This is a genomic window from Sphingomonas taxi (assembly GCF_000764535.1).
GTDB classification, from domain to species: Bacteria; Pseudomonadota; Alphaproteobacteria; order Sphingomonadales; family Sphingomonadaceae; genus Sphingomonas; species Sphingomonas taxi.
On record NZ_CP009571.1, the window covers coordinates 2,874,832 to 2,987,532 of the forward strand.

The 112,701-nt window shown below is 68.7% G+C and carries 109 protein-coding genes and 2 tRNA genes (2 of these 111 cut by a window edge); 57 read left to right on the top strand and 54 right to left on the bottom strand.

Annotation, left to right across the window (positions count from 1 at the left end):
• Positions 1–2,747: the 3' portion of a TonB-dependent receptor gene (locus MC45_RS13045; RefSeq protein ID WP_038663906.1), read on the top strand. It extends 43 nt beyond the left edge of the window; 2,747 of the gene's 2,790 nt are visible here — the last part of the coding sequence; its start codon lies off the left edge, out of view; the stop codon is at positions 2,745–2,747.
• Positions 2,748–2,865: 118 nt separating this feature from the next.
• Here MC45_RS13045 and MC45_RS13050 read toward each other — a convergent pair whose 3' ends face one another.
• Positions 2,866–4,281, bottom strand: a complete 1,416-nt coding sequence (locus tag MC45_RS13050) for a family 43 glycosylhydrolase (protein WP_038663909.1) — start codon at positions 4,279–4,281, stop codon at positions 2,866–2,868.
• Positions 4,282–4,481: 200 nt separating this feature from the next.
• Here MC45_RS13050 and MC45_RS13055 point away from each other — a divergent pair, with 200 nt between their 5' ends.
• The 5 genes from MC45_RS13055 to MC45_RS13075 all read left to right on the top strand — a co-directional run bounded on the left by MC45_RS13055 (position 4,482) and on the right by MC45_RS13075 (position 12,276).
• Positions 4,482–5,027, top strand: a complete 546-nt coding sequence (locus MC45_RS13055) for a hypothetical protein (RefSeq protein ID WP_156143839.1) — start codon at positions 4,482–4,484, stop codon at positions 5,025–5,027.
• 5 nt (positions 5,028–5,032) lie between these two features.
• Entirely contained in the window at positions 5,033–5,767 is a 735-nt protein-coding gene (locus MC45_RS13060) for a DUF6445 family protein (protein WP_052075670.1), read from the top strand.
• A complete protein-coding gene (locus tag MC45_RS13065; protein ID WP_038667390.1) occupies positions 5,764–7,275 on the top strand; it encodes a tryptophan halogenase family protein in 1,512 nt (503 codons plus the stop codon). Before MC45_RS13060 ends, MC45_RS13065 begins: the two co-directional genes overlap by 4 nt.
• 114 nt (positions 7,276–7,389) lie before the next feature.
• Complete coding sequence (locus tag MC45_RS13070) at positions 7,390–9,750, top strand: glycoside hydrolase family 31 protein (RefSeq protein WP_052075672.1); 2,361 nt, start codon at positions 7,390–7,392, stop codon at positions 9,748–9,750.
• A 219-nt stretch (positions 9,751–9,969) separates the two neighbouring features.
• Positions 9,970–12,276, top strand: a complete 2,307-nt coding sequence (locus MC45_RS13075) for a TonB-dependent receptor (RefSeq protein ID WP_169742567.1) — start codon at positions 9,970–9,972, stop codon at positions 12,274–12,276.
• A gap of 18 nt (positions 12,277–12,294) precedes the next feature.
• Here the strand turns inward: MC45_RS13075 and MC45_RS13080 are convergent, their stop codons facing one another.
• Complete coding sequence (locus MC45_RS13080) at positions 12,295–12,732, bottom strand: winged helix-turn-helix transcriptional regulator (protein WP_038663915.1); 438 nt, start codon at positions 12,730–12,732, stop codon at positions 12,295–12,297.
• A gap of 71 nt (positions 12,733–12,803) precedes the next feature.
• Between MC45_RS13080 and MC45_RS13085 the strand changes: the two genes are divergently transcribed.
• Positions 12,804–13,610, top strand: coding sequence for an SDR family NAD(P)-dependent oxidoreductase (locus MC45_RS13085; RefSeq protein ID WP_038663918.1), 807 nt, complete (start codon positions 12,804–12,806; stop codon positions 13,608–13,610).
• Positions 13,611–13,668: 58 nt separating this feature from the next.
• On the opposite strand, the gene typA is transcribed toward MC45_RS13085, so the two are convergent.
• Positions 13,669–15,513 carry a translational GTPase TypA gene (typA, locus tag MC45_RS13090; protein ID WP_038663919.1) on the bottom strand — a complete coding sequence of 615 codons (1,845 nt, stop codon included), beginning with the start codon at positions 15,511–15,513 and terminating at the stop codon, positions 13,669–13,671.
• 196 nt (positions 15,514–15,709) lie between these two features.
• Here typA and MC45_RS13095 point away from each other — a divergent pair, with 196 nt between their 5' ends.
• Positions 15,710–16,918 carry a toxic anion resistance protein gene (locus tag MC45_RS13095; RefSeq protein WP_038663921.1) on the top strand — a complete coding sequence of 403 codons (1,209 nt, stop codon included), beginning with the start codon at positions 15,710–15,712 and terminating at the stop codon, positions 16,916–16,918.
• A gap of 4 nt (positions 16,919–16,922) precedes the next feature.
• Entirely contained in the window at positions 16,923–17,651 is a 729-nt protein-coding gene (locus MC45_RS13100; RefSeq protein ID WP_038663924.1) for a hypothetical protein, read from the top strand.
• Here MC45_RS13100 and MC45_RS13105 read toward each other — a convergent pair.
• The 8 genes from MC45_RS13105 to MC45_RS18960 form a co-directional block, all read right to left on the bottom strand.
• Positions 17,652–17,727: transfer RNA gene (locus tag MC45_RS13105), tRNA-Val, on the bottom strand. It lies immediately after the preceding gene.
• A gap of 55 nt (positions 17,728–17,782) precedes the next feature.
• On the bottom strand, positions 17,783–18,721 hold the full coding sequence (locus MC45_RS13110) for a MarR family winged helix-turn-helix transcriptional regulator (RefSeq protein WP_245640724.1): 939 nt from the start codon (positions 18,719–18,721) through the stop codon (positions 17,783–17,785).
• 193 nt (positions 18,722–18,914) lie between these two features.
• Positions 18,915–20,423, bottom strand: a complete 1,509-nt coding sequence (locus tag MC45_RS13115) for an NAD(P)(+) transhydrogenase (Re/Si-specific) subunit beta (protein ID WP_038663930.1) — start codon at positions 20,421–20,423, stop codon at positions 18,915–18,917.
• 45 nt (positions 20,424–20,468) lie between these two features.
• A complete protein-coding gene (locus MC45_RS13120; RefSeq protein WP_038667399.1) occupies positions 20,469–20,768 on the bottom strand; it encodes an NAD(P) transhydrogenase subunit alpha part 2 in 300 nt (99 codons plus the stop codon).
• A gap of 12 nt (positions 20,769–20,780) precedes the next feature.
• Entirely contained in the window at positions 20,781–20,996 is a 216-nt protein-coding gene (locus tag MC45_RS13125; protein WP_038663933.1) for a type II toxin-antitoxin system HicB family antitoxin, read from the bottom strand.
• Positions 20,993–21,238, bottom strand: a complete 246-nt coding sequence (locus MC45_RS13130; protein ID WP_245640725.1) for a type II toxin-antitoxin system HicA family toxin — start codon at positions 21,236–21,238, stop codon at positions 20,993–20,995. The genes MC45_RS13125 and MC45_RS13130 overlap by 4 nt, the downstream gene beginning before the upstream one ends.
• A 2-nt stretch (positions 21,239–21,240) precedes the next feature.
• Positions 21,241–22,362 (bottom strand): NAD(P) transhydrogenase subunit alpha, encoded by a 1,122-nt coding sequence (locus tag MC45_RS13135; RefSeq protein ID WP_038663935.1) that lies wholly within the window; start codon positions 22,360–22,362, stop codon positions 21,241–21,243.
• 11 nt (positions 22,363–22,373) lie between these two features.
• Complete coding sequence (locus MC45_RS18960) at positions 22,374–22,496, bottom strand: aa3-type cytochrome c oxidase subunit IV (protein WP_038663938.1); 123 nt, start codon at positions 22,494–22,496, stop codon at positions 22,374–22,376.
• A gap of 155 nt (positions 22,497–22,651) precedes the next feature.
• On the opposite strand from MC45_RS18960, the gene MC45_RS13145 reads away from it, so the two are divergent.
• Together MC45_RS13145 and MC45_RS13150 are read left to right on the top strand one after the other, a co-directional pair.
• The gene (locus MC45_RS13145; protein WP_038663941.1) at positions 22,652–24,070 is read left to right on the top strand and encodes a sigma-54-dependent transcriptional regulator; all 1,419 of its coding nucleotides are present in this window, start codon (positions 22,652–22,654) and stop codon (positions 24,068–24,070) included.
• Between the two features lie 36 nt (positions 24,071–24,106).
• On the top strand, positions 24,107–24,847 hold the full coding sequence (locus MC45_RS13150; protein WP_038663944.1) for an SDR family NAD(P)-dependent oxidoreductase: 741 nt from the start codon (positions 24,107–24,109) through the stop codon (positions 24,845–24,847).
• Here the strand turns inward: MC45_RS13150 and MC45_RS13155 are convergent, their stop codons facing one another.
• From MC45_RS13155 to glmM, 7 genes are all read right to left on the bottom strand, one after another.
• Positions 24,848–25,732, bottom strand: a complete 885-nt coding sequence (locus tag MC45_RS13155) for a bestrophin family protein (RefSeq protein WP_038663948.1) — start codon at positions 25,730–25,732, stop codon at positions 24,848–24,850.
• A gap of 71 nt (positions 25,733–25,803) precedes the next feature.
• Positions 25,804–26,859 (bottom strand): dihydropteroate synthase, encoded by a 1,056-nt coding sequence (gene folP, locus MC45_RS13160; RefSeq protein WP_038663950.1) that lies wholly within the window; start codon positions 26,857–26,859, stop codon positions 25,804–25,806.
• A gap of 299 nt (positions 26,860–27,158) precedes the next feature.
• On the bottom strand, positions 27,159–28,310 hold the full coding sequence (locus MC45_RS13165; RefSeq protein ID WP_038663953.1) for a site-specific DNA-methyltransferase: 1,152 nt from the start codon (positions 28,308–28,310) through the stop codon (positions 27,159–27,161).
• A 175-nt stretch (positions 28,311–28,485) separates the two neighbouring features.
• Entirely contained in the window at positions 28,486–29,172 is a 687-nt protein-coding gene (locus MC45_RS13170) for a ribonuclease HII (protein ID WP_052075673.1), read from the bottom strand.
• Positions 29,173–29,973: a bifunctional hydroxymethylpyrimidine kinase/phosphomethylpyrimidine kinase gene (gene thiD / locus MC45_RS13175; RefSeq protein ID WP_052075674.1), complete on the bottom strand. Its 801-nt coding sequence runs from the start codon at positions 29,971–29,973 to the stop codon at positions 29,173–29,175. It abuts the gene before it with no gap.
• A gap of 390 nt (positions 29,974–30,363) precedes the next feature.
• Positions 30,364–30,588: a DUF1272 domain-containing protein gene (locus tag MC45_RS13180; RefSeq protein WP_038663959.1), complete on the bottom strand. Its 225-nt coding sequence runs from the start codon at positions 30,586–30,588 to the stop codon at positions 30,364–30,366.
• Positions 30,588–31,940: a phosphoglucosamine mutase gene (glmM, locus tag MC45_RS13185; RefSeq protein WP_038663962.1), complete on the bottom strand. Its 1,353-nt coding sequence runs from the start codon at positions 31,938–31,940 to the stop codon at positions 30,588–30,590. The genes MC45_RS13180 and glmM overlap by 1 nt, the downstream gene beginning before the upstream one ends.
• Positions 31,941–31,999: 59 nt before the next feature.
• Here glmM and MC45_RS13190 point away from each other — a divergent pair, with 59 nt between their 5' ends.
• Positions 32,000–33,220: a dicarboxylate/amino acid:cation symporter gene (locus MC45_RS13190; protein WP_038663964.1), complete on the top strand. Its 1,221-nt coding sequence runs from the start codon at positions 32,000–32,002 to the stop codon at positions 33,218–33,220.
• 127 nt (positions 33,221–33,347) lie between these two features.
• Here the strand turns inward: MC45_RS13190 and MC45_RS13195 are convergent, their stop codons facing one another.
• Positions 33,348–34,940: a peptide MFS transporter gene (locus MC45_RS13195; RefSeq protein ID WP_038663967.1), complete on the bottom strand. Its 1,593-nt coding sequence runs from the start codon at positions 34,938–34,940 to the stop codon at positions 33,348–33,350.
• 117 nt (positions 34,941–35,057) lie between these two features.
• Between MC45_RS13195 and MC45_RS13200 the strand changes: the two genes are divergently transcribed.
• Positions 35,058–35,636: a nitroreductase family protein gene (locus MC45_RS13200; protein ID WP_038663971.1), complete on the top strand. Its 579-nt coding sequence runs from the start codon at positions 35,058–35,060 to the stop codon at positions 35,634–35,636.
• A gap of 50 nt (positions 35,637–35,686) precedes the next feature.
• Positions 35,687–36,043, top strand: a complete 357-nt coding sequence (locus MC45_RS13205; protein ID WP_038663973.1) for a GntR family transcriptional regulator — start codon at positions 35,687–35,689, stop codon at positions 36,041–36,043.
• Positions 36,044–36,172: 129 nt separating this feature from the next.
• Here the strand turns inward: MC45_RS13205 and MC45_RS13210 are convergent, their stop codons facing one another.
• Positions 36,173–36,991, bottom strand: a complete 819-nt coding sequence (locus MC45_RS13210; protein ID WP_038663976.1) for an arylamine N-acetyltransferase family protein — start codon at positions 36,989–36,991, stop codon at positions 36,173–36,175.
• Positions 36,992–37,155: 164 nt separating this feature from the next.
• On the bottom strand, positions 37,156–38,874 hold the full coding sequence (locus tag MC45_RS13215; RefSeq protein WP_038663978.1) for an acyl-CoA dehydrogenase family protein: 1,719 nt from the start codon (positions 38,872–38,874) through the stop codon (positions 37,156–37,158).
• 36 nt (positions 38,875–38,910) lie between these two features.
• Here MC45_RS13215 and MC45_RS13220 point away from each other — a divergent pair, with 36 nt between their 5' ends.
• Positions 38,911–39,834 (top strand): L-threonylcarbamoyladenylate synthase, encoded by a 924-nt coding sequence (locus MC45_RS13220; protein ID WP_245640726.1) that lies wholly within the window; start codon positions 38,911–38,913, stop codon positions 39,832–39,834.
• A 137-nt stretch (positions 39,835–39,971) separates the two neighbouring features.
• On the opposite strand, the gene MC45_RS13225 is transcribed toward MC45_RS13220, so the two are convergent.
• Complete coding sequence (locus MC45_RS13225) at positions 39,972–40,997, bottom strand: flagellin N-terminal helical domain-containing protein (protein WP_038663983.1); 1,026 nt, start codon at positions 40,995–40,997, stop codon at positions 39,972–39,974.
• A gap of 270 nt (positions 40,998–41,267) precedes the next feature.
• Here MC45_RS13225 and MC45_RS13230 point away from each other — a divergent pair, with 270 nt between their 5' ends.
• The 18 genes from MC45_RS13230 to fliS all read left to right on the top strand — a co-directional run bounded on the left by MC45_RS13230 (position 41,268) and on the right by fliS (position 58,078).
• Entirely contained in the window at positions 41,268–42,596 is a 1,329-nt protein-coding gene (locus MC45_RS13230) for a sigma-54 interaction domain-containing protein (protein WP_038663986.1), read from the top strand.
• Positions 42,593–42,952, top strand: a complete 360-nt coding sequence (fliE, locus tag MC45_RS13235) for a flagellar hook-basal body complex protein FliE (RefSeq protein ID WP_038663991.1) — start codon at positions 42,593–42,595, stop codon at positions 42,950–42,952. The genes MC45_RS13230 and fliE overlap by 4 nt, the downstream gene beginning before the upstream one ends.
• A gap of 3 nt (positions 42,953–42,955) precedes the next feature.
• The gene (fliF, locus tag MC45_RS13240; protein WP_038663994.1) at positions 42,956–44,638 is read left to right on the top strand and encodes a flagellar basal-body MS-ring/collar protein FliF; all 1,683 of its coding nucleotides are present in this window, start codon (positions 42,956–42,958) and stop codon (positions 44,636–44,638) included.
• Positions 44,635–45,657, top strand: a complete 1,023-nt coding sequence (fliG, locus tag MC45_RS13245) for a flagellar motor switch protein FliG (protein ID WP_038663999.1) — start codon at positions 44,635–44,637, stop codon at positions 45,655–45,657. Before fliF ends, fliG begins: the two co-directional genes overlap by 4 nt.
• Positions 45,650–46,411, top strand: coding sequence for a FliH/SctL family protein (locus tag MC45_RS13250; protein WP_038664002.1), 762 nt, complete (start codon positions 45,650–45,652; stop codon positions 46,409–46,411). The genes fliG and MC45_RS13250 overlap by 8 nt, the downstream gene beginning before the upstream one ends.
• Entirely contained in the window at positions 46,405–47,733 is a 1,329-nt protein-coding gene (locus MC45_RS13255) for a FliI/YscN family ATPase (protein ID WP_038664005.1), read from the top strand. The genes MC45_RS13250 and MC45_RS13255 overlap by 7 nt, the downstream gene beginning before the upstream one ends.
• Positions 47,726–48,157 carry a hypothetical protein gene (locus MC45_RS13260; RefSeq protein ID WP_038664008.1) on the top strand — a complete coding sequence of 144 codons (432 nt, stop codon included), beginning with the start codon at positions 47,726–47,728 and terminating at the stop codon, positions 48,155–48,157. Before MC45_RS13255 ends, MC45_RS13260 begins: the two co-directional genes overlap by 8 nt.
• Before the next feature lie 35 nt (positions 48,158–48,192).
• A complete protein-coding gene (locus tag MC45_RS13265) occupies positions 48,193–50,748 on the top strand; it encodes a flagellar hook-length control protein FliK (protein WP_038664011.1) in 2,556 nt (851 codons plus the stop codon).
• 20 nt (positions 50,749–50,768) lie between these two features.
• Positions 50,769–51,386: a flagellar basal body-associated FliL family protein gene (locus MC45_RS13270; protein WP_038664014.1), complete on the top strand. Its 618-nt coding sequence runs from the start codon at positions 50,769–50,771 to the stop codon at positions 51,384–51,386.
• A 4-nt stretch (positions 51,387–51,390) separates the two neighbouring features.
• Positions 51,391–52,329: a flagellar motor switch protein FliM gene (locus tag MC45_RS13275; RefSeq protein ID WP_038664017.1), complete on the top strand. Its 939-nt coding sequence runs from the start codon at positions 51,391–51,393 to the stop codon at positions 52,327–52,329.
• Complete coding sequence (gene fliN / locus MC45_RS13280) at positions 52,326–52,628, top strand: flagellar motor switch protein FliN (RefSeq protein WP_038664020.1); 303 nt, start codon at positions 52,326–52,328, stop codon at positions 52,626–52,628. Before MC45_RS13275 ends, fliN begins: the two co-directional genes overlap by 4 nt.
• Before the next feature lie 10 nt (positions 52,629–52,638).
• Positions 52,639–52,893, top strand: a complete 255-nt coding sequence (locus tag MC45_RS13285) for a flagellar biosynthetic protein FliO (protein WP_038664023.1) — start codon at positions 52,639–52,641, stop codon at positions 52,891–52,893.
• On the top strand, positions 52,890–53,774 hold the full coding sequence (gene fliP / locus MC45_RS13290) for a flagellar type III secretion system pore protein FliP (RefSeq protein ID WP_038664026.1): 885 nt from the start codon (positions 52,890–52,892) through the stop codon (positions 53,772–53,774). The genes MC45_RS13285 and fliP overlap by 4 nt, the downstream gene beginning before the upstream one ends.
• Before the next feature lie 156 nt (positions 53,775–53,930).
• A complete protein-coding gene (gene fliQ / locus MC45_RS13295; protein WP_038664029.1) occupies positions 53,931–54,200 on the top strand; it encodes a flagellar biosynthesis protein FliQ in 270 nt (89 codons plus the stop codon).
• A 4-nt stretch (positions 54,201–54,204) separates the two neighbouring features.
• The gene (gene fliR, locus MC45_RS13300) at positions 54,205–54,975 is read left to right on the top strand and encodes a flagellar biosynthetic protein FliR (protein ID WP_038664032.1); all 771 of its coding nucleotides are present in this window, start codon (positions 54,205–54,207) and stop codon (positions 54,973–54,975) included.
• Entirely contained in the window at positions 54,975–56,114 is a 1,140-nt protein-coding gene (flhB, locus tag MC45_RS13305) for a flagellar type III secretion system protein FlhB (RefSeq protein WP_038664035.1), read from the top strand. Before fliR ends, flhB begins: the two co-directional genes overlap by 1 nt.
• 51 nt (positions 56,115–56,165) lie before the next feature.
• A complete protein-coding gene (gene fliD, locus MC45_RS13310) occupies positions 56,166–57,680 on the top strand; it encodes a flagellar filament capping protein FliD (protein WP_038664038.1) in 1,515 nt (504 codons plus the stop codon).
• Positions 57,680–58,078 (top strand): flagellar export chaperone FliS, encoded by a 399-nt coding sequence (fliS, locus tag MC45_RS13315; RefSeq protein ID WP_038664041.1) that lies wholly within the window; start codon positions 57,680–57,682, stop codon positions 58,076–58,078. The genes fliD and fliS overlap by 1 nt, the downstream gene beginning before the upstream one ends.
• Before the next feature lie 107 nt (positions 58,079–58,185).
• On the opposite strand, the gene MC45_RS13320 is transcribed toward fliS, so the two are convergent.
• The 5 genes from MC45_RS13320 to argH are packed head-to-tail and all read right to left on the bottom strand — an operon-like array spanning position 58,186 to position 62,782.
• Positions 58,186–59,139, bottom strand: a complete 954-nt coding sequence (locus tag MC45_RS13320; protein WP_038664044.1) for a zinc transporter ZntB — start codon at positions 59,137–59,139, stop codon at positions 58,186–58,188.
• Positions 59,136–59,897 carry a precorrin-2 dehydrogenase/sirohydrochlorin ferrochelatase family protein gene (locus MC45_RS13325; RefSeq protein ID WP_038667407.1) on the bottom strand — a complete coding sequence of 254 codons (762 nt, stop codon included), beginning with the start codon at positions 59,895–59,897 and terminating at the stop codon, positions 59,136–59,138. The genes MC45_RS13320 and MC45_RS13325 overlap by 4 nt, the downstream gene beginning before the upstream one ends.
• Positions 59,894–61,171, bottom strand: a complete 1,278-nt coding sequence (lysA, locus tag MC45_RS13330) for a diaminopimelate decarboxylase (RefSeq protein ID WP_038664047.1) — start codon at positions 61,169–61,171, stop codon at positions 59,894–59,896. The genes MC45_RS13325 and lysA overlap by 4 nt, the downstream gene beginning before the upstream one ends.
• A 10-nt stretch (positions 61,172–61,181) precedes the next feature.
• Positions 61,182–61,418, bottom strand: a complete 237-nt coding sequence (locus MC45_RS13335; RefSeq protein WP_038664050.1) for a flagellar basal body L-ring protein FlgH — start codon at positions 61,416–61,418, stop codon at positions 61,182–61,184.
• Positions 61,415–62,782, bottom strand: coding sequence for an argininosuccinate lyase (gene argH, locus MC45_RS13340; RefSeq protein ID WP_081974555.1), 1,368 nt, complete (start codon positions 62,780–62,782; stop codon positions 61,415–61,417). Before argH ends, MC45_RS13335 begins: the two co-directional genes overlap by 4 nt.
• 127 nt (positions 62,783–62,909) lie before the next feature.
• On the opposite strand from argH, the gene MC45_RS13345 reads away from it, so the two are divergent.
• Positions 62,910–63,392 carry a TlpA family protein disulfide reductase gene (locus MC45_RS13345; RefSeq protein WP_342666984.1) on the top strand — a complete coding sequence of 161 codons (483 nt, stop codon included), beginning with the start codon at positions 62,910–62,912 and terminating at the stop codon, positions 63,390–63,392.
• A gap of 114 nt (positions 63,393–63,506) precedes the next feature.
• Here MC45_RS13345 and MC45_RS13350 read toward each other — a convergent pair whose 3' ends face one another.
• The 3 genes from MC45_RS13350 to MC45_RS13360 all read right to left on the bottom strand — a co-directional run bounded on the left by MC45_RS13350 (position 63,507) and on the right by MC45_RS13360 (position 65,005).
• On the bottom strand, positions 63,507–64,064 hold the full coding sequence (locus MC45_RS13350; protein ID WP_038667414.1) for an isochorismatase family protein: 558 nt from the start codon (positions 64,062–64,064) through the stop codon (positions 63,507–63,509).
• Between the two features lie 7 nt (positions 64,065–64,071).
• On the bottom strand, positions 64,072–64,881 hold the full coding sequence (locus tag MC45_RS13355; RefSeq protein WP_245640727.1) for a DUF429 domain-containing protein: 810 nt from the start codon (positions 64,879–64,881) through the stop codon (positions 64,072–64,074).
• 50 nt (positions 64,882–64,931) lie between these two features.
• Positions 64,932–65,005: transfer RNA gene (locus MC45_RS13360), tRNA-Gln, on the bottom strand.
• Positions 65,006–65,179: 174 nt separating this feature from the next.
• On the opposite strand from MC45_RS13360, the gene MC45_RS13365 reads away from it, so the two are divergent.
• Both MC45_RS13365 and MC45_RS13370 read left to right on the top strand, forming a co-directional pair.
• A complete protein-coding gene (locus MC45_RS13365; RefSeq protein ID WP_038664057.1) occupies positions 65,180–66,202 on the top strand; it encodes a Ppx/GppA phosphatase family protein in 1,023 nt (340 codons plus the stop codon).
• Between the two features lie 13 nt (positions 66,203–66,215).
• Positions 66,216–66,887 carry an RlmE family RNA methyltransferase gene (locus MC45_RS13370; protein WP_038664060.1) on the top strand — a complete coding sequence of 224 codons (672 nt, stop codon included), beginning with the start codon at positions 66,216–66,218 and terminating at the stop codon, positions 66,885–66,887.
• Positions 66,888–67,207: 320 nt separating this feature from the next.
• Here the strand turns inward: MC45_RS13370 and rpoZ are convergent, their stop codons facing one another.
• Positions 67,208–67,552 carry a DNA-directed RNA polymerase subunit omega gene (gene rpoZ, locus MC45_RS13375; RefSeq protein WP_038664062.1) on the bottom strand — a complete coding sequence of 115 codons (345 nt, stop codon included), beginning with the start codon at positions 67,550–67,552 and terminating at the stop codon, positions 67,208–67,210.
• Between the two features lie 121 nt (positions 67,553–67,673).
• Here rpoZ and MC45_RS13380 point away from each other — a divergent pair, with 121 nt between their 5' ends.
• Positions 67,674–68,843, top strand: coding sequence for a phospholipase D-like domain-containing protein (locus MC45_RS13380; protein ID WP_038664065.1), 1,170 nt, complete (start codon positions 67,674–67,676; stop codon positions 68,841–68,843).
• 20 nt (positions 68,844–68,863) lie between these two features.
• On the opposite strand, the gene MC45_RS13385 is transcribed toward MC45_RS13380, so the two are convergent.
• Together MC45_RS13385 and MC45_RS13390 are read right to left on the bottom strand one after the other, a co-directional pair.
• Positions 68,864–69,349: a MarR family winged helix-turn-helix transcriptional regulator gene (locus MC45_RS13385; RefSeq protein ID WP_038664068.1), complete on the bottom strand. Its 486-nt coding sequence runs from the start codon at positions 69,347–69,349 to the stop codon at positions 68,864–68,866.
• A gap of 89 nt (positions 69,350–69,438) precedes the next feature.
• Positions 69,439–70,050 (bottom strand): class I SAM-dependent methyltransferase, encoded by a 612-nt coding sequence (locus MC45_RS13390; RefSeq protein ID WP_038664070.1) that lies wholly within the window; start codon positions 70,048–70,050, stop codon positions 69,439–69,441.
• Positions 70,051–70,231: 181 nt separating this feature from the next.
• Here MC45_RS13390 and MC45_RS13395 point away from each other — a divergent pair, with 181 nt between their 5' ends.
• Together MC45_RS13395 and MC45_RS13400 are read left to right on the top strand one after the other, a co-directional pair.
• A complete protein-coding gene (locus MC45_RS13395; protein WP_038664072.1) occupies positions 70,232–70,555 on the top strand; it encodes an antibiotic biosynthesis monooxygenase family protein in 324 nt (107 codons plus the stop codon).
• 64 nt (positions 70,556–70,619) lie between these two features.
• Positions 70,620–71,858, top strand: coding sequence for an MFS transporter (locus tag MC45_RS13400; protein ID WP_156143919.1), 1,239 nt, complete (start codon positions 70,620–70,622; stop codon positions 71,856–71,858).
• Positions 71,859–71,957: 99 nt separating this feature from the next.
• Here the strand turns inward: MC45_RS13400 and MC45_RS13405 are convergent, their stop codons facing one another.
• Entirely contained in the window at positions 71,958–74,249 is a 2,292-nt protein-coding gene (locus MC45_RS13405; protein ID WP_038664079.1) for a CDC48 family AAA ATPase, read from the bottom strand.
• Between the two features lie 255 nt (positions 74,250–74,504).
• Between MC45_RS13405 and MC45_RS13410 the strand changes: the two genes are divergently transcribed.
• Positions 74,505–75,392, top strand: coding sequence for a LysR substrate-binding domain-containing protein (locus MC45_RS13410; protein WP_038664080.1), 888 nt, complete (start codon positions 74,505–74,507; stop codon positions 75,390–75,392).
• Positions 75,393–75,510: 118 nt separating this feature from the next.
• On the opposite strand, the gene MC45_RS13415 is transcribed toward MC45_RS13410, so the two are convergent.
• Positions 75,511–75,966, bottom strand: coding sequence for a peptidylprolyl isomerase (locus tag MC45_RS13415; protein WP_038664083.1), 456 nt, complete (start codon positions 75,964–75,966; stop codon positions 75,511–75,513).
• A gap of 124 nt (positions 75,967–76,090) precedes the next feature.
• Between MC45_RS13415 and mgtE the strand changes: the two genes are divergently transcribed.
• A complete protein-coding gene (gene mgtE / locus MC45_RS13420) occupies positions 76,091–77,494 on the top strand; it encodes a magnesium transporter (RefSeq protein ID WP_038664086.1) in 1,404 nt (467 codons plus the stop codon).
• A gap of 16 nt (positions 77,495–77,510) precedes the next feature.
• Positions 77,511–77,912, top strand: a complete 402-nt coding sequence (locus MC45_RS13425; protein WP_038664089.1) for a DUF1489 family protein — start codon at positions 77,511–77,513, stop codon at positions 77,910–77,912.
• A gap of 30 nt (positions 77,913–77,942) precedes the next feature.
• Here the strand turns inward: MC45_RS13425 and MC45_RS13430 are convergent, their stop codons facing one another.
• The 6 genes from MC45_RS13430 to MC45_RS13455 form a co-directional block, all read right to left on the bottom strand.
• Positions 77,943–78,638: a GIN domain-containing protein gene (locus MC45_RS13430; RefSeq protein ID WP_038667420.1), complete on the bottom strand. Its 696-nt coding sequence runs from the start codon at positions 78,636–78,638 to the stop codon at positions 77,943–77,945.
• A gap of 56 nt (positions 78,639–78,694) precedes the next feature.
• Complete coding sequence (locus MC45_RS13435) at positions 78,695–79,414, bottom strand: head GIN domain-containing protein (protein ID WP_038664092.1); 720 nt, start codon at positions 79,412–79,414, stop codon at positions 78,695–78,697.
• 385 nt (positions 79,415–79,799) lie between these two features.
• The gene (locus tag MC45_RS13440) at positions 79,800–80,333 is read right to left on the bottom strand and encodes a CarD family transcriptional regulator (RefSeq protein ID WP_038664094.1); all 534 of its coding nucleotides are present in this window, start codon (positions 80,331–80,333) and stop codon (positions 79,800–79,802) included.
• A gap of 216 nt (positions 80,334–80,549) precedes the next feature.
• Complete coding sequence (gene fdxA / locus MC45_RS13445; RefSeq protein ID WP_038664097.1) at positions 80,550–80,891, bottom strand: ferredoxin FdxA; 342 nt, start codon at positions 80,889–80,891, stop codon at positions 80,550–80,552.
• A gap of 96 nt (positions 80,892–80,987) precedes the next feature.
• Positions 80,988–81,278 carry an RNA-binding S4 domain-containing protein gene (locus MC45_RS13450; RefSeq protein ID WP_038664100.1) on the bottom strand — a complete coding sequence of 97 codons (291 nt, stop codon included), beginning with the start codon at positions 81,276–81,278 and terminating at the stop codon, positions 80,988–80,990.
• Positions 81,271–83,751 (bottom strand): helicase-related protein, encoded by a 2,481-nt coding sequence (locus MC45_RS13455; RefSeq protein ID WP_038664103.1) that lies wholly within the window; start codon positions 83,749–83,751, stop codon positions 81,271–81,273. Before MC45_RS13455 ends, MC45_RS13450 begins: the two co-directional genes overlap by 8 nt.
• A 204-nt stretch (positions 83,752–83,955) precedes the next feature.
• Between MC45_RS13455 and MC45_RS13460 the strand changes: the two genes are divergently transcribed.
• Positions 83,956–85,422, top strand: coding sequence for a M23 family metallopeptidase (locus tag MC45_RS13460; protein WP_038664105.1), 1,467 nt, complete (start codon positions 83,956–83,958; stop codon positions 85,420–85,422).
• Between the two features lie 30 nt (positions 85,423–85,452).
• On the opposite strand, the gene MC45_RS13465 is transcribed toward MC45_RS13460, so the two are convergent.
• The 6 genes from MC45_RS13465 to MC45_RS13490 form a co-directional block, all read right to left on the bottom strand.
• Positions 85,453–87,135 (bottom strand): ATP-binding protein, encoded by a 1,683-nt coding sequence (locus tag MC45_RS13465; protein ID WP_038664108.1) that lies wholly within the window; start codon positions 87,133–87,135, stop codon positions 85,453–85,455.
• Positions 87,136–87,203: 68 nt separating this feature from the next.
• Positions 87,204–87,974, bottom strand: a complete 771-nt coding sequence (locus MC45_RS13470) for a TIGR02186 family protein (protein ID WP_179944540.1) — start codon at positions 87,972–87,974, stop codon at positions 87,204–87,206.
• Complete coding sequence (locus tag MC45_RS13475) at positions 87,971–88,885, bottom strand: sulfite exporter TauE/SafE family protein (RefSeq protein ID WP_038664111.1); 915 nt, start codon at positions 88,883–88,885, stop codon at positions 87,971–87,973. The genes MC45_RS13470 and MC45_RS13475 overlap by 4 nt, the downstream gene beginning before the upstream one ends.
• A gap of 40 nt (positions 88,886–88,925) precedes the next feature.
• Complete coding sequence (locus MC45_RS13480; RefSeq protein ID WP_052075676.1) at positions 88,926–89,666, bottom strand: hypothetical protein; 741 nt, start codon at positions 89,664–89,666, stop codon at positions 88,926–88,928.
• 314 nt (positions 89,667–89,980) lie between these two features.
• Positions 89,981–91,342 (bottom strand): glycosyl transferase family protein, encoded by a 1,362-nt coding sequence (locus tag MC45_RS13485; RefSeq protein ID WP_038667425.1) that lies wholly within the window; start codon positions 91,340–91,342, stop codon positions 89,981–89,983.
• Positions 91,343–91,726: 384 nt separating this feature from the next.
• Positions 91,727–92,221 (bottom strand): outer membrane protein assembly factor BamE, encoded by a 495-nt coding sequence (locus tag MC45_RS13490; protein WP_038667428.1) that lies wholly within the window; start codon positions 92,219–92,221, stop codon positions 91,727–91,729.
• Positions 92,222–92,344: 123 nt separating this feature from the next.
• Here MC45_RS13490 and MC45_RS13495 point away from each other — a divergent pair, with 123 nt between their 5' ends.
• Complete coding sequence (locus MC45_RS13495) at positions 92,345–92,851, top strand: ubiquinol-cytochrome C chaperone family protein (protein WP_245640728.1); 507 nt, start codon at positions 92,345–92,347, stop codon at positions 92,849–92,851.
• On the top strand, positions 92,848–93,366 hold the full coding sequence (locus MC45_RS13500) for a YceD family protein (protein ID WP_038664118.1): 519 nt from the start codon (positions 92,848–92,850) through the stop codon (positions 93,364–93,366). The genes MC45_RS13495 and MC45_RS13500 overlap by 4 nt, the downstream gene beginning before the upstream one ends.
• Positions 93,367–93,439: 73 nt before the next feature.
• Here the strand turns inward: MC45_RS13500 and MC45_RS13505 are convergent, their stop codons facing one another.
• The 3 genes from MC45_RS13505 to MC45_RS13515 all read right to left on the bottom strand — a co-directional run bounded on the left by MC45_RS13505 (position 93,440) and on the right by MC45_RS13515 (position 98,176).
• Positions 93,440–94,510, bottom strand: coding sequence for an AI-2E family transporter (locus MC45_RS13505; RefSeq protein ID WP_038664121.1), 1,071 nt, complete (start codon positions 94,508–94,510; stop codon positions 93,440–93,442).
• Positions 94,511–94,910: 400 nt separating this feature from the next.
• Complete coding sequence (locus tag MC45_RS13510; RefSeq protein WP_038664123.1) at positions 94,911–95,450, bottom strand: SixA phosphatase family protein; 540 nt, start codon at positions 95,448–95,450, stop codon at positions 94,911–94,913.
• A complete protein-coding gene (locus tag MC45_RS13515) occupies positions 95,447–98,176 on the bottom strand; it encodes an ATP-dependent DNA helicase (protein ID WP_179944541.1) in 2,730 nt (909 codons plus the stop codon). Before MC45_RS13515 ends, MC45_RS13510 begins: the two co-directional genes overlap by 4 nt.
• A 96-nt stretch (positions 98,177–98,272) precedes the next feature.
• Between MC45_RS13515 and MC45_RS13520 the strand changes: the two genes are divergently transcribed.
• The 7 genes from MC45_RS13520 (at position 98,273) to MC45_RS13550 (ending at position 104,908) form a co-directional block, all read left to right on the top strand.
• The gene (locus tag MC45_RS13520; protein WP_038664126.1) at positions 98,273–98,581 is read left to right on the top strand and encodes a hypothetical protein; all 309 of its coding nucleotides are present in this window, start codon (positions 98,273–98,275) and stop codon (positions 98,579–98,581) included.
• Positions 98,582–98,638: 57 nt separating this feature from the next.
• Positions 98,639–100,219: a lysine--tRNA ligase gene (locus tag MC45_RS13525; protein ID WP_038664129.1), complete on the top strand. Its 1,581-nt coding sequence runs from the start codon at positions 98,639–98,641 to the stop codon at positions 100,217–100,219.
• 150 nt (positions 100,220–100,369) lie between these two features.
• Positions 100,370–101,578, top strand: coding sequence for an MFS transporter (locus tag MC45_RS13530; protein WP_038664132.1), 1,209 nt, complete (start codon positions 100,370–100,372; stop codon positions 101,576–101,578).
• The gene (locus MC45_RS13535) at positions 101,565–102,794 is read left to right on the top strand and encodes an MFS transporter (protein ID WP_038664135.1); all 1,230 of its coding nucleotides are present in this window, start codon (positions 101,565–101,567) and stop codon (positions 102,792–102,794) included. The genes MC45_RS13530 and MC45_RS13535 overlap by 14 nt, the downstream gene beginning before the upstream one ends.
• 133 nt (positions 102,795–102,927) lie before the next feature.
• Positions 102,928–103,896 (top strand): serine O-acetyltransferase EpsC, encoded by a 969-nt coding sequence (gene epsC / locus MC45_RS13540; protein ID WP_038664139.1) that lies wholly within the window; start codon positions 102,928–102,930, stop codon positions 103,894–103,896.
• Positions 103,896–104,675, top strand: coding sequence for a gamma-glutamyl-gamma-aminobutyrate hydrolase family protein (locus MC45_RS13545; protein ID WP_179944542.1), 780 nt, complete (start codon positions 103,896–103,898; stop codon positions 104,673–104,675). Before epsC ends, MC45_RS13545 begins: the two co-directional genes overlap by 1 nt.
• Positions 104,672–104,908, top strand: coding sequence for a hypothetical protein (locus tag MC45_RS13550; RefSeq protein WP_038664143.1), 237 nt, complete (start codon positions 104,672–104,674; stop codon positions 104,906–104,908). The genes MC45_RS13545 and MC45_RS13550 overlap by 4 nt, the downstream gene beginning before the upstream one ends.
• A 157-nt stretch (positions 104,909–105,065) precedes the next feature.
• Here MC45_RS13550 and MC45_RS13555 read toward each other — a convergent pair whose 3' ends face one another.
• The 3 genes from MC45_RS13555 to sucC form a co-directional block, all read right to left on the bottom strand.
• Positions 105,066–105,995 carry an electron transfer flavoprotein subunit alpha/FixB family protein gene (locus MC45_RS13555; protein WP_038664146.1) on the bottom strand — a complete coding sequence of 310 codons (930 nt, stop codon included), beginning with the start codon at positions 105,993–105,995 and terminating at the stop codon, positions 105,066–105,068.
• Entirely contained in the window at positions 105,992–106,738 is a 747-nt protein-coding gene (locus MC45_RS13560) for an electron transfer flavoprotein subunit beta/FixA family protein (RefSeq protein ID WP_038664148.1), read from the bottom strand. The genes MC45_RS13555 and MC45_RS13560 overlap by 4 nt, the downstream gene beginning before the upstream one ends.
• A gap of 212 nt (positions 106,739–106,950) precedes the next feature.
• Entirely contained in the window at positions 106,951–108,150 is a 1,200-nt protein-coding gene (sucC, locus tag MC45_RS13565) for an ADP-forming succinate--CoA ligase subunit beta (protein ID WP_038664151.1), read from the bottom strand.
• Between the two features lie 131 nt (positions 108,151–108,281).
• Between sucC and MC45_RS13570 the strand changes: the two genes are divergently transcribed.
• Both MC45_RS13570 and MC45_RS13575 read left to right on the top strand, forming a co-directional pair.
• On the top strand, positions 108,282–108,800 hold the full coding sequence (locus MC45_RS13570; RefSeq protein ID WP_038664154.1) for a sterol desaturase family protein: 519 nt from the start codon (positions 108,282–108,284) through the stop codon (positions 108,798–108,800).
• A 24-nt stretch (positions 108,801–108,824) separates the two neighbouring features.
• Positions 108,825–109,160 carry a PilZ domain-containing protein gene (locus MC45_RS13575; protein ID WP_038664156.1) on the top strand — a complete coding sequence of 112 codons (336 nt, stop codon included), beginning with the start codon at positions 108,825–108,827 and terminating at the stop codon, positions 109,158–109,160.
• Positions 109,161–109,231: 71 nt separating this feature from the next.
• Here MC45_RS13575 and MC45_RS13580 read toward each other — a convergent pair whose 3' ends face one another.
• Complete coding sequence (locus MC45_RS13580) at positions 109,232–110,167, bottom strand: ribose-phosphate pyrophosphokinase (protein ID WP_038664159.1); 936 nt, start codon at positions 110,165–110,167, stop codon at positions 109,232–109,234.
• 117 nt (positions 110,168–110,284) lie between these two features.
• On the opposite strand from MC45_RS13580, the gene gltX reads away from it, so the two are divergent.
• From gltX to MC45_RS13595, 3 genes are all read left to right on the top strand, one after another.
• Positions 110,285–111,613 carry a glutamate--tRNA ligase gene (gene gltX, locus MC45_RS13585; RefSeq protein ID WP_038664162.1) on the top strand — a complete coding sequence of 443 codons (1,329 nt, stop codon included), beginning with the start codon at positions 110,285–110,287 and terminating at the stop codon, positions 111,611–111,613.
• Between the two features lie 141 nt (positions 111,614–111,754).
• A complete protein-coding gene (locus MC45_RS13590; RefSeq protein WP_038664166.1) occupies positions 111,755–112,429 on the top strand; it encodes an energy transducer TonB in 675 nt (224 codons plus the stop codon).
• 75 nt (positions 112,430–112,504) lie between these two features.
• On the top strand, positions 112,505–112,701 hold the 5' portion of the coding sequence (locus MC45_RS13595) for a hypothetical protein (RefSeq protein ID WP_038664169.1). 151 nt of this gene lie beyond the right edge of the window; the window shows 197 of its 348 coding nt (coding positions 1–197); the start codon lies at positions 112,505–112,507; its stop codon lies beyond the right edge, outside the window.

Here is a 112,701-nt window from a genome sequence, read left to right on the forward strand (position 1 = left end):
TCGCACTGGCCGGCGCGGCGCATGCACAGACGACGATACCAGCCGCACAAGCAACCGGCACCGTGTCGCAGACCAGCGATCAGGCGGCGAGCGATCCGACGAACGATCAGGACATCATCGTCACCGGCGTTCGCGCCAGCCTGCGGTCGGCGCAGGCGATCAAGCGCAATTCCGATCAGATCGTCGATTCGATCAGCGCGCAGGACATCGGCAAGCTGCCCGACGTGAACACGACCGAGGCGCTGCAGCGCGTCACAGGCGTGCAGATCCAGCGCCGCTACGGCGAAGGCGCGACCGACTTCGATCACCGTACCTCGCCCGCGATCACCGTGCGCGGCCTCACCCAGGTGCAGAACTTCCTCGACGGCCGTGCGGTCTATTCGGCCTCCGGCGGCCGTGCCTTCGACCTCGAAGCCATTCCGCCGGAACTGCTGTCGGGCGTCGACGTCTACAAGAACGCACCCGCCAACATCATCGAAGGCGGCGTCGGCGGCGCGGTCAATCTGCGCACCCGCCGGCCGTTCGATTCGGACAAGCAGGTCGTCAGCCTGACCGCGCGCGGCAATTACTACGACCGTGTCGACAAGCCGGGATATTCGGTGTCGGGCCTGTACAGCAACCGCTTCGACACCGGCATCGGCGAGATCGGCTTCCTGGTGAATGCGGTCTATTCGAAGAGTCAATATCGGCAGGACGGCATCCTCGCCAACCAGCAACAGCCGATCCCGGCGGGTTCGGTCACGGGCGCGCCGGCCAATGCCAAGGCGCCGCTCGGCTTCCAGGTGTATGACGATCTCGGCGACCGTCGCCGGCTCGGCATCGCGAGCGCCCTCCAGTGGCAGGCGACCGACAATCTGCTGCTCACCGGCCAGTATCAATATACCAAATATTGGTTCAACCGCCGCGGCGCCTATTATTATTCGGTCAACGGCGGGACGCAGTCGCGGCCGCTGCCCAGCGCCACCTTCACCTTCAACGACGAGGGCTATGCCACGTCGGGCGCGTTGCAGAACCAATTGTTCGAGACCGGCCGCTTCGACCAGGAATTGTGGAGCCAGAGCCAGAACTTCACGCTGGGCGCCGACTGGAGCCCGACCGACCGCGCGAAGATCCACTTCGACGCGCAATATCTCAAGAGCTATTACAACGCCGATCGCAACGGCAACGTCCTGTCGCTGTTCACCGCTGCGGGGCAGACCGAGGCGAACGCGCCCAATCAGGAGATCGTCGATTTCGATCTGCGCGGCAGCCGGCCACGCTGGGACGTGCGCAACAAGGCGCTGCTGACCGATCCAAGCAAATATGCGACGACGTTCATCGCCGATTCGCTCCAGCGCAACGACGCCGATCAGCTCGCTTTGTCCTACGATTTGGAATATGATCTCGAGGGCGGCTTCCTGAAGAAGCTGCGCGGCGGCGCCCGCTATTCGGACAATTCGATCGATCTGCGCGGCACCTGGAACGGCGTCTGCCTGTATCAGACCGGCCCCGACGGCAGCTGCTCGGCACCGGCGGGAACGCCGTTCATCCCGCTCACCCAGAATCCGCAGCTGGCGATGCCCGGCCCCTCGAAGAACTTCTTCGACGGCAACAGCGTCACCGGCGGCCTGCTGTACCCCGCCTTCCCGCAGGCCAATGGCGTGTGGGCGCAGACGAAGGCGCTCTATGCGATCTTCGGCGCGAAGACGAAGGACGCGTTCACGCCCGGCGATCTCAATTCGCAGAACGAGAAGACCTACACCGCCTGGGGCATCGCCGATTACGCCTTCGAAGCTGGCGGCGTCCGCTTCGATGGCGGCGCCGGCGTCCGGCTGGTGAAGACCAAGGTCGTCTCGTCGGGTACGCTCTTCAACTCGGACGGCACGATTTCGCCGCTCTCGATCGACAAGAGCTACACCCGGGCGCTGCCGAGCTTCAACGTGCGGGCACGGTTCACCGACGAGATCCAGATGCGCTTCGCCTATTCGAAGGGTCTCGCGCGGCCGAATTTCGACCAATTGTCGACCAACCTGACGCTCAACAACCCCAATCAGGTGAGCCCGATCACCGGTCGACCGAGCGCCAATTCGGGCAACCCGCGGCTCAACCCGATCGAGTCGGACAATTACGATCTGACCGCGGAATGGTATTTCGCCCCGACCGGGTCGCTGACCGCGGGCCTGTTCTACAAGAAGGTCGACGGCTTCCTCGCCAGCGGCGTCGTCGTCCAGAACTTCCAGGGTCGCGCCTATGACGTGAATACCGTGCTCAATTCCGGCAATGGCACGGTGAAGGGCGCCGAGATCGGCTATCAGCAGTTCTTCGACTTCCTGCCCGGCCTGCTCAGCGGGTTCGGTATCCAGGCCAATTACACCTATGTCGATTCGAACGTCAGCAATCCGTTCGCGACGGCGGGATCGAACATCCCGACGCAGGTGCCGCTGGAGAAGCTGTCGAAGCACAATTACAATCTGATCGGCCTGTACGAAAAGGGACCGTTGACCGCCCGCCTCGCCTACAATTGGCGGTCGAGCTACCTCGATCAAACGACCGGCGCGGGCGCCAACGGCATTCCGCAATATGCCAAGCCCTATGCGTCGCTGGATGCGTCGATCAGCGTCAACGTCACCGATCATGTCGCGGTGTCGGCGGATGCGGTGAACCTCACCAACCGGATGAACGTCACCTACATCGGCACCGCCGCGCAGCCGCTGCAATATCAGCTCAACGACCGCCGCTTCGGCCTGTCGCTGCGCGCCACCTACTAAACGGCTTCCCCACTGCCGGCGCGGTCTTCGGATCGCGCCGGCTTTTTTGTGCCTGGGGCACAGGCACAAAAAACCGGCCGCGGCCGGGGGGGCCGCGGCCGGTCCGCTCGCCTGTCGTTTAGTTGATCATCGTCCAGCGCTGGTTGCCGCCGCCGTTGCACGGCCAGACGATCAGCTTGGTGCCCGTGTCGGTCGAGGCTTCGTTGACGTCGAGGCAGGAGCCCGAGGCGCGGTTGACGATCGTCGTGCCGTTATACGTCCATTGCGACTTGTCGCCGATCGAGCAGGAGGTCTGCACCACCGCGCCGCCGCTGCCGTTGTCGTCCGCCTGGGCGAGGCACAGCCCGCTGCGCTGCACGACATATTGCGTGTAATTGCCGATCGGACGGCGCTCGACCAGTTCGTTGCTGGTGTTGGTGCAGGTCCATTGGATCGCCGTGCCGTTATAGTAAGGCGAATCGTTGCTGATGTTGGCGCACTGGCCGCTGTGCGCGACCTGCATCTTGACCAATTGCGTGTTGGGCGAGCCGAGCGCGATCGTGCCCGCCGCCGCATCGATCGTGATCTGCGACGCGGTGCCGGTGAAATCGAGCGAGGTGTTCGTCGGGAAGGTCAGCGGCAGCCACACATAGGTCGAATCGTTGACGATCTGGCCGATCGCCGGCCCCCAGCGATCACCCATATAAAGATAGGACGTGCCGCTCGATCCCTGCACCGGCAGGATATAGGTCGATTGCGAATTGTAGGTGGTGTCGTGACCGAAATAGGTCGGCCCGGTCCACGGCCCGGCGAGACTGGTCGCGGTGAAATAGGCGGCGCGATTGGGGTTCCAGCCGGTGGCGCCCGAGGTGATCAGGAAGTAGACGCCGTTGCGCTTTACCAGCGCCGGGGCCTCGCGGTGATAGCCCTTGATCACGGTGAGCAGCGAATCGACCTTGGTATAGTCCGCGCTCAATTTGTAGACGTTGAGGTCGTAGTTCACGTTCGACGACGAGATCAGATAACCGGTGCCGTCGCTGTCCTGATACACCGTCATGTCGCGTGAATCATAATCGAGTGGCCGGAAGCTGCCGAGATAGGTGTAATTGCCGTCGACCGTGTCCGACGTCGCCACCGCGACGCGCGCCTCGCCATAGTCCTTGCCATTCTCCCAATGCGCCCACAGCACGTATTTGCGGGTCGCGGCATTGTAGAGGATCTTGGGCCGTTCGATGTTGGCGCCGTTCAGCTCGCTCGCCGACGAGGATTTCAGCACGTCGTTGCGGAATTCCCAGGTCTTGAGATCGGTCGACCGGTACATCGACACCGCACGGAAGGAATAATCCGGGTTCCGGTTCTCGCCGAGGAAATAATAATAGCTGCCGACCTTGATGACGCCGCCGCCGTGCGCGTCGATCTGCCCGCCCGTCGTGGTGACGAACTGCGAGCCGTTGTTGACGGTCTGCGCGCTCGCCCAGGCGATGCCGGGCAGCGCCAGCGCCACCATCGCGGCGCCCAGCGCCAAAGTTTTCCTGAACATCATTCCTCTCCTCATCAGCCGATCTCCGTCGGCAATTATGTATGACATATGGATGTCATGTTGAGAATAGACAGAGGCGCTAACGCTAGCGCTACCATCGCATTTCCGTGGGTTTCGCCAGCTTTACAGCGCCGGACCTTCCTTTATCATGTCGGACAACAGGCAGGACGATCATGCCTGGGGAGAGGATTATGCAGAGGAAAGGCTGGGCCGCCGTGTCCACCGCCGCAACGCTGGCGCTCGCCGGCGGCTATGCCGTGCATCACCGGCCCCGTCCGCCCGCATCGCCCCCCGCGGCGGTCGCGGTGGTCAGCGCGCCTGTCACCGTCGTCCACCCCACTGCCACGCCGAGCGCCCCGCCCGCGCCGGTGCGGGAGCGGCCCGAGCGCAAGCTGGTCGAGACGCTCGCCACACACGATCGTCGCGGCGGCGACGTGCGGATGATGGCGGCGGTCATGACGACGCAGCCGCCGCCCCCGGCCGCCGCCGCGCCGGTGGAGGCGGCGATGACCGCCGCAGTCGCGCGCCTCCCGGTCTTCGCCGCCGCCGCGCCCGTCCACGTCAGTTGCGTGCGGACCGCCTGCGAGGTTGCGGGGCCGCTGCCGGCGGGGCAGACGGAGGCGACGATGGTGACCGCCTTTCGCGACAAGCAGTTCGAGCATGATCTGCTCGCCCGCGGCTATACGCCGGGGCCGGTGCTCGTCGCCGATGCCGGCGACGGCAGCCGCGGTTTCGTCTTCTATATCAACAACGAGTTCTGACACCGATGCCGACCGCCGCGCCGCATGCCGCCGCCACGCCCTGGTTCGCCGCTCCCGGCGCGATCGAGATCCTGCGCGTCGGCGAGGAGCGGGAGCCGGTCGTGGTGATCGACGGCGCCAGCGGCGACCCGGCGGCGCTGGTCGAGATCGCCGCGCGCGCGCGGTTCACCGACGCGGCGCGCGCAGGCAGCGGCTATCCCGGGCTGCTCGGTCCGGCGCCGGTCGGCTATCTCGATGCGATGGTGCGTTTCGTACTGCCGCTGATCGCCGCGCATTTCGGCACCGGCCCGGTCGTGCCGGCACGCGCCCGCGGCAATTTCTCGCTGGTCACCACGCCGGCGGATGCGCTGAGCCCCGACCAGCGCGTCCCGCACGTCGACACCGCCGACCGGCTGCAATTCGCGACCGTGCATTTCCTGTCGCCGGACAATGCCGACGGCACCGGCTTCTTCCGCCATCGCGCCACCGGGTTCGAGACGATCGATGCCGAACGCCTGCCGGCCTATCATGCTGCGCTCGACCGCGAACGCGCCGATCCACCGCCGCCCGGCTATCGGATCGAGTCCGACGCGCGCTTCGAGCGGATCGGTGCGGTCGCTGCACGCTGCGACCGGCTCGTGCTCTATCGCGCGGCACTGCTCCATTCGGGGCTGATCGCGCACCTGCCGGACGCCGCCGCCGACCCGCGACGCGGACGGCTGACCGGCAATCTGTTCCTCCAATGCCGGGCGAGCGCATGAGCGGGCAAGACGGCGCGATCCGCCGCATCGCGATCATCGGCGGCGGCACCGCGGGCTGGATGGCGGCGGCGGCGCTCGCGCGCGTGCTCGGGCCGCACGGTCCGGCGATCACGCTCGTGGAGTCGGAGGAGATCGGCACCGTCGGTGTCGGCGAGGCGACGATCCCGCCGATCCAGGCGTTCAACGCCTTGCTCGGCATCGACGAGGACGATTTCGTCCGTGCGACCGGCGGCACGTTCAAGCTTGGCATCGAATTCGTCGACTGGCGCGCGCTCGGCCAGCGCTATTTCCATCCGTTCGGCGTCTACGGCATCGATCTCGGCGCGGTGCCGTTCGAGGCGCTGTGGCGACGGCTGCACGCCGAGGGCGCGGCGGGTCCGTTGTCCGATTATTCGATCTGTGCGGCCGCCGCAGCCACGGGCAAATTCATGCGGCCGCAGCCCGGCAACACGCCATTGGCGCATATCGGCTATGCCTTCCACTTCGATGCCGCGCTATATGCCCGCTTCCTGCGTGGTCGCGCCGAGGCCGCCGGCGTCGTCCGTCGCGAGGGGCGCGTCGTCGACGTCGTGCTGCGCGGTGCAGACGGCTTCATCGAGGCGGTGACGCTCGCCGACGGCGGACGGGTCGAGGCGGACCTGTTCGTCGACTGTTCGGGATTCCGGTCGCTGCTGCTCGGCGACACGCTCGGTGCGGGGTTCGAGGATTGGTCGGCGTGGCTCCCCAACGATCGCGCGGTCGCGGTGCCGAGCGCGGTCACCAGGCCGCCACCGCCCTATACCCGCGCCACCGCCCGCACCGCCGGCTGGCAATGGCGCATCCCGCTGCAGCATCGCGTCGGCAACGGCTATGTCTTCGCCGCCGACCATATCTCGGAAGACGAGGCGACCGCGACCCTGCTCGCCAATCTCGAAGGCGAGGCGCTGGCCGAGCCGCGCACGTTGCGCTTCCGCGCGGGGCGGCGATCGGCGCTCTGGGTGCGCAATTGCGTCGCGCTCGGCCTGTCCGGCGGCTTTCTCGAGCCGCTGGAATCGACCAGCATCCACCTGATCCAGTCGGGCATCGCGCGCCTGCTCGAGATGCTGCCGACGCGCGCGTTCGAGCCTGCCGACATCCGCCGCTACAACCGGCTGATGGCGACCGAGTTCGACAGCATCCGCGACTTCGTCATCCTCCATTTCCACGCCACCGGCCGCCGCGACACCGCTTATTGGCGACGGCTCGCCGAGATGCCGATCCCGGACACGCTGGCGGAGCGGATCGCCATCTATCGCCGCACCGGCCGCGTGTTCCGCGAGACCGACGAATTGTTCACCAAGACGAGCTGGCTGGCGGTGATGGACGGCCAGGGGCTGACCGCATCGGGGTACGATCCGCTCGGCGCCGCCTTGCCGCTCGCCGATGCGCGTGCGGCGCTCGACCGGATCGGCAAGGTCACCGCCGCCGCCGCCGCCCATATGCCGCCGCATCAGGATTTCATTGCGCGGCACTGTCGCGCGCCGCGCTAGTCGCATAGCGCGACGAAGGTCGCGCTAGCCACGGTTGCCGCTTGCACGGGTGAACGATCCCCTCATAAGTAAAAGATGCAACGGGCAAGTGATTGGTCCGGGGGGAGAGATTCGATGACTCAGCCGACGCGCGCCATCCGCAAGCCAAGCCTTCTGCGCCATCTGCTGGCCGCGGGGACGGCGATCGCATCGCTCGCCGCGCTGCCTGCCGCGGCCGATCCGCTGGCGATCGTCGACCGCAACGGCGGCATCGTCTCGATCGAACCCTATGCTTCCAACATCGTCCGGGTGACGATCGCGCTCGACAAGGCGCTCGCCGTCGCCCCGCCGGGCGAAGGCCCCAACGCCAAGCCCGATGCCGCCGGCTGGAGCCACCGCAGCGATGCGAGCGGCGACGTCTTCGCCTCGCCGGCGCTGACCCTGACCGTCGCCGCGCAGCCCTGGCCCAAGGCGCCGACGCAGATGCAACGCTATTTCGCGCCGTCGCTGCCGCCGGTGGCGATCTCGGTGCGCGGTGCCGACGGCCGCACCCTGCTCGACATGACCGGCTGGGAAATGGCGCCGCACACCGTCAACGACGAGAAGACCTTCCGCGTCGGCGCCAGCTTCGCAGTGCAGCCGGGCGAACATTATTACGGCCTCGGCCAGAATCAGGAGGGCGTGCTCGACCTCAAGGGCCGCACGATCGACTGCCGCCACAATTACGATGCGCCCGCCGGCGAGAGCGTCTGCGTGCCGTTCATGGTCACCAACAAGGGCTACGGAATCGTCTGGGACAATGCCTCGGCGACGACGGTCTCGCCCGGCCTGCACAACGCCACTCACTGGCAGTCGAACGTCGGCGAGCGCGTGTCCTTCTTCGTCATCACCGGCGACACCACCGACCAGCTTTACGCCGGCTATGCGAAACTGACCGGCGCCACCCCGCTGCCGCCCAAGGCGGCGTTCGGCCTGATCCAGTCCAAGGCGCGCTACGAGACGCAGAAGGAATTGCTCGACGTCGCGCAGGGCTATCGCCAGCGCAATCTGCCGCTCGACGTGATGGTGCTCGACTGGTTCTATTGGTCGCGGATGGGCCAGCTCGACATCGACCGGACCTTCTTCCCCGATCCAAAGGGGATGAACGATACGCTCCACAATTTGGGGATGCATTCGATCATCAGCGTCTGGCCGCGCTTCGAGCGGGAGTCGCGCTATTACGATTTCCTCGGCGCCAAGGGCTGGCTGCTCCACGACAAGGACGGCAGCGTCGTCGACGGCCTGCCGATCCGCGCCGACCGCGCCGGCGCGTTGCTCGATTCGACTAATCCCGACGCGCGGCAATGGTTCTGGACCAAGATCCGCGACAATATCGCCAGCCAGGGCTTCGACTGGTTCTGGCTCGACGAGACCGAGCCCGATCTCGTCCCGGACGGCCACCAATTCTCGATCGGCTCGGGCGACCGCTACCACAATCTCTATCCGCTGGTGCACACCAGCAGCGTCGCGGAAGGCTCGGCGAAGGACCGGCCAGACATGCGCAACCTGATCCTGTCGCGCGCCGCCTATCTCGGTACGCAGCGCAACGGCGCCCTCTTCTGGTCGTCGGACGTGCAATCGACCTGGGAAGCGCTGCGCCGGCAGGTGCCCGCCGGGCTCGGCTTCACCGCCACCGGCATGGCCTATTGGAGCAGCGACACCGGCGGCTGGCAGAACCCCGCCGGCCCCAAGGCCGAGCACGCGCCTTTGCTCGACCCCGCCGGCGCGGCCGCGATGCCGCCGAGCTATGCCGATTACCCCGAGCTGTTCACGCGCTGGTTCGCCTATAACAGCTTCACGCCGACGCTGCGCATCCACGGCCAGCGTGCCGGCACCGCGCTATGGGAGTATGGCACCGCCGCCGAGCCGGTGCTCGCCGGCTTCCTGCGGCTGCGCTATGCTCTGATCCCCTATCTCTACGCACTGGGGCATCAGACCGCGCAGACTGGGGCGCCGTTCATGCGCGCGCTGTTCATGGACTTCCCCAACGATCCCGCGGTGGCGACGATCGGCGACCAATATATGTTCGGCCCGGCCTTCCTCGTCGCGCCGGTCACCGATCAGGGCGTGACCAGCCGCAAGGTCTATCTGCCCGCCGGCGCCGACTGGTACGATTACTGGACCGAGCGGCGCTATACCGGCGGCCAGACGATCGACGCGGCGGCACCGATCGACAAGATCCCGCTGTTCGTCCGTGCCGGATCGATCGTGCCGATGGGGGTGCAGGTGCGGAGCACCGCGACCGCGCAGCCGCTGGAGAGCATCTGCGTCTATCCCGGCCGCGACGCGAGCTTCACGCTCTACGACGACGACGGCGTCACCAACGCCAATCGCAAGACCGGCGGCCGGACGGCGACGCTGCGCTGGAGCCAGGCGACGGGCAAGCTCGCCGCGTCAGGCCGCCTGCCCACCGGGCAGGACGCCGCTGGGCTGGTCCGCGTCGTGCAGGGCAAATAAGCCGCCACACCTTCTCCGTCGAAAACGGGGAAGGTGTGTCTTTTCAGACACATAATTTCACGAAGCCGACACAATCGCCGACTAGCGCGAGGGTCCGCCGGGGGGCGGTCGCCATCATCGCCGGCAGGTCGCGCCAAGGGAATATCCTGGCGTCCCGCCCGGCGGCGGCTCCCCGTAACCATCAGGGGGACCTTCGTGACCACGCGTTTGCTCAAGACCATGTTGCTGCTCGGTGCCGCCGGCTTCGCCGCGCCCGCGCTCGCCCAGACCGCGACGCCGGCGACCGACGCCGCCGCGACCGATACGACCGCGACGCAGGACGCCAGCGGCGATCTCGGCGACATCGTCGTCACCGCCGAGCGCCGTTCGGAAAACCTGCAGCGCGTGCCGCTGTCGGTCGCCGTCGTCGGCGGCAGCGACCTGCGCACCTTCCAGGCGGGCGGCGAGGACATCCTGTCGCTCTCCGGCCGTGTCCCCGGCCTGTATATCGAGACGACGACGGGGCGCATCTTCCCGCGCTTCTACATCCGCGGCCTCGGCAACATCGATTTCTATCTCGGCGCCAGCCAGCCGGTGTCGATCATCCAGGACGACGTCGTCCTCGAACATGTCGTGCTGAAGTCGAACCCGGTCTACGACGTCAACCAGGTCGAGGTGCTGCGCGGGCCGCAGGGTTCGCTGTTCGGCCGCAATACCACCGCCGGCATCATCAAGTTCGACACGATCCGCCCCAGCCAGACCTGGCAGGGCCGCATGTCGGCGTCGGCGGGCAGCCTCGGCACCTTCACCTATGACGCCGGCGTCGGCGGCCCGATCGTCCAGGACAAGGTCGCGGTGCGCCTGTCGGGCCTGATCCAGCATCGCAACGATTGGGTCGACAATCGCTTCGCCGGGGTCAGCGCCGACGGCACGCGCACCCCGCAGAAGGATGCGATGGGCGGTTTCGACGAGCGCGACGTGCGCCTGCAGGTGCTGCTCACCCCGACCGAGGCGTTCTCGGTCAACGTCTCGGGCCACGCCCGCGGCTATCACGGCACCTCGACGATCTTCCACCGGGCCGCGCTCAAGAAGGGCTCGAACTCGGTCTCGGCCGAGCCGCGGAGCAGCATCGCGCTCGACGAGGGCGACAACAACCCGCAGGATTACGACACCTACGGCGGCTCGGTGAACGCGGCCTATGACTTCGGCCCGGTCACGCTGACCTCGATCAGCGCCTATGAAACCACCTCGGGCTACAGCCGCGGCGATACCGACGGCGGCGCGGCGGCGAACTTCCCGGTCAACGGCGTGGCGAACGGCTTCGGCCAGAGCCAGGGCAATATCCGCGCGCTCGGCCAATATACGCAGGAGGTCCGCCTCGCCTCGCAATCCGACCAGCGTTTCACCTGGCAGGTCGGCGGCTTCTACTTCCGCCAGAACGACACGACCGAATTCTACCAGCGCAGCTTTTTCCTGAACACCGCGGCCCGCAACCCGAACAACTGGGTGCGCCTGCGCGACATCAACACTAGCTGGGCGGCGTTCGGCCAGGCGAGCTTCAAGGTGACGCCCGACTTCACGATCACCGCCGGCGGCCGCTATACCGAGGACGTCAAGCGCACGACGCTGGTCAAGCCGGTGCTGAACGTGACCGGCACCGCCAGCCTGTTCCCGGCGACCGCCCCCACCGCGGTTCGCCTCGAGGGCAAGGAGCCGAGCTGGGACGTTTCGGCATTGTACCAGCTCGATCCCCGCAACAGCGTCTATGCCCGCGTCGCGCGCGGCTTCCGCGGCCCGACGATCCAGGGGCGTTCGGCGGTGTTCAACTCGCCTTTCTCGACCGCGAACAGCGAGACGATCACCTCCTATGAAATCGGGTCGAAGGGCGTCTTCCTCGACGGCCGGCTGCGCATCAACTCGTCGCTGTTCACCTATACGGTCAACGACATCCAGCTGAACGGCAATGACGTCAACGGCAACGGCGTGCTCTTCAACGCCGACAAGGCGCGTGCCTATGGCGTCGAGATCGACACGCAGTTCCGCCCGGTGCCGAACCTCACCTTCACGCTCGGCGCGAGCGCGCTGGCGTCGAAGATCCGCGACAAGCGCGTCTATGCGCAGGTCTGCATCCTCAACGGCGTGGTGGTCTGCACCGTACAGGATCCGACGATCCGCGTGGGCAGCAACGTCTTCGCGCAAATCGACGGCAACCCGCTGCCCAACGCGCCGCGCTGGAACCTCGACGCCACCGCGCGGTACGACCTGCCGCTCGCCAATGACGGCAAGCTGTTCATCGCGACCGACTGGAACATCCAGGGCTACACCAATTTCGTGCTCTACAAGACGCGCGAATTCTACGCGACGGGCAATTTCGAAGGCGGCCTGAAGATCGGCTACACCACGCCGGACGACAATTACGAAATCGCCGCCTTCGCCCGCAACATCACCAACGAGAAGAACCTGAAGGGCGTCATCGAAAACTACATGGCCGCGGTGTTCAACGAACCGCGGATCATCGGCGTCTCGGTCAGCGGCAAGTTCCGCTGAGCCGATAGCGGCGGCGTCTCACGGCGCCGCCGCCGTTACCGTCAGGTCCATCTCCGCAAGCGGCGTGCCGGTGACCGCGTCGATCACCACCGGCTCGACGACATGGCCGTCCGCCGCGACCAGCCGCACGATCGTCTCATCGCCGAAATGCCGCGCCCCCCACGCACCCAGCGCATGGAGCACCGGCAGATAGTCCCGCCCCATCGCGGTCAGCACATAGTCGTGGCGCGGCGGCCGCTCCGAATAGCGCCGCCGTTCCAGCAGCCCATCCTCGACCAGCGCGACCAGCCGCCGCGTGAGGATGTTGGGCGCGATCCCCAGCCCCTTCTGCAACGCGTCGAAGCGATGCACGCCGCGCGCCACGTCGCGCAACACCAGCATGCTCCAGCCATCACCGACGCGGGCGATACCGCGGCCGAGCGGGCAGTCGCTTTTGGATAATCCTTCACAGTCCATTGCAATAAGATAGTGACTCTCTATCTTTTCGCAAGTCACCCGGCGTGGATGCGGGGTGAGGGAGATGCGCGATGACCGATACCCCCCTGCCCACTGCCCTGATCACCGGCGCCTCGGCCGGCATCGGCGCCACCTATGCCGACCGGCTGGCCCGCCGTGGCCACGACCTGATCCTCGTCGCGCGCGACGAAGCCCGGCTGACCGCACTCGCGGATCGCCTTCACGCCGAAACCGGCCGCAGCGTCACGGTGCTGCGTGCCGATCTCACGAACGAGGCGGATGTCGCCCGTGTCGAGGCGCGGCTGGCGGAGGACGCGCGCATCGGCCTGTTCGTCAACAATGCGGGGATGAGCCTGACCGGCAATCTGCTCACCGCCGAACCGGAGGCGATCACGCGGCTGATCGCGCTGAACGTCACCGCCCCGACCCGGCTCGCCGCTGCGGCGGGCCGTGCCTTCGCGGCGCGCGGCGGCGGCGCGATCGTCAACGTCTCGTCGGTGCTGTCGCAGGTCGTCGAGACGTTCGACGGCGCCTATAACGGCACCAAGGCGCATCTGCTCACCGTCAGCCGCTGGCTCAACCGCCAGCTCGGCGATCGCGGCGTCTACGTGCAGGCGGTGCTGCCCGCCGCGACGCGCACCGAGATCTGGGAACGCTCGGGGATCGACATCGACAGTTTCCCGGCGGAGATCGTCATGGAGGTCGGCGACCTCGTCGACGCCGCGCTGGTCGGCTTCGACGCGCGCGAAGAAGTGACGATCCCGCCGCTCGCCGACGAGGGGCTGTGGATCGCCGCCGATCAGGCGCGCGCGGCGATGGTGCCGGTGCTCGGCGGCAACCGCCCCGCCGCCCGCTATCGCGTCTCGGTAGACACCTGACGCAAAAGGGGCGCCCGATCGCTCGGACGCCCCCTTTTACGTTCCGATAGCCGCCGGCTTACGCCGCCTGCTTCGACCGGCTCGCGCGCTTGCGCTCGTTCGGATCGAGGTAGCGCTTGCGCAGACGGATCGTCTTCGGCGTCACCTCGACCATCTCGTCGTCGTCGATATAGGCGATCGCCTGCTCCAGCGTCATCTTCTTCGGCGGGGTGAGGCGGATCGCATCGTCCTTGCCGCCGCTCGCGCGGAAGTTGGTCAGCTGCTTCGCCTTCATCGGATTGACCTCGAGGTCGTCCGTCTTGGCGTTCTCGCCGATGATCATGCCTTCATACAGCGCTTCGCCGTGGCCGACGAACAGCACGCCGCGGTCCTCGAGCGGGCCGAGCGCATAGCCCTGCGCCTCGCCGGCACCGTTGGAGATCAGCACGCCGTTCTTGCGGCCTTCGATCGTGCCCTTGTGCGGGCCGTACTTCTCGAACAGCCGGTTCATGATGCCGGTGCCGCGGGTGTCCGACAGGAACTCGCCGTGATAGCCGATCATGCCGCGCGACGGCGCCGAGAAGGTGATGCGCGTCTTGCCGCCGGTCGACGGACGCATGTCGGTCAGTTCGGCCTTCCGCAGGTTCATCTTCTCGACGACGGTGCCCGAATGTTCCTCGTCGACGTCGATGATGACGGTTTCATACGGCTCGGTCTTCTTGCCGTTCTCGTCCTCGCCGAACAGCACGCGCGGACGGCTGATACCCAGTTCGAAGCCCTCGCGGCGCATCGTCTCGATCAGCACGCCGAGCTGAAGCTCGCCGCGGCCGGCGACTTCGAAGCTGTCGCGGTCGGCGGCTTCGGTCACCTTCACGGCGACGTTCGATTCGGCTTCGCGGAACAGACGATCGCGGATCATGCGGCTGGTCACCTTGGTGCCCTCGCGGCCCGCCATCGGCGAATCATTCACCGCGAAGCGCATCGACAGCGTCGGCGGATCGATCGGCTGCGCGTGCAGCGGCTCGGTGACGGTGATGTCGGCGATCGTGTTGGCGACGGTCGCCACGGTCAGGCCGGCGAGGCTGATGATGTCGCCCGCCTTGGCTTCGTCGACCGGCACGCGGTCGAGGCCGCGGAACGACATGATCTTCGACGCACGGCCGGTCTCGACGATCTTGCCGTCGTTATCGAGCGCGTGGATCGCCTGGTTGGTGCGCACCGTACCCGAATTGACGCGGCCGGTAAGGATGCGGCCGAGGAAATTGTCGCGGTCGAGCAAAGTGACGAGGAAGGTGAACGGCACGTCCTCCACTTCCACCTTCGGCGCGGGCACGTGATTGACGATCGTCTCGAACATCGGGATCAGCGTGCCTTCGCGCGCGTCCATGTCGGTCGAGGCATAGCCGTTGCGGCCCGAGGCGTAGAGCACCGGGAAGTCGAGCTGCTCGTCATTGGCGTCGAGCGACACAAACAGGTCGAACACTTCGTCGAGCACTTCCTGGATGCGCGCGTCGGGACGATCGACCTTGTTGACGACGACGATCGGCTTGAGGCCGAGCGCCAGCGCCTTGCCGGTGACGAACTTCGTCTGCGGCATCGCGCCTTCCGACGAATCGACCAGCAGGACGACGCCGTCGACCATGCTGAGAATCCGCTCCACCTCGCCGCCGAAATCGGCGTGGCCGGGCGTGTCGACGATGTTGATGCGGATGCTCTCGCCGCCGCCCGGAGGCGCCCAGTCGACCGAGGTCGGCTTGGCGAGAATCGTGATCCCGCGCTCCTTTTCGAGGTCGTTCGAATCCATGGCGCGCTCTTCGACGCGCTGGTTGTCGCGGAAGGTGCCGGACTGGCGGAAGAGCTGATCGACCAGCGTCGTCTTGCCGTGATCGACGTGCGCGATGATCGCCACGTTGCGGAGGCTCATGGGAATTCCTGAATAGATGGAGCTTGGAGTGCGCGCCCCATAGCCGAAATGTTGCGCCGCGGGAAGGGGAGCCGTTTCCCCGCGCCGCGCGGAGCCGGCATTGAAGACGACGCGTTCGCGTATTACAGCGCCAACACACTTGCCGTCGCGCCCGAACGCGACCATTTTGCGGGCAACGGCTTGGGAGACGAATGGAATGGCGACGAATCTGGACACGCCCGAACGCGATCTGGTGCTGACCCCGCCCGAGCCGGTGCCGACCGTCAGCGCCGAGCGTGCCGCCGGGCTGGTGCCGATCGACGACGCCAAGAAGACGCAGCTCGACGCGCGCGTCGACGCCTTCGTCGCCGATCTGGTCGCCGAGGACGTCAACAGTCCCGAATTCGGCAAACGCGTCGACGCGATCACCGCGATGGGCGCCAAGGAAATCCGCGAGGCCGCGGGCCAGTCGAACCGCTTCCTCGACCGGCCGATCCGCGCGATGGACAAGGACACCGGCGTCGGCGCCGATCTCTCGCAACTGCGCCGGGTGATCGAGGACCTCGATCCGGGTCGCAAGGGCGCGCTGTCCGGCCCCAAGAAGATCTTCGGCATCATCCCCTTCGGGTCGAAGATGCGCGACTATTTCGACAGCTACCAGTCGTCGCAGACGCATATCAGCTCGATCCTCAAGAACCTCGCCGCGGGCAAGGACGAGCTGCTGATGGACAATGCCGCGATCGATACCGAGCGCGCCAATCTGTGGAGCGCAATGGGGCGGCTCGAACAGATGATCCACCTCAGCAAGGCGATGGACGCGAAGCTCGAAGACAAGGCCAACGAGCTCGACCACACCGATCCCGCCAAGGCCAAGGCGATCCGCGAGACCGCGCTCTTCTACACCCGCCAGCGCACGCAGGACCTGCTCACCCAGATGGCGGTGACGGTGCAGGGCTATCTCGCGCTCGATCTGGTCAAGAAGAACAACGTCGAGCTGGTGAAAGGCGTCGACCGCGCCTCGACCACCACCGTCTCGGCGCTGCGCACGGCGGTCACCGTGGCGCAGGCGCTGACCAACCAGAAACTGGTGCTCGAATCGATCACCCAGCTCAACACGACGACCGCCAACATCATCGATTCGACCGGCAAATTGCTGCGCTCGAACACCGCGGCGATCCACGAACAGGCCGCCGCCTCGACGATCCCGCTGGAGACGCTGCAGCGCGCCTTCCAGAACATCTACGACACGATGGACGCGATCGATTCGTTCAAACTGAAGGCGCTCGATTCGATGAAGACCACCGTCACCGCGCTGGGCAGCGAGGTGGAGAAGTCGAAGGGCTATATCGCCCGCGCCGAGGGCGCCAACCAGGCCGCGCTCAAGGGACCGGGCGCGAGCGATTCCTACCGTCTCGAATCGGTGTGATCGAATGACCGAGGTCGACCAGCAGATCGAACGCGCCCGCGCCGCGATGGCACGGATCAGCGAGGATTATCGCGGACAGGCGGGCGCGACCTATCGCGCGCACGGCAAGCGGCTCAAGCGCAAGGCGACCAGCGTCGGCACGCGGCTGGCGATCATCTGCGCGGTCGATGCGCTGATCCTCCTTGCCGCCGGGGTCGCCGGCATGTTCATCCCGTTGGGCATCTTCGGCTTTCTGGCGGTCATGCTGCTGATGGCGGCGGTGACGATCGGCATCGCGCTCGCCCCGATCGCCCGCGCACCAAGCGAGAAGGTGCTGCGCGAGGTCGACATCAAGGCGCTTCCCGCCAAGACCGAACGCTGGCTCGAAGCGCAGCGCCCCGCCCTGCCGGCGCCGGCGCGCGGCCTGATCGACCAGATCGGCGTGCGGCTCGAGACGCTGTCGCCGCAGCTCGGCCGGCTCGATGGCCGCGAGGAGGAAGCCTATGAGGTTCGCCGCCTGATCGGCGAGCAGCTACCCGCCTTCGTCAACGATTATGCCCGCGTCCCCGAACCGCTGCGCCGGGTCGAGCGTAACGGCCGCACGCCCGATGCCGAGCTGGTCGCGGGGCTACGGCTGATCGAACAGGAGATCGCCGACATGACCGCGCGGCTGGCGCAGTCGGACCTCGACAGCCTGTCGACACGCGGGCGCTTCCTGGAGATCAAATATCGCGACGAGGCCGGCGACCGGTGATGGTGGGCGATGACGGGCTCGAACCGCCGACATTCTCGGTGTAAACGAGACGCTCTACCAACTGAGCTAATCGCCCCATCACGGGTTCGCCTGCCCTGCCAAAGCGCGCGGCGATCCGCAAGGGGGTGCAGTCACCCCGCCGCCTCGATCTTGCGCAGCGCGATCATATAGGCCTGCATCGCCTCGCTGGCCCGTGGCGACAGCGTCATGAAGGCGCGGCGGCGATCGGCGGGATCGGGGTGGCGGATGAACAGCTCCATCTCGGTCATCTTGGCGATCCAGCGCAGTGCGGTCGTCGGCGCGACGCCGGCGGCGATGCACAGGCTCGACACGCTGACCTGCACGCCCTCCAGCTCGGCGGCGAACAGGTCGAGCAGCATGTCCCAGGCCGGGTCCTCGAACAGCGCCTCGCCGCCGAACTGGCCGAAGAACTTGCTGCGCAACTGCCGGCGATGGATGACGCGGCGCACGTCCTGCGGCCGCACGGCGTGGCCGATCGCCGGCTCGCCGTCGAAGCGCGTGCGGCGGTCGCCGAGTTCGGACGCGCCCGTCACCGGCTGATTGTGCACGAAGTCGGCGGCGAAGCGCGAGATACGCGCCATGCCGTCGGTCAGCCGCCGCAACCGCTCCTCGTCGCTCTCGCGGCCGGGGTGGAGGAACGGCTCGCGGTCGCTGCGCACCGTATCGGACAGCCCCTCCTGCAGCGTCGGCGGCATCCGCCGGCACGCCTCGGCCAGCGCCACGACACGCTGCGCCGGACTGGGGTCGCAGAGCAATTCGATGCGCTCGCCGAGCAGATGCCGCGCGACGAGATCGATCTGCGCCGTGGCGAGCGCGAGCACCGCCCGCCCCTCCTCCGCGGCGAGATGATCGGCGAGGAGCGGGAGGACCGCATCGAGCGTCGCCGCCGCCACGTCGCGTGCCTCGACCGCGAAGACCGGCCGGCCGCCGAGCCGCGGCAGCAGCCCCGCGACCTCCGCCCAGCCGATGCGCTGGAGCAGGCGTGCGCCGACGGCGTCGATCGCGGCATGGAATGGCGCGGCCGCGGTGGCATCGGCGATCAGCAGCATGGGGTGGCCGCGATCGCCATAAGGACGCGCCGGGCGTCTCTCCGTTTTGGCGTCAGCCAGCGTTGTGATCCCCATAGACGCAGAATAAGCGGCACCGCGAACGGTTCGCCCGCATTCATCTCCGTTCCGGCATCATCACTGCTGCGGTAAGCATGTTTAGAAGGTTATCACCTCCGAATCGGATGCACCATGATCAGTCGAGCGATTTGACGATCTCTTCGACCATTTTCTTCGCATCGGCGAGGAGCATCATTGTATTGTCCATGTAAAACACATCGTTATCGACACCGGCATAGCCGACGCCACCCATCGACCGCTTGATGAACAGCACCGTCTTCGCCTTCTCGACGTCGAGGACCGGCATGCCGTAGATCGGCGAGCTCTTGTCGGTCTTGGCAGCGGGATTGGTGACGTCGTTGGCGCCGATGACGAAGGCGACGTCGGTCTGCGAAAACTCGGAATTGATGTCTTCGAGCTCGAAGACCTCGTCGTACGGCACGTTGGCTTCGGCGAGCAACACGTTCATATGGCCCGGCATTCTGCCGGCGACGGGATGGATGGCATATTTGACGCGGACACCGTGCGCCTTCAACTTGTCGGCCATTTCGCGCAGCGCATGCTGTGCCTGCGCCACCGCCATGCCATAACCGGGAATGATGATGACCTGTTCGGCCTGGCTCATCAGGAAGGCCGCGTCCTCGGCGCTGCCGCGCTTCCACGGCCGATCGACCTTGGCACCGTCGCCGCCACCGCCACTCTCCGCGCCGAAGCCGCCGGCGATGACCGAGACGAAGCTGCGGTTCATCGCCCGGCACATGATGTAGCTGAGGATCGCGCCCGACGAGCCGACCAGCGCGCCGGTGATGATCATCGCGCTGTTGTGGAGCGTGAAGCCCATCGCCGCCGCCGCCCAGCCCGAGTAGCTGTTGAGCATCGACACGACCACAGGCATATCGGCGCCGCCGATCGGAATGATCAGCAGGAAGCCGATCGCGAAGCTGAGGATCGTGATCGTCCAGAAGATCCAGCGGCTCTGGTCCTGGGTGAAGGCGACGATCAGCAGCAGGATCGCGGCGAGCATTCCGAGGTTGAGGACGTGGCGGCCGGGCAGCAGGATCGGCTTGCCGCCCATGTTGCCGTTGAGCTTGAGGAAGGCGATCACCGAGCCCGAGAAGGTGATCGCGCCGATCGCGACGCCGAGCCCCATCTCGATCCGGCTGACCGGGTGGATCGCCGCGAACGGCTGGCCGAGCATCGGGATCACCATGTCGGCGATGCCGAAGGCGATCGGGTTGAGGAAGGCGGCGGCGGCGACCAGCACCGCGGCGAGCCCGACGAGGCTGTGGAAGGCGGCGACGAGCTGCGGCATCGCGGTCATCGCGATCCGCCGCGCGGTGACGAGGCCGATCGCGGCGCCGATGCCGATCGCCGCGAGCAGTTCGACCACAGTGAGATAATCGATTCGCGCGATCATCGCGCTATAGTCGTAGGCGGCGGTCGAGCCGCTGATCAGCAGCCGGTCGACGGGCACGTGCGTGATCAGCGTCGTCACCACGGCGATCGTCATGCCGATCATGCCGAAGCGGTTGCCGCGCTGGCTCGACGTCGGCGACGACAGGCCGCGCAGCGCGAGGATGAAGCACACCCCCGCGATCAGATAGGCGAGCGCCGCGAACGAACTGCCTGCGGTTGCGTGTTCCATCCTACCCCCGGGTTTTCGAAAGACGACGGCCGTCGGCGTGGCGCATCACGGCTTGGCCGCCGCCGGCCGCTCCTTCTTCTTGTACATCGCCAGCATCCGCTGCGTCACCGCAAAGCCGCCGAAGATATTGATGCTGGCGAGCACCACGCCGAGCAGCCCGAGCCATTTCGACGCGCTGCTTCCCGCCGCCGCGCCGGCGATCAGCGCGCCGACGATGATGACGCTGGAAATGGCGTTGGTCACCGCCATCAGCGGCGTGTGCAGCGCCGGCGTCACCGACCAGACGACGTAATAGCCGACGAAACACGCCATCACGAAGATCGACAGGATCGCTACGAAGTCCATCATCCCACTCCTTCAGGCGGCGATGCGGCGGGGCGACGGCACCGCCCGCCCCATCTCCTCGGCCGCTTCCATCCAGCAGCGTACGGCATCATAGGCGTTGGCCAGCGCTTCTTCCGGCGTATCGCCGTCCGAGCGGCAGCCCGGTAGCTCCGGTACGACCGCGGCGTAACCGCCACCGTCGTCGTCACGGAGGGGCACGATGTCGACTTCGTAATCCTGCGGGTTCATTCAGCCTGCTCCCGAACCGCGTCCACGAACTTCACGAGTTCGCGGATATACACGGGTTTGATCGGACGATGCGCAGGGATGGTCAGGATCTGCGCGACCGATTGATGCTTCACCTTATAGTGTGACCCCTGACGGGGCGGCGTACAAGCGATACCGAAGCCACGACATAACGTTTCGATGTCCGCCATGCGCCAGTCGCGCGGCGCCTCCCGCATCCGTTCGAGGAGCGCCTCCGCCCTCACGTCTAGGCGAGCAACCGCGAGTTGACGATTTGCCCGTCCCGGGTCAGCCGCACCGCGTCGCCGATCTCGGCGTCGAGCACCGGGCGGCCGGCGTCCTTGTCCCAGAAGGTCGACAGGAAATTGTAGAGGTTGCGGCTGAACAATGCCGAAGCGTCGGCGGGCAGGCGCGAGGCCATGTTGCGGTGGCCGATGATGCGGACGCCATGACGTTCGACGATCTCGCCCGCCACCGCGCCCTCGACGTTGCCGCCCTGCTCGACCGCGAGGTCGACGATCACGCTGCCCGGCTTCATCGATGCGACCTGCGCGTCGCTGATCAGCCGCGGTGCGGGGCGGCCGGGGATCAGCGCCGTCGTGATCACGATATCCTGTTTGGCGATATGGCCGGAGACGAGCTCGGCCTGCGCGGCCTTATACTCCTCGCTCATCTCGCCGGCATAGCCGCCGGTGCCCTCGCCCTCGATACCGGCGACGGCCTCGACGAAGATCGGCTTGGCGCCGAGCGACTGGATCTGTTCGCGCGTCGCGGCGCGCACGTCGGTGGCGGAAACCTGCGCGCCGAGCCGCCGCGCGGTGGCGATCGCCTGCAGGCCGGCGACGCCGACCCCCATCACGAACGCCTTGGCGGCGCTGACCGTCCCCGCCGCGGTCATCATCATCGGAAAGGCGCGGCCATATTCCGACGCGGCGTCGAGCACCGCCTTGTAGCCGGCGAGGTTGGACTGCGACGACAGGATGTCCATCGACTGCGCGCGGGTGATGCGCGGCATGAACTCCATCGCCAGCGCCTCGTAGCCCGCGGCGGCATAGGCGTCGATCCGCGCGCGATCGCCGAACGGATTGAGGCCGGCGACGATCCACGCCCCCTGCGCCGCCCCCGCGAGGCCGGCCGGATCGGGGCCCTGCACGCCGAGGATGATGTCGGCATCGGCCAGCGTCGCGGCGCGATCGGCGACGGTGGCTCCGGCCTCCGCATAGGCCCGGTCGGCGTAGCTGGCGGCGATCCCCGCGCCGGCCTCGATCGCGACGGCGGCACCCAGCGCGACGAACTTCCTGGCGGTCTCCGGCGTCGCCGCGACCCGCCGCTCGCCGTCTGCATGTTCCCTGAGGACGGCGATCTTCATGCCATCGGTGCCTATGCGATCGCCCAGATCACCAGCGCGACGATCACCGCGCAGGCGATCGCGCCCCAGAACAGCATCTTCGTGACGCTGATATAGGTCGATTCATGCGCCTTGAGGTCACCATTGCCGGCCATCGTCCAACCCTCGTCTGCTCGTGGCGTCTGCGCCCTTGTGGCGATACCTGCCCGCAAAGCGCCGCGGCCGTCAAGGCGGCCGGCGGCCGGCGGGCTTAAGTCGGCCTTTACCGGTGGCTTGTATCAGGTGCCCCGAACCGGGACAGGAAAATACCATGACGCGCAACGGACAGCGCCTGCTTCTGCTGATCGACGACGAGCCCGCGCAGCGCCGGTTGGTGTCGGCGCTCGCCGCCCGCGCCGGCTGGCGCTCGATCTTCGCCGCCGACGGCGAGATGGCGCTGGCGCAGCTCGGCACGCAGGACGGCATGCAGCTCGATGCGATCCTGCTCGACCATTGGGCGCCCGACGCCGATGCCGCGCCGCTGATCGCCGAATTGCGCGAGCGGCGGCCGGCGCTGCCGATCCTGATGCTCACCGCCAACGGTTCGGTGATGCACGCGGTCGCGGCGATGCGCGCCGGCGCGACCGATTTCCTGGTCAAGCCGCTCGCCCCCGAACGCCTGCTCGCCGCGCTCGAGGCGGCGGTGGCGGGCACCGCCGCCGGGGAGCTGCGTCCGTTGACCGAGAAGATCCCGGCGCTGCTCGCGTTCGACGAGATCGTCGGATCGTCGCCCGATTTCCGCGCCGCGCTGGCGATCGCCGCCAAGGCGGCACGCGCGCGGGTGCCGGTGCTGGTCGAGGGCGAAAGCGGCGTCGGCAAGGAGGTGGTCGCCGATGCGATACATGCCGCCTCGCCGCGCGCGAAGAAACCAATCGTCACCGTCAATTGCGGCGCGATCCCCGCCAATCTCGTCGAATCGGAGCTGTTCGGGCATGAGAAGGGCGCCTTCACCGGCGCGTTCGAGCGCAAGATCGGCAAGTTCGTCGATGCCGACGGCGGCACCATCCTGCTCGACGAGATCGGCGAGATGCCTCTGGAGACGCAGGTCAAATTGCTGCGCGTGCTGCAATCGGGCGAGATTCAGCCGATCGGCGCGCGCCATGCCCGCGAGGTCGACGTGCGCGTCATCGCCGCGACCAACAAGAAACTGCTCGAGGAGGTCGAGGCGGGGCGGTTCCGCGAAGACCTCTATTACCGGCTCAACGTCGTCCAGGTGGCGATCCCGCCGCTGCGCGAGCGGCTCGGCGACGTGCCGGCGCTCGCCCGCCATCTGCTCGCGCGGATCGCGCAGCAGCCGGGGTTGCGGCCGCTCGGCATCACCGACGACGCGCTGGCGCTGCTGGTGCAATACGACTGGCCGGGCAACGTCCGCCAGTTGCAGAACGCCTTGTTCCGCGCCGCGGTGCTCTGCGAGGGCGCGGCGCTGACCCGCGCCGATTTCCCGCAGATCGCCGCGCTCGGCGACCGCCGCGTCGGCACGATCGGCTCGGCGAGCGCTTCGGCCGGAGGCATCACGCTGTTCCGGCCGGACGGCAATCTGCGCCCGCTCGAGGATATCGAGGCCGACGTGATCCGCCTCGCCATCGGCCATTATCGCGGCCGGATGACCGAGGTCGCCCGCCGCCTCGGCATCGGCCGCTCGACGCTCTACCGCAAGCTCGGCGAACTCGGTATCGACAACGCCGCCTGACTTCCCCCGGCGGCGGGCCGGCGCTAGCATCGGCCGATGCCCTGTCGCCACATCCTCGTCACCGGCGCCGCATCGGGCATCGGCCTCGCCACCGCGCAGCATCTCGCCGCGGCGGGAGCGGAACGGCTGGTGCTGGTCGATGTCGATGCCGCGGCATTGGCGCGGGTCGCTTTGCCGTGTCCGATCAGGGCACTGGCAGGCGACGTCGCCGACGAGCATTTCTGGGACGAAGCGGCCGCCGATCTCGCCGGGATCGACGGTGCGGTGGTCAATGCGGGGGTGGCCGGCGCTGGGCCGATCGCCGACCTGTCCTTCGCCGAATGGCGGCGCATCCTCGGCGTCAATCTCGACGGTGCGTTCCTGACGCTGCGCGCCGCGATGCACGCGATGACCGGCGGCGGCGCGATCGTCGCCACCGCATCGGCGGCGGGGATCAAGGCGGAGGCCGGCGTCGCCGCTTATGGCGCGTCCAAGGCGGCGCTGATCCATCTCGTCAAGGTCGCCGCCAAGGAGGGCGCCGCGAACCGCATCCGCGTCAACGCGATCGCACCCGCCGGGGTCGAGACGCCGGTATGGGATGCGATCCCGATGTTCGCCGAGCGCGTCGCCGCGATCGGCCGCGATGCCGCCTTCGCGGAACTCGCCGCGCTGGCGACGCCGCTCGGCCGCTATGCGAAAGCCGAGGAGATCGCCGCGCAGATCGGATTCCTCCTCTCCGACGCCGCGGCGCTGATCACCGGCGCCTGCCTGGTCAGCGACGGCGGCTATACGTTGTGATCACCACAGGACTCCCTTGACCGGCTTGGTCGGTTCGGGGGCGGGATCGCCGATCGACTGGAGGAGGTCGATCTCGATCGTCCGGCACATCGCGGTCAGCGGCACGTCGTGGACGGTATTGGCGAAGGGATCGACCAGATCGTCGCCGATCTGCAGCACCGCAAGGAACATCAGCCCGGCCAGCGTCGAGCCGAGCGGCGTCGCATAGCCCAAGGTCTCGACCAGCCCGATCGGCAGCAGGATGCAGAAAATGTGGGTGAACAGGGTCGGGAAGAAACGATATTGATTGGGCAGCGGCGTGTTCTTGATCCGCTCCATCCCGCCCTGCGCATTGGCGATGTCGACCATCGTCGATTCCATCCGCGTCTGCTGGATGGTATCGATCCAGCCGCGGCGGCGGGCATCGTCGATGCGGCGGCCGGTGCCGTCGAGCAGGCCGTTGGCGATGTTGCTGCGGGTCAGTGCCGGCTCCGCCTCGCCGCGCGACAGGAATTTGAGCACCTGTTCGTCGACCGGCTGGCGGCGCAACTGGCAGCGCAGCGCATTCACGTAGGCGATCTGGCGGATGACGATCGTGCGGCGCAGGTCGTGCGCCTCGTCGACCGGCAGGAAATTGCGCGCCTCGCGGCTCAGACTGCGCGAGGCGTTGATCATCGCCCCCCACAGCACGCGGCCTTCCCACCAGCGCTGATAGGCGGAATTGTCGCGGAAGCCGATCAGCAGCGCGAGCACCGTACCGAACAGCGTCAGCGGCAGGGAGGGCGCCTTGAATTCGAGCGCATAGTAACTGACGGTGACGATGACATCCCAGATGAACAGGATCACCAGCGGCTTCCAGACTTCGGCGACGACACGGGTGAAGCGGGGAGTGGTTGCAACGATCATAGCGTGTCCAGATGGGATCGGAACGGTCCGAACGCATCAACAATCGATCTGCTGCAACGCAAAATCACAATTCAGCCACCCACCAGCGCCCGGTCGCGCAGGCCGCGCCAGATCCGCAGCGCCTGGACGGTCGCCGCGACATCGTGGACGCGGAGCAATTGCACCCCCGCCTCCGCACCCTTCAACGCCAGCGTGAGACTGCCGCCGAGCCGCGCGTCGACCGGGGCTTCGTTGTCGAGCGCACCGATCATCCGTTTGCGGCTGGCGCCGAGCATGATCGGGCAGCCGAGACCGTGGAAGATCGCCAGACCGTTGATCAGCGCGAGATTCTCGGCAAGCGTCTTGCCGAAGCCGATGCCGGGATCGACGATGATCCGCGATCGCTCGATCCCCGCCGCGACGACCGCGGCGATGCGCGCGTCAAGCCAGTCGAACACGTCGGTCAGCACGTCGCGATAGCCGGTACGCGCGTGACCGCCCTCCTTCGGATCGGGCGAGTGCATCAGCACCACCGGGCATCGCGCCCGGACCACCACGTCGAGCGCGCGGTCGTCCCACAGCAAGGCGGAGACGTCGTTGACGATATGCGCGCCGGCGGCGAGCGCGGCGTCCATGACCGCGGCCTTGCGGGTGTCGATCGAGACGGGGGTGCCGCTGCGTGCGAGCCGCTCGACGACGGGCACGACGCGGGCGATCTCGTCACCCTCCCAGACCTGCGCCGCACCGGGGCGGGTCGATTCGCCGCCGAGGTCGATCAGCGCCGCGCCGGCGGCGGCCATGTCGACGCCGGCCGCGGCCGCGGCGGCGGGGTCGTCGCTGTGCCGGCCGCCGTCGGAGAAACTGTCCGGCGTGACGTTGAGGATGCCCGCGACGAGTGGTTGGTCGAGCCGCAGCACGCGCTCGCCGAGTTGGAGCGGCGGGCGCGGCGCGGTGATCGCGGCGTGGAGGTGCATGGCGCGCGCGCCGAGGGTGGCGACGTCGGCGACGGGGATGGTGCGGCGGCGGCCTGCTTCGATGACCTCGTAGGCTGCGAACCATTGCAGGCCGCCGGCGAGACGCGCGACCGCACCGTCCGGCTGGGTGACGGGGGTGTCGACGAACTGGACGGGGCGAAGATGGAGGCTCATCGCCGGTCCATCCGACGGCGCCGCCGACAAGGCAAGCGCCGCGCATTCCTCCCCGGAACGGGCAAGGCAATCGCATAGGGAAGCTCGTGTGGGCCTGTCGTCTTCCAAGACCACCCCGTCACCCCGGACTTGTTCCGGGGTCCACCCTGCGGCGAGGAGAAAGGCTTGAGTCGACACCGTTCTCTCGCGGCCCGGTGGACCCCGGAACAAGTCCGGGGTGACGAAATTGGTAAGGAAGCCGATCAAGCCTCATCACCGCAGCCATATGCGATAGCCCTGCCGGAACGGGGAGGAATGGCTTACGGCTGCGTCGCCAGCAGATACGTCTGGCGCAACGTGTCGATCGGCTTCAGCTTGCCCTCGCCGTCATGGTGCCAGAAGGTCCAGCCGTTGCACGCCGGCGCGCCTTGCAGTGCCGCGCCCAATTTGTGGATCGATCCCGCCGCGCCGCAATCGGACAACAGGCTGCCGTCGGCGCGCACCGTCACGCGGAAGCGGCGCTTCGAATCGGTTAGCACCGCGCCGGGCGTGAGATAGCCGTTCTCGACCAGCACGCCGAATGCGACCTTGGGTTGCTGGCGCGGGCTCTGCATCGTCGCCAGCGCCGATTCGTCGAGCGGCAGCGCCGCGGCGATCCGCTCCTCGGCCGCCGCGATATAATCGCCCTCGCGCTCGATGCCGATCCAGCGGCGCCCCAGCCGCTTCGCCACCGCGCCGGTGGTGCCGGTGCCGAAGAAGGGATCGACCACCACGTCGCCCGGCTTGGTGCAGGCGAGCAGGATGCGATACAGCAGCGCCTCGGGCTTTTGCGTCGGATGGACCTTGACGCCGCCCTTCTTCAACCGCTCGCCGCCGCCGCAGATCGGAAATTCCCAGTCCGAGCGCATCTGCAGCTCGTCGTTGAGCGTCTTCATCGAGCGATAGTTGAAGGTGTATTTGGCGCCCTCGCCCTTCGCCGCCCAGATCAGCGTCTCGTGCGCGTTGGTGAAGCGGGTGCCGCGGAAGTTGGGCATCGGATTGGCTTTCCGCCAGACGATGTCGTTGAGGATCCAATAGCCGAGATCCTGCACCGCGGCACCGACGCGGAAGATGTTGTGATAGCTGCCGATCACCCAGATCGTGCCGTCGTCCTTGAGGATACGGTGCGCCTCGGCCAGCCAGGCGCGGGTGAAGGCGTCATAAGCGGCGAAGGTGTCGAACTTGTCCCAATCGTCGGTAACCGCATCGACGTGCGTGCCGTCGGGGCGGAACAGCTCGCCGCCGAGCTGGAGATTGTAGGGCGGGTCGGCGAAGACCATGTCGACCGACTTGTCGGGCAGCGCGCGCATCGCCGCGATGCAATCGCCGCGGATGATGCTGTCCAGCGGCAGGGGCGCGGCCGGGCGCGCCGTCGCCGGCGCCGCTGCGCGCGCCGCGACCCGCGACTGCCTGACCTTCTCGATAACCGCCATTACGTCCCCCTTGCCGCCCTATTCGCGCGAAACAGCGGACTCCCGTCAAGGGATGATTGGTTAACGTCGGGTCCCGCCGTTCGGTCGCCGCGGCGGGCCGCTACGCTCTCGACCCAGATGTTGGGAAGCGCGGCCGCCACCGACCCCAAGTGCTGGGGTCTGTGACTCAAAAGACTCAGCGCGCGCTTTGCTGCAAATTTTTGCTGTCCATGCCCTGCAAGTCGAGCTGGATAGCGGCCGACGCGTCGCCACCCGTGATTCGGGCGTAGGCGGCGGCGACCGGCGCGAAGCTGCGGCGATGCAGCGGCGTCGGTCCATGGTCGCGCAGCGCGGCGAGATGGTGCTTGCAGCCGTAACCCTTGTTCGAATGCCAATTGTATTGCGGATGGACCGCGGCATGCTCCAGCATGATGCCGTCGCGCATATGCTTGGCGACGATCGAGGCGGCGGCGATCGACACGCTGTGCGCATCGCCCGAAACGATCGCGGTCGCCGGATAGGTCCAGCGCGGCAGGCGGTTGCCGTCGACCAGCACATGGCCGGGATCGCAGCCGAGCCGCGCGACCAATGCATCGACCGCGAGCGTCATCGCCTTCATCGTCGCCCAATAGATGTTGAGCGTGTCGATTTCCGCCGGCTCGACGATGCCGACGCCATAGACGCCGCGCGTGGTGATGAGCCCGTACAACCGCTCGCGCTCGGTGGCGCAGAGCTTCTTCGAATCGTCGATGCCACGCGGCGTGCCCTTTGCGGGCAGCACCACCGCGGCGGCGACCACCGGCCCGGCGAGCGGCCCGCGTCCCGCCTCGTCCACCCCGGCGACGGGGGGCAGGCAGGTCTTCTCATGCTTCCATCCGGGCATTCAGCCCTCCAGTTCGTCGAAGGGGACGACGCCGAGCGTATGACCGATCGGGCCATGGCCGCCGCCCAGACCCGGCGCGTTGACGATCGCGATACGGACGAAGCGCACCGCCTGTTCGAACGCCGCCTCGATACCGAGGCCGCTGGCGAGCCCGGTGGCGAGCGCGCTGGCCAGCGTACAGCCGGTGCCGTGCGTATCGACCGTGTCGAAGCGTTTGCCGATCAGGCGGCGAAGCTCGCCCTGCGGCGACAGCAGGCGATCGGTGATCTCGGCCTCCTCGCCGTGCCCGCCCTTGGCGACGACATGGCATCCGTGCGCGAGCACCGCCGCCTCCCCGCCGAGCGCCGCCATCTCCGGAATATTGGGGGTCACCACCGAGGCGACGCCCATCAACCGTTCGAACGCCGCCATGGCGGCGGCATCGGCGAGCACCGACCCGCTGGTCGAGACCATTACGGGATCGAAGACGATCGGCACATCGAGCTGGTCGAGCAGGTCGGCGACCGCATGCGCGGTCTCCGCCGAACCGATCATCCCGATCTTGACCGCGTCGACGCCGATATCCTCGATCACGCTGCGCATCTGCGCGACGACGATGTCGACCGGGACGGCATGGACCGCCTGTACGCCGAGCGTATTCTGCGCGGTGATCGCGGTGATCGCCGTCATCGCATGGCCGCCGAGCATCGTGACCGTCTTGATGTCCGCCTGGATCCCGGCGCCGCCACCCGAATCGGACCCGGCGACGATGAGCACACGCGGGATCACCGCCCGGCTCCAAAGGTGTCGGCACGGCGGCATCGCTCGCAGGACATGGCGATGGTCATGGGGTGGCTGATCGTATGCGCCATGGCGGCCGCCCATGCCACAGGTCGGGGGGTGCAGAATAGAAGAAGGTGGTTCGCGCGGAGGCGCAGAGGCGCGGAGAATGACCCCCGGTGGGCAGGGCTTTCTCCTTCCCGACCGTTCGTGCTGAGCCTGTCGAAGCACAATGGGACTCGAACGCGACAGCTCGAGCAGAGAATACGAAAGGCTATTGATTCACGCGAAGACGCGAAGGCGCGAAGGTGTTTCGTGCGGCTTTGCGACAGCTCTTCCCCCCAGCCGCAGGAGCAGCCGCGGCGGCAGCAGGTGACGCTGCCGCGCGGGCACCATCTTCGCGTCTTCGCGTCTTCGTGCGAGAAACCCCGCTCAGCTCTGGAAACGCCGTTCCGCGACGGCGGGATGCGCCTTGAGCACCTTGCCGATCCGCGTCGGCCGGTCGAGCAGTTCGCCGCCGCAATCGGGACAGCGTTCGTCGAGTTCATCGGAGCATTCGCTGCAATAGGTGCTTTCCAGCGAGCAGATGAACGCCCCCGGCGCATCCGCCGGCAGGTCGGCGCCGCAGCACTCGCAATCGGGACGCATCGCCAGCATCAGGCCGCCGCCTGCCGCACCGCGTCGCAGATCCGGTCGACCACGGTCTCGACCTGGCGCGCGTCGTCGCCCTCGGCCATCACGCGGATCACCGGCTCGGTGCCCGACGGGCGGATGACGAGGCGGCCGGTGCCGGCAAGCTCCGCCTCGGCGGCGGCGATCACCGACTGGACCGACGCATCGTCGAGCGGCTTGCCCCCCGCGAAACGGACGTTCTTGAGCAATTGCGGCAGCGGCGCGAACCGGTGGAGCACCTCGCTCGCCGGCGCGCCGGCGCGCTTCAACTCGGCGAGCACCTGGAGCGCGGCGACGAGGCCATCGCCGGTGGTGCCGTAATCCGACAGGATGATATGGCCGGACTGTTCGCCGCCGACGTTATAGCCCGAGCTGCGCATCTTCTCGAGCACGTAGCGGTCGCCGACCTTGGTGCGGACGAGCCCCAGCCCCTGCGCCTTGAGATGGCGTTCGAGGCCGAGGTTGGACATCACCGTCGCGACCAGCCCGCCGCCCGCCAGCCGCCCGGCGCGTGCCCAGCCCGCGGCGATCGTCGCCATCAGCTGGTCGCCGTCGATCACCCGGCCGGTCTCGTCGACGACGATCAACCGGTCGGCGTCGCCGTCGAGCGCGATGCCGATGTCGGCGCCCGCCGCGACCACCGTCTCCGACAGCGTCTGCGGCGCGGTCGAGCCGACGCCGTCGTTGATATTGGTGCCGTTCGGCGTGATCCCGATCGAAACGACGTCCGCGCCCAGTTCCCACAATGCCAGTGGCGCGACCTTGTAGGCGGCGCCGTTGGCGCAATCGATCACGATGCGCAGCCCGTCGAGCCGCAGGTCGCTCGGAAAGGTCGATTTGGCGAAGTGGATATAGCGGCCCTGCGCGTCGTCGATGCGGCGCGCGCGGCCGATCTGCGCCGAGGGCGACAGCGCGACGTCGCCCTCCTTGGCGCTGTCGATCAGTTGCTCGATCGTCTCTTCGGCCTCGTCGGACAATTTGTAGCCGTCGGGGCCGAACAATTTGATGCCGTTGTCGGCGAAGGGATTGTGGCTCGCCGAGATCATCACGCCGATATCGGCGCGCATCGACTGGGTGAGCATCGCCACCGCCGGGGTCGGCAGCGGCCCGACCATGATGACGTCCATGCCGACGCTGGTGAAGCCGGCGACGAGCGCGGATTCGAGCATATAGCCCGACAAGCGCGTGTCCTTGCCGATCAGCACGCGATGCTTGTGATCGCCGCGCTGGAAATAGGTGCCGGCCGCCATGCCGACCTTCATCGCCATGCTGGCGGTCATCGCGCCGGCGTTGGTCGCGCCCCTGATGCCGTCGGTACCGAAATATTTCCTTGCCATTGCGTGCGATCCGTTCCGCTATGCCGCTTGCTCGATCCCCCGATGCGCCAAGGAACCCGATGTCGCAAGCCACCCGTATCCTGCTGGCGCTCGTCGCCGGCATCGCGCTCGGTATCGCCGCGGTGGCGTTCGACAAGGATTGGGCGCTGCGCGTCACCGGCGTCACCCAGCCGATCGGCGAGGCGTGGCTGCACGGCCTGCAGATGGTGATCGTGCCGTTGATCGTCGGGCTGCTGGTGACTGGCATCGCCGCCACCGCCGAGGCGGCCCGGGCGGGGCGGATCGCCGGACGCGCGGTGGTGCTGTTCGTCGTCGTCCTGTGGTGCACGACGCTGATGTCGGCGATGGTGATGCCGGTGCTGCTCGATCTGTGGCCGCTGCCCGAGGCGTGGTCGGTCGCGCTGCGCAGCGCGCTGACCGCGACCGCGCCGCTCGGCAAGGTGCCGACGCTCGCCGATTTCTTCGCCACGATCGTGCCGACCAACGTCGTCGCGGCGGCATCGGGCGACGCCTTCCTGCCGCTAACCGTCTTCACGCTCGCCTTCGCCTTCGCGATCACCCGGCTGGAGGATGCGGCGCGGCAGCGGCTGACCGACCTGTTCCAGGCGATCACCGACGCGATGCTGGTCATCATCGGCTGGGTGTTGAAACTGGCGCCGATCGGCATCTTCGCGCTCGCCTACGGCGTCGGCGCGCGGACCGGCGCGGCGGCGTTCGGCGCGCTGATCCATTATATCGTGATGGTGTCGGCGATCGGACTGATCGTATTGCTCGCTGCCTATCCGGTGGCGCGCTTCGCCGGCGGCGTGCCGCTGCGCCGCTTCGCGCGCGCGGTGGCACCGGCGCAGGCGGTGGCGATCAGTACCCAAAGCTCGCTTGCCTCGCTGCCGGCGATGCTCAAGGGGTCGGCCGAGATCGGCGTGGCGCCGGCGACGGCGGGGATCGTGCTGCCGGTGGCGGTCGCGATCTTCCGCGCGACGAGTCCGGCGATGAACCTCGCGGTGGCGCTGTACGTCGCGCATTGGCTCGGCGTGCCGATCGGGCCGGGGCAGCTCGCCGCCGGAATCGCCACCGCGGCGATCACCACGATGGGATCGGTGTCGCTGCCGGGAACGGTCAGCTTCTTCGCCAGCGTCGCGCCGGTGGCGTTCGCGATGGGCGTGCCGATCGAGGCGCTGGGGCTGCTCGTCGCGGTGGAGACGGTGCCGGACCTGTTCCGCACCGTCGGCAACGTGACGATGGACGTCGCGGTGACCGGGGTGGTGGGGAAGCGCGACTGATCCTCCCCGCTGGCGGTGAGGGGGACCAGCGCAGCTGGTGGAGGGGGGCTTCCACAGGCGGTATGCTGCGTGGCGAGCCCCCTCCACCACCGCTACGCGGCGGTTCCCCTCCCCGTGCCGGGGAGGTTCAGGGGCGCCGCTCGTCGCGCGTGTTCACGCCGGCCGCGGCAGGTTCGCCGATCGCCGCCTCGCCCGCCAGCGCGTGCGCATCGTCGCCGATCGTGTCGAGATGCATCAGCTTCGTCACGAACGGCGCGAGCACCAGCACGACGACGCCGACACCCATCGAGAACCAGCCGATCCGTCCGTAGACCTCCAGCACCTGCGCCGGACCGGCCCCTTCGCCGCCGGTCGCCTGCGCGATCAGCCCGGCGATGAAATTGCCCGCCGCGGTGGCGAGGAACCACGTCCCCATCATCAGCCCGGTCATGCTCGCCACCGACAGCCGCGTCATCGACGACAGGCCGATCGGCGAGAAGCACAATTCGCCCATCGAATGCAGCATGTAGAGCAGGATGACGAAGATCGCCGGGGTGAGGCCGCTCGCCGGCGCACCGAGGATCAGCGCGAAGAAGCCCGCCCCGACGAGCACGAGGCCGATGCCGAACTTGAATGGCGCCGAGGGTTCGATGCCGCGCTTGCCCATCGCGGTCCACACCAGCCCGAACAAAGGCGCGAGCGTGATGATGAAGAAGGAATTGACCGACTGGAACCACGACGCCGGCATTTCCCAGCCCAGTACCGTCCGGTCGACCGACTGGTCGGTGTAGAGGTTGAGCGACGAACCCGCCTGTTCGAACAGCGCCCAGAACAAAGGCGACAGCGCGACGAGGAACAGCGCGGCGAAGATCCGGTGGCGCTCGACCTTCGGCAAAGCGCGGAATGAGGTGAGCAGGATATAGCCGACGGTGAACACCGATCCGGCGATCAGCACGATGCCGACCGCGCCCTGGTTGCGCACCAGCCACCACGACAAGGCGACCGCGACGAGCGCACCGGCGTAGATCGCCCATTCGATCGACAGGCCGATCGGGGTGCGCGTCTGCAACGCGCCGGCGACCGGCGGTTCGCCGACGTCGTACAATTCGCGGCGGAACAGCACGAAGACGATCAGGCCCAGCGCCATGCCGATCCCGGCGGCGCCGAAGCCGTAGGACCAGCCCATCCGCTCGCCGAGATAGCCGACCAGCAGCGGGCCGATGAACGCGCCGGTGTTGATCCCCATGTAGAAGATCGAGAAGGCGCCGTCGCGACGGGTGTCGTCGCGCGGATAGAGCTTGCCAACCAGCACCGAGATATTGGCCTTCAGGAAGCCGGTGCCGACGATGATGAAGGCGAGCGCGAGATAGAAGCCGTTGAGCGCACTGCCCTGCATGCCGACCGGCCCCTCGACCGCGGCGATCATCAGATGGCCGACGGTGATGAACACGCCCCCCGCCAGCACCGCCTTGCGCGGCCCGAGATAGCGGTCGGCGATATAGCCGCCGATGATCGGCGTGACGTAGATCAGCGCGGTGTACGCGCCGTAGACCGCGAAGGCGGGCTGTTCGCCGAACAGGAAATGCTTGGTCAAATAGAAGACCAGGATCGCCCGCATGCCGTAATAAGAGAATCGCTCCCACATCTCCGCGAAGAACAGCAGGAACAGCCCGAGCGGGTGTCCGAGGAAGGTGCGCGCGTGGGCCGGTACGCCGCCCCCGCTCGCTGATGCGATGGCCATAAGGTCTGCAAACTCCAACACATTCATGGCGCCGGCCCGACCGGGCGGCGGATCGCGGCAACCTAACGGCTGATCCCCTGCTGTAAACATCGCCGCCACCCGCTATGAGGCGGCATCATGTTCAACGACACCAGCACGCCGCTTTCGCTGCTCGCCACTCGCCGCTCGGGCAAGCCGCGCGACCTCGTCGCCCCCGGCCCCGACGCCGCCCAGCTCGACCAGATGCTCGCCATCGCCGCGCGCACCCCCGATCACGGCAAGCTCGCGCCGTGGCGCTTCGTCGTCATTGACGATCGCGACGCACTCTCGCGGCTGCTCGCCGACGCCTATCGCGCCGAGCGGCCGCAGGCGCCGCGCGGCGACCTCGAGGCGCTCGACCAGTTCGCACGGCAGGCGCCGACTTTGGTCGTGGTGCTGTCGTCGCCGGTGACGACAAGTCCGATCCCGTTGTGGGAGCAGGAATTGTCCGCTGGCGCGGCGACGATGAACCTGCTCCACGCCGCGCATGCGCTGGGCTTCGCGGCGGGCTGGTTGACGGGATGGCCGACCTTTTCGGACGCGGTGCGCGACGGCCTGGGGGCGGCGCCCGAGCGGATCGCTGGTTTCGTGTTCATCGGCACCCCGAGCCGGCCGCTCGACGAACGGCCCCGCCCGGAGCCGGCACGGATCATCTCGCATTGGCCCAACATGGGATAGTCCAGCCAGGTTGTTATGGACCTTTTCCGCCGTTGGTGTATTAAGTCAGCATGACAGCGTTCAGCAACGAGGACAGCCCGGTCTACATCCGGTTACGCGGCACCATCGCGGCGGGCATCCTGCGCGGTGACTATCGCGCCGGCGACCAGCTTCCCTCGGTACGCGCCTTCGCCGCCGAACATGGCGCCAATCCGCTGACCGTCGCCAAGGCCTATCAGAGCTTCCAGGACGACGGCTACGTCGAGGTCCGCCGCGGCGTCGGCATGTTCGTGCTGCCGGGTGCCTCGGAGAAATTGCGCGCGGCGGAGCGGGCGGCGTTCGTCGAGACGCAATGGCCGCGGATCCGGGGCTATATCGACCTGCTCGGCCTGGACGCCGCCGACCTGCTGGAGCGCGAACAAGCGTAAAAAGCGTGTTCGCGCCGACAGTTTGCGCCGCAGGCTGACGCGATATTCCGAGCTGCGTGGTGATAGACCGTACGCGCGGCTGGCAAGACACCTCCGCGTCTTCGCGTCTTCGCGCGAATCCACTCTTCTTCAGAACAGCCCCAAGCTCTCCACTTCCTCGGTGGTCAAATCGATACCGAACATCAGCGACATGCGCATGCGATAGACGCGCGGGTCGGTGATCTCCGCGACGCTGCTATTGTCGCCGGCGCGGCGGTGATAGCGGCAGTCGGTGAGACCGGCGAGGCCGTGCGGCAGGACGATGCTGGCGATGGTGAGCTGGGTGAAGCGGCTCTGCGGCGCGGTCGACGCCCAATGGTTGGACAGAGCGAGGTCGGCGTCGAACACCGCGGTATCGTGGAAACTATATTGCGGCTGCCAGCCCTCGCCGGTGCCACGGCCATCGGTCGAGCCGGGATCGCCGCGCCGGCTGAGCATCCAGCCGTGCTCGGCATGGCGGTCGAGACGGAACCAGGCGCCGTCGGACGCCTCCGCTTCCCAGCCGTCGGCGAGCGCCATCACCGGCGCATAGCTGCCGCCGAAGCCGGCGTCGGCGATCCACGCGCGTCCGTCGATCGTCACCAGACTGAGCGTATGGGTGAGCGGCGGCGCGTCGGTGACGCCGAGCCAGACGCGCGCGAGCAGCGGCCGGACGGCGAAGCCCAGCGCGATCAGCGCGTCCATGAACAGGCGGTTCTGCTCGAAACAATAGCCGCCGCGCTTGGCCGTCACGAGCTTGGCGAAGACCGCATCGCTGTCGATCGCGATACCGCGGCCGAGGCGGACGTCGAGATTCTCGAACGGGATCGACAGGCGATGCTCGCGCTGGAGCCGGCCGAGCCCCTCGGCGTCGGGCGTGACACGGGCAGGCAGACCGATGCGGGCGAGATAGGCGTCGAGGTCGAACATGATAGGTCCTTGGAAGCAATCCTAATCCTCCCCGGCACGGGGAGGTGGCGCCGCGCAGCGGCGACGGAGGGGGGCTTCCTCATGGTATAGCGTCCGGGGAAGCCCCCCTCCACCACCCGGCTGCGCCGGGCGGTTCCCCTCCCCCTGCCGGGGAGGACTTCAGGTCAGGCGGCGAACGCCTCGGCCGGTACGGCGTAGAGCACCTCGGCGCTCGCCGTCGCCGCGGCCTTCAGGCCGTGGGCCTCGGGGACGATCTGGTCGAGGTAGAAGCGCACCGAGGCGCGCTTTACTACCGCGAACTCCTCGTCGCCCGTCGCATGGCGACCTTCGCGCTCCATCAGCCAGCCGCAGACCGCGACCGAGGTCATCGTCAGGAACGGATAGCTGGCGGCGAGCTTGTCGTCGGCATCCGCAGTGGCGAGGCGGCGGGCGATCGCATCGACCGCGTCGATCAGGGCGACCAGTTCGGGATGCTCGGCCTCGGCGCGCATGTCGCTGACGAGCGCGGCGAAGGCGCCGCCATTGTCGAGTGCCAGCTTGCGGCCGACGAGATCGGCGGCCTGAATGCCGTTGGTGCCTTCGTAGATCGGCGTGATCCGCGCATCGCGGAAATATTGCGCGGCGCCGGTCTCCTCGACATAGCCCATGCCGCCGTGAACCTGGATGCCGAGCGAAGCCACCTCGTTGCCGATATCGGTGCCGTGCGCCTTGGCAAGCGGCGTCACGACTTCGAGCCGGTTCTTCGCCGCACCGTCGCCGAGCCCGGCGCGATCGACCTGCCCCGCGGCATAATAGACGAGCGCGCGCGCCGCCTGCGTCTGCGCCTTCATCCGCAACAGCATGCGGCGCACGTCGGGATGATCGACGATCCGCACCGCCTCCTTGTTCGGCGAACCCGCGCGTGCCGACTGGACGCGTTCGAGCGCATAGCCGACCGCCTTCTGCGTCGCACCCTCGGCGATCTGAACGCCTTGCAGGCCGACGTTGAGCCGCGCGTTGTTCATCATCGTGAACATCGCGCGCATCCCGGCATGTTCGGCGCCGATCAGCTCGCCGACGCAATCGTCATGATCGCCGAAGCTCAGCACGCAGGTCGGCGAGGCGTGCAGCCCCATCTTGTGCTCGATCGAGACGACGCGGACGTCGTTGAAATCGCCCGGCGTGCCCTCTTCGTTCAACCGGAACTTCGGCACGAGGAACAGGCTGATACCGCGCGTGCCGGCGGGCGCATCGGGAGTGCGGGCGAGGACGAGGTGGACGATATTGTCCGCCATGTCGTGGTCGCCGAACGAAATGTAGATCTTGGTGCCCTTGATCGACCATTTGCCGTCGCCGAGCGGTTTCGCCGTGGCGCGGAGCGCGCCGACGTCGCTGCCCGCCTGTGGCTCGGTGAGGTTCATCGTGCCGGTCCAGTCGCCGGTGGCGAGGTGGGGCAGATACAGCGCCTGTTGCTCGGGGCTGCCGTGGTGAATCAGCGCCTCGATCGCGCCGACGGTCAGCGTCGGGCAGAGCGCGAAGCCCATATTGGCCGAGCCGAGCGTGTCGAGCACCGCGGTCTGGATCGCGAAGGGCAGGCCCTGGCCGCCGAAATCCTCGGGCACGCCGATCGTCCCCCAGCCGCCCTCGACATACTCCTTATATGCCTTGACGAAGCTCGCCGGCATATGGACGCCGTCGGGCGACCATTTCGCGCCGACCGTGTCGCCCTCGCGATTGAGCGGCGCCCACTCGCCGCTCGCAAACTGACCGACGCCTTCGAGCACCGCGTCGACCACGTCCGGGCTGGCGGCGGCGAAACGCTCGGTCGCGGCGAGTTCGCCGATGCGGACGACATGCTCGAGTACGAAACGCTGGTCGGCCACGGCTGCGGTAAAGGACATCATTCTCTCCTGGGATTGCGCACGATATAGGCCGGACGGATGGCCGATCCAAACCCGCGCATCTTACCCTACGGCATGGCCGCGCTCGCCGAGGCCGCCACGCGAATCACCCGCGGCGAATGCGTCGCGGTGCCGACCGAGACGGTCTATGGCCTCGCCGCCGATGCCGGCAACGCCGATGCGGTCGCGGGGATCTATGCCGCCAAGGGGCGGCCGAGCTTCAATCCGCTGATCGTCCATGTCGCCAATCTCGCCGCCGCCGAACGGCTGGCGATGTTCGACGACGATGCGCGGATGCTGGCGACGCTGTTCTGGCCGGGGCCGCTGACGCTGGTGCTGCCCTTGCGCGACGGCGCGCCGATCACCTCGCTGGTCACCGCCGGCCTGACGACGGTGGCGATCCGGGTGCCGCGGCATCGCGCGATGCAGGGGCTGATCGCCGCGGCGGGCCGACCGCTCGCCGCGCCGTCCGCCAATGCGAGCAACGGCATCAGTCCGACCCGTGCGAGCCATGTCGCGGCCAGTCTGGGTTCGCGGGTGCCGCTGATCCTCGACGACGGCGCGACCGAGGCGGGGCTCGAATCGACGATTATCGCCGGGCGGACGGTCCTGCGGCCGGGGCCGATCACCGCCGCCGACCTGCCGTTCGCGACGACCCCCTATATAAAGGAGTCTGCGATCACCGCGCCGGGGCAGCTCGCGACCCATTATGCGCCGCGCAAACCGCTGCGGCTGGATGCGGCTGCGGCGCGGCCGGGCGAGTGGCTGATCGGGTTCGGCGCGATATCGGGGGACGACACGCTTTCGGCGGCGGGCGACCTGCGCGAGGCGGCGGCGCGGCTGTTCGATGCGCTGCATCGCGCCGATGCCAGCGATCGCACCGGCATCGCCGTGGCACCGGTGCCGCGGGACGGGCTGGGCGAGGCGATCAACGATCGGCTGGGCCGCGCGGCGCACCGGTAGGAAGACGGATCGAAGGGGTCTGCACAGCCGAAAACCCCGGTGGCGGACCACCGGGGTTCTGGCTTCGCTCGTCCTTGGGGGGCGAGCTTGGTCGGCGCTGATGCCCTTGGGGGGCGGCGCCAGCGCCGGTAAGCGGCTTACTGGAGCAGCTTCAGCACGCCCTGCTGGCTCTGGTTGGCCTGCGAGAGCATCGCGGTCGACGCCTGGCTGAGGATCTGCGCCTTGGCGAGGGCGGTCGTTTCGGCCGAGAAGTCGGCGTCCTCGATCTGGCTCTTCGCCGAAGTCAGGTTGGTGACGTTGGTGGTCAGGTTGTTGACCACCGAGGTCAGACGGCTCTGGCCGGCACCGATCGAGGCGCGGGTCGTGTTGACCGACTTCTGCACGGCGTCGATCGTGTCGATCGCGGTCTTGGCGCCCGCCGCCGAGCTGATGTCGATACCGCCGGTGTTGTCGCCGGTGGTCGCCGGGGTGTAATATTTGTCGCCGGCGGCGAGCGTCTTCGACGTGCCGATGTCGGTCGAGGTCAGCGCGGTGGCGCCGCCACCCGTCTTGCCGCCGTAAGCGACGTCTTCGGCGGTGATGACGCGGCTGGTGCCGACCAGCGGACCGGCGGCGACGGTTGCCAGACCGGCAGCGACCGTGGCACCCGCCACACCGCTCACCGACGCCATGTCGAGCTTGCTGATCTTCAGGTCGACCTGATCGGTCGAGCCCGCACCGGCCTGGATCGTCACGGTCTTGTCGTTCGCCGAGTCGAACAGGCTGACGCCGTTGAACTTCGTGCCGGCGATGTTGGTCAGCTGCTTCTGCAGTTCGGCGACTTCGGTCTTCATGTTCGAGCGGTCGTCGGCCTGATAGGTGCCCGACGCCGACTGGACGGCCAGTTCGCGCATCCGCTGCAGGATGTTGGTGACTTCGCCGAGCGCGCCGTCGGCGGTCTGCGCCAGGGCGATGCCGTCGTTCGAGTTGCGGATCGCCTGGTTCATGCCGCGAACCTGCGCACCCATCGAGGTCGAGATGGCGAGGCCGGCGGCGTCGTCCTTGGCCGAATTGATCCGCTTGCCGGTCGACAGGCGCTCCATGGCGCTCGACAGCTGGGCATTGGCGGTGGTGTTGGCGTTCGCGGAACGCATCGACGCGATGTTGGTACCGATGACGGTCATGAGATGTCTCCAAAAGCTGCGGCGCTCCCCGCCGCCCCCAGAGCGGAGGGCCGAGCCGCCAAATGAGAGAACGGCCAGTCCCGACGGGGATTTAGCGGAAAAATTCGGCCGCCGCGATTTTGCTCGGCCCTCGCATGCGTACACGCGCGCGTAGACGCGCGAGCGGCACGCGCGCGTCGCGCCCGGAAAAATTTTGCCGGTCAGGAACAAATTTTAATCCGGCATTTACTCTGGAACCCGCATTGGAGAGCTCGTCCTTGGGGGATAGCAATGCGTTCGATTTTCTCTTCCGCTGCGGTGTTGCAGCGTCACTATCCGCTCGTCTCCAGCCTGCGTTCGCAGGGCTTCGGTCTCGGCTCGTACGAGACCGGGCAGCCCGGTGCGGCGGATCTGTTCCTGATCGCCGAGGGCGAGGCGCCGCCGGCGCCGGCACGCTCGGTCATCATCGGCAGCGAAGGCCGCCACGTGCTGCCGTCGCGCAACGGCAATCCGGCACGCATCGCCTTCGGGCCGGCGGATGCCGCGGTCGGCAACGGCTTCGCCCGCGCGCTCGTCGCCGGTGCCGAGATGCCGACCGCCGCCGATCCCGAAAGCCTCGCGCTGCTGGCGCTCGCCGAGCGCGTCGCCCAGGCGGACATCACCGTGCTGATCAACGGCCCGACCGGCACCGGCAAGGAAGTGCTCGCCCGCGCGATCCACAACCAGTCGCCGCGCCGCAACGGCCCGTTCATCGCGATCAATTGCGCCGCTTTGCCCGAGACGATGCTGGAGGCGCTGCTGTTTGGTCACCAGAAGGGCGCGTTCACCGGCGCCTCGTCGGGCGGCGAAGGCTTCTTCCGCGCCGCCGACGGCGGCACCATTCTGCTCGACGAGATCGCCGAGATGCCGCTGCAACTGCAGGCCAAGCTGCTGCGCGTGCTGCAGGAGCGCGAGGTGGTGCCGATCGGCGCCTCGGTGCCGCAGGCGATCGACGTCCGCGTCATCGCCTGCGCCAACCGCGACCTGCAGGGCGAAGTCGCCGCCGGCCGCTTCCGCGCCGATCTCTATTACCGCCTGTCGGTCTTCCCGCTGTCGACCAAGCCGCTTGCCGAGCGTCCGCAGGACATTCCGGCGCTCGCCGCGACGATGATCCTGCGCCATGCCGGCACCCGCGCCGTCGTGCCGTGGCCGACCGCCGAGGCGGTCGAGACGCTGGTCGCCCACGACTGGCCGGGCAACGTCCGCGAACTGGAGAACGTGATCCAGCGCGCGCTGCTGTTCGCCGGCGGCGACACGATCGACGCCAGCCACATCGTGTTCGACCGCCCGGTTAGCTTCACCTTCCACCGCGAGCCCGCCCCGGTCACGCAGCTGTTCCCGCAGGCGCCCGCCGCCGCGCCGGCAGCAGCGACCGCGAGCGAGCCCGCCACTTTGGGCAACGTCGTGCAGATGAGCGAATTCCAGGCGATCCGCGAGACGCTGGCGGCGTGCGGCGGCAGCCGGATCGAGACCGCGCGCCGGCTCGGCATCTCCGAACGCACGCTGCGCTATCGCCTCGCCAAGGCGCGCGAACAGGGTAACGACCTGGCCCGTCCGCTCAGCATGGCGGCGTCGGCATGAGCGGCGTGGCCGGAGTGGGCGGCGCGATGAGCGTCGACCGCGTGATGCAGCTGCGCGCGCAGATCCTCGAACGCAACCAGGCGCTGAGCCGCGCCAGCGCGACCGACGGCGCCGCCCCCGCGGGTGCGACGAAGCCGACCAGCTTCGCCGACACGCTGCAGGACGCGCTGAAGGACGTCAACGCCGGCCAGAACAAGGCCTCGGCGCTGTCCGAAAGCTACGAACGCGGTGAGACGGTCGACATCGCCAAGGTCATGCTGGCCCGCCAGCAGGCCTCGGTCGGATTCGAGGCGACGCTGCAAGTCCGCAACAAATTGCTGTCCGCTTACAAGGACATCATGAGCATGCCGGTGTAATCGATGAGCACTGCCCTCGCCCCCGCCTCGCCCTCGGCGCTGCCCGAGAAGTTCGCCAACCCGCTCTTGCAGATCAAGGGCATGCTCGCCCAGCCCGCGGTGCGGCGCAGCCTGCCGATGGCGATGCTCGTCGCGCTGATCGGCGCCGCCGCGCTCGCCTGGATGACCTTCGCGACGCCGACGCAGAAGACGCTGTTCACCGGCCTGACCGACGCCGACAAGCAGGCGGTGACCAGCGCGCTGACGCAGGCCAATATCACCAGCAAGATCGACGAAGGCACCGGCGCGCTGACGGTCAACGAGGACCAGTTCAGCAAGGCGCGGATGCTGCTCGCCGGCCAGGGCCTGCCCAAGCAGGCACCGGGCGGGTACGCGATCCTCGACCAATTGCCGATGGGCGTCAGCCGCGCGGTCGAAGGCGAACGGCTGCGCCAGGCGCGCGAGACCGAACTCGCCCGTTCGATCGAGGATATCGACGCGGTCGCCGAGGCGCGCGTCCATCTCGCAATGCCCGAAGCGTCGGTGTTCGTGCGCGACAATGCCGCGCCATCGGCGTCGGTCGTCGTCAAATTGCAGGGCGGCCGCGCGCTCAGCCAGGCGCAGGTCCAGTCGATCGTCAACCTCGTCGCCTCGTCGGTGCCGGGGATGAAGCCCGAGAGCGTCACGATCGTCGACCAGATGGGCGCCTTGCTGTCCAAGCCCGGCGCCGGCGGCGTCGACGGCGACAATGACGCGCGGCTGGAGATGCAGCGCAAGACCGAGGACAAGGTGCGTCAGCAGCTCGTCCAGTTGCTCACGCCGTTGGTCGGCGCGGGCAATTTCACCGCCGAGGTGCAGGCCGACATCAACCTCGACCAGACGCAGGCGACCCGCGAGACCTACGACAAGGCCGGCACGCTGCGTGCCGAGACGGGCAATTGGGTCGGCAATCAGGCGAACGGCCCGGCGACGCCCGGCGGCATACCCGGTGCGCTGTCCAACACGCCGCCGCCCGCCAGCCAGTTGCAGACGCCGCAGCCCGCCAATGGTGCGAGCGGTGCACCCGCCGCGGCGCCGACGCCGGTCGCCGGTGGCCCCGCCCCCAATCCCAACAAGCAGAGCGACAGCTTCCAGCGCGCCTACGACCTCGGCAAGGAAGTGTCGGTGACGCGCCAGGCGCCCGGTTCGGTCAAGCGGCTGTCGGTCGCGGTGCTGCTGCGGGATCCCGACAAGACGCGGCGCACCGCGATGGAGATCGGCCAGATCACCGATCTGGTGAAGAGCGCGGTCGGCTTCGACCAGGCACGCCAGGACCAGGTGACGGTGATCAGCCGCAAGTTCGCCGAGACCTCCGCCGATGCCGATGGCCCGGCCTGGTACGACAATGCCTGGCTGCCGGTGCTCGCCCGCAACGGCACCGCGATCCTGATCGCGCTGCTCGTCCTGCTGCTCGGCGTGCGTCCGCTGGCCAAGGGCCTGATGAAGAAGCGCGAGGATGCCACGCCGGCGCTCGCCGGTCCGGGCGCCACGCCGGTCGGCGGCGGCGAGACCGACGGCATCACCGTGCACGAGGCGGTCAGCCTCGACCGGCTCGAGGCGTCGCAGACGGTCGACGACCGGATCGGCGCGGTCCGCGGCTTCACCCGCGACAATCCGGCGCGTGCCGCGCTGGCGATCCGCGACATGATCAAGGCCGACGCCAAGTGAGCGCCGTTGCCCCCGCCCGCACCTATACCGGCGTCGAACGCGCCGCAGTGCTGATGATGCTGGTCGGCGAGGACGAGGCCGCGGCCATCCTCCAGAAGCTCGATCCCGAGGAGGTGCGCCAGCTCGGCTCGGCGATGTTCGCGGTCGCCGACGTCTCCGAACAGGAGATGGAGGACGTGCTCGACGATTTCGTCGGCAAGGCGCGCGAGCGCACCGGCGTCACCTTCGAACCGCGCCCGCGGATCGAGGCGGTAATGAACCGCGCGCTCGGCGCCGAGAAGGCGGAGAGCGTCCTCGCCCGCATCACCCCGCCCGAGGCGGCGTGCGAACTCGAATTGCTCGACTGGCTCGACGCCAGCGAGATCGCGCAGATGATCGAGAAGGAGCATCCGCAGATCGCCGCGGTGATGATCGCCAACCTCGATCCCGCGGTCGGTGGCCAGGTGCTCGAACTGCTGCCCGACGCGGTGCAGCCCGATATCCTCCACCGTATCGCACGGCTGGGACCGATCAACGCCGATGCGATCGACACGCTGAAGACGGTGCTCGCCAACCGGCGCGGCGGCAGCGGCGGCGGCGGCTCGGCGAGCGGCCTGTCGCTGGGCGGCACGCGCGAGGCGGCGAAGATCCTGCAGGGCGCGCGCAAGGCGACCGAACAGCGGGTGCTGCCGAAATTGTTCAAGATCGACAAGGATGTCGCCAAGGCGATCGAGGAGGCGATGTTCGTCTTCGACAATCTGCTCGACATGGACGACAAGAATCTCGGCACGCTCATCCGCAACGTCGACGGCGACATCCTGTCGCGCGCGCTCAAGGGCGTCGACGAGACGGCGCGCAACCGCTTCCTCGGCTGTATGTCGGCGCGTGCCGCCGACGGCATCCGCGACGAGATGGAGGCACGCGGGCCGATGAAGCTCGCCGAGGTGCTGGAGGCGCAGAAGGCGATGATCGGCATCGCCCGCAACCTCGCCAAGGACGGCACGATCATGATGGGCGCAGGCGACGACGATTATGTCTGACTTCGTCGCGGGTTTCGCCGCACGCCACGACACCGCCGCGCATCTGTTGCAGGCCGCCTTCGCGCCCCCCGCCGGCTTTTCGCCGCGCGAGATGTGGGCGACGCTGGAACGCACGATGGGCGGCGCTGCCGCCGCCGCGCCGGCACCCGAGCCGCGCAGCGGCCCGCGCCACTTCAGCCCCGCCGACCCCGGCGGCGACAAGCCGACGCGCGGCTGGGACCCGCTCGACACCGAGGCGGAGCCGAGCGGCTTCATCGACCCGGTCGAGACCGCGCACGCCGCCGGCTATGCCGAGGGACTGGCCGCCGCCGCCGCCGCCGCGCGCGCCTCCGGCGACCGCGACCGCGCGCTGCTCACCCAGCTCGCCGCGGCGCTCGCCAACGGCCACCAGCTCGACCGCGACCATATCGCCGGGCAATTGCGCCAGACGGTGCTGCTGCTGGTCAACAAACTGGTCGGCGAATGCGGCGTCGCCCCCGCGGTGCTCAACGCCCGGATCGAGGCGGCGGCGGAGCTGCTGGCGGAGGCCGGCGAATCGGCACTGCTGCGGCTCCATCCCGACGACCTGCCGCTGGTCGAGGGATCGCTGCCCAAGACGATCTTCGCCGCCGGCGACGCCTCGCTGACGCGCGGCAGCTTCGTGCTCGAAAGCGCCTCGACGCTGGTCGAGGACGGCCCCGAATTGTGGCTCGGCCAGCTCGCCGAGGCGATCGACCGCGTGCCCGTGCCGACGCTGGAGGAGCGCGGGTGTTGAACCGCTTCACCGCCGATTACCTCGAAACGCTCGCCGCCGCCGACTTCCGCCCGACGCCCAAGGTGTCGGGGCGGCTCTCGTCCTACGACGGGTTGCTGATGGAGGCGGTCGGCCTGTCGCTGCCCGTCGGCACGATCTGCGAGATCGGCGGCCATGGTGACGCCAAGGTCGAGGCGGAGGTGATCGGCTTCCGCAACGGCCGGACGCTGCTGATGAACCTCGGCGGCCCCGCCGCCCTGCTGCCGCGCGCGCCGGTACGCCCGATCGGCGCGCCCGGCGAGGCGGAGGTCGGCGCGGCGATGCTCGGCCGCGTCGTCGACGGCGCGGGACGGCCGATCGACGGGCTCGGCCCGATCCGCGGCGCGGGCAAATGGCCGCTCGCCGGCAAGCTGCAATCGCCGCTCGACCGTGGCCGCGTGCTCGAACCGATGGACGTCGGCGTGCGCGCGATCAACGGGCTGCTGACGATCGGCCAGGGCCAGCGCGTCGGCATCATGGCCGGCTCGGGCGTCGGCAAGTCGGTGCTGCTCGGCATGATGGTTCGCGCCGCGCAGGCGGACGTGATCGTCATCGGCCTGATCGGCGAGCGCAGCCGCGAGGTCGCCGACTTCCTCGAGACCAAGGTCGCCGGCGCCGCGCGCCAGCGCTCGGTCGTCGTCGCGGTGCCAGCGAACCATTCGCCGGTGCTGCGCATCCGCGGCGCGCTGCGCGCTACCGCGATCGCCGAAGCCTTCCGCAACGAAGGCAAGAAGGTGCTGCTGATCATGGACAGCCTCACCCGCGTCGCCCACGCCGGCCGCGAGATCGGGCTGGCGCTGGGCGAACCCGCCTCCGCGCGCGGCTATCCGCCGTCGGCGATCGCGATGCTGCCCAACCTCATCGAACGCGCCGGCACCGACGTGCGCACCGGCGGCTCGATCACCGCGATCTACACCGTGCTCGCCGACGGCGACGACGGCAACGATCCGGTCGTCGATTCGGCGCGCTCGATCCTCGACGGCCATATCGTGCTCAACCGCCATCTCGCCGAGCGCGGCGTCTATCCGGCGATCGACATCGGCCCCTCGGTCAGCCGCGTGATGACCGACATCGCGCATGCCGATCACATCCATGCCGCACGCGTGCTGCGCCGCCATCTCGCGACCTATGAGGAGAATCGCGACCTGGTGCTGATGGGCGCCTATCGCCCCGGTGCCGATCCGGCGATCGACGCGGCGATCGCTGCGCATCCGGCGGTGATGGAATATATCAAACAGGGGTCGGACGAGATCGTCTCGCTGGGCGATGCGATCGGCGAGCTGACCGGCGTGTTCGGTGCCTGACGCCAGGAAGCTCGCGCGCATCCATCGCGTGCGCACGCTCCAGCTCGGCCTGACCCGCGCCGACGAGGTGCGCGCGCACGAGAAGTTCGCCAGCGAGGAGCATCTCGCCCGCCGCATCCAGGCGCTCGCCGATGCGGTGTCGCCGGCGCCGGACACGCGCGCCAGCGCCGCGGCAATGGGCGCACAGGCGCATTTCCGCGATAGGCTACACCAATCGTCGGCAGCGGCGCAGGCGCGGCTCCAGTCCGCGGAAGCGTTCGTCAACCGCGCCACCGAGGCGACGCGATCCGCCAAACGCGACCAGAGCGCGATCGAGAAACTGCTCGAGCGGGCACGCCGCGCCGCCGCGGTTGCCGAAATGCGCGCGCTGGAGGAAACGCCGCCCGTTTCGCCGCTGAAGGCAAAACGGCACGATCCTTGCTGATCGCAGCGGGACACCCTCTCGACGAGATTGCCCCGATGATCACTCCCGCCACTGCCGTCGCCACGATCGCCCCCGGCCTGCCGGGCAAGGGCGCGTCGCCGGCCGGTGGCGAAATGTTCGCGCTGTCGATGCTGGCGGTGGGCAGAGAGGCGGATGCGGCGGCCTTGCCCGCCATGCCGGCGGCCGCCCCGGTACCGATGACCGGACCGGTCGCGCCGATCGAGACCGGCCGGCAAGGCTTTGCCGCTCCCGGCATGCCGCTGCCGACCGAGGCCGTGCCGGCGCGGGTCGATCCGGCGCTCGCGTGGCTGGCGGCGGTCGACATTCCCGTGCCCGCGCCGCTCGAGGTGCCGCCGGCGCTCGCCGCGGTGCCGGGGGCCGAGGTGGCGACGGTGATTACGCCGACCCCGCGTAGCTTCCGGCCGGTGGCGAACAACGGCGCATCCGTGATGGCGCTCGCGGCGACCGCACCCGATGCGGCCGTCGCGCCGGCCGATCCGCTGTCGATCGCAGCCGCACCGGTCGACGCGCCGACGGCACCGGCGACACCGGATATCCCGGCGCGGCAGCCCGATGCGGCCACACGTCCGGCGGCCAAGACGGTTGAACGTCAGCCGACGCCGGCCGCCGCGATGCCGGCTGCCGCACCGGCACTCGATAGTGCACCGGTGGTCACGACCGTCCCGTTGATCACATCGGTCGCACCGCAAGCCGGCGACGCTCCACAAGCGGCGCCGGTCGCGGATGCAATCGTCATCACGCCCGATGCCCCGACGAAGCGCACCGCCGGCAAGGCCGAAGTGCCGATGCGCGGCGTGCGCACCGCCGCACCGCGTCTCGCCGAACCGGTCATGCCGACTCTGCCCGAACCGGACGAGGCCCCCGTATCCGCCAGCAATCAGGGTGACGAGGCCGCCGTCCCGGTGGCAGTCGACACACCGGCCTTGCCGCGACCGGACGCCGTGGTGATCGCCCAGGCCGTACCGGCACCCACACCGCCGCCGACGCCGACGCCAGTCATCGCGGAACAGCCGCAGCCGGCCCGCCGCGTCGCGCTGGCCACCAAAACGACGGCGACTGCCCCCATGACTCCATCGGCGATGCCGCAGGTCGCCGCACGCGACGCCGCACCGACCCCACAGACGGAAGCGTCCGTCCCTGTCACGGCACCGATGAGCTCGCCCGTACCGGCAGCGCCGGCAGCGGCACCGACGCCCTCCGCGCCGAATCCGGTGATCGATCACGCCACAGCGGCACCGCCGCCGGGAAAGCGCTCGGACGATGCCTCGCCGGTCGTGGCACAACGCGTTGCCGACATCGCTCCGCCTCCTGCATCCGCGGTGCCAGTGACCGGGGCGATGGCGCCGGTCGCAGCGCCGGTGCAGATCGCGCGGTCGCAGCCGGGTGGCGGCGCTACCGTCAGCCCGGCGACGACGCGGGCGCGGCCCGCACAACGTCAGACGACGACACCGGTCCCGCAAACGGCCTTGGACCCGGCCCCGCCGACCATGATCGTCGATCGTGCTGCGGTCGCGACCGCACCGGTCACGACCGTCACCGCGCCGCTCTCCTCACCGATCGCATCGACCGCCGCCACCGCCAACGTCCCACCGCCCTCCACCCTCGCGGCGGCCACGCCGGCAGATGCCACCCCGGTCACCCCCGCCACGCAACCGACGGTCGCTGCGCCGGTGCCCGCGACCGCGCCCGCCGCAATACCAACCGCGGTCGCGCCCCCCGTCATCGCAGCGGCAGCGCCGGTCGCGGTCGCCGGCGCGCCCGTGATCGCCGGTCCCGCGCCCGCCACTCCGGCACCGCAGCCGCGCGCGTTCGTGCGGGAGGTCGGCGGCACGGTCCGGCAGACGGTCGCGCTGCGCCCGCAGGCGGCGGCGCTGCCGCAACCGCCCGCGGGCACGACCGCACCGGCCTCGCAGGTGTTCGGCGCCGCGATCCACGCCGCCGCCGGTGCCGACGAGCGCCGCGCCGCCGAGCCGGTCGAGCTGGCGCCGACCGCGGCGCCCGCGCTGGCGCCGGTCGTCGGCGGCAATGCCGTCGTCGATCCGCAGCCGACGCTCGACCTGCGCCAGAACGGCTGGCCGGCGGCGATGATCGACCATATCGAGACGCTGCGCGATGCGGCCAATGCCACCGACACGCGCATCCGCCTCGTCCCCGATGCGCTCGGCGTGATCGACATCGCGGTGAAGACGGTCGGCGACGCGATCCACGTCCGCTTCGCCGCCGCCGACGCGACGACGCGGACGCTGATCGAGGAGGCGCAGCCGCGCCTTGCCGCGATCGCCGAGGAACGCGGCCTGCGCATCGGCCAGACCGTGGTCGAGGCGGCGCCGGCCAGCCAGACGAACACGGGTCAGCCGCAGGGCCAGGCGTCGCAAAGCCAGTCGTCCCAAGGCCAGTCCACCGGCCAGTCCGCCGGCCAGAGCGCGAGCGGTCAGCCGCAAGCCAATCAGGCGCAGACCGGCCAGCAGCAGCAGCCGCGCCAGAACCAGACCTCCGCGCGCCAGCCGGCCTCGCCGCCGCGGGCGCCCTCCCCCCACACCGACGCCGCCGCCGACGGCCGCGTCGCCTGACATTCTGAGGATCCGAGACGATGAGCGACAAACCCGAAGACGCCCCCAAGAAGAAGGGCGGGATGAAGAAGATTCTGATCATGGTGATCGCGCTGATCGTGCTGGTCGGCGGCGGCGTCGGCGCCGGCGTCTATGCGGCGAGCAGCGGCCTGATCGGCGGCGGCCATGCCGCGGCGCCCGAGGAGCACGGCCCCAAGCTGATCCCCAAGTCCGAACAGAAGCGCCCCGCCGCGGGCGGCGAAGGTGGCGAGGGCCATGGCGGCGGCGAAGCGGCGTCGAGCGGCGGCAAGCACACGCCGTCGGGCGGCGACGGCGACAAATATGCCTCCAATTATTACGCGATGGACCCGCAATTCACCTCCAACCTGCAGGATTCGGTGCACGTCATCCAGGTCGGCATCGCCGTCTCGACCCCCTATGACGATACGGTCATCGAGAATCTGAAGACCAACGACATCGCCGTCCGCTCGGCGGTGCTGCTGACGCTCGGCGACACGCCCGAGGAGCAGGTGTTCAGCTCCGCCGGCAAGCTGCAGATGCAGCAGCGGATCGCCAAGGCGATCAACGCGACTCTCGAACAAAAAGAAGGATTCGGCGGCATCAGTAACGTCTACTTTACCAATTTCGTTGTTCAGTGAGCCCATGGTTAATGCCGCAGAAACCTCCGAACGACGGGCAAGGGAACGCCGCCCCGCCGCGCATGCGGCGCGGCTCGGCGAGACCAAGCTCAATCCGTTCGGCGACCTGCATACGCTGCAGCACCTGTCCGCGCGGCTCGCGCGGGCGTTGCGCGGCGTGTTCGAGCCGTTGCTGCGGCGCGAGGTGCGCGCCTGGGCCGAGCCGCTCGTCGTCCAGCGTTTCGGCGACTATCGCACGGAGCGGGCCGACGGGCTGACCGCGTGGCTGCCGCTGATCATGTCGCCGCAGGGCGCGACCGGCCTGTGCGTGCTCGACGGCGTCTTCGTGCTGGAGATGCTCGACCTGTTCTTCGGCGGCACCGGCGCCGCCCCCGCGGTGGTGCCGGCCGAATTCTCGCCCGCCGCCGAGGCGATCGTCGGCAAGATCGGCGCCGCGATCGCCGGCCCGCTGCGCTCCGCCTGGGAGCCGCTGGCGCGGATGGACTTCACCCCGACGCGCGTCGAGATCAACGCCGCGATGCTCGCCACCGATAGCGACGATGCGATGATTGTCACCCGCTTCGGCCTCGCCGCGGGGGACGACAAGCCCGTCTTCATCGACCTGCTCTACCCGGTGACGGCGCTCAAGCCGCATGCGCCGACGCTGACCGGCAAGGTGCTCGACAAGCAGGAAGCGGACCCCGCCTGGCGCACGTCGCTGACCCGCGCCGCGATGAACGTCCGCTTTCCGATCCGCTCGGTGCTCGCCGAGCCGGTGGTGCCGCTGTCGATGCTGATGAACCTCAAGCCGGGCGACGTGATCCCGATCAGCTTCGGCCCGGAAGTGCCGGTGATGGTCGGCAGCGACTGCCTCGGCAAGGGCACCGTCGGCACCTCGAACGGCCATGCCGCCGTCCGCCTTACCTCCATTGCCCGATTCGACGACGAAGGACCTGACGCATGAACGATATGACCGGCGGCTTCCCGCTCGATGCGGGGGTGGCCGCCAACTTCCGGCTGCTCCAGGACGTCGACGTCAAGCTGACCGTGGAGATCGGCTCCACCCAGCTCACGCTGCGCGAATTGCTCGCGCTCGGCGAATCGAGCGTGATCGAGCTCGATCGCCAGGCCAACGAACTACTCGACGTCTTCGTCAACGGCACGCTGATCGGCCGCGGCGAGGTCGTCACCGTCGGCGACCGCTTCGGCGTGCGGATGACCGAGCTGGTCACCCCCGACAAATCCGCTCCCTCGCGCGGCTGAAGGCAGACCCATGCTCTGGTCCTATATCCTCAAGCTCGTCATCCTGCTGCCGCTCGTCTGCGGGCTGATGATCGGCTGTCTCTACGCCTGGCGCAAGCTCGAGACGCGGATGCCGGGCAAGGCGCCCAACCGGCTGATCGCGATCAAGGAAACGATGATGATCTCGCCGGGCCTGCGGCTCGCGGTGCTCGATTTTGAAGGCAAGCGGCTGCTCGTCTCGGTCGGTCGCGGCGGCGTCACGCTGATCGACAAGGTGGACCAGTGAGCATCACCGTCACCCGCAACGGCCATGGCCCCGCGCTGATCCGGCCCGCACGCCCGTCGCGCCGGGGTGGCCGCGACCGTGCGCACAAATGGCTGTGGGCGATCCTAGCGATCGCACTCGCGCTGCTGATCGCGATGCCCGCCTTCGCGCAAGCCACGCCCGCCGCGCCGGCGCCCGGCGTCGGCGACGCGGTCGACCGCGCGCTGGGGCAATTGAGTTCGGGCGCCGCCTCGGGCGGTACGCAGTCGGCGCCGCTGTCGCTGTCGCTCCAGGTCCTCATCATCATGGGCCTGTTGACGATCCTGCCCGGCATCCTGCTGATGATGACCAGCTTCACCCGCATCGTCATCGTCCTCGCGGTGCTGCGCCAGGCGCTCGGCCTGCAACAGACGCCGCCCAATCAGGTGCTGATCGGCCTCGCCCTGTTCCTGTCGCTGTTCATCATGGCGCCGACGATCAGCCAGATGAACACGCAGGCGATCCAGCCCTATGCCGCCGGCCAGCTCGCCGGCACGCAGATGATCGAGCGCGCCGGCGCGCCGCTCCACGCCTTCATGGTCAAGCAAACGCGGATCAAGGACGTGACGATGTTCGCCGACATGGCGAAGTCCGGCCCCTATGCCGCGCCCACCGACATTCCCTTCGCCGTGCTGCTGCCCGCCTTCGTCACCTCCGAGCTCAAGACCGCCTTCCAGATCGGCTTCCTGATGTTCCTGCCGTTCATCGTCATCGATCTCGTCGTCGCGACGGTGCTGATGGCGCTCGGCATGGCGATGCTGTCGCCGACGATCATCTCGCTGCCGTTCAAATTGCTGCTGTTCGTGCTGGTCGACGGCTGGGCACTGACCATGGGCAGCCTCGCCAATTCGTTCGCGACATGACCGCGCCCATCCACCCCCGCCCGGTCGCCCTGAGCCTGTCGAAGCCTGTCCTGAGCGACGCCGCAGGCGGCGTCGAAGGGGACATGGGACACGGGTGCTTCGACAGGCTCAGCACGAACGGTGCGGATGTCGCCACCGTCGCTTCGGGATTTCCCAATGGACGCTGATTATTTCCTCACCGTCGCCAACCAGACGATGTGGGTGCTGGCGCTGGCCAGCGCGCCGATCCTGATCCCGGCGCTGCTCGCCGGCCTGATCCTCGGCATGATCCAGGCGGCAACGTCGATCAACGAACAGACGCTGAGCTTCGTCCCCAAGCTCGTCGTCGTCGCCTTCTCGATCATGATCTTCGGCAGCCTGATCCTCGGCCTGCTCACCGATTTCACCGTCGGCATGTTCGAGCGCATCCCGGACCTGGTGAAGTAGACCCATGCTCGGCTTCGGCCTCGCGATCGAGCCCAAGCTCTGGGCGCTGATCTTCGTCATGGTGCGGATCGGCGCGGCGTTCATCGTCGCGCCGGTGTTCGGCGCGGTGGCGATCCCCCTGCCGGTGCGCGTCGGCCTGTCCGGCGCGATCGGCATCTTCGTGCTCAACGTCCATCCGATCGTGCCGCCCGCGCAGATCTTCGCGGTCGCGACCTTCCTCGCGATCTTCGCCGAGGCGCTGGTCGGCTCGGCGATCGGCTTCATCCTCCAGATCGCCTTCGCCGCGCCGATGATCGCGTCGGAGATCATCGGCGGGTCGATGGGGATCGGCTTCGCCTCGTCGATCGATCCGCAGAACGGCCGGTCCACGCCCGCGCTCGGCCAGTTCTTCAGCGTGATGCTGACCCTGCTGTTCCTGTCGGTCGACGGCCATCTCGTTCTCGTCGAATTGCTGGTGAAAAGCTACGAGACGATGCCGCCCGGCACCTGGATCGCGCCCGATCGACTCAAGCAGATCGCCTTCTTCGGCGGCTATGCCTTCCTCGCCGGGCTGCTGCTGGCGCTGCCGGTCGGCTTCCTGCTGCTCTGCCTCAACATCATCGTCGGCATGGTCAGCCGCGCCGCGCCCGCGCTCAACCTCTTCTCGGTCGGCATGCCAGCCAGCCTCGCGGTCGGCGTGATCGCGCTCGCCGTCGCCTTTCCGGCGATGGGCGACTATATGCTCGTCATCGTCCGCGAGGGCCTCGCCGCGACGCAGGCGCTGGTGACCGGCTGATGTCGGAGGGTGGCGACAAGACGGAAGCCCCGACACCCAAGCGCAAGCAGAAGGCGGCGGAAGACGGCAATATCCTCAAGTCGAAGGACTTCGCCACCGCGCTGGTGGTGATGGCCGGCGTCGCCTGGCTGATCTTCGCCGGCCCCTCGCTGCTTGCGGCGTGCAAGGCGGTGATGGCGGCGAGCTTCCAGTTCGACCGCGCCGACGTCGAGGATTTCTCGCCGTGGCGGCCGTTGCAGGAAGCGGGGCTCAAGCTGCTGCCCTCGCTCATCACCCTCTTCGCGGTCAGCGTGATTGCGACGATCGTCAGCTCGGCGGGCCTCGGCTCGCTGACCTGGAACAACAAGCTGATCGCCTTCAAGGGCAATCGCATCAACCCCGCGTCCGGGCTCAAGCGCATCCTCGGGCCGCAGGGGTGGATCGAACTCGGCAAGTCGCTGCTCAAGGTCGTGCTGCTCGGCGTGATCGGCGGCTATATGCTGTGGAAGTCGAGCCGCGCGACGCTGGGCCTCACCTCGTCGAGCCTGGGCGACGCGATCACCGAGCTGGGCGGCACCTTCATCGGCATCATGATCGCGATGGCGGCGGGGCTGTTCGCGATCGCGCTGTTCGACGTGCCGGTGCAGATCATGCAATTGCTCAGCAAGCTGCGCATGACCAAACAGGAAGTGCGCGACGAGCACAAGGAAACCGAGGGCTCGCCCGAGGCCAAGGGCCATCAGCGCGCGATGCAGCGCGCGATGGCGACCGGCGGCGTCCGCAAGGCGGTGGCAGAGGCGCATGTCGTGCTCACCAACCCGACGCATTTCGCCGTCGCGCTGCGCTACGATCGTGGCCAGGACCAGGTGCCGGTGGTCGTCGCCAAGGGCCGCGGTGCCACTGCGCTGGCGATTCGCGAGGCGGCGGGCGAGATGCGCGTGCCGGTGCTCGAATATCCGATGCTCGCCCGCGCGGTCTATTACACCAGCCGCGAGGGCCAGGAGGTGCGCGACGATCTGTACGTGGCGATCGCCACCGTCCTCGCCTTCGTCTTCAACGTCAACGCCGCGGCGGGCGGCGTCGTCCAGCCGCCGATCGACGTGCCCGAGGGCGCGCGGTTCGACGAGCACGGCATCAAGATTACCAGGAAAACGCCCTAAATTGTGCCGCCCCACGGCCGTTTAGAGGAATGAAGCGCGCGGAGTTCGACGATGACCACGACCACTGCCACGACGAGCACGCCCACACCGACGGCCACGTCGACGACCGCGACCAGCAGCGCCGGCGTCACCCGCAACACCGCGCAGCAGGTTCTGACCTCGCTCAGCACCGGCTCGGGCATCGACACCGCCTCGCTGGTGACGGCGCTGGTACAGGCGCAATTCGCCGCCAAGAATGCCGCGATCACCGCCAAGAACACCACGCTCACCGCCCAGATTTCCGCGGCGAGCACGCTCAAGAGCACGATCGCCAATTTCTCGACCGCGCTCGGCTCGTTGAGCGGCGGTGGCACGCTGCAGACGCAGCCGGTCAGTTCGAACCCGACCGCACTCGGCGTCTCGGCGATCAGCGGCACCAAAACCGGCAATCTGTCCTCCAGCGTCACCGTGACCGCGCTCGCCGCGGCGCAGGGGTCGCGCTCGACCGCGGTCGCCGACCGGACCGCGACGATCGCCACCGGCACGCTGACGCTCAAGCTCGGCACCGCCACCTATAGCAGCGACGGCACGTCGATGACCGGCTTCACCGCCAATTCGGGCTCGTCGGTGTCGATCAACGTCACCGACGGCAGCCTCGACGGCATCGCCAGCGCGATCAACGCCGCCAAGGCCGGCGTCACCGCCAGCGTCATCACCGATCAGGACGGCAAGGCGGTGCTGTCGCTCAAGGGAACCACCGGCGCGACGCAGGCCTTCACGTTGCAGGCCGACGATTCGAGCAGCAAGCTCGCCGACTTCAACGTCGGTTACGGCACCGGCGCGACCAAGACGACGCTCACCGGCACCGCCGCCAATGCGCAGCTGACCGTCGACGGCGTCTCGGTCGAGCGCAGCAGCAACACGATCACCGATCTCGTCACGGGCGTGAAGCTGCAACTGAACGCAGTGACCAGCGGCCCGGTGTCGCTGACCAGCAGCCGGCCGACCAGCGCGCTGACGCAGGCGGTCAGCGATCTGGTCGACACCTACAATCAGGTCTATGCGAGCGCCAAGAGCCTGACCGATACGGGCACCGGCGACCTCAAGTCGGATACCGCCGCCAAGACGCTGCTGCGGTCGTTGCAGACGCTCACCACCAAGTCGCTGGTCTCCACCGGCACCAGCGGTGCGCCGACGACGCTGGCGCAACTCGGCGTCGCGACCAATCGCGACGGCACGCTGAGCGTCAACACCGCGACGCTCAACAAGGTGCTCGCCGCTTATCCCGACGAGGTCGAGGCGATGTTCGCGACCACGTCTGGCAATGCGCTCGGCCTGTCGAGCACGATCAGCGGCATCTCGCTCGCCGCGTCGAGCAGCATCACCGGGCTTGGTGCGTCGATGTCGCGCTACACCAAGGCGCAGACCGACCTGACCGATGCGCAGGCCAAGATCACGACCCAGTCGGACGCGATGTCGACGCGGCTGACCCAGCAATTCTCGACGATGAACAGCAAGGTCGCCGCCTACAAGGCGACGCAGACCTTCATGACCAACCAGATCGCCGCGTGGAACAAGAGCAACTGATGGCCTACGCAACCGCACTTCGGGGCGACCCCTATGCCACCTATCGCCAGATCGACGTCGTCGGCCGCACCGCCGAGGCGCATGGCGCCGGTCTCGTCCAGTTGCTCTACGAGGAACTCGTCTCGGCGCTGCGTGCCGCGGCCTGGGCGGTCGAGCACGACCAGCTGCGCACCAAGAGCGAGCGCGTGACCCGCGCGACCGCGATCCTGTTCGCGCTCGAATCGGGCCTCGATTTCGAGCGCGGCGGCGAGGTGTCGACCACGCTGGCGCGGCTGTACGCCGGCATCCGCCAGACGGTGATCCACGCCTCGGTCGGCTACGACCCCACCCCGTTCCGCGAGGCGGCGAGCAGCCTCAGCGAGATCGCCGAAGCCTGGCGCATCGCCCGCGCGGCTTAGGCTTCCATGCCTTCGGGATCGCTCCTGCATAGCAGCGGTCCGTTGAACCCACGCTGCTTCCGCAGGAACACGGCACCAAACCATCCTACAGCGATGGAGTCTGGCGGTTACTTCTGGAACCAGTGCTTGCGCGTGAAATAGCCGAGCACCAGCACCGCGATCGCCGCGCACAGGCCCATGATCGCGTCGAACGCCCAAGGCTTTTGCGCATAGGGCAGATCGGCGACGTTCATGCCGTAGACGCCGGTGATGAAGGTCAGCGGCAGGAAGATCATCGCGATGATCGAGATGACCAGCGAGCGGCCGTCGATCTGTTCGCTCCTGAGGTCGGTGAGCGCCTCGTGCATCAGCGAGGCGCGTTCGCGGATCGCTTCGAGTTCCTCGGCCATGCGCGCCGCACGATCCGCCGCGGCGGCGAGATGGCGGCGATCGTCCTCCGCCAGCCATGCGCCGGGCAGCGTCGCCAGCTTCTCCAGCGCGGCGCGCTGGGGGCTGAGGAAGCGGCGATAGCCGATCGCGGCGACGCGGACGCGGGTGACGGTGCGGCGCAGGTCGAAGACGCGGTTCGCGTCGAGCCGCTCCTCGCAATCGTCGAGTTCGTCCCCGAGATCGGCGACATGCGGGTCGAGATCGCTGGTGATCGCGGTCGACACCGCGGCGATGAAGTCGCCGGGATCGACGATCTCGCCGGCCTCGACCTCCTTCTCTACCTCGGCGATGCCGATCAGCGCACGCCGCGTCACCGAATAGACCCGGCCCTTGATCGCCCAGATCCGGACCGAGGCGAGCGCGTCGCCGGAGGTGACCTCCTCGGTCGAGCGGCCGCGCAGGTTGAGCAAGGCGCCATTGGCGAACGCCTCGCAGCGCGGCCGCGTCTCGCTCGCGGTGAGCGCATCGACGACATAATCGTCGAGCCCCGCCTGATCGCGCAACCACGCCTGCGCCTCCGCCTCGTTGCTGGTCAGATGCACCCAGACGAAGTCGGCGGTGCAGGACAGCGCCGCCTTGACCGCGACCCGCTCGACCTTGCCGTCGGTGATGCGATAGCCGAACCCGCTCATGCCATCGCCAGTTCGACGGTGAGGCCGTCCGACACCGCGAGTCCGGGCGTCCACGGCTGCCGTGCCGCATCGGCGCGCGCACGGTCGAGGATCGCCGCCGGCACGCCGGGATGGTGGAGCAAGCGATCGGCATTGGCGAGCGCGCGTGCCTGCCGCAGGGTCAGGTCGTCGGGATCGGCGGAGGTCAGCACGACCCGGACGTGTCCGGTCGGCCGTGGCTGGTCGGCGGCAAGCCAGCGCGCGACGTCGCCCTCCCCGGCCAGCGGATCGAGCGCGCCGCCCGCCGCCATCGCTGCGCCCAGCGCCCGGCGCCGCTCGCCGCCATCGGGATAGCGCCGGCGCAGTGCGGGCCGTGCCGCCTGCAGCCGCTCCGCCAGTGCGCCGAGGCCGGCGGGCAACAGCGCCTCGAGCCGCTGGCGCAGCGCCGCGGCTAGCCCTGCCGACACGCCGCCGGTGCCGATCGCGACCAGTACCGGCGCACGATCGACGATCGCCGGCGTGGTGAAGTCGCAATGCTCCGGCCGATCGACCGCGTTGACCAGCAGCCCGCGCGCCTTGAGCCGCGTCACCGCCGCCAGCGCCGCGTCCTCGTCCTCGATCGCGACGATGGCCAGCGCCGCCGCGGCCTCCTCGCCGACGATCACCGCACCGGCGCGTTCGAGCAGCCGGCGCTTGGCGTCGGCGGGCTCGCCGCTGCCGAGCAGGATCACCGGGCGGCCCGCCAGCCGCACGAACAGCGGCAGGCTGTGCAGCGTCACCGCGCCGCGCGCCCCGGCGTCAGCCATTCGGGCACGCGCTCGGCGGCGAGGATCGTCTCCGCGGCGATGCGGTCGGCGACCACCGCGAACCGGTCGCCGTCGACCAGCACTTCGGGCACCAGCGCGCGGCTGTTGTAGGTCGAGGCCATCGTCGCGCCATAGGCGCCGGCGGTGCGGAACACGGCGAGGTCGCCGCTCTTCACCGCGTCGATGTCGCGGCCCATCGCGAAGGTGTCGCCGCTCTCGCAGACGGGGCCGGCGATATTCGCGGTCATCCGCTCGCCGCTCGGTGCGACCGCGTCGAAATCGTGCCAGGCGTCGTAGAGCGCCGGGCGGGCGAGGTCGTTCATCGCCGCATCGACGATGACATAGGGGTTGGTGACGCCCGGCTTGACCCAGATCACCTCGGTCAGCAGCACGCCCGCATTGCCGGCGATGACGCGGCCGGGCTCGAACATCAGTTCGACGTCCCAGCCTTCGGTGACGCGCGCGACCATCGCGCCGTAATCGGCCGGGCTCGGCAGCACGTCGCCCGCCTTGTACGGCACGCCCAGCCCGCCGCCGAGATCGACACGCGTGATCGTGTGGCCGGCGGCGCGCAGATCGGCGACGAGCTGCCCGATCCGGCGATACGCCTCCTCCAGCCGCGAGAGATCGGCGAGCTGGCTGCCGATGTGGCAGGCGACACCGCGAAGGTCGAGGCCGTCCAGCGGCGCGAGCCGGTCGAACATCGCCGGCGCCTGGTCGATCGGCACGCCGAACTTGTTCTCGGCGCGCCCGGTCGAGATCTTGGCGTGCGTGCCGGCGTCGACATCGGGATTGACGCGGAGCACTGCGGGCGCGCGCCTGCCCTTGGCATGGGCGATCTGCGCGAGGACGGCGCCCTCTTCCTCCAGCTCGAGGTTGAACTGGCCGATGCCCTCGTCGAGCCCGCGCGACAGTTCGGCGCGGGTCTTGCCGACGCCCGAGAAGACGATGTCCGCCGCCGGAATGCCCGCCGCCAGCGCACGCGCCATCTCGCCGCCCGAAACGACGTCGGCGCCATAGCCTTCCTCGGCGAGGACGCGCAGCACCGCGACGTTGGGATTGGCCTTGATCGCATAAGCGAGATGGACGCGGCCGAGGTCCTTCAGCCCGTCGCGGAACACCTGCGCATGGCGGCGGAAGGTCGCGGTGGAATAGACGTAGACCGGCGTGCCGACCTCGTCGGCGATGCGGGTCAACGGCACGTCCTCGCAATGGAGGATGCCGTCGCGGTAATCGAAATGGTTCATCGGGCCTGGATCAATTGGGGGGCAGGTCGAAATCGTCGCTGCGCCGCTGTTCGGAATTGCTGAGCAACTCGTCGCTGCGCTGCGGCCGCTGCTGCGTCGTCGGGGTGAGCAGTTGCGCCGGGGTCGGCGTCGCCTTGGCGCCATATGGTGCGGGCGGCAACGACGCGCCCGGTGCCGGCTGCAATTGTTTGGCGGCACCGCAGCCGGCAAGCGCCAGCACCAGTGCGAGAGGGATCAGGCGCGTCATGACAGGCTCTCCCGCGCAGCCGCGATCGCGGCGCGCACGTTGGCGGGCGCGGTGCCGCCGAAGCTGGTCCGGCTGGCGACCGAGGCATCGACTGACAGCACGTCGTACAGGCTCTCGTTGACCCGCGCGTCGATGCCCACGAATTCGGCATAGGGCAGTTCGTCGAGCCGCACGCCCAGTTCCTCGGCGCGTTTCACCGCGCGGCCGGTAACGTGATGCGCCTCGCGGAACGGCAGCCCCGCCTCGCGCACCAGCCAGTCGGCGAAATCGGTCGCGGTGGCGAAGCCGCTTTCGGCGAGCCCGCGCATCCGGTCGGTGCGGAAGGTCGCGCTCTCGATCATCCCGGTCATCGCCGCGATCGACAGGCCGAGCAGGTCGTGCGCCTCGAACACCGGCGGCTTGTCGTCCTGCATGTCCTTCGAATAGGCGAGCGGCAGGCCCTTCATCGTCACCATCAGCGCGGTCTGGCAGCCAAGGATGCGCCCGGCATGGCCGCGCACCAGCTCGGCGGCGTCGGGATTGCGCTTCTGCGGCATGATCGAGCTGCCGGTCGACCATTGATCGGACAAAGCGACGAAGCCGAACGGCTGCGACGCCCACAGCACGAATTCCTCGGCGAGCCGCGACAGGTGCAGCGCGGTCTGGGTCGCCGCGGTCAGATAGTCGATCGCGAAGTCGCGGTCGCTGACCGCATCGAGGCTGTTGCGCGTCGGCCCGTCGAAGCCCAGCGCCGCCGCAGTCATCTGCCGGTCGAGGGGGAAGCTCGTTCCCGCCAGCGCCGCCGAGCCCAAGGGACACAGGTTCATCCGCGCCCGCGCGTCGCGGAAGCGCGACACGTCGCGCGCGACCATCTCGACATAGGCCATCAGATGATGGCCGAGCGTCACCGGCTGCGCCGATTGCAGATGGGTGAAGCCGGGCATCACCGCATCGGCATGTTCCTCCGCCCGCGTCAGCAGCGCCTGCGTCAGCGCGTCGAGCGCAGCGAGCACCTGGTCGATCGCATCGCGCACCCACAGACGGAAATCGGTCGCGACCTGGTCGTTGCGCGAGCGTGCGGTGTGCAGCCGGCCGGCGACCGGGCCGATGCCCTCCGCCAGCTTCGCCTCGGTCAGCATATGGATGTCTTCGAGCGCCAGATCCTCCGGCACGCCGTTCGCCGCATAATCGGCGGCGACGACGTCGAGACCGGCGTCGATCGTCGCGGCATCCGCGGCCGAGACGATGCCCTGTTGCGCGAGCATCGCGACATGCGCCTTCGATCCGGCGATATCCTGTCGCCACATCCGCTTGTCGAACGGGATCGATGCGTTAATCTCACGCATCACCGCCGCCGGGCCCTCGGCGAACCTGCCGCCCCACATCGAATTGGAACCGCTCATGCTCTTGGCCTCTTCCGCGCGCGTCGCGATCGTCTGTCTCCTGGCGCTCACCGCCGCGGGCTGCGATAGGCAAAGCCCGCCCCCCGAGCAAGCGAACGCGCAAGCAAACGTGACCGGCGCCTCGCCCGACGAGGCGACGGGCGCCGCCGCGACCGCGCAGATCGGCGTCGATCGCAGCCACAAGGGCGAGGCCGCGCCCGCCACCACGTTCAAGGACGCCGCCGGCAAGCCGACGACGCTGGCGGCGTTCAAGGGCAAGCCGGTGCTCGTAAACCTTTGGGCGACTTGGTGCGGGCCGTGCGTCGCCGAACTGCCGACGCTCGAGGCGCTGGCGAAAAGCGGCAAGATCCGTGTCGCCGCGATCAGCCAGGACACCGGCGCCGCGGCGAAGGTGCCGGCGTTCCTGAAAGAGCATGGCGCGCCGACGCTGACGCCCTATCTCGACGACAAGATGGCGCTGTCGACCGGTTGGAGCGCGAATCTGCCGACGACGATCCTGTTCGATTCGGCCGGCAAGGAAGTCTGGCGCTGGAACGGCGGCAACGACTGGAACGGCACCGCGGCGGCGAAGCTGATCGCCGAAGCGAGCTGAATGCCACCGCGCTTCGACAGGCTCAGCGCTAACGGTGAAGTGGGTGCCCCTGATCGGACCCGATTTCCTCCCGTTCGCCCTGAGCCCGTCGAAGGGCAAGTGAGACCTGATCCCTCACCCCAACGTCACCGTCTCCACACTGACCACCCGCGCGATCTGCGGCAGGATGTGGCGGATCGCGAAGTCGTGCAGGTCGCTGGAGCGCGAGGTGCACGCATCCTCGACGATCACCACGTCATAGGACAATTCCCACGCCGTCCGCGCGGTCGATTCGACGCCGAAATTGGTCGCGATCCCGGCGATCACCACCGTCTCCACGCCGCGGCGACGCAGGTGCAGGTCGAGGTCGGTGCCGGTGAACGCTCCCCAATGATGCTTGAGCACGACGATATCGCCGTCCTGCCGCAGCCCCTCGACCAGCACGCTGAACGCCGGTGGCGTCCCCTCGGCGGGCAGGCGCGGCTGATCGACGTTCAGGCTCGGCATAGCGCCGGCAGTGAAGCCGACGTGGACGAGCACCACGGGCGCGCCCTGCGCCCGGAAGCGGTCGGCAAGCGTCTTGCCGGCGGCGACGACCGCCGCCGCGCTGTGCGGCCCCTTGTCGCCGGCAACGATGCCGTCCTGCAAGTCGATGAGGATGAGGGCGGTGGAGCGGGGATCGAAGGTCGGCATGCCGGCTTCAACCGGCCGCATCCACCCCGGTTCCCGACAGCGCCCGCGGTACCCAGATCGCCGAGCCGTCGTCGCCGAACGCGTCCGCCTCGCCTTCCAGCGCAGTGACGCCGACCCAGGCGCAGACGATCGCATCGAGCATATCCTCATGCGCCTTGGCCGCCACGCCGGCAGGGTGATCGCCGAGCGGCGGCAGCTGATCGGCCAGCCCGTCGAAGCGCGTCGCGAGCAACGCGGCGATCCGCCGCCACTCGGCATGCAGCCGCCCGCGCCGCACCGCGAGCGGCTCACCGGGCCAGTATTTCGCGCTGTTGCCCGCCTTGTACGGCAGCCGCCGCGTCCCGCCGGCGAGCCGCACCAGCGCCGGATGCGGATAGACCTCGATCAGGCCGCCCGCGCTCGCGTCACCTGTGCGCAACGGATAGCCCGCCGCAGCGAAGCCGGCGCGCAGCGTGTCGCTGAGCGCCCCCGGCCGGTCGGCGCTCGGCGAATGCGTGGCGCAATGCCACGCCCCGAACGCACGGGCGATCGCATTGTCCGACGGCCGCCGCGTTACGATCGGCGCATGTGCCAGCGGCATGTCGATCGCGACCAGCGCCACGGCCTCCCCTGCGATCCGCGCCGCCGCCGCGAGCAATGCCGCCGCATCCGGCAGCGACCCCGCAGGCCGCGTCGTCAGCCGCGCACCTTCGGCAAGCGCGAGAAAATGGTCATAGGACGGCGCCACCGTGCGCAGCGTCCACCGCCCCGCCTGCCGCACGGCAAGCGCGACCCCGCTTGGCCGCGTCGCGGTCCAGGCGGCGTCGATGCCGAGCACGACGTCAGCGTTCAGAGGGGGTGGGATATCGCGCATGCGGCGATAAAAACTGGATGCCCGACAAGGACTCGAACCTTGATTGACGGAGTCAGAGTCCGCTCTCTTACCATTAGAGGATCGGGCAATCGCAGGCGGCGCATTTAGGGGGCAGGTGCAGGGCTGTCAACGGGGCAAACGCCTCCGCTTGTCGCAAGCCCCGGTCCGCGCTACCTAGGGGGTAAGCACCGAGCGGGTATCGTCCCGCGACGGCAGTAGAAAACAGAAAGTCACCACGGCTATGGGGGATCGATCCGCCCGAATGCCGTACCGGCAGGAGCCCCCTGCCCGTCCGGCGCCGAGCCGGCCGCCACGCGGCCGCTGGTCCGATGCGCAGGCGTTCGCCGCGCTGGACCTCGGCACCAACAATTGCCGGCTGCTGATCGCGCGCCCGCAGGGCGACGGTTTCGCGGTGGTCGATGCCTTCTCGCGCATCGTGCGACTCGGCGAAGGTCTCGCCGCGACCGGACGGCTCAGCGACACCGCGATCGAGCGCACCATCGCGGCGCTGCGCGTCTGCGCCGACAAATTGAAGCGCCGCAACGTCACGCTCGCCCGCTCGGTGGCGACGGAAGCGTGCCGCCGCGCCGCCAACGGTACCGACTTCATCGCGCGCGCCTATGCCGAGACCGGCATCCATCTCGACATCATCTCCGCCGAGGAGGAAGCGCGACTCGCCGTGCTCGGCTGCCATGCGCTGATCGAGCCGGGCGACGACCCCGCGCTGATCTTCGACATCGGCGGCGGCTCGACCGAGCTGGTGCTGATCGACACCAGACCCGGCGCGATGCCGCGCGTGCTCGACTGGCATTCGGCGCCCTGGGGCGTGGTGTCGCTGACCGAACATGCCGGCGGCGGCGAGGGTGAGAGCGGCCGGCTCGCGGCCTATGCGCGGATGCGCGGCATTGTCGCGGAGAGCTTCGCCGGTTTCGCCGCGCGCCTGCCCAGGGAGGTGGCGCGGCCGCGCCTGCTCGGCACCAGCGGCACGGTGACGACGCTCGGCAGCGTCCATCTCGGGCTCAGCCATTACGACCGCGCGCAAGTCGACGGGCTGATCGTGCCCGCCGATGCGATGCGGCGGATCAGTGCCGACCTCGCGCGCAAATCGGTGCGCGAGCGCGCGCAGCTCGCCTGCATCGGCTCGGAGCGCGCCGATCTGGTCGTCGCCGGCTGCGCGATCCTCGAGACGATCCTCGACCTCTGGCCCGCCGAACGGCTGGGTATCGCCGATCGCGGCATCCGCGAGGGCATTTTGCGACGCCTGATGGGGAGTCCCCGACCGTGAAGAGGAATATCGCGTGAGCCGTGATGGTGGCGGCCTGCGCACGCGGGTCAAGACGGCGCGCGGCCGCACCGCGCAATCGACGCGCTGGCTCGAACGCCAGCTCAACGATCCCTACGTCAAGCGCGCGCGCGCGGAGGGCTATCGCAGCCGCGCCGCCTACAAGCTGATCGAACTCGACGAGCGGTTCGGCATCATCCGCGGCTCGAAACGCGTCGTCGATCTCGGCATCGCGCCGGGCGGCTGGAGCCAGGTCATCAAGCGTCGCCTGCCCAAGGCGGCGGTGGTCGGCATCGACCTGCTGCCGGTCGATCCGATCGACGGCGTGACGATCTTCGAGATGGACTTCATGGACGATGCCGCGCCGGGCAAATTGATCGAGGCGCTGGGCGGCGCGCCCGATCTGGTGCTGTCGGACATGGCGGCGAACACCGTCGGCCATCCGCAGACCGATGCGCTGCGCACCATGGCGCTGGTCGAGACCGCCCTGGCGTTCGCGGTCGAGGTGCTCGAGAAGGGCGGCACGTTCGTGTCGAAAGTGTTCGCCGGCGGCGCCGACCAGCAGCTCGTCGCCGAGATGAAGCGCAATTTCGCAACGGTGAAGCACGCCAAGCCGCCGTCGAGCCGCAAGGGCTCGGTGGAATGGTTCGTCGTGGCGCAGGGGTTCAAGGGCAGGTCAGCGGAGTAGCGCAGCTAGTCCGCGTCGCGGACCTGCCCCGGCCAGCGTCGCGGCACGCGACGACTGACGACGCGGCTTTGCCGCGGCGGGGGCCGAGACGTCGTCCCACCCCTACCCTCGTCACCCCCGCGCAGGCGGGGATGCATACGCGCGGATGTCGCGGCTCTTGTCACGAGCGTCAGCGTTTATGGATCCCCGCCTGCGCGGGGATGACAAGGGGGGTAGGCATCCCCCCAAACGCAAACGACGCGGCAAAGCCACGTCGTCAGTCGCGCTAGCGCCCGCTGGCCGAGGCGCGGACTAGCCAGGCTAATCCGTCGGCCGATCCCTCACCCGTCGTAATCGGCACCCAGATTCTGGTTCCGCGGCGGCGCGGCGGCGGTCAGGCGGAGCGCCTCGGCCGAGGCCGACAGCGAGCCGACCGCATCGACCTCATCGTCGTCGTCGATCTGGACGCGCTGCAGGCTGTTGATCACCGCCTCTTCGAGATTGTCCGGGCGGACCAGCTCGTCGGCGATCTCGCGCAGCGCGACGACCGGATTCTTGTCGCGATCGCGATCGAGCAGCAGTTCTGCGCCGCCCGAAATCTGTCGCGCACGCTGTGCGGCGAACAGGACCAGATCGAAGCGGTTGGGGATCTTGTCGACGCAATCCTCGACAGTGACGCGCGCCATGGACGCTTTCCTTCGCAAATACCGATGCAGTGAAGGCGGGGGACTAGGCGCCTGTGCCCGCAAAGTCAAGAAATGCGCGGGCGCGCTTGTGCGGCGGCGGCGCAATCGCCACAGACGGGCGATGGCCGCCCCCGCCCCCCAACCGACGTTCACCGTCGACGGCAACCGGCTGACGCTGCTCGACACCGGGCCGCGACGGCTCGACGCCTTGCTCGCGCTGATCGACGGCGCGCAGACCGATCTGCGCATCCTCTATTATATCTACGCCGACGACGAGACCGGCCGGCGCGTCAATGCCGCGCTGATCGCCGCGGCGGATCGCGGCGTCGCCACCGCGCTGATCGTCGATGGCTTCGGCAGCGAGACCGACGACGCCTTCTACGCGCCGCTGCGCGCGGCGGGCGTATCGGTGTGCCGCTTCTCGCCGCGCTTCGGCCGCCGCTATCTGCTGCGCAACCACCAGAAGCTCGCGCTCGCCGACGCGGGCAGCGACGCCCAGCGGATCATCATCGGCGGCTTCAACGTCGAGGACGATTATTTCGGCACCCCCGCCGAGGAAGCGTGGCGCGACCTCGGCCTGCTGGTCGAGGGGCCGGCGGCGGGGCGGCTCGCCGGTTATTTCGACGCGCTGCACGATTGGGTGCGCGCGCCCAAGGGCAAGGTGCGCCACCTCAACAGGGCGCTGTCGCGGTGGAGCGAGACGCGCGGGTTGACGCGGTGGCTGATCGGCGGCCCGACGCGGCGGCTGTCGCCCTGGGCGCGGGCGGTGCGCGACGACCTGCGCCGCGGCAAGCGGATCGACATCATCGCCGCCTATTTCACTCCCTCGCCCACCATCTTGCGCCGGCTCGACAAGGCGGGGCGGCGCAAGGCGAAGGTGCGGATCGTCACCGCCGCCAAGTCCGACAATGCCGCGACGATCGCCGCGGCGCGCTTCACCTATGCCGGCCTGCTGCGCAAGGGCGTGCAGGTCTTCGAATATCAACCGACCAAGCTGCACACCAAATTGTACGTGATCGACGATGCCGTCCACGTCGGCTCGGCCAATTTCGATATGCGCAGCCTGTTCATCAACATGGAGCTGATGTTCCGCGTCGAGGATCGCGCCTTCGCCGATCATGTGCGCAGCTATGTCGAGGGCGAGATCGCGCGGTCGCAGCCGATCACCAAGGCATGGTACAAGGCGCATACCGGCCCGGTGCAGCGCATCCGCCAGTTCTTCGCCTATCTGATGATCGCGGTGGTCGATCCCGGCGTGTCGCGCGGGCTCAATTTCGGCATCGACGAATAAGGCGAGGGCTATCCCGCCCCTCAGCGTCCCAGTGCGTCGACATGAACGCGCGAAGCCTCGGGGATCAGCGCCTCGAGCACCGACCAATAGCCCGCCACCGCCTCCTGGCCGGCGTGCGAATAGGCCCGCGCCATCTTCTCGCGCTGTTCCTCGTACAGCGCCTGTTCGAGCGCCTCGCCGGCGTCGGTCAGCCGCAGCAGCCGATGGCGACGGTCGTGATCGCCATGGCGCATCTGGACGAGGGTGCGATCGACCAGATCCTTCATCACCCGGCCGAGCGATTGCTTGGTGACCCCGAGCAGGGTGAGCAGTTCGCCGACGGTGATATCGGGCTTGCGGCCGATGAAATACATCGCGCGATGATGCGCCCGTCCCAGGCCGATCTCGGCGAGCTTGTCGTCTGCGCTGCGGACGAACCGCGATTGGGCGAAGATCATCAATTCCATGCCGCGACGGATCGCCGAATCATGCAGGAACAAGGCAGACGAGAGCTTGGGTGCGTCCATAACGGACGGGCTAACTTAACCCTGGATAAAAGGGAAGCGGATTCACATCCGAAAACGTTGCTAAATTTCGCGATCGTCGCGTTTTGCGATCAATCCTTCCATGCCCAATAGAGCTGGGCGGGCGGAACGTTCCACCATTCCATGTCGTGATCGATCCGCTCGAAATGCGGGGTGAGGAAATCCTTCACCTTCGGCGAGAATTGATAGACGAGGAAAGCGCCGCCGGGGCGGATCACGCGGTGCGTCGCCGCGCCGATCGCCGGGCCGACGCCGGCGGGCAGCGTCGAGAAGGGCAGGCCGGACAGCACGTAATCGGCATGGTCGTGCCCGTGGTCGCGGACGATCTGCTCGACGTCCGCCGCCGATCCCTCGACCGCGACGAAGCGCGAGTCGGTGATGGTATGATCGAGATAGCGGATGAAGTCGGCATTGGTGTCGATCGCGATCAGCGTCGCGTCCGGCGCCATCCGCTCGAGGATCGGGCGGCAGAAGGTGCCGACGCCGGGCCCATATTCGACGAACAGCTTGCACGTGCTCCAGTCGACCGGGCCGAGCATCTTGCGGATCAATTTGTCCGACGACGGGATGATCGAACCGACCATCACCGGATGCTTGAGGAACCCCTGAAAGAACATCGCGACCGGACTCGGCACGCCGGCAGGACGGGAATTGCGCCGAGCGGCGGTGGTCGGACTGGGCATCGTGTTCCTGTCGTTCTCGTGATCGGCCCGCGTCGACACGCGGGTGACACCCCGTGCCACGTTTTCCGAACGCGTTTCAAGACACACGGTTGCGTTTGGCCACGCGGTTCATCGCAGCGGTGCCCGCTTGCCCCGCCCGAACGGAGGCGTAGGAAGGGGGCGGCACGGGGGATGAGCGGCGATGCAGCGGGAGGATGAAGGCGAGGTCGCGGTGATCTTCGTATCGCGGCGCAATGGCGAGGATGCGGCGGGCTACGACGCCGCCGCCGCGGCGATGGACGCGCTGGCGGCGGCGCAGCCCGGCTATCGCGGCGTCGACAGCGTCCGCGACGGCGACGGGGTCGGCATCACGATCAGCTATTGGGCGGATACCGTGAGCGCGCAGGCGTGGCGCGACCATCCCGAGCATGTGACGATCCGCGAACGCGGTCGCGCATGCTGGTACGATTGGTATCGCGTCACGGTGGCGACGACGACGCGTGCTTATGCCTGGACGCGTCCGTGAGCACACAGAGGTGAGGGCGGACCCGCGCACGATCGATCCGCATTTCGCATTGCTCTTCCTCGTCATGCTGACGATCGCGGCGGGCAATACCGCCTTGCAGTCGATCCTGCCGGCGCTCGGCCGCTCGCTCGGCGTCGCCGATCGCGCGGTGGCCGCGGCGTTCTCGGTATCGGCGTTGCTGTGGGTGATCGCTGCGCCGTTCTGGGCGAACCGGTCCGACCGGCATGGCCATCGCGCGCTGATCCTGCTCGGCGTCGGCGGTTTCGCGGTGTCGCTCGGCCTGTGCGGGTTGTTCCTGGCGGCGGGGATCAACGGCTGGATCGGCGGCACCGCGGCGTTCGGCTGCTTCATCGGCGGCCGGCTGATCTACGGCACGTTCGGCTCGGCCGCGCCGCCGGCGGTACAGGCGCTGGTCGCCGGCGAGACCAGCCGGCAGGATCGCACCCGCGCGCTGACGCTGCTGGCGAGCGCGTTCGGGCTCGGCACCATCCTCGGCCCGGCGATCGCGCCCTATCTGTTGCTCGGCACGATCGGCGGGGTCGAGATCGGGCTCGCCGGCCCCGCCTTCGTCTTCGCGCTGTTCGGCGTCGGCGTGTGGATCGCGGTACGGGTGCTGCTCCCCGACGACCGGCGTGCGGGGCATCGCGAACATGGTGCGTCGTCCGCCTATCCCTCGATCGGCGGCGCACCGACCGGCGCGAGCGTCGCCGCCGCCACCGCACCGCACGCCGAGCGCGTCGGCTATCTCGACCGCCGCGTGCGCGGCTGGATGATCGCCGGACTGGTGATGGGGCATGCGCAGGCGATGACCAGCCAGGCGATCGGCTTCCTGGTGATCGACCGGCTGGCGATCCCGCCCGCCCAGGCGCTCGAGCCGACCGGAATCGTGCTGATGATGGGCGCAGGCGCGGCGCTGCTGGTGCAATGGGGCGTGATCCCGCTGCTCGGGCTCAGCCCGCGCCGGCTGGTGCTGACCGGCCTGATATTAGCGGCGGCGGGCGTCGCGCTGACCGGGGTGGCGACGTCGCTGTACGGCATCGCCACGGCCTATGCGCTCGCCAATCTCGGCTTCGGCTTCACCCGCCCCGGATTCACCGCCGGATCGAGCCTCGCGGTCGGCCCGGCGGCGCAGGGTTCGGTGGCGGGCAAGGTGACCAGCGTCAACGGCGCCAGTTTCGTGCTCGGTCCGTCGATCGGCGTCGGGCTGTACGAAATCGCGCGACCGCTGCCGTATCTGACGGCGGCAGCCGCGCTCCTGCTGCTGTTCGGCTACGCTTGGGCGAGCCTGAGGGAGCGGGGCTAGCCGATCCGTTCGGGCTGAGCCTGCCGAAGCCCATCTCTCCGCCGGCATGACGCTTGGGGAGAGCGGCGTTTCGACAGGCTCAGCGCGAACGGAAAGAGGTCAATAATCCGCCTTGCCGCCGCGGCTCTGCAACTGGCCGGGCGAGATGAAGCCCAATGGCTGGATCGCCGCCGCATCCTGTTTCAGGCGCGAGGCGATCTGCTCGTAATCCTTCTCCATCTCGGGGGTGACGCTCGCCCGCGATTCGGTCAGCGCCTCTTCGAAATCGGCCATCGTCACCTCGGTCGACTGCAGCGACCGGCGCAGCGCGATCAGGCCGGCGCGGCGCACCACGTCCTCCAGGTCGGCACCGGTGAAGCGATCCGTCCGCTTCGCCACCCGATCGAGATCGACGTCGCCGGCGAGCGGCATCTTCTGCGTCTGGATCGACAGGATGCGCCGTCGCCCCTCGGTATTGGGAACACCGACGTACACCAATTCGTCGAACCGCCCCGGCCGCAGCAGCGCCGGATCGATCAGATTGGGCCGGTTGGTCGCGCCGATCACGACGACCGACTGCAGCTCCTCCAGCCCGTCCATCTCGGCGAGGATCGTGTTGACCACGCGCTCGGTGACCTGCGGCTCGCCCGCCCCCGAGCCCCGTGCCGGCACGAGGCTGTCGAGTTCGTCGATGAAGATCACGCACGGCGCGACCTGACGCGCGCGCTGGAACAGCCGGCTGATCTGCTGCTCGCTCTCGCCATACCATTTCGACAGCAGATCGGAGGATTTGGTGGCGATGAAATTCGCCTCCGCCTCGCGCGCGACTGCCTTGGCGAGCAGGGTCTTGCCGGTGCCGGGAGGGCCGTAGAGCAGGAAGCCCTTCGCCGGCCGGATACCCAGTCGCCGGAACGCGTCCGGGTCCTTGAGCGGCAGTTCGACGCCTTCCTTGAGCCGCGTCTGCGCGGCATCGAGCCCGCCGACATCCTCCCAGCGCACGCGCGGCGCCTCGACCATCACCTCGCGCATCGCCGACGGCTGGACGCGCTTCAGCGCGCCGAGGAAATCCTCGCGCGTCACCGACAGCGTATCGAGCACCTCGGGTGGCACGGTGCGCTCCTCGAGGTTGAGCTTCGGCATGATCCGCCGCACCGCCTCGATCGCCGCCTCGCGGGTCAGCGCGGCGAGATCGGCACCGACGAAGCCGTAGGTGGTACGTGCCAACTCGGCGAGATCGACCTTGTCGCCCAACGGCATGCCGCGCGTATGGATACCGAGGATCTCGCGCCGTCCACGCTCGTCGGGCACGCCGACGACGATCTCGCGGTCGAAGCGGCCCGGCCGGCGCAGCGCCTCGTCGATCGCCTCGGGCCGGTTGGTCGCGGCGATGACGACGAGATTGGCACGCGATTCGAGCCCGTCCATCAGCGTCAGCAGCTGCGCGACGACGCGCTTCTCCGCCTCACCCTGCACGTTGCCGCGCTTGGGGGCGATCGAATCGATCTCGTCGATGAAGACGATCGACGGCGCCGACTTGGCCGCCTCCTCGAAGATCTCGCGCAGCCGGCCTTCCGACTCGCCATAAGCGGAGCCCATGATCTCCGGCCCGTTAATCAGGAAGAAGCTCGCGTCCGATTCATTGGCGACCGCGCGCGCGAGCCGCGTCTTGCCCGTCCCCGGCGGGCCGTAGAGCAACAGCCCCTTGGGCGGCTCGACCCCTAGCCGCTCGAACAGCTCGGGATAGCGCAGCGGCAACTCGACCATCTCGCGCAACTGGTCGATCGTCGTCGCCATGCCGCCGATATCGTCATAGGTGACGTCGGCACGACGCTGCGTCGGCTCCTCATATTCGGGGCGCAGCTCGATCTCGGTATTCTCGTCGATATGGACGACACCCTTGGGGCTCGCCGAGACGACCGCGAGGCGGATCTCCTGCAAGGCATAAGCGGGCGCGTTCATGAACTGCTGGATGCCCGGCGGCATGTTGCCGACGCGCTGGTGCCCCGCGGTCGCGACGACGTCGCCTTGGCACAACGGCCGGCCGAAGAAGGTGCGCTTGAGCGCCTGCGGCTGGCCTTGCAGGCGCAGGTTCGCCTGCGCCGGTGCGAAGACGACGCGCGTCGCCGGCTTGGATTCGACCTTGCGCACCTCGACGAAATCGCCCGCGCCGACGCCGGCATTGGCGCGCTGCAGACCGTCGATGCGCAGCACCTCGATGCCTTCGTCCTCGGTATAGGGGCCGACCGCTCGCGCGGGGGTCGATTGCTTGCCGACGATCTCGATGACGTCGCCCTCGCCCACCCCCAGCGCCGCCATCAGGCTGCGCGGCAGATGCGCCAGGCCGCGGCCGGAATCTTCCGGACGGCTGTTCGCCACCTGGATCTTGCGGGTGGTGGTATCGCTATCGGCCATGCACGTTGATCCTCGAAACCGTTTCGAGCGTGCGAGATAGGAAGACGGTTCCGCCTGCGCCACCGCGCGCCGACCCAAAAAAAGGGCCAGCCCCGAAGGGCCGGCCCGTGAAAGTTTTAGGAGAGGATGCCTGAAAGGCCCGTCCCTTTTGTCGTCCGCAGCTTTATGTTGCAAGTGCGAAAAGATACGTTACGATTGCAGAAGTTGCATTCGTCGGCGTGATCGGTCAGGAACGGATGCAAGGAGAGGATCGTCATGCGCAGACTGCCGCCGCTTGGCGCGATCGAGGCATTCGTCCAGGTCGCGCGACTGGGTTCGGTCAAGGCCGCCGCCACCGAACTGGCGCTGTCGGCACCGGCGCTCAGCCGCCGCGTCCAGTCGCTGGAACGCTTTATCGACAGGCCGTTGTTCGAGCGCCGGCATCAGGCGATGGTGCTCAACGCCGATGGCGAACGGCTGCTCGGCCAGATCGCGCCGGTGCTCGACAGCCTGTCCGATGCGGTCGAGGCGATGACCGGGACGGTCGAGGTGTTGCGGCTGCGGCTCGGCATCCTGCCCTTGTTCGCGTCGCAACGGCTATTTCCGCGGCTGGGTGAATTGCGTGCGGCGCATCCGGAACTGCATCTCGACATCGATACCGCCGGCCATGGCGTCGCACGGCTCGGCGAGGGGCTCGACGCGGTGATCGCGCTGTCGCGCGAGATCGAGCCGACGCTCTATGCCAAGCGGCTCGATCGCAATTCGGTCTATGTGATCGGTGCCAGGACGCTGCTCGACGGGCCGGATCCGGTGACGCGGCCCGAGCAGCTCTCCCGCCTCACCGCGCTGATCCACCGCGAGATGCCCGACAATTTCACCGCCTGGCGCGACGCGGCGAAGGTCGATCCCGGCATCGAACCGCTGGCGATCGACTATTTCGATTCGGGTGCGCTGATGCTCGAGGCGGCGGCCCAGGGGCTCGGCGTCGCCTTCATGCACGAGAGTCACTTCCAGGAGGCACGCGATCCGCGGCTGGTGCGGCTCTTCGATATCGTCGTGGAGAGCCCGTACAGTTACTGGTTCGTCTGCCGCCCGCGCGCGCTCCACCAGCGTCCGGTCCGCATGTTCCACGACTGGCTGATCCAGACGCTGGGCGAGGTGTGAATCTCGTTCCTCCCCGGCATGGGGAGGTGGCAGCGCGTCAGCGCTGACGGAAGGGGGCTTCCACGAACGGCACGCCCGCGACGCGGTCCCCCTCCCCGTGCGGGGAGGGGGAGGCGGCTTATTCGGCGCGGGCCTTGACGATCTTGCCCGGCTCGCGCGGCGGCTCGCCCTTGGGGAGCGCGTCGATCAGCTCCATGCCGTCGGTGACCTCGCCCCAGACGGTATATTGGCTGTCGAGGAAGCGCGCATCGTCGAAGACGATGAAGAACTGGCTGTTCGCCGAATTGGGATCGCTGGTCCGCGCCATCGAGCAGACGCCGCGCACGTGCGGCTCCTTGCTGAATTCCTGCTTGAGGTTCGGCTTGTCCGATCCGCTGGTGCCGGTACCGGTGGGGTCGCCGCCCTGCGCCATGAAGCCGGGGATGACGCGGTGGAAGACGACGCCGTCGTAGAAGCCTTCATTGGCCAGCTCGGCGATGCGCGCGACGTGATTGGGCGCGAGATCGGGGCGCAGCTTGATCGTGACGTCGCCGTCCGCGAGCGTCAGCGTCAGGGTATTGTACGTATCGGCCATGGTTCGTCCTCTTATGGTTGACGTGCAGGTAGTATCGCTGACGCCGAAGGGCAAATCCGCGAGGGTGGCCAATCGTGCCGCAGCGCGGTAGAGCGCGAGCGGACAACGCCGGGAGGAGGCAGCGATGAGCGAGACCGAACTTCCCGAGGCCCCCGCCCCCGAACAGGACGAGCTGGACGAGGACGACCGGTTGCGTCCCGAATTCGTCGATGCGGTGCGCGACGCGGTCGCCGACGGCGACGACGAGGCGGCGCGCGCGCTGGTCGAGCCGCTCCATCCCGCCGACATCGCCGATCTGTTCGAGCTGACCCCGCACGAGGATCGCGGGCCGCTCGCCAAGGCGCTCAAGGACCTGCTCGACGCCGACGTCTTCGCGGAGATGAACGATTACGTCCGCGAGGATTTGATCGACGCGCTGACGCCGACCGAGGTCGCCGACCTCGCCTCCGAACTCGATACCGACGACGCCGTCGCGATCATCGAGGACATGGAAGAGGCGGACCAGCGCGCGGTGCTGCGCGCGCTCGACCCCGACGATCGCGCCGCGATCGAGGAGGCGCTGTCCTATCCCGAGGAATCCGCCGGCCGCCTGATGCAGCGCGAGCTGATCGCGGTGCCCGATCACTGGACGGTCGGCGACGCGATCGAATTCCTGCGCGGCCACGAGGAACTGACCACCGATTTCTGGGAGATCTTCGTCGTCGACGCCGGCCATCACCCGGTCGGCACCTGCCAATTGTCGTGGATCCTGCGCACGCCGGGCAATATCGCCATCGCCGACGTGATGAAGCGCGAGCAGACGCTGATCCCGGTCGACATGGATCAGGAAGAGGTCGCGCTCCGCTTCCAGAAATATGCGCTGATCAGCGCCGCGGTGGTCGATTCGGCCAATCGCCTCGTCGGCATGATCACCGTCGACGACATCGTCCACATCATCCAGGAAGAGGCGGGCGAGGATACGCTGCTCCTGTCCGGCGCGGGCGACGGCGACATCAACGAGCCGATCCGGCTGACCGTACGGACGCGGCTGATGTGGCTGGTGGTCAATCTCGGCACCGCGATGATCGCCTCGTCGGTGGTCGGCCTGTTCGAAAGCACGATCGCCGGTTTCGCGACGCTCGCCATCCTGATGCCGATCGTTTCCGGGATGGGCGGCAATGCCGGCACGCAGACGCTCGCCGTCGTCGTCCGCGCGATCGCCACCAACCAGCTTACCGATTCGAACACGCGCTGGATGGTGTTCCGCGAGTTGCGCATCGCCGCCGCCAACGGCCTGGCGCTCGGCGTGCTGATCGGGCTCGGCACGTTCATCGTCTTCGGGCGCACCGACCTCGCGCTGGTCATCGCCGCGGCGATGTTCACCAACAACATCACCGCGGGGCTCGGCGGCGTGCTGGTGCCGGTGACGCTCGATCGGATGAACATCGATCCCGCCGTGTCATCGGCAGTGTTCGTGACGACGCTGACCGATACGATGGGCTTCTTCTCGTTCCTGGGTCTGGCGACCTTGTGGGGACTGCACGCCTGACCCACATCGCACGTCCATGTTGCACCTGACGAAAGTGGCCTTCGGCGCGACCAGTGTCGAGCATCTCGCCGAACGCCTTGCCCTGCGCGCCGCCGACGGACCGGTGTTCCTCACCACCCGCTATTTGCCCAAGCGGCACGAGGAGGTCGCGGGCCAGGGCTCGCTGTTCTGGATCCTGAAGCACCAGCTGGTCGCGCGCTCGGCGATCCTCGGTTTCGGCGAGGCGGAGGGCGGCCGCGTCGCGATCCACATCGACCCGGCGCTGGTGCTGGTCCAGGCGCGCCCCAAGCGCGCGCATCAGGGCTGGCGCTATCTCGAAGCGGCGGATGCGCCGGCCGATCTCGGTGGCGAGACCGATGGGCTCGCGGCGATGCCGCCGGCGCTGGTCGGCCGGCTGGCGGAACTGGCGCTGATCTGAACGACGCGCGGGATCACGCACCCGCCGTCTTTATTCCCCCGCGCCGCACGTCACCGGCGCGCCGGCGGCGGCGATGACCCGGCATTTCGGGCGCCCCGTCACCGTCACCGCCCCCAGCCCGCTGCTCGCCACCACCGCGGTGTAGCGTGCGCGTGCGCGCACCGTGCCCGGGCCGTCGAGATGCAGGTCGAGGTCGTTCGCCTCCAGCCCCGCCGCGTCGATCGTGCCCGCGCCGCTGGCGACCAGCCGCATCGCGGTGGCGCGGCCGGCGAGGCCGATCCTGCCGTCGCCGGCGAGCTGCACGATAAGCTGATCCGCCTGCACCGCGGCGACCTCGATCGTGCCGGTGCCGGCAGCGGAGAGGTCGACGCGCGACCCAACCAGCCGCGCCACCGTCACCTTGCTGCCGCCGTTCACCGTGATCCCGCTCAGCCGCGGCGTCGCGAGCAGGATACGGACCGGCGCCCTCGCGGTCGCCTGCCGCTGCTCGCCCCAGCGGCTGGTGCTGGTCTGACGCACGGTCAGCGTCGTGCCCTCGGCGCGCAGGTCGATGTCACCGATCACGCCGCGATCGCCGATCACCGTGGCGCCGGGCGATCCGGTGGTGATCGTCACCTCGAACGCGCCATTGATCCGCACCCGCTCGAAGCTGCCGAGCGCGACGCGGCGCTCTTCGGCCATCGCCGCCGAGGGCAGGAGCAGCAGCAGGGCGAACAGACGGATCATCGCGCCGAGCGTCGCACCGCTTTGTCGGTGCGGCAAGGACTTACGGCCGATCGACGTTAGCGCCCGCAGCGCACCGAGCCGGTGCCCGTGTTCGACACGGTGCAGCGCGCCGCCGCGCCGAGATCGACGTCGCCCGTTCCGGCGACCTGCACCTTCGCGGTTCCGGATACCGCAGCGCGCACGTCGCCGGTGCCGGTGACCGAGACGTCGGCACGCTCGACGCGCAGCCCGGCGGCATCAAGGCTGCCGGTGCCCGCGACCTCGACCGCCAGATCCTTGACCGCGCCACCGGCGCGGACGTTCCCGGTCCCGGCGATCGAGACCTCGGCGCGGTCGGTCATGAGCGCGGCGATGTTGAGATCGCCCGATCCCCTTACGTCCGCCTTGAACGCGTCGCCCGACACGCGGTCGACCGCCATCGTTCCCGATCCGGTGATGCTTGCCTCCGTCAGGCGCGGCAGCGTCACATAGACGGTGACCTTGCCGCCGTGCCCCCAGCGGAGCGACCGCTTGCGCCCGATCGCCAGCGTCTCGTCGTCCCTGGCGATGCGCAGCGTGTCGAGATCCTCGGGCTTGCCTTCGGCGCGGACCGAGAATGCCTTGCCGGCGCGCACCTCGACCTCGTCGCTGCCGGTCAGATCGATCTTGGAGAAATCCGTGACGGCGTAGCTGCGGGTGGTGCCGCTGCCGGTCGGCGTGACGCCGGGGCCGTCGTCCTGCCCCATCGAGCAGCCGGCGAGCATCGTACCGACCATGACAAATGCGACCGCCTGCATCCTTCAACCCTCCTTGTGTATTGCTTCAATAATACACAAGGAGGGTGAGGGCAAGCAGTCCTCATTGATGCAGCGCGATTGCATATCGATGGGGTGGCGAGGCTCGATCGGTTTCCTCATCATATCCGTCACCCCGGACTCGTTCCGGGGTCCACCGGACCGCAAGGGAACGGTGTCGACTCAAGCGTTTCTCCTCGCCACGGAGTGGACCCCGGAACCAGTCCAAGGTGACGGGGTGGGCTTTGAAAGCGAGCGACTGATGTGAACGGCCGTATGCGATAGCCTGCCTCCCTGCCCTCGCGCGGGCGTAGCGCAACGCCCGCCCCCTAAGAAAAAGGGCGGCCCCGCAGGACCGCCCTCTTGCTTCACCGGAACGATGCGCGGCTTACGCCGGCACCTTCTCCTTGTTGTAGATCGCGGCCGCGGCGCGGAGGATGTCGAGAATCTTCTCCTGCGCCTTGGGCTCGTCGACCTCTTCCATCGCGGCCAGTTCGCGGGCGAGTCGGCTGCACGCCGCCTCGAAGATCTGCCGCTCCGAATAGCTCTGCTCGGGCTGGTCGTCGGCGCGGAACAGGTCGCGGACCACTTCGGCGATCGACGCGAGGTCGCCCGAATTGATCTTCGCCTCATATTCCTGCGCGCGGCGCGACCACATGGTGCGCTTCACCTTGGGCTTGCCCTTGAGCGTTTCCATCGCCTCGCGCATCGTCTTGTCCGACGAGAGCTTGCGCATACCGACCGATTCGGCCTTGTTGGTGGGGACGCGGAGCGTCATCCGCTCTTTCTCGAAGCGCAGCACGTACAGCTCGAGGCTGGTACCGGCGATCTCCTGCTTCTGCAGCTCGATCACACGGCCGACGCCATGCTTCGGATAAACAACGTAATCACCGACATCGAAGGACAATGCCTTGGCAGCCATGAACGGGCCTTTCTGGATCGCATCCGTCGCGAGGATCGTCCGGGGCGGGATACCCGCGGGTCCGGACGGCGAGGATGGTTGGTACGAGTGTCTCCTGACGGGCAGGACTCATCATGCCCGTCGTGGACACTTTTAACACAGTCGCAACAAAATTACCAGCGTGGATAAGCCAGTTGGACTGACTTACCCTGTATGATCGAACCCGATTCGGGTCGCTCAGTCGCCCGCGCCCGGCTCCGGCGAGAAGAATTGCTCATATTTGTTCTCGACGCCCTTCATCGCATCGGCGTCGGGCGGCGTCTGGTCGAGCTTGCGCGTGACGTTGGGCCATTGCGCCGAGAAGGTCGTGTTGAGCTCCAGCCATTGCTCCAGCCCGCTCTCGGTATCGGGCAGGATCGCCTCGGCCGGGCATTCGGGCTCGCACACGCCGCAGTCGATACATTCGCTGGGGTTGATGACGAGCATGTTCTCGCCCTCGTAGAAGCAGTCGACCGGACACACCTCGACGCAGTCCATATACTTGCAGCGGATGCAGGCATCGGTGACGACGTAGGTCATTCTGGTTCCTTGCGGCCCTGTGCGCCGGCTAGAGTGCATCGGCTCGAAAGAAGCCGGGTATGAACGCGAGGCTGCTATGCCGCGTTCCCCCCCGCGTCAATCGAAGCCGTTCGGTTGCGACACGTTTGCAGCCAGTTCCTGATAGCAGCTTTGCGCCTCGGGCGCCGGTCCGCGTCGCGTCGGCAAGGCCTCGACGCGCAGCACGCGTACCCGGTCGTGCAGCGCGAAGGTGAGGATATTGCCAACGCGGACCGGCGCCGCGCTGCGCTCGATCCGCCGCCCGTCGATGCGCAGGCGGCCGTCGCAGGCGAGGTCCTGCGCGAGGCTGCGCGTCTTGGCGAGCCGCACGAACCACAGGAACATGTCGATCCGCATAGTGTCAGCCATGGCCGCTCCATGCCGCCAGCGCGGCAAAGGCCCCCGTCGGCGACGGCGCGGGCCGCTCGGCGCGCTGCGGCGGCCGGCGGCCGCGCCACACCCAGGCGGGCGGCGCTTCCGCCTCGCCACGTACGGTGCGGAACCCCAGTTCGGCCATCAGCCGCTCCAGCGTCGGCGCGGTGATCCCCATCGAGGTCGCGAGCGCGGGATCGGGCGCGAACGGCTTGCGCCCCTGCCGCGCGTCGTGCGCAGCGCGCGCGATCCGCTCGACGAGGTCGACGCGCACCGCCTGCGCGGCGAGCGGACGGTAACCGGTGGCGAGCTGCGCGCCGGGCACGCCGCGCGGCAACACCGTCGCTCCCTCGCGCGGCAGCACGTGACGCTTGCCGCGCACGCCGAGCAGCGCCTGCCGCCAGCGCGCCGCGCCGGGCTTGAGCAGGCGCGGGTCGAACAGGTCGAGCGCGCCGATCGTGATGCCGATCCGGCGCAGCCGCTTGCGCTCGTCCTGCGTCAGCGCGTCCAGCGATTCGTGCAGCGCGATCCGCGGTATCAGCCCGCCCGCCGCCTCGAGCTCGCCCGCGACGACGCGCAGCGCCGGCGTCGCCTGCGGATCGCGCGCCGCCTCGGCGAGCGCGACCAGCGCCGGCAGATGCCGGCCGAGTATCGCCGCGAACCAGCCGTTGACCCGCGCCGCCACCGCCTCGCGCTGCGGCCTCGCGAGACAGTCGAGATCGCGATCGAGCTTGAGTAGCGGCCGCGCCAGCGACGGCCCTGGCGTCAGCAGCGCGACCGCATGGCCGTTCCACACGATCGCATCATCGACCAAGGCAAACGCCGCGTCCTCAGCGGCGACCAGCGCCTCGCCGCGGCGGCGCCGCTCGCCGCTGAGATGCTTTTCCGCCGCGGCGAGCAGCAGCCGGCGATCCGTCGCGCGCGCGGCGGGGTCGACGGTGAAGCGGAAGCCGTCGAGCCGCCCGATCGGATGATCCTCGACCAGCACCTCGCCCTCAGGCCCGATCACCACCGGCAGCAGCGACGCATCGGCGCCGATCTGGCGGATCAGCGCCGTGGTCCGCTTGTCGACGAACCGCTGCGTCAGGCTGGCGTGGAGCCCGTCGGACAATCGCTCCTCGATCGTCTTGGTCCGCTCGGCGCCCGCGGCGGGGTCGGCGAGCCAGTCGGGGCGCTGCGCGATATAGGCCCAGCTGCGGATCGCGGCGATCCGCCCGGCGATCGTCTCGACGTCGCCGGCGATCGTGTCGAGCCGCGTCACTTCGTCGGCGAACCACTGGTTCGGCACGACGCCGCGGCCTTCGCTGAGATAGCCGAAGATCCGGCTGACGAAGCGCGTATGCGGGTCGAGCCCGAGCTTGCGGAAATCGGGCAGGCCGCACGCCGCCCACAACCGTTTGACCATCGCCGGATGCCGCGCACGATCGCGCACCCACGTCTCGTCCGCCATGCGCTTGAGCACGGCGAGATCGGTCGACTGCGGCGCGGCGAGCAGCACGCCCGGCTCGGGCCGCCGTTCGAGGCTGGCGATCAGCGCATCGACGCTGGCGTAATCGGGTTCGCCGTTGCGCCAGTAGAGCTGTTCGATGCGCGGGAAGCGATGCTCCTCGATCGCGAACACCTCCTCGGGCAGGAACGCGCCCGGCCCCTCTTCGGTGACGCCGCCGAATGTGCCGTCGCGCTGGTGGCGGCCGGCGCGGCCGGCGATCTGCGCCATTTCCGCCACCGTCAGTCGGCGGCTGCGACGACCGTCGAACTTGCTGAGGCCGGCGAAGGCGACGTGCGCGACGTCCATGTTGAGCCCCATGCCGATCGCATCGGTGGCGACGAGATAATCGACCTCGCCCGCCTGGAACATCGCAACCTGCGCGTTGCGGGTGCGCGGCGACAGCGCGCCCATCACCACCGCGGCACCGCCGCGCAAGCGGCGCAGCATCTCGGCGACCGCATAGACCTCCTCGGCGCTGAACGCGACGATCGCCGAGCGTTTGGGCAGCCGGCTGATCTTCTTCGCGCCCGCATAGGTGAGTTTGGAGAAGCGCGGCCGGACGATGATCTCGGCATCGGGCACCAGCGCACGCACCATCGGCCGCAGCGCCTCGGACCCGAGGATCATCGTTTCCTCGCGCCCGCGCCGGCGCAGCAGGCGGTCGGTGAAAACGTGGCCGCGTTCAACATCGGTGCCGAGCTGCGCCTCGTCGAGCGCGACGAAGGCTGCGTCGTGCTCGGGCATCGATTCGACCGTGCACAGATGCCAGCGCGCATTGGGCGGGACGATCTTCTCCTCGCCGGTGACAAGCGCGACGCTGTCGACGCCCTTCAGCTTGACGACGCGGTCGTAGACCTCGCGCGCCAGCAGGCGGAGCGGAAAGCCCATGATCCCGCTCGAATGCGCGCACATCCGCTCGACGGCGAGATGGGTCTTGCCCGTGTTGGTCGGCCCGAGGACCGCGGTGACCGCCGCTTTCATGCGGGCAACATCGGGTGTCGCGACCGATCGCGCAATGAGGCAAAGCAAGCGGGGCGACCCCAATTCCCCCCTACCGCACCGGCGAACCCGTCCACCGCACCGCACCCCCCGGTTAATTTGACTTTAGACTTTGCCCCCCACAGTGCTGCGACCCGACGCCGGGGGACGATCGGCGACCAATTCCACGATGAGGCGCCTTCCCGCGTGTTCTTGCGCACCGATCAGGGTTTCGATCTCGCCGGCGGCACCGCCGCCCGGCCGTTCGGCCGCGCGCTCGCCGTACCGCGCCGGCTCGGGCCGCTGGAGCGGCTGCGCGGGCGCGACTGGACGCCCGACCTCGGCGCGCAGATCGGCAGCGGTGATTGGTGGCGCGGCCTCGCCACCTTCGGGACGCTGATCGGCGCGGTCTGGGCGCTCGCTCCCGGTATCACGCCTCTGATCGGCGCCACCCCCACACCGCTCGCCGGCACCGCGCTCGAGGAAAGCCGCGCGCTGGCGATCGCGCCGCTCGCCTGGGGCGGGGACACCGGCCACCGCATGGCGGCGAACGACCTCGTCGCGCCGCTCGCCGAAGCCCCCGAACGCCCGATCGTCGAGCTCAACGCGACGCTCGGCGAAGGCGACGATTTCGACCATGTGCTGATGCGCGCCGGCGTCGGCCGCAACGATGCGCGCGCCGCCGCCGGGCTCGTAGCGCAGGCGGTGACGCTAGGCGACATCGCGCCGGGCACGCGCATCGCGCTGACCCTCGGGCGCCGCCCGGCGAAGACGGTGGCGCGCCCGCTCGACAAACTGGCGCTGCGCGCGCGTTTCGACCTGGCGCTCAGCCTCGATCGCGGCGCCGGCGGCCTCGCCATGACCCGCAAGCCGATCGCGGTCGACAGCACGCCGCTGCGCATCCAGGGGCTCGTCGGCTCCAGCCTCTATCGCTCGGCGCGGGCCGCGGGTGCGCCGGCGCGTGTCGTCGAAAGCTATATCAAGGCGCTCGCCACCCGTCTGTCGATCGGCCGCGACGTCACCGCCGCCGACGGCTTCGACCTGATCGTCGAACAGCAGCGCGCCGCCACCGGCGAGGTGCGGCTGGGCGACCTGCTCTATGCGGGCATCGATCAGGGCCGCCGCAAGGTGCAACTGGTACGCTGGGACGACGACGGCAAACCGTCATGGTTCGACGCGCACGGCCAGAGCGAACGCCGCGGCTTCATGGGCATGCCGGTGGCAGGGCGGATCACCTCGTCGTTCGGCTATCGCATGCATCCGCTGCTCGGCTATCTCAAGATGCACAAGGGGCTCGACATCGGCGCGCCTTACGGAGCGCCGATCCTCGCCGCGCTCGACGGCGTCGTCCAGGGTGCGGGCCGGTCGGGCGGCTACGGCAATTTCGTCAAGCTCGTCCACGGCGGCGGCCTCGCCAGCGGCTATGGCCATATGAGCCGGATCGCGGTGGCGCGGGGCGAGCACGTCCGCCAGGGACAGGTAATCGGCTATGTCGGCTCGACTGGCCTGTCGACCGGGCCGCATCTCCATTGGGAGGTCTGGCGCAACGGCCAGACGATCAACCCGCGCTCGATCTCGTTCGCGAGCGTCCAGGCGCTGTCCGGTGAGAGCCTGCGCCGCTTCAAGGCGCGCGTCGCGGGACTGCTGGCGGTGAAACCGGGGCATACCTCTTAAGTCCTCCCCTTGCCGAGGGAGGAATTTGGATTAGCGCCCCTGCGCGCGCCAGCGCAGGACGGTGCGCTGGATGATCGCATCCTCGCCGCCCGCGTCGCGCCATAGCGCAGAGAACAGCGGATCGCCCGATGCCGGCCGCTTGCCCTCCTCGAGTGCGTCGAAGCTCACCCGGATCGGCACCGCGACGCCCTCGCCGCAGATGATCGATTCGCGGTTGCGCAGCGCGGGGATCGAATCGAGGAACCCGCGCGCGCCCTCGGGCATCGCCGCGCGGACGAACGCCTGGTCGCGCTCGTTGTTGAGCCGCATCGCGATGATCGTGCCGCATTGCGACAGCACGCCCTCCTCCAGGTCGGACGGCCGCTGCGTGATCAGCCCCAGGCTGACGCCATATTTGCGCCCCTCCTTGGCGATCCGGCCGAGGATGCGCCCGACCGAAGCGTTGCGTCCCTCGTCGCGCGCGCTGCTTGGAATGTAGCGATGCGCCTCTTCACAGACGAGCAGGATCGGCCGCTGCGGCTCGTTGCGCGACCAGATCGCGAAGTCGAACGTCATCCGGCTGAGCACCGCGACCACCACCGAGGTGATCTCCGACGGCACGCCCGACACGTCGATGATCGAGATCGGCTTGCCGCCGCCGGGCATGCGGAAGATGCGCGCGAGGAAGTCGGCCATCGTATCGGCGACCAGCATCCCCGAAAACATGAAGCTGTAGCGCGGATCGGCCTTGATCTCGTCGATCCGGCTCTTGAGCCGCAGATAGGGCGAGGTGTCGCCGGCGCGATCCATCTTGCCCATCTCGGCGCTGATGATGTTGGTGAGGTCGCTGAGCAGATAGGGGATCGGCGCGTCGACAGTCAGCTTGGCGATCTCCTGCCCCAGCCGGTTCTTGGCGCGCGCCATCAGCAGGCATCGGGCGAGGATGTCGCTGTCGGCCTGGCGATCCGCGGCGGAGGCGGTGACGAACACCTCGCAATGCTCTTCGAGATTCATCAGCCAATAGGGCATGGCGAGATTGTTGACGTCGTAGATCGCGCCATTGGTGCGGAACGCCGCGGCATATTCGCCATGCGGATCGATCATCACGACATGGCCCTGCGGCGCCAGTTCGCAGATGCGGTGGAGGATCAGCGCCGCGGCGGTCGACTTGCCGGTGCCGGTCGACCCGACCAGCGCGAAATGCTTGCCGAGCATCGCGTCGACGTACAGCGAGGCGCGCACGTCGCGGGTCGGATAGACGGTGCCGATCTTGATGTGCGGCTGATCGGCGGCGGAATAGATCTGTTCGAGGTCGCGCGTGGTGATCGCGAACACGTCGCAGCCGGGGATCGGATAGCGCGTCACGCCGCGGCGGAAATGGTAGAGCTTGCCGGTCAGCCGCTCCTCGTCGCCCTCGCCGAGGAAGTCGATGTCGGCCGCGACCCAGTCGTTGCCGGCGCCGTCCAGCACCAGGCTGCGGATGTTGGCGATCAGCCACGCGCCGCCGACGCGCATCTTGATCTGACCGCCGACCTGCCCGGCGGTGGCGACCACCGGATCGGCATCCTGCGCGACCAGCTCGAGCGCGTTGCGATCGAACAGCACGCGGCTGCCGCCGCCGGCGACCGCCAGGACGCAGCCGATCGCCGCCGGCCCGGCGCCGTGGCCGACCGCCGCGGCGGCCGAAAGGGGCGTCGCACCCGCGAATACGCTCGGGCCGGGCATCTCGGTCATTGCGGCAGCATCCTGTCCATCGTCTGCCGAGCGCTAGCCGGGAGCCGTTAAGATACCGTCATCGCATGCTATATCCGCCGCGCGATCCACCCGGCGGCAAGCCCGAGACCGACCGACAGCACCACCGCCGCCAGCCCGTAGAGGATCGACCGGCGCTCGGCAGCGCGCGCGACGAAGCGCTCGAACCCCGATTTGCGGATGTCGATCTCGCGCACCGCGGCGGCGAGCACGCGGCCGTCGCGGATCAGGAAGGTCTCGGCGGTGAACCGCCCGACCGGCACGCGCGCGGGGATGGTCAGCCGGGCGCGATACAGCACGCCCTCGCTGATCTCGACCGCGTGCGGTGCCTCCAAATACAGGCCGGCGCGCCGCTTGAGATCGACCAGCCCGCGCTGGAATCCCTGTTCGACCGTGATCGCGCTATTCGATCCGGGCGACAATTGCAGGCTGTCGAGCCCGAGTTCGTAGATCGCACGGGTGCGCTCGTCGACGATGCGCTCGATCGGCCGCGACGAGGCGAGCGCATAGAAGCTCGGCACCGAACTGTAGCGCTGATGCTCGGCATTGACCCAGATGCCGGCGACCTTCTTCTTCTCGCGCACCAGCACCGGCTGCGTTGGTCCTTTCACGACGACGACGATGTCGGTCGGCGCCTCGCCCCGCGGCAGGCGGCCGCCGGGGTAGAGGATGGCGCCGAACAGCAGCAATTCGGCACCGGTGAAACTGTAGGCGATCTCGATGTCGCGCTGCGACACGTCGGGGACGAGCACCGGCTTGTCGGCCGGGGCGGGTGCCTGCGCCGACAGCAGCAGCGCGGCGAACGGCAGCCAGCGCCTCACGTCAGCTCGACCGTGAAGATCTCCTCCGGCCGCCAGACGAGGCCGAGCAGGATGCGCAGGCCGACGAGCAGCACCATGATCGCCAGCGCGAGGCGGAGATATTCGGGCTTCACCTTGGTCGCGAACCGCGCGCCGAGCTGCGCGCCGATCACCGACCCGATCAGCAGCAGCCCGGCAAGCACGATGTCGACCGCCTTGGTCGTCAGCGCGTGGACCATCGTCGCCACCGCGGTGACGAACAGGGTCTGGAACAGCGAGGTGCCGACGACGACGCTGGTCGCCATGCCGAGCAGATAGATCATCGCCGGCACCAGGATGAAGCCGCCGCCGATGCCGAGCAGGATCGTGAGGATACCCGTCCCGAAGCCGAGCAGCAGCGGCGCCAGCGGCGAGATGTAGAGGCCCGAGGCGTAGAAGCGCGTGCGCAGCGGCAGCGCGGCGACGAGCGGATGATGGCGGCGCTTGCGCGGTTTCATCGGCCGCCGGCCGCGCGCGACGCCGATCGCACCGATCGATTCGCGCGCCATCAACGTGCCGATCGAGCCGAGCATGACGACATAGACGATGCCGATCACCGTATCGATCTGTCCGCTCGCCTGTAGCAGGCGGAAGATCCACGCGCCGGCGAAGCTGCCGACGATGCCGCCCGCGACGAGCACCCCGCCCATCTTGGTGTCGACGCCGTTGCGGCCGAAATGCGCGATCACTCCCGAGACGCTCGCGCCGGTGACCTGGCTCGCCGAGGAGGCGGCGGCAACGGTCGGCGGAATGCCGTAGATGATCAGCAGCGGCGTGGTAAGAAAGCCGCCGCCGACCCCGAACATCCCCGACAACAGCCCGACGCCGCCGCCAAGCAGCACGATGACCAGCGCGTTGACCGACAGATTGGCGATGGGAAGATAGACGTCCACGGGGCGGCTTTATACGCGGCTGGCGGCTGCCGACCAGCCGTCACCACCCACTGCCGAGCGACAAAGCCGGCCCCGAACCCGGCCGCGACCGGCCGGCAACGCGCTGCCGCCAGTCGACGGCGACGCGGATGCGCGGTTCGCAGGGCAGGTCGAGGCCTATCGTCGGCCCGACATCGAACCGTTCCGCACCGGGCTGAACGCCGCCCCACAGTCCGGCGCCGGCATCGATCGCCATGCCGCGAATCGCGCCCAACGGATGCGCGGCACGAATCGCGCCGTCGGCGAAGAAACCGATGTCGCGCCGCGCGACCACGCCAGTCTGGCCATAGCCTTCCACCATCAGATCGCGTTGGACCGGCATCGGCCCGAACCCTCCGACCAGCCCGAGCATCGGCCCGCTCGCAGCGCCATCGATCGAGAAGCGCTGTTCGGCGAGGACATGGATCGGCGCATGCGTCGGCTGCCAGTCGATCCCCAGCGCGATCTCCCTGCCCGGCCCGGCGAGCGGCGCCGACACCCGCGCGGACACCGCGACGCGCTGCGCGCCGTCGAGAGGATAGGTCAGCCGCAATCCTGCCTGCGATCCGCCGAGCTGGCTTGCCGGCACGTGCGCCTCACCGCCGCCGGCGCGGACGATCAGCCAGCCGCTGCCGGCCAGCCGATTGCGGATCGGCGGCGGCGGCAGAGCGACCATCTCCAGCCTTGCCACGGGTATGACGGCGTTGCGATCCTGCGGGAAGGCGCGCGACGCGATGGCCGGGAACGGTGGCACCAGCGTCATCTCGTTCGGCCGGTATGGCCTCTGGACCTCCTGACGTGCCCGTATGACGACGGCCGTCACCACGTCCGCCTTTGGGTGCACGCCCGCACGGGACTGGGATTGCGACGCCGCCTGCTCCGAAGCAGCCAAAGACGCTCCAGCGGCACCCGATAGTCTTCGCCTCTTGCGGGAAGGGCTCCCCACGCGCCGTTCGCGACCGACGTCCACCGCCATTTCCGATCGCTCCGTGACCGCCCGGCGCCACACGTCCGTCACCCGCATCCCCGCCCAGAACCCGAGCCACAGCAGCAGGAACCGGAACGGCCGGCTGACCTTCATCCCAGCGTATCGATGTCGGGAAAGGCGTGGACCGTCTTGTCCCATACCGGCGAGTCTCCGCGCAGGAACAGCGCGTAGCGGCGCAGCGCCAAGGGGGTCGCGAGCAAGGCTATCAGATTGGCGACGAGGACCCGCGGCACCGACCAGCAGCCCTCGCGCCAGCCGTAAGCGCTTGTCGTGCACACGATCCGCACCGCCACGCGCCAACCGAGCAGCAGCGTCGTCGTCCAGCACAACCAGCCGGCGATATGCTGCCCGGTATCGGGAACGCCGCTCAGCCAATGCGCCGTCGCTACCGCCACCCACAACAGTATCGCGCCATAAGCGACGCCGAGCACGACCACCGAGATCAGCGCCCGCCGGTCACGCATCCGCATCCAATGGTCGGCGAACGCCCCCGGCAGGCCCCAGCCGATCCGGTCCCAGCCGGCAAGGGCGATGCCGGTCATCCACCGCGCCTTCTGCCGGATCGCGGTTTGAAACGTCTCGGGGAAATAGGCCCGCACGGCGACGAGGCTGCGATCGTGCGGGTCCCATATCCGCGCGAAGCAGACGCCGCCGCCGCGGCCGGCGACGTGCAGGCCGAGTTCGTAATCCTCGGTGAGGCAGGACGCATCGAACGGCGCGCCGCCCCGCTCGACGGCGATCTCGCCGAGGACGTCTGTCCGGATCGCGCATCCGGTTCCCGCCAGCGGCAAGGGCGCACCCAGCATCGCGCGCACGGGCTGCTGCATGCCATGCGCATAGGCGAATTCGTCGGCATAGTGGCCCGACACCAGCGATCCCGATCGGATCAGCGGCAATACCGGCACCTGCACCACCGCATAGCTCTGCAACAATGCGTCGAAGACCCGCAGTTCGGCCGGATGAACCACGTCCTCGGCATCGTGGATGACGATCGCCTCGGTCGGCCGCTCCGCCGCGGCATCGTCCCGTTCCAGCGCAGCCCATAAGATATTGAGGCAATCCGCTTTGGTCGTCGGACCATCGCGCGGACCGACGATCACACGGATGCGTGGATCACGTTCGGCAAATCCTTGCGCCGCCTCGATCGTCGCGGGATCGTTGGGATAGACCCCGACGTACACGCGATAGCCGGAATCACCGAACCGCGAGGTCGTCGCCGCCAGCATCGCCCCGATTACCGCCTCCTCGCGCCAGGCCGGGACGAATATCGCGAACAATGCGGGCACCGCCCGTTCGGGCAGATCGCTCACCCACCGGCGCGGTGCCTGCCAGTGCCGCAGCCGATCGACGAAAAAGCAGAGGTCGACACCAAGATCGTCGACCCCGCCGATCAGGAACCAGGTCGCCGCGAACAACATCGACTCGCGCACGGCGCCGTCCAAGACGACCATCAGAAAATCCAAGACCCCCGCCCCGCATTTCTAGGCGACAACATCCGCAACGGATGCTTTTGAGCAAGGAGAATTCGTCAAGCCATTAGGAATATTGAGGCCGAACGGCCAATCCTTCATGCAAATCGCAATACGGCGGCATGCTTATCTCGAATTATCAATAAGATGCCTGACGGGGCGGGAAATATGGGTCACGCGAGCGGTGCCGGACCGGTCCTGCCGCCCACATAAATCGCGCCGGCTCGCAGTAACGGTGCGAACCATTCCGTGGTCGGCGCGTTACTCGCCACTGATCCCTTTTCCCCTTTCGGGATCAGTGCCGGTCCAAGCACGGCACGGTCGCGCCGATGCGTAGCAGGCGGCGCGGCCAACGTGCTGGGCGGGTTACGGCGTGTCGCGACCGCCGCCGGTGCCGCGGCCCGCGCCGCCACCCGCACCCGCAGCACCGACCGTGCCGATGTTGCCGAACAGATCCTCGAAGAAGCCGCGCTTGCGACCCAGCGTCGGCGTCGTCTTGCCATATGGATCGATGCTGGCGATCTGCTCGACGCCGGTGCGCGTCACCGACTTGACCGTGCCGTTGGGATCGAAGCTGATCTTCAGCGCGATCTGGTCCTTCGCCTTGGGCTTCTGGAAGTTGAGGTTGCGGCTGTCGCGCGCGACATAATACCAGTCGCGCGTGCCGAACTGGCTGGCGATCGTCGGCTGGCCGAGCGTGCTCGCCACCGACTGGCGGTTGTCGACACCCGGCTGCACCGAATTCACCAGATCGGCATCGATGATATAGCCCTGATGCGACCGCAGCGGCGCGCAGGCGCCCATGGCGACGGTCAGCCCGAGGGTCAGCCCGAGGCCGATACGGGCAAAGGATACGCTCATCACTATCTCCAGCGGCAGCGCCACGCCATGTCGATTGCATCGCCCGCCGATCGCCTCGATATGCGAAGCACGGGCGGGCTTCAAGCGCCGGGGCCATGTTGGCGCGAATGGTGAGGATATGCCGTGGGTTGGTGGGGACGATTGTTTGGCGAACGCCGTGAAGAGGCGTTGCCGCTGTACAATGCGGTGGTGACGCGCGGACGCGCCGAACATTGGTATCTGGCCGGCGGCGTACCAGACACGGTCGACGGCCGCTTCGACATGATCGCCGCGGTGCTGGCGATGGTGCTGCTGCGGCTGGAGCGCGAGCCCGCCGCGGCGGCGCTGTCGGCGCATCTCACCGAGCGGTTCGTCGACGATATGGACGGGCAATTGCGCCAGATGGGCATCGGCGACATCGTCGTCGGCAAGCATATCGGCAAGATGATGAGTATGCTCGGCGGCCGGATCGGCGCCTATCGCGACGGGCTGGCGAGCGGCGATCTCGGCCCGGCGCTGGTCCGCAACCTTTATCGCGGCGCGGCGCCTGCGCCGCAGGCGCTGGCCGCGGTCGCCGCCGATCTGACCGCGCTGCACGACGCGCTCGCCACCGCCCCGCTCGACCGCCTCGTTGCCGGAGACCTGCCATGACCCCCGAATTCAGCCGCCCGGAACGACTCGATGCGATCGGCGCGGGCGAGCGAGAGGTGCGCATCGCCGCGACCGAGGCCGAACGGGCGGCACTGGCGGTGCGCTTCGGCGTGCTGTCGGTCGAACGGCTCGACGCCACGCTCCGGGTCAAGCGCGAGGCGGCGGGGATCGTCGTGCGCGGCCGCGTCACCGGCGCGGTGGTCCAGGCCTGTTCGGTCACCGACGTGCCGCTCGACGCGACGATCGACGAACCGGTCGCGCTGCTGTTCGTCGAGGCGCTCGACGAGCAGGAGGAGGTCGAGCTCGACGCCGGCGCGCTCGACACGGTCGAGATCGAGGGCGGCGCGGTCGACCTCGGCGAGGCGGCGGCGGAGACGATGGCGCTGGCGCTCGATCCTTTCCCGCGCAGTCCGGATGCCGAGACGGTGCTGCGCGAGGCCGGCGTGATCAGCGAGGACGATCATCGCCCGTACAGCCCGTTGCAGGACCTCAAGTCGCTGCTGGGCAAGGGGTAGCGCTTCCACCCCCGCCCTCTCGTCATCCCGACGTTCGTCGGGATGACGAGAGGGCGGGTGGTGTGGGCGATTCCTACGCTTCGCCGCCGCGCCCGCCATGGCGCTGCTCGGTGAGGATCTGCCACCCGGTGATGAACAGCGCCGCGACCAGCGGGCCGACGACGATGCCGCTGATCCCCGCCACCTCGATGCCGCCGAGCGTCGTCACCAGCACCAGCCAGTCGGGGATGCCGGTATCGCGCCCGACGAGGATCGGCCGCAGGATATTGTCGGCGAGCCCGATCACCGCAACGCCCGAGACGATTACCACGACGCCTTGCCACACCGCGCCGGTGGCGAGCAGGTAGATGGCGACCGGCACCCACACCAGTGCCGGCCCGATCGCGGGCAGCAGCGCCGCCAGCGCCATCAGCAGACCCCAGAGCAACGCCGCCGGCACCCCGACGATCCAGAAGGTCACCGCGCCCAGCGCACCCTGCACGAGGGCGACGACGACCGACCCCTTGATCGTCGCGCGGACGACGGCGACGAACTTGTCGATCAGCCGGTCGGCGACCGGCCGTTCCAGCGGCAGCGCGTCGCGGATCACCGGCCCGAGCCGGTCGCCGTCGCGCAGCAGGAAGAAGGTGACGTACAGCCCAACGCCGAAGGCGAGCAGGAACGCCGCGGCATTGCGCCCGATCGACAGCGCCTGCGACGCGATCGACTGGAAGCTGCTGCGCAGGCCCTGCGCGATCCGCGCCTGCGCGGTGTCGAAGCTGCCGAGCCCGGCGCGGTCGAGCGGATGCTGCACCCATTGCGGCAGCGCGTCGTGAACCTGTTCGAAGTAGCGCGCGAAATCGATCTGGCCGCTCTGCACCTTGGCATAGACGCCGGCCGACTGGTCGACGACCATGCCGGTGATCGCCAGCGCCGGGATGATGACCGCGACGAGGATGATCAGCAACGTCGCTGCCGCCGCCCAGTTGCGCCGCCCCGGCATCTTGGCGAGCAGCCAGTGGAACAGCGACTGGAACAGGATCGCCGCGAGCAGGCTCCACAGCAGCGCCGCGACGAACGACGACACGACGAGCAACAGCCCGCCGGTGATCAGCGCCAGGAACAGGATCAGCCCGCCCGATTCGAGCCGTCGTCTATCGATCACGTCATTCCCCTTCGTCGTCCGTCCCCGTGCGGACCGGGGCAAGAACCCGTCAGGACCGTTTCGGGTCCGTCTCGGTCCTGCGGTGAATCATGCAAAGGCGCGAAGGCACGAAGAAGAAGGACGATTTGGTTCGCGCGGAGGCGCGGAGGCGCGGAGAGGTTGCGCCTGTCGGACGGTCACCGCGTACCACAAGCGTGGTCCTGACCAGATCGGCGCGCAAAGGCGCAGAGGGACGAGCGCGATTCCGTCGCGATGCCGATCTGCGCCGGAAAGATGAAGCGCCTTCGGCGCAACGGGCACGCTTCTCGGCGCCTCTGCGCCTCTGCGCGCAAAACCCTTCTTCTCTCCGCGCCTCCGCGCTTCCGCGTGAACCGGTCTTCTTCGCGCCTTCGCGTGAAAATCAGCGCTCGTCGGGCCCGAGGCTCGGATCGAGGTCGCGCGGCCGTACGAACCGGCGCAGATCGCCGCCGCCCTCCGCCACCGCCGACCAGTCGGCGATATCGAAGGTCATCTCCGCCAGCGTCGCGGTCGGGTACTTCTCCTCGACCAGCGCCCGCAGCCCGTCCGGCGCCGCCGGCACCAGCATCAGCACCAGATCCTCGAGCCCCGGATTGTGCCCGACGAGCAGCACCCGCTCGGCCTCCGCCGGCAGGTCGTGCACCACGTCGAGCAGAGTCGCCGCCGAGGCGAGATAGATACGCCGCTCCCACGCAGGCGCCAAGTCGCGGCCATAGCCCGCCGCCACCGCATCGAGCGTCTCGCCGACGCGCACCGCCGGCGAGGCGACGACGTGATCGAAGGCGAGGTCGAGGCTGCGCATCTTCCGGCCCACCGTTTCGGCGGCGCGCCTGCCCTTGGCGTTGAGCGGGCGGTCGAAATCGCGGCTCACCGGATCGTCCCAGCCGGACTTGGCGTGGCGCAGCAGCGTCAGCGTCTTCAACCGGCGTCTCCGTGGTGCATCGCGGGAGCCGCCTCATGCCCGATGTGAGTCGGTAAGGAAAGCCGCGCCTGCACCCGCGCCACCGCCTCGTCGAGCGTCACCCGCGCGATGCCGACGCCGGGCGGAAACGCCGACAACAGCCGCGACGGCATCGCCGACGACAGCATGACGAACGCGCCGCGATCGTCGGCGCGGCGGATCAGCCGCCCGAACGCCTGCGCCAGCCGCGCCCGCACGATGCGATCGTCATAGGCCGACCCGCCCCCCGCCAGCCGCCGCGCGGCGTGCAGCACGCTCGGCTTGGGCCAGGGCACGCCCTCCATCACCACCAGCCGCAGCGACGATCCCGGCACATCGACGCCGTCGCGCAGCGCATCGGTGCCGAGCAGCGAGGCGTGCGGATCGTCGCGGAAAATATCGACGAGCGTGCCGGTATCGATCGGATCGACGTGCTGCGCGTGCAGCGGCAGCCCCTCGCGCGCCAGCCGGTCGGCGATGCGGCCGTGGACACCGCGCAGCCGCCGGATCGCGGTGAACAGACCGAGCGTGCCCCCGCCCGCGGCGACGATCAGCCGCGCATAGGCGTTGGCGAGCGCGGGCAGGTCGCCACGCTTGACGTCGGTGACGATCAGCACCTCGGCATTGGCGGGATAGTCGAACGGGCTCTTCGCCTCGAACCGTGAGGCGGCGCGGGCGAGATGCGGCGCCCCGACGCGCGCCTCCGCCGTTTCCCAGTCGCCGCCGCCGGTGAGCGTCGCCGAGGTGACGAGCGCGCCATGTGCCGGCTTCAGCACGATCTCGGCGAACGGCCGCGTCGGGTCGAGCCAGTGGCGGTGCAGGCCGATATCATATTCGCGCCCCTCAACCCGGTCGACCGCGAGCCAGTCGACATGCGCCGGATCGACCGGGCCGCCGACGCGCGCGAGCAGCGACAGCCACGCCGCCACCGTCTCGGCGCGCCAGCCGATCGAGGCGATCGCCCCCTCGACGCGCGCGCGCGCCGGCGCATCCATCCAGTCGGGCGCCTCGGCGAGCACCGCCTCCAGCCGCCGGCCCAGCGTCACCAGCGGCCGCACCAGCGCATCGAGCGCCGCCGCGGCGGGCGCCGCCGCCTCGATCAGCTCGGGGGTCGGCTCGGCGAGTTCGGTCTCCAGCCCGTACCCGGCGTCGCCCGGCTGTTCGGCGCGCGCATAGGTCAGGCCGCGCACCGCGGCGAGCAGATGCTCGATCGGCCCGAACGGCGCGCCTTCGTTGATCCGCCCCAGCCAGCCGTCGCTGGCGAGATGCCGCGACGCCTCGATCGCGTCCTGGATCGCGATCCCGCCCTGTTCGTCGTAACTGGCGACGTCGGACAGCCGCGCCTGAAGCCCACGCCGCCGGCCGCGCCCGCCGCTCTCCGGCCCGAGGATCCAGCGCCTGAGCTCGATCGTCTCCTGTCCGGTCAGCGCGGTGGCGAACATCGAATCCGCCGCCTCGAACAGATGATGGCCCTCGTCGAAGACGTAGCGCGTCGGCCGCGTCGTCGTCTCGCGACCGCGCGCCGCATTGACCATCACCAGCGCATGATTGGCGATCACCACGTCCGCCTCCGCCGAAGCGCGCGCGGCGCGCTCGATGAAGCACTTCCGGTAATGCGGGCAGCCGGCATAGACGCATTCGCCGCGCCGGTCGGTCAGCGCGGTCGGGCCGTTGCGCCGGAACAGCGTCGGCAGCCAGCCGGGCAGGTCGCCGCCGACCATGTCGCCATCCGCGCTATATGCCGCCCAGCGCGCCACCAGTTGCGCGAGGATCGCCGCGCGGCCGGCGAAGCCGCCTTGCAACGCATCCTCTAGATTGAGCAGGCACAGATAGTTCTCGCGGCCCTTGCGCGTCACCACCTTCTGCCGGCGCAAGGCAGGATCGGGGAACAGCCGCTCGGTCTCCTTCGACAATTGCCGTTGCAGCGCCTTGGTATAGGTGCTGATCCACACCGCGCCGCCGGCCCGCTCCGCCCACAGCGAGGCGGGCGCGAGATAGCCCAAGGTCTTGCCGATCCCCGTCCCCGCCTCGGCGAGCACCAGATTGGGTGCGTCGCGCATCGCGCGCGGGGCGAAGGCATCGGTCGCCGCCGCAGCGAAGGCGCGCTGGCCGAGCCGCTCCTCGGCGCCATGGCCGGTGAGGTCGGCGAGCCGCGCCTCGGCGTCGGCGGGCGGGATCGCGACGGTCAACGGTGCCGGCCGCGGCGCCTGTTCCTCCCATTCGGGCAAGGTGGAGAACAGCCAGCGCTCGTTGACCTGCGGCTTGGCGAGCAGCGGTGCGAGCGCGGGTCCCCACGGCCAGCGCAACCGGGTCAGCGACTGCGCCGCGGTCCACGCGCCCTCGCGTTCGGGCCAGTCGCCCTGCGTCACCGCGAGCAGCGCCGCCGCCGCCTCGCGCAGGAAGGCGGCGACGCCCTCGTCGGTGTCGGGCGGCGACAGATCGACCGCGCGCGCCAGCCCCCTGGGCGTCGGCACCGCGAACCGCGCCGGATAAAGAAAGGCGAACAGTTCGAGCAGGTCGAGCCCCGACAATTCGGGATAGCCGAGCCTTTGCCCGACGAGCGGCGCGTTGAGCAGGATCACCGGCGTGTCGGCGGCGATGCGGATCGCCTCGCCGCGCCCGATCGGCCGCGTCCCCTCCGCGGTGGCGATCCAGATGCCGCCATGGCTGGCGTGAAGGGCGGGATAGGGGATCACCCGTGCCGCCATAGCCCGCCGGAACAGAATGGCAACCGGACCCGGGTGCAACTCGGCGGCGCATCGCACGTTCGGCACGGGTCATCCGCCTGATAAGGATCAGTCTTTATGCGTACTCTGCTGTTCGCGCTCGGCGCCGTCTCGCTCGCCCTCCCCGCCAGCATCGCGCTGCCGGTCAGCAAGGCCGAGGCGCGCCATCATTACCGCAATTCGCACGAGCGCGGCTATCGTCACGTCAAGCGCTGCCGCCATTCGAGCGGCACCACCGGCCTCGTCGCGGGCGGCGTCGGCGGCGCCTTGCTCGGCAATTCGGTGCTCGGCCATGGTGCGCTCGGCACCGTCGGCGGCGCCGTCGGTGGCGCGTTCGCCGGCCGCGCGATCGACCGCACGATCACCGCGAAGGACCGCTGCCGCTAAGTCCCGCTGTCAAGAGAGTTGCCGTGAGCGCGCGGGGTGCTTAGTCCCGCGCGCACCATGACCGATATCGACCTGCGATCCGCCGCCCTCGACTCCAAGGCCTGGCCCTATGAGGAGGCGCGCAAGCTCCTCAAGCGCTATCCCGACGGCAAGGCGGATGGCAGTCCGATCCTGTTCGAAACCGGCTACGGCCCGTCGGGCCTGCCGCATATCGGCACGTTCAACGAAGTGTTGCGCACGACGATGGTGCGCAACGCCTTCCACGCGCTCTCCGACCAGCCGACGCGGCTGATCGCGTTCAGCGATGATATGGACGGCCTGCGCAAGGTCCCCGACAACGTCCCCAACGGCGACATGCTGCGCGAGCATCTCGGCAAGCCGCTGACGCGCATCCCCGATCCGTTCGGCAAGTTCGACAGTTTCGCCGCGCACAACAATGCGATGCTGCGCCAGTTCCTCGACCGCTTCGGCTTCGATTACGACTTCGCCTCGTCCACCGACTATTACGAGGGCGGCCGCTTCGACGATGCCATCAAGGGCGTGCTGCGCCACTATCGGGGCATCCTCGACGTCATGCTGCCGACGCTGCGCGCCGAGCGCCGCGAGACCTATTCGCCGGTGCTGCCGGTCAGCCCGACCACCGGCATCGTGCTGCAGGTGCCGGTCGAGGTGGTCGACCCGCAAGCCGGCACGATCGCCTTCACCGACGAGAGCGGCGAACGCGTCGTCCAGTCGGCGCTCGGTGGTCTTGCGAAGCTGCAATGGAAGGTCGACTGGGCGATGCGGTGGGTCGCGCTCGGCGTCGATTACGAGATGGCGGGCAAGGACCTGATCGATTCGGTGACGCAAAGCTCCAAGATCGCGCGCGTGCTCGGCGGCCGTCCGCCCGAGGGCTTCAACTACGAGATGTTCCTCGACGAAAAGGGCGAGAAGATCTCCAAGTCGAAGGGCAACGGCCTCAGCCTCGACCAGTGGCTGACCTATGGCCCCGAGGAGAGCCTCGCCTTCTTCGCCTATCGCGAGCCCAAGAAGGCCAAGGCGCTGCATTTCGGCGTCATCCCGCGCGCGGTAGACGATTATTGGCAGTTCCGCGGCAATTACCCGACGCAAGAGGTCGCGCAGCGGCTCGGCAATCCGGTGCATCATATCCACGACGGCAAGGTGCCGACCGCGACGCTGCCGGTCACCTTCGGCCTGCTGCTCAACCTCGTCGGCGTGATGGGCGAGGCGAGCAAGGAGCAGGTCTGGGGCTATCTGCGCAACTACGTCCCCGACGCGACGCCGGAGCGCGATCCCGAACTCGACCGCCTGATCGGCTATGCGCTGGCCTATGCCCGCGATTTCGTTGCGCCGACGCTCAAGCGCCGTGCGCCGGAGGGCGTCGAGGTCGCGGCGCTGCGTCGGCTCGACGCCGATCTCGCCGCCTTGCCCGCCGAGGCGAGCGCCGAGGATATCCAGAACGTCGTCTACGAGATCGGCAAGACCGCCGGCTTCGACACGCTGCGCGACTGGTTCAAGGCGCTCTACGAGACGCTGCTGGGGTCCGAACAGGGCCCGCGGATGGGCAGCTTCATCGCGCTGTACGGCATCGCCAACAGCCGCACGCTGATCGCCGAGGCACTGGCGAAAGCCTCTTAATTCCTCCCCTGCCAAGAGGGCCGGGTTGAACGGCCCCCGGCAATCCAACCTTGCACTCCCGCTACGCGAGGGAAGATTTCCTCACGGAACCACCCCCGCCCGCCGGCCGTTGATTTGCTGCAACGCAGCAACGGCGGCTAAAAGATCCACATGACCCTACGCCAAACCGCCGAGGCCCATCCGGGCCTCGTCCATCTCGCGCTCGCCGTCGGCGGCTTCGCGATCGGTACGACCGAATTCGCGGCGATGAGCCTTGAACCCGATCTCGCGCGCGGGCTCGGCATCGATGCGCCGACCGTCGGTCACGTCATCAGCGCCTATGCGCTCGGCGTCGTCGTCGGCGCGCCGACGATCGCGGTGCTCTCAGCGAAGATGTCGCGACGCACGCTGCTGATCGGGCTGATGGCCTTGTTCGCGATCGGCAATTGCCTGTCCGCCCTCGCGCCGAGCTATGGCTGGATGCTCGTCTTCCGCTTCCTCGCCGGCCTGCCGCACGGCGCCTATTTCGGCATCGCCTCGCTCGTCGCCGCGTCGCTGGTGCCCGCCGACCGGCGGACGCAGGCGGTCGGAAGGGTCATGCTCGGCCTCACCGTCGCGACCATCGTCGGCGTGCCCTTCGCCACCTTGCTCGGCCAGATCGCCAGCTGGCGCTGGGTGTTCGGGCTGGTCGCGCTGCTCGCGCTCACCACCGCCGGCCTCGTCGCGTTGCTCGCGCCGGTCGACGCGCCCGATCGCGATGCCAGCCCGTTGCACGAACTCACCGCGCTGCGCCGCCCGCAGGTGTGGCTGACGCTCGGCATCGGTGCGATCGGCTTCGGCGGCATGTTCGCGGTCTACACCTATCTCGCCGCGACATTGGTCGAGGTCACCGGCCTCACGCCGCGCAGCGTGCCGCTGATGCTCGCCGTGTTCGGCACCGGCATGACGCTCGGCAACCTCGTCGTGCCGCGCTTCGCCGACCGCGCGCTGATGCCGACCGCAGGCGTGCTGCTGCTCTGGTCGGCGGCGGCGCTGTTGCTCTACCCGCTCGCCGCCGGCAACGTCTGGACGATGACGCTCGACGTCTTCGCGATCGGCCTCGGCGGCGCGCTCGGCGCGGTCCTGCAGACGCGGCTGATGGACGTCGCCGGCGACGCACAGTCGCTCGCCGCCGCGCTCAACCATTCGGCGTTCAACACCGCCAATGCGATCGGACCATGGCTCGGCGGCCTCGCCATCGCCGCCGGCTTCGGCTGGACCTCGACCGGCATCGTCGGGTGCGGGCTGGCGCTCGGCGGCCTGGCGATCTGGGGAATCGCGCTCATCGTCGAGCGCGGCCTGCCGGCGTTCGCGATCGGGCGGCGTCATGCCCGCCAGTGACCCGCGGCTGGCGAAGGGGACGCCCGCCTACCGGCGGCTGACCCTCGCCATGCTGTTCGCCGGCTTCTCGACCTTCTCGCTGCTCTATTCGGTGCAGCCGCTGCTGCCGCTGTTCGCCGCCGATTATCACCTCAGCGCCGAAGCGGCGTCGCTGGCGGTGTCGCTCGCCACCGGGCCGCTGGCGATCGGCATCCTGTTCGCCGGCATCCTCTCCGATCGCGTCGGGCGGCGACCGTTGATGGTCGCCGCGATGTTCGCCGCCGGCGCGCTGACCCTCGCCGCCGCGCTGGTGCCGGGCTGGACGACGTTGCTCGCGCTGCGGCTGCTCACCGGCGTCGCGCTCGCCGGCGTGCCTGCGGTGGCGATGGCCTATGTCGCCGAAGAGGTCGACGTCGCCTCGGTCGGTGCGGCGATGGGCCTCTACATCGGTGGCAGCGCGATCGGCGGCATGGGCGGGCGCCTCGTCGCCAGCCTCGTCGCCGATGTCGCCGACTGGCGCTGGGCGCTGGGCAGCGTCGGCCTCGCCGGCCTCGTCATGGCCGAGGCGTTCCGCCGCCTCGCGCCGCCGTCGCACGGCTTCGTCGCCGGCGCCGGCGGCAGTCCGCTCGCCGGTGCCGCGGCGCTGTTCCGCGACCGCGCATTGCCGCTGCTCTATGCCGAGGCGTTTCTGCTGATGGGCGTCTTCGTCACCATCTACAATTACGCCGGCTTCCGCCTGCTCGCCCCGCCCTACGGGCTCAGCCAGGCGGCGGTCGGAGGCGTCTTCCTCCTCTATATCCTCGGCTCGGCGAGTTCGGCGCTGTTCGGTGCCTTCGCCGGCACCGTCGGGCGGCGGCGCGTCTTCTGGTTGCCGATCGTGCTGCTGATCGCCGGCGTCGCCGCGACCGAGGCGCGCGCACTGGTACTCGTCATCCTCGGCATCGCCCTCGTCACGATCGGCTTCTTCGGCGCGCATTCGATCGCGAGCGCCTGGGTCGGCCGCCGCGCGCAGGCCAACCGCGGCCAAGGCGCCGCTTTCTACCTGTTCTTCTATTATCTGGGGTCAAGCGTGCTCGGCTCGGCCGGCGGCTTCGCCTGGACGCACGCCGGCTGGACGGGCGTCGCGCTCTTCTGCCTCGCGCTCGGCGGCCTCGCGCTGCTGCTCGGCGTCGTGCTGGCGCGCATCCCGCCGCTGCCCGACCCCGAAATACGCCAGCCTGCCGCGGTCGAGCCGTGAACCGATGAGTCGTTCTTGGCGACGGGATAGCTTTTCTTCGTATTCCCACTAAGCCGATGGGATATCTTCCACGCTGGAGGTATCGGACGATGACGACGCTGTATTCCGCCGATCGACCGCGCAAGGTGCGCCGGTGACGGCCGCTGCCGCCCCGCTGCCGTCGCGCACCCCCGGCGCCACGCTCGGCGAGGCGGTCGATGCGTTGCGCGCCGCCCGCGCCGATTGGCGCACGCGGCAGACCCCGGCCCGCGCCGCCGCCGCCTTCCCCTCGCGCGGCGCGATCGAGCGTATCGTCCTGCTCTTCGCCGAGGCGCTCTATCCCCGCCGCCTCGGCCTGCAACAGATCGCACCGGCGGACGAGGACCGGTTCGTCGCCGCCAAGCTCGGCAGCGCGTTCACCGAACTGGAGCGCGAGATCGGCCATGAGCTCGGCTATTGGCAGGCGGAGGCGCGCACCGCCTTCGATCCCGACCAGGCCGCGACGATCGTCCGCCTGTTCGCCGACACGCTCGGCGACATCCGCCGGCTGATCGACAGCGATGTCGAGGCCGCCTTCCTCGGCGACCCCGCCGCGGGCAGCACCGACGAGATCCTCGTCTGCTATCCCGGCGCGATCGCCAGCCTGCACCATCGCATCGCGCATCAATTGTACGACCTCGGCGCGCCAATCGTCGCGCGGCTGATCTCCGAACTCGCCAACGAACGCACCGGGATCGACATCCATCCGGGCGCGCGGATCGGCGAACGCTTCTTCATCGATCACGGCACCGGCGTCGTGATCGGCGAAACCGCGATCGTCGGCAACGGCGTGCGCCTCTACCAGCATGTCACGCTCGGTGCGCGCAGTCCGCTCGGCGCCGCGCGGCGCGGTCCGCGCGAACGCTATGCCCGCCATCCGATCGTCGGCGACGATGTCGTCATCTATGCGGGGGCGACGATCCTCGGCCGGGTGACGATCGGCGCGGGCGCGACGATCGGCGGCAACGTCTGGCTGCTCGACGACGTGCCGCCCGGCGGCGTGGTGGTGCAGCCCGAAGCGAAGTTGCTCGCGCCCTCCGCCGGCCATGCATTGCGCGACACGCTCGTCGCGGCGGTGGTGTGATGGGACGCCGCGCCGATCCCGAACGACGCCCGATCATCGGCGTGCTCTGCTGCAACGAGATGGCGGAGCGCCCGGTACAGGCCGTCGCCAGTCGCTTCGTCGCGCCGCTCACCCGCCTCGCCGGTGCGACGGTGCTGCTCGTCCCCGCCCTGCCCGACGCCACCGATGTCGCGACGCTCACCGCGGTGCTCGACGGGCTGCTGCTGACCGGATCGCGCTCGCATGTCGCGCCGTGGCGCTATGGCGCGCGGCCGCTGCCCGACGACCAGATCGTCGATGAGGATCGCGACGAGGTCGCGCTGGCGCTCGCCGGCGGGATGATCGAGGCGGGCAAGCCGGTGTTCGGCATCTGCCGCGGCCTGCAGGAGATCAACGTCCTGTTCGGCGGCAGCCTGTGCGCCGCCGCCGACGCCGGCCGCCATCATCGCGGCGCCTGGTCGGGCGATTACGATTCGCTGTTCCACCACGGCCACGACGTCGAACTGTGCGCGCGCGGCCGGTTGGCCGACGCCACCGGCGTGCAGCGGGTGCGGGTCAATTCGGTCCACCAGCAAGGCATCGACCGTCTCGGCAGCGGCCTGACGGTGGAGGCGATCGCGGCGGACGACGGGCTGATCGAAGCCGTCTCGGCGCGGCCGTGCGGGGCCGACGTGCTCGGCGTCCAATGGCATCCCGAATGGGATACGGCGAACTCTCCTGCGAGCCGCGCCTTCTTTTCCCTGATCGGCGCCGGCCTGCGCGGCGGCACCGACCCAGTTTCAACACGGAGGACTGAATGAAGATCACGATCCTGGCTCCGGCGCTTGCGCTCGCTGCCCTGAGCCTCGCCGCCTGCGGCCCCAAGACCGACGCCGGCAACAATGCCGCCGCCACCGACACGCTGACCCTCAACGAGGAAGGCGACGCCGGCTTGAGCAACAGCGGCGACTTCGCCACCGGTAACGACATCACGCTCGCCAATGACGCGGCCGCCGACAATGCGCTCGCGCCGGCCGCGGGCAACGCACTCTAGACTTTCGGTTCGACGAACACGCCAGGTCAGCTCCCTAGGCGTAGACTGCGGCTCGACATTGCTGGTGTCGGGCCGCTTTTTTGCGTGCGACGCCGCTCCGTATCACGGTCGGGCGCATCGCAGCGGCGAGCAGCCTTCGCTGCCCGCCGCCTTGGCCTCACAGCTTCTCGGTCAGCTCCGGCACGACCTTGAACAGGTCGCCGACCAGGCCGATGTCCGAGACCTGGAAGATCGGCGCATCCTCGTCCTTGTTGATCGCGACGATGACCTTCGAATCCTTCATCCCCGCGAGATGCTGGATCGCGCCCGAAATGCCGACCGCGATATAGACTTCCGGGGCGACGATCTTGCCGGTCTGGCCGACCTGATAGTCGTTGGGGACATAGCCCGCATCAACCGCGGCGCGGCTCGCACCGACGCCGGCGCCGAGCTTGTCGGCGAGCGGCTCGATGATCGAATGGAAGTTCTCGCCATTCTGCAACGCCCGGCCACCCGAGACGATAATCTTCGCGCTGGTCAGCTCGGGCCGCGCGTTCTGCGCGATCTCGGCGTTGACGAAGCGCGACACGCCGGTGTCGCCCTGCGACGCCACCGCCTCGATCTCGCCCGATCCGCCCTCGGTCGCCGCCTTTTCAAAGGCGGTGCCGCGAACGGTGATCACCTTCTTGGCGTCCGACGACTGGACCGTCGCGATCGCATTGCCGGCGTAGATCGGCCGCGTGAACGTGTCCTCGCTCTCGACCGACAGGATGTCGCTGATCTGCATCACGTCGAGCAGCGCGGCGACGCGCGGCGCGACGTTCTTGCCGGTGGTGGTCGATGGCGCGACGAAGGCGTCGTGATGGCCCATCAGCTCGACGACGAGCGGCGCGATATTCTCGGCCAGCGCATGCGCATAGGCGGCATCGTCGGCGACGTGCACCTTGCCGACACCGGCGATCTTCGCCGCCGCCTGCGCGACGCTGTCGACGCCCTGGCCGGCGACCAGCAGATGGACCTCGCCGAGCTGCGACGCGGCGGTCACCGCGGCGAGCGTGGCATCCTTGACGGCGCTGCCGTCGTGTTCGACCCAGACGAGCGTCTTCACTTGGCAATCCCCATCGCATGCAGCTTGGTGACGAGTTCGTCGACATCGGCGACCTTGACGCCCGCCTGGCGCTTGCCCGGTTCGACGACCTTGAGCGTCGTCAGCCGCGGCGTGACGTCGACGCCGTAATCGGCGGCGGTCTTCTGCGCGAGCGGCTTCGACTTGGCCTTCATGATGTTGGGCAGCGACGCATAGCGCGGCTCGTTGAGGCGCAGGTCGGTGGTGACGATCGCCGGCAGCGGGAACGAATCGGTCTCGAGCCCGCCGTCGACCTCGCGCGTCACCGTGACATTGCCGTCGCCCAGCTCGACCTTCGACGCGAACGTCCCCTGGCCCCAGCCGAGCAGGCCGGCGAGCATCTGGCCGGTCTGGTTGTTGTCGTCGTCGATCGCCTGCTTGCCGAGGATGACCAGCTGCGGCTGCTCCTCCTCGACAATCTTGGCGAGGATCTTGGCGACGCCGAGCGGCTCGACCTTGGTGTCGCTGGTGACGAGGATCGCGCGGTCGGCGCCCATCGCCAGCGCGGTGCGCAGCGTCTCCTGCGCCTTGGGCTCGCCGATCGAGACGACGACGATCTCGGTGACGCCCTTGTCCTTCAGGCGGATGGCTTCTTCCACCGCGATCTCGTCGAACGGATTCATACTCATCTTGACGTTCGCCAGATCGACGCCCGTCCCGTCCGCCTTCACGCGAGGCTTCACGTTGTAGTCAAGCACACGCTTGACCGGCACCAGCACCTTCATCAGCTTCCTTCCGATTGCGCCCTCGACACCCGTTTCCGGCGTCGCATCGGCGGGTGAGATGGCTATTTTCCGCGGCTTTCGCAAGTCCGGTACGGGAAATGCCGCTTGCCGTAGCGGCAGTCTTCCTGTGCCAAACGAATCGGGCCCGGACATGATGCCCGGGCCCGAAGATTTTTACGCATCTTCTTCCCCGCGCGGGGAAGCGCGACGGATCACGCCGCCTTCTGCACCTCGGCGACGATCTTCTTGGCGGCATCGCCCAGGTCGTTCGCCGGCACGATCGCGAGGCCCGAATTGGCGAGGATGTCCTTGCCGGCCTGCACGTTGGTGCCTTCGAGGCGGACGACGAGCGGCACCGACAGATTTACTTCCTTCGCCGCGGCGACGATGCCCTCGGCGATGATGTCGCACTTCATGATGCCGCCGAAGATGTTGACCAAGATGCCCTTCACCGCCGGATCGGCGAGGATGATCTTGAACGCCGCGGTTACCTTCTCCTTGTTGGCGCCGCCGCCGACGTCGAGGAAGTTGGCCGGGAACATGCCGTTGAGCTTGATGATGTCCATCGTCGCCATCGCGAGGCCGGCGCCGTTGACCATGCAGCCGATATCGCCGTCGAGCTTGATGTAGGCGAGGTCGTACTTCGACGCCTCCAGCTCCATCGCATCCTCTTCGGTGGTGTCGCGCAGTTCCATCAGGTCCTTGTGACGGAACATCGCGTTGCCGTCGAAGCCGACCTTGGCGTCGAGGACCATCAGCTTGCCATCCTCGGTGACGGCGAGCGGGTTGATCTCGATCTGCTCGGCGTCGGTGCCGAGGAAGGCGTCGTACAGCTTTGACGCGACGTTGGCGGCCTGCTTGGCGAGGTCGCCGGTCAGCTCGAGCGCGGCGGCGACGGCGCGGCCGTGGTGCGGCATGAAGCCGGTCGCGGCGTCGATGTCGATGCTGTGGATCTTCTCGGGCGTGTCGTGGGCGACGGTTTCGATGTCCATGCCACCCTCGGTCGAGGCGACCATCGAGACGCGGCCGGTTGCGCGGTTGACGAGCAGCGCGAGGTAGAATTCCTTGGCGATGTCGACGCCGTCGGTCACGTACAGGCGGTTGACCTGCTTGCCGGCGTCGCCGGTCTGGATCGTCACCAGCGTGTTGCCGAGCATGTCGGTCGCCGCGGCGCGGACCTCCTCGGCGGTCTTGGCGAGGCGGACGCCGCCCTTGGCGTCCGGGCCGAGTTCCTTGAACTTGCCCTTGCCGCGGCCGCCGGCGTGGATCTGCGCCTTGACGACGTAGAGCGGTCCGGGAAGCTTCTCGGTGGCTGCGACGGCCTCTTCGACGCTGAGCGCGGCGAAACCGGCGGGAACGGGGACGCCGAACTTGGCGAGCAGTTCCTTGGCTTGATATTCGTGGATGTTCATGGCCTGCCTCGCGTTATGCTATGAAGAGGAGATTGGTGCGGCCTTTTGCACAGGCGGCGCGCCGAATCCACCCCGGATCGACAACCACGTTCGATCGTTATTGCAATCGCATCGCATTAGACGGAACGCTTATGCCCTGGCTCCACGGCATCCCCCTCTTCCTCGTCACCGTGATCGGCATGGAGGCGTTCGCTTATGCCGCGCACCGCTGGGTGATGCACGGCCCGGGCTGGTTCCTGCACGCGAGCCATCATCGCAAACGGACAGGCGCATGGGAGCTCAACGACCTCTATGCCGCGATCTTCGCGGTGCCGTCGTTCGTTCTGCTGCTCGGCGGGCTGCAATGGGGCTGGTGGCCGGGATTCGTCTGGATCGGCGCGGGGATCGCCGCCTACGGCGCGATCTACTTCGGTTTTCACGACATCATCGTTCACCAGCGGATCCCAACGCGCTATCTCCCGAGATCGGCGTACATGCGTCGCATCGTCCAGGCGCATCGGCTGCATCACGTCGTCGAGACGCGCGAGGGCAACGTCAGCTTCGGCTTCCTCGTCGCGCCGCGACCCGAAGACCTCAAGGCCGAACTCAAACGACGCGGCCGGCAGGGGGTGCGCGCACCGGCCGCGGAGCAGACGTTGGCAGAAAAGTAACCAATCGCTGCCAGTGTCGCGGCCATGGAACAGCCGACCTTCACGCCACCCTACGACCCGGTCGAACCGGGTGAGGAAGCCCGCCAGGCGTTGCGCAAGTCGGTCAAGATGCGGGCGCATCTGCGCGACCGCGGCCAGACGCGATTCGAGATCGAGGTGACCGATCTGTCGCTCTCGGGCTTCCGCGCCGAAACGAGCTTCACCTTGTGGCCGGGAACGGTCGTGTGGCTGACGCTGCCGGGTCTTGCGGGGCTGGAGGCGGTGGTCGCGTGGCGCGACAAGTTCAAATACGGCTGCGCCTTCGCCAAGCCGCTGCATCCGGCGGTGTTCGACCATATCGTCGCGCTCTCGCAACGCTGAGCGGCACGCAGCGACGGGGGCTGTCGCTTACCCCGTGCTGCCTTGGCACAAACGAAACCGCGCGGCGGCCGTCAATCGAACAGCGACGACACGCTGGTCTCGTCGGCGATTCGCTTGATCGCCTCGCCGAGCAGCGGCGCGATCGGCAGGTGGCGGATCTTGGCCGCCTTGCCGATCGATTCGTGATTGCCGATCGAATCGGTGATCACCAGCTCGCGCAGCGCCGAGCCCTCGACCCGCGCCACCGCGCCGCCCGACAGCACGCCGTGCGTGACATAGGCGACGACATCCTCCGCCCCCGCCTCGCGCAGCGCCGCCGCAGCGTTACACAGCGTCCCGGCCGAGTCGACGATATCGTCGATCAGGATGCAGAAGCGCCCCTCGACGTCGCCGATGATGTTCATCACCTCCGATTCGCCGGCGCGTTCGCGCCGCTTGTCGACGATCGCCAGCGGCGCATTGTCGAGTCGCTTGGCGAGCTGGCGCGCGCGCACCACGCCGCCGACGTCGGGCGAGACGACCATCAGGTTCTTGCCCTTGAAGCGCGCGTGGATATCCGCGCTCATCACCGGCGCGGCATAGAGATTGTCGGTCGGAATATCGAAAAAGCCCTGGATCTGACCGGCATGCAGGTCGACCGACAGCACGCGGTCGGCCCCGGCGACGGTAATCAGATTGGCGACCAGCTTGGCCGAGATCGGCGTGCGCGGACCCGGCTTCCGGTCCTGCCGGGCATAGCCCATATAGGGGATCACCGCGGTGATCCGCCGCGCCGACGCGCGCTTGAGCGCGTCGATCATGATGAGCATTTCCATGAGGTTGTCGTTGGCCGGGAAGCCGGTCGACTGGAGCACGAAGACGTCCTCGCCGCGCACGTTCTCCTGGATCTCGACGAAGATCTCCTCGTCGGCGAAGCGGCGGACCAGCGCATCGGTCAGCGGGATCTCGAGATAGGCCGCCACCGCCCGCGCGAGCGGAAGGTTCGAATTGCCGGTCATCAATTTCATTGGTCAGCTCCCGCCCGTATCGCCCCGCGCCTTAGAGCCACCGTCACAAAATCGAAAGCATCGAGACGCGAAGGCCACATGCTTGTCGCCGCGCGGCCGACTGACTAGGCCGCAGCGATGACCGTCACCACCCGCTTCGCCCCCTCGCCCACCGGCATGCTGCACGTTGGCAACATCCGGGCGGCGCTGCACAATTGGATGTTCGCGGGGGGTCAGGGCGGGCGTTTCGTGCTGCGCATCGACGATACCGATGCCGAACGGTCGGAAGAGCGATTCGTCGCGGCGATCCGCGCCGATCTCGCCTGGCTCGGCCTCACCCCCGACGCCGAGGTGCGCCAGTCGGAGCGATTCGCGCTCTACCAGCAGCGGTTCGACGCGCTGGTCGCGGCGGGGCGGATCTATCCAGCCTATGAAACCGCGCAGGAGCTCGATCTCAAGCGCAAGATCCTGCTCGGCCGCGGCCTGCCGCCGGTCTACGACCGCGCCGCGCTCGCGTTGGACGCAGCGGCGCGCTCAGCGCTCGAAGCCGACGGCATCCGCCCGCACTGGCGCTTCAAGCTTGACCATGACGCGCCGATCGCCTGGGACGATCTGATCCGTGGCCCGCAAAGCTTCGATCCGAAGACGATGAGCGATCCGGTGATCCGCCGCGCCGACGGTTCGTGGCTGTATATGCTGCCCTCGGCGATCGACGACGCCGATCTCGGCATCACGCATGTCGTGCGCGGCGAGGACCATGTCTCCAACACCGCGCTGCAATTGCAGATGTTCGACGCGATGGGGGTAGCGCCGCCCCGCTTCGCGCACGAGGCGCTGCTGACCGGCGCGGAGGGCAAATTGTCGAAGCGGCTGGGCTCGCTCGGCGTCGATCATTTCCGCGAGGCGGGGATCGAGCCGCAGGCGGTGATCGCCTTGCTCGCGCGGATCGGCACCAGCGATCCGGTCGAGCCGCTCGCCGATCCCGCGCCGTTGATCGCCGCGTTCGATTTCGCGCGCTTCGGCCGGGCGCCGGCGCGGTTCGACGAAGCGGAACTGGCGCAGGTCAATGCGCGCATCGTCCATCAATTGCCGTTCGATACCGTCGCCGATCGCCTGCCCGCCGGCATGGGCGCGGCGGAATGGGATGCGGTACGCCCCAATCTGACGCGCGTCGCCGAGGCGGCGGACTGGTGGCAGGTGATCGAGGGGCCGATCGCCGCCCCCGCGTTCGACGACGAGACGCGGGCCTATCTGGCGCAGGCCGCCGCCGCCGCGGAGGCGATCGACTGGGCGGGCGACCCGTGGCACGCGCTCACCGCCGCGCTCAAGGAAACGACCGGCCGCAAGGGCAAGGCATTGTTCCTGCCGCTGCGGCAGGCGCTGACCGGCCGCGATCACGGCCCGGACATGGCGGCGCTGCTGCCGCTGATCGGGCGCGACCGCGCACTGGCGCGGCTGTCCGCCTAGCCCGCCGTCCGGGCGCCCACCCCATCGGGCAGGATGACGCTTTGCGCGCCGTGCACCGACACTTGACGCCGTAACGATACAACGTACCATCCATGTACTGCAGGAGAATCGATCGAGTCGCACCCTTCAAGGAGACGGACGATGTACGCCGACCGCTACGCCCAGCCGACCCGTTTCAACCCCGGCGGCCTCACCGCCGCGATCGCGATCAACGCCGCGCTGGTCGCCGCGCTGATGTTCGCCGGCCCGAAGATTCTCCCGGGCGCTCCCGAGCATGTGCTCGAGACCCGCAACATCCCCCTCGACCCGCCGCCGCCCGAACGGCCGGTGCCGCAGCCCCGGCCGCAGGAGCGAGTCGCCAACCATCCGACCGAGCAGATCATCGCGCCGATCCCGCCGATCGCAATCCCGTCGACCTCGGACTTCACCACCAGCGCCGTCGACCCGACCCCGCCCGCCGGTCCGACGATCGGCACCGACCCCGGCCCGGCCGCCGCCGAGCCGGCCGCCCCGCCATTGCCGCCGCTGGTAGGGCCGCAGATCGACCCGCGCTATGCCGACGCCTTCCAGCCGGTCTATCCCGCCGTCGAGCGCCGCGCCAACCGCGACGGCCGCGTCACGGTGCGCGTGCTGATCGGCACCGACGGCCGGGTGAAGCAGATCGAGCGGCTCAGCGCGACCAGCGACGCCTTCTGGCAAGCGACGATGGAGCGCGCCACCCGCGCCTGGCGCTTCAAACCCGCCACCCGCGGCAGCGTGCCGGTCGAGGCGTGGCGGACGATGACGCTGACCTTCCGCATGGAGGATGCGGACTGAGGCGCACGGTCGTCCCACCCGTCGCTTCCCCCCGGGGGGCTGGCCTCGCCGCCCCCCGTCACCTATCTTGCCGCCATGCAGTTCTTCCGCCGCTTCTCGCCGCTCCACGCCTTTCGCGACCTGCGTTTTTTCCTGTCGCAGCGCGAGCCGCGCGATCTCGGCTTTCTGGTGGCGGCGATGGCGGTGACCGGCTTCTTCGTCTACGCTTTCATGCGCAACGACATCCCGCCCGAGCCGTATCAGCCCAACATCATCTACTTCAAGAATTACGC

Coding starts and splice junctions, on each gene's coding strand:
- MC45_RS13050 (WP_038663909.1), bottom strand. CDS start 4,281: ATGAGGAGAGGAATGATGTTCAGGAAAACTTTGGCGCTGGGCGCCGCG.
- MC45_RS13060 (WP_052075670.1), top strand. CDS start 5,033: ATGCCGACCGCCGCGCCGCATGCCGCCGCCACGCCCTGGTTCGCCGCT.
- MC45_RS13065 (WP_038667390.1), top strand. CDS start 5,764: ATGAGCGGGCAAGACGGCGCGATCCGCCGCATCGCGATCATCGGCGGC.
- MC45_RS13070 (WP_052075672.1), top strand. CDS start 7,390: ATGACTCAGCCGACGCGCGCCATCCGCAAGCCAAGCCTTCTGCGCCAT.
- MC45_RS13075 (WP_169742567.1), top strand. CDS start 9,970: ATGTTGCTGCTCGGTGCCGCCGGCTTCGCCGCGCCCGCGCTCGCCCAG.
- MC45_RS13080 (WP_038663915.1), bottom strand. CDS start 12,732: ATGGACTGTGAAGGATTATCCAAAAGCGACTGCCCGCTCGGCCGCGGT.
- MC45_RS13085 (WP_038663918.1), top strand. CDS start 12,804: ATGACCGATACCCCCCTGCCCACTGCCCTGATCACCGGCGCCTCGGCC.
- typA (WP_038663919.1), bottom strand. CDS start 15,513: ATGAGCCTCCGCAACGTGGCGATCATCGCGCACGTCGATCACGGCAAG.
- MC45_RS13095 (WP_038663921.1), top strand. CDS start 15,710: ATGGCGACGAATCTGGACACGCCCGAACGCGATCTGGTGCTGACCCCG.
- MC45_RS13100 (WP_038663924.1), top strand. CDS start 16,923: ATGACCGAGGTCGACCAGCAGATCGAACGCGCCCGCGCCGCGATGGCA.
- MC45_RS13110 (WP_245640724.1), bottom strand. CDS start 18,721: ATGCTGCTGATCGCCGATGCCACCGCGGCCGCGCCATTCCATGCCGCG.
- MC45_RS13115 (WP_038663930.1), bottom strand. CDS start 20,423: ATGGAACACGCAACCGCAGGCAGTTCGTTCGCGGCGCTCGCCTATCTG.
- MC45_RS13120 (WP_038667399.1), bottom strand. CDS start 20,768: ATGGACTTCGTAGCGATCCTGTCGATCTTCGTGATGGCGTGTTTCGTC.
- MC45_RS13125 (WP_038663933.1), bottom strand. CDS start 20,996: ATGAACCCGCAGGATTACGAAGTCGACATCGTGCCCCTCCGTGACGAC.
- MC45_RS13135 (WP_038663935.1), bottom strand. CDS start 22,362: ATGAAGATCGCCGTCCTCAGGGAACATGCAGACGGCGAGCGGCGGGTC.
- MC45_RS18960 (WP_038663938.1), bottom strand. CDS start 22,496: ATGGCCGGCAATGGTGACCTCAAGGCGCATGAATCGACCTATATCAGC.
- MC45_RS13145 (WP_038663941.1), top strand. CDS start 22,652: ATGACGCGCAACGGACAGCGCCTGCTTCTGCTGATCGACGACGAGCCC.
- MC45_RS13150 (WP_038663944.1), top strand. CDS start 24,107: ATGCCCTGTCGCCACATCCTCGTCACCGGCGCCGCATCGGGCATCGGC.
- MC45_RS13155 (WP_038663948.1), bottom strand. CDS start 25,732: ATGATCGTTGCAACCACTCCCCGCTTCACCCGTGTCGTCGCCGAAGTC.
- folP (WP_038663950.1), bottom strand. CDS start 26,859: ATGAGCCTCCATCTTCGCCCCGTCCAGTTCGTCGACACCCCCGTCACC.
- MC45_RS13165 (WP_038663953.1), bottom strand. CDS start 28,310: ATGGCGGTTATCGAGAAGGTCAGGCAGTCGCGGGTCGCGGCGCGCGCA.
- MC45_RS13170 (WP_052075673.1), bottom strand. CDS start 29,172: ATGCCCGGATGGAAGCATGAGAAGACCTGCCTGCCCCCCGTCGCCGGG.
- thiD (WP_052075674.1), bottom strand. CDS start 29,973: ATGCCGCCGTGCCGACACCTTTGGAGCCGGGCGGTGATCCCGCGTGTG.
- MC45_RS13180 (WP_038663959.1), bottom strand. CDS start 30,588: ATGCTGGCGATGCGTCCCGATTGCGAGTGCTGCGGCGCCGACCTGCCG.
- glmM (WP_038663962.1), bottom strand. CDS start 31,940: ATGGCAAGGAAATATTTCGGTACCGACGGCATCAGGGGCGCGACCAAC.
- MC45_RS13190 (WP_038663964.1), top strand. CDS start 32,000: ATGTCGCAAGCCACCCGTATCCTGCTGGCGCTCGTCGCCGGCATCGCG.
- MC45_RS13195 (WP_038663967.1), bottom strand. CDS start 34,940: ATGGCCATCGCATCAGCGAGCGGGGGCGGCGTACCGGCCCACGCGCGC.
- MC45_RS13200 (WP_038663971.1), top strand. CDS start 35,058: ATGTTCAACGACACCAGCACGCCGCTTTCGCTGCTCGCCACTCGCCGC.
- MC45_RS13205 (WP_038663973.1), top strand. CDS start 35,687: ATGACAGCGTTCAGCAACGAGGACAGCCCGGTCTACATCCGGTTACGC.
- MC45_RS13210 (WP_038663976.1), bottom strand. CDS start 36,991: ATGTTCGACCTCGACGCCTATCTCGCCCGCATCGGTCTGCCTGCCCGT.
- MC45_RS13215 (WP_038663978.1), bottom strand. CDS start 38,874: ATGATGTCCTTTACCGCAGCCGTGGCCGACCAGCGTTTCGTACTCGAG.
- MC45_RS13220 (WP_245640726.1), top strand. CDS start 38,911: ATGGCCGATCCAAACCCGCGCATCTTACCCTACGGCATGGCCGCGCTC.
- MC45_RS13225 (WP_038663983.1), bottom strand. CDS start 40,997: ATGACCGTCATCGGTACCAACATCGCGTCGATGCGTTCCGCGAACGCC.
- MC45_RS13230 (WP_038663986.1), top strand. CDS start 41,268: ATGCGTTCGATTTTCTCTTCCGCTGCGGTGTTGCAGCGTCACTATCCG.
- fliE (WP_038663991.1), top strand. CDS start 42,593: ATGAGCGGCGTGGCCGGAGTGGGCGGCGCGATGAGCGTCGACCGCGTG.
- fliF (WP_038663994.1), top strand. CDS start 42,956: ATGAGCACTGCCCTCGCCCCCGCCTCGCCCTCGGCGCTGCCCGAGAAG.
- MC45_RS13250 (WP_038664002.1), top strand. CDS start 45,650: ATGTCTGACTTCGTCGCGGGTTTCGCCGCACGCCACGACACCGCCGCG.
- MC45_RS13265 (WP_038664011.1), top strand. CDS start 48,193: ATGATCACTCCCGCCACTGCCGTCGCCACGATCGCCCCCGGCCTGCCG.
- MC45_RS13270 (WP_038664014.1), top strand. CDS start 50,769: ATGAGCGACAAACCCGAAGACGCCCCCAAGAAGAAGGGCGGGATGAAG.
- MC45_RS13275 (WP_038664017.1), top strand. CDS start 51,391: ATGGTTAATGCCGCAGAAACCTCCGAACGACGGGCAAGGGAACGCCGC.
- fliN (WP_038664020.1), top strand. CDS start 52,326: ATGAACGATATGACCGGCGGCTTCCCGCTCGATGCGGGGGTGGCCGCC.
- MC45_RS13285 (WP_038664023.1), top strand. CDS start 52,639: ATGCTCTGGTCCTATATCCTCAAGCTCGTCATCCTGCTGCCGCTCGTC.
- fliQ (WP_038664029.1), top strand. CDS start 53,931: ATGGACGCTGATTATTTCCTCACCGTCGCCAACCAGACGATGTGGGTG.
- fliR (WP_038664032.1), top strand. CDS start 54,205: ATGCTCGGCTTCGGCCTCGCGATCGAGCCCAAGCTCTGGGCGCTGATC.
- flhB (WP_038664035.1), top strand. CDS start 54,975: ATGTCGGAGGGTGGCGACAAGACGGAAGCCCCGACACCCAAGCGCAAG.
- fliD (WP_038664038.1), top strand. CDS start 56,166: ATGACCACGACCACTGCCACGACGAGCACGCCCACACCGACGGCCACG.
- fliS (WP_038664041.1), top strand. CDS start 57,680: ATGGCCTACGCAACCGCACTTCGGGGCGACCCCTATGCCACCTATCGC.
- MC45_RS13320 (WP_038664044.1), bottom strand. CDS start 59,139: ATGAGCGGGTTCGGCTATCGCATCACCGACGGCAAGGTCGAGCGGGTC.
- lysA (WP_038664047.1), bottom strand. CDS start 61,171: ATGAACCATTTCGATTACCGCGACGGCATCCTCCATTGCGAGGACGTG.
- MC45_RS13335 (WP_038664050.1), bottom strand. CDS start 61,418: ATGACGCGCCTGATCCCTCTCGCACTGGTGCTGGCGCTTGCCGGCTGC.
- argH (WP_081974555.1), bottom strand. CDS start 62,782: ATGTGGGGCGGCAGGTTCGCCGAGGGCCCGGCGGCGGTGATGCGTGAG.
- MC45_RS13350 (WP_038667414.1), bottom strand. CDS start 64,064: ATGCCGACCTTCGATCCCCGCTCCACCGCCCTCATCCTCATCGACTTG.
- MC45_RS13365 (WP_038664057.1), top strand. CDS start 65,180: ATGCCGTACCGGCAGGAGCCCCCTGCCCGTCCGGCGCCGAGCCGGCCG.
- rpoZ (WP_038664062.1), bottom strand. CDS start 67,552: ATGGCGCGCGTCACTGTCGAGGATTGCGTCGACAAGATCCCCAACCGC.
- MC45_RS13380 (WP_038664065.1), top strand. CDS start 67,674: ATGGCCGCCCCCGCCCCCCAACCGACGTTCACCGTCGACGGCAACCGG.
- MC45_RS13385 (WP_038664068.1), bottom strand. CDS start 69,349: ATGGACGCACCCAAGCTCTCGTCTGCCTTGTTCCTGCATGATTCGGCG.
- MC45_RS13390 (WP_038664070.1), bottom strand. CDS start 70,050: ATGCCCAGTCCGACCACCGCCGCTCGGCGCAATTCCCGTCCTGCCGGC.
- MC45_RS13395 (WP_038664072.1), top strand. CDS start 70,232: ATGCAGCGGGAGGATGAAGGCGAGGTCGCGGTGATCTTCGTATCGCGG.
- MC45_RS13400 (WP_156143919.1), top strand. CDS start 70,620: ATGCTGACGATCGCGGCGGGCAATACCGCCTTGCAGTCGATCCTGCCG.
- MC45_RS13405 (WP_038664079.1), bottom strand. CDS start 74,249: ATGGCCGATAGCGATACCACCACCCGCAAGATCCAGGTGGCGAACAGC.
- MC45_RS13410 (WP_038664080.1), top strand. CDS start 74,505: ATGCGCAGACTGCCGCCGCTTGGCGCGATCGAGGCATTCGTCCAGGTC.
- MC45_RS13415 (WP_038664083.1), bottom strand. CDS start 75,966: ATGGCCGATACGTACAATACCCTGACGCTGACGCTCGCGGACGGCGAC.
- mgtE (WP_038664086.1), top strand. CDS start 76,091: ATGAGCGAGACCGAACTTCCCGAGGCCCCCGCCCCCGAACAGGACGAG.
- MC45_RS13425 (WP_038664089.1), top strand. CDS start 77,511: ATGTTGCACCTGACGAAAGTGGCCTTCGGCGCGACCAGTGTCGAGCAT.
- MC45_RS13430 (WP_038667420.1), bottom strand. CDS start 78,638: ATGATCCGTCTGTTCGCCCTGCTGCTGCTCCTGCCCTCGGCGGCGATG.
- MC45_RS13435 (WP_038664092.1), bottom strand. CDS start 79,414: ATGCAGGCGGTCGCATTTGTCATGGTCGGTACGATGCTCGCCGGCTGC.
- MC45_RS13440 (WP_038664094.1), bottom strand. CDS start 80,333: ATGGCTGCCAAGGCATTGTCCTTCGATGTCGGTGATTACGTTGTTTAT.
- fdxA (WP_038664097.1), bottom strand. CDS start 80,891: ATGACCTACGTCGTCACCGATGCCTGCATCCGCTGCAAGTATATGGAC.
- MC45_RS13450 (WP_038664100.1), bottom strand. CDS start 81,278: ATGGCTGACACTATGCGGATCGACATGTTCCTGTGGTTCGTGCGGCTC.
- MC45_RS13455 (WP_038664103.1), bottom strand. CDS start 83,751: ATGAAAGCGGCGGTCACCGCGGTCCTCGGGCCGACCAACACGGGCAAG.
- MC45_RS13465 (WP_038664108.1), bottom strand. CDS start 87,135: ATGACCGAGATGCCCGGCCCGAGCGTATTCGCGGGTGCGACGCCCCTT.
- MC45_RS13480 (WP_052075676.1), bottom strand. CDS start 89,666: ATGACGCTGGTGCCACCGTTCCCGGCCATCGCGTCGCGCGCCTTCCCG.
- MC45_RS13485 (WP_038667425.1), bottom strand. CDS start 91,342: ATGGTCGTCTTGGACGGCGCCGTGCGCGAGTCGATGTTGTTCGCGGCG.
- MC45_RS13490 (WP_038667428.1), bottom strand. CDS start 92,221: ATGAGCGTATCCTTTGCCCGTATCGGCCTCGGGCTGACCCTCGGGCTG.
- MC45_RS13500 (WP_038664118.1), top strand. CDS start 92,848: ATGACCCCCGAATTCAGCCGCCCGGAACGACTCGATGCGATCGGCGCG.
- MC45_RS13515 (WP_179944541.1), bottom strand. CDS start 98,176: ATGGCGGCACGGGTGATCCCCTATCCCGCCCTTCACGCCAGCCATGGC.
- MC45_RS13520 (WP_038664126.1), top strand. CDS start 98,273: ATGCGTACTCTGCTGTTCGCGCTCGGCGCCGTCTCGCTCGCCCTCCCC.
- MC45_RS13525 (WP_038664129.1), top strand. CDS start 98,639: ATGACCGATATCGACCTGCGATCCGCCGCCCTCGACTCCAAGGCCTGG.
- MC45_RS13530 (WP_038664132.1), top strand. CDS start 100,370: ATGACCCTACGCCAAACCGCCGAGGCCCATCCGGGCCTCGTCCATCTC.
- MC45_RS13535 (WP_038664135.1), top strand. CDS start 101,565: ATGCCCGCCAGTGACCCGCGGCTGGCGAAGGGGACGCCCGCCTACCGG.
- MC45_RS13545 (WP_179944542.1), top strand. CDS start 103,896: ATGGGACGCCGCGCCGATCCCGAACGACGCCCGATCATCGGCGTGCTC.
- MC45_RS13550 (WP_038664143.1), top strand. CDS start 104,672: ATGAAGATCACGATCCTGGCTCCGGCGCTTGCGCTCGCTGCCCTGAGC.
- MC45_RS13560 (WP_038664148.1), bottom strand. CDS start 106,738: ATGAAGGTGCTGGTGCCGGTCAAGCGTGTGCTTGACTACAACGTGAAG.
- sucC (WP_038664151.1), bottom strand. CDS start 108,150: ATGAACATCCACGAATATCAAGCCAAGGAACTGCTCGCCAAGTTCGGC.
- MC45_RS13570 (WP_038664154.1), top strand. CDS start 108,282: ATGCCCTGGCTCCACGGCATCCCCCTCTTCCTCGTCACCGTGATCGGC.
- MC45_RS13575 (WP_038664156.1), top strand. CDS start 108,825: ATGGAACAGCCGACCTTCACGCCACCCTACGACCCGGTCGAACCGGGT.
- MC45_RS13580 (WP_038664159.1), bottom strand. CDS start 110,167: ATGAAATTGATGACCGGCAATTCGAACCTTCCGCTCGCGCGGGCGGTG.
- gltX (WP_038664162.1), top strand. CDS start 110,285: ATGACCGTCACCACCCGCTTCGCCCCCTCGCCCACCGGCATGCTGCAC.
- MC45_RS13590 (WP_038664166.1), top strand. CDS start 111,755: ATGTACGCCGACCGCTACGCCCAGCCGACCCGTTTCAACCCCGGCGGC.